This is a genomic window from Planobispora rosea, assembly GCF_014648175.1.
GTDB lineage: Bacteria > Actinomycetota > Actinomycetes > Streptosporangiales > Streptosporangiaceae > Planobispora > Planobispora rosea.
Window position 1 is genome coordinate 1 of the sequence record NZ_BMQP01000030.1, and the last position, 95,783, is coordinate 95,783.

Here is a 95,783-nt window from a genome sequence, read left to right on the forward strand (position 1 = left end):
AGCTCGACGCTCCCACTACCGAAGACGCGGCCACGCCATCACATAAGTGCCGTTGCAGTACTAGGGCCTACCGGGTCTCCATAGAGAGTGCTCTGCAGGTGCCGGAAGATCTGCTCATCGTGGTGTGTACCGGCGAATCAGCCAGGATCGGCGGGCGGTTGCGCAGCTGGGCGCGCTTCTACGAAGAGAACGATGGGCTCCACCGTCCACGCCATGGGTCAGCGGATCGAGCTCTGAGGTGAGCGCGCCCCGCCGTACAGACGTGAACCCCGACGCAGGTACGGTCCGCGTCCGGGCGGTCTGCATCGAACGCTCGACCGGCGGCCGGGTCCTCGGCCCGCCCGAGTCCACAGGCCGAGCGGCGGGTGGTCGGCATCCCGAAGGGCATCGTCTCGACCTTGTACGGAAACTCCTTGGTCAGAGTGGTGAGCCCGCCTGATGGCACGAGAAGATCGAAGAGTTCTGGAGACGATCAGGATCCAGGCCGGGATATCTCCCTGACCTGGGAATCATGTCAGTCGAGTGACCGGTGAGGCCGTGACTGCCCGCTGATCGCTGTGCGAACGGGCACGGGAGGGTATGGCTTTCCGGTTCCCACGGCGTGCTTGTGTTCGTTCGGTCGGGCCGAGGGAGAAGGGTCCTCACCTACAGCGCGAACGTAGTCACACTGTGTGCTTCCTCGCAGCGCGGCTCATAGCTTGTAGAGCTTGTTGAATGGTGTGGTGATTCGCTCCTGCCGCGATCCGAAGTCGACGAACACGGCGACCTCGTCCTCTACACTCATGACGACGCCAAGGCCGTATCGATCATGGGTCACCTGGTCGTTCACGCTGAACCGCTCGGCAGGTGGAGTGGGAGGCGGCGATTTGAAGGGACTTGTGGGCAGGTGGCGACGGGGTGCGCCGCTGGCTGGCTTCATCCCCTCAAGTATGTGCTGCCCGAGGGAATGCCCGCTACAGGGGATCGACTGATTCGCCAAAACGATCGAGGATTTGACCCCTGATCCGGGCCTCGGTGTGTAGAGCGGGTGACGGGAATCGAACCCGCGCTGTCAGCTTGAGAATCGGCTGCTGATCGTGCTGCTCTGAGCTGGGAAGGCGGGGCGCAGGTCAGAGCTGGCCGTTTCACCGTGAGTCCCCGTGAGTGACCGCGGTTCCCCCGCCTGTTCTAGCACGTGTCTGGCACGCGGTCAGAATCGTGCGGGGTTCGAGCACCCGCAAAGAACTGTCCCGAGGCTGATCACTGAGGATGTGCCGAACGCGAGGAGGCGTGGGTCAGGATCAAGGCCATTCGATGCGGATGACGTACACCTCACGTTGCTCGTCGAGCACGATGTATGTGGCGAGGCCGCGCTCACCGAAGGTATGAGTGAGCATATTCGCCTTTGGATTGGCCGGGTTGTACGGTTGCCCGCTCCACGGCGCGACCTCCAGCAGAGCGAACAACGCCGCGAGCGGATGTAGGGCCCCGTCGGGAAGCGCGGCGATCTGTTCCTCGGCGATCGGGTCGAGCAGGACGTGGTGCACCTACAGCTCGACCCCGCGCTCCACCAGGACTTCACGCCATGGCTTCCCTCGAAGGGCCTGCTTACCTGCGGTGATCTGCTCGGCCTCGGCGTGCATCTGGCGGCGTCCTTCGGGATCTTTCGCCGAGTCGCACGCGGAGATCCACCAGCGGTGGACGAAGGCGTTCAGCACGCTGAGATCCAGACTGACCCGGACCTCGTCGAGCACGGCTTTGAGGCCGGAGTCGAAGGCTTCACGGTCTTGCGGTGTGACCAACGCGGCGCGGATTGCGCGCAGGTTCTTCTCCGGAGTGGATGGGATGGCGGGGAAGTCCTGTGGCTGCGCGGTCATACGGGCGGCTCCTCTCGCTGTCTATGAGCTTACAGAGGAACGGTGGAGGGGCTCCCGACTTCAGCGTACCGACGGCGGGCCTTGGGAAGGTGGTCGACAACTCCCCAAACGAACAAGGCCCGGGTGGGGGATGTCTCCCTGACTCGGGCCTCGTGTGTGGAGCGGGTGACGGGAATCGAACCCGCGCTGTCAGCTTGGGAAGTGCATCGATCATGCCTCGTAGGACGCCTGAGCTGGGTGTTCGGCCGGTTGTGAGTGACCGTGATTGCCCCTTCGTCACCCTGGCTAATGGCACGCTAATGGCACGACGGTCACGGCTGTGGGCTCTGCTGCTCGATGGACTCGGCGATCAGGCGGAGTCTCCGGATCTCGCTGAAGATCTCCTGGTCGGAGAGAACCGAGATGATCGTTATTCCTTGTGGGCCCGGTTCGCTGTGGTACTTGCCCAAGGTGTGGCAGAGAGCTGAGCGTAGGTCGTTCAGTTCTTGCTGGATGGCGTCGCGTTGAACCTTGCGCGTCATGAGCTGGACGCCGGTGGGGGTGCGATCCTCGGCTGCGTCCTCGTCCGTGGTGATGATGTCTTCGGCGCGCACGTACTCGTCTCCTGGGCGGACATCGATCACTACGGGGGTGTCGTCAGGTAGGCCTTCGAGGTAGTCGAGGAGCTGCCGCACAGTGAGCATGACCGCAGGATTTCCGGACCGGGCGCACCTGCGCAAGCCTTCACCCGCCTGCTCATCCCGTCCGCCGTCGACCCGCCCGCAGGGGAAGCGGGGCAGGGCCAGGGGGTCAAGGTGGAGCGCCCTGCTGGACGAACGACCTTGACCGCCTGGCCCTGGTCCGCTCGGCTTGTCCCGGGTCGAGGGCGGACGGGATGAGCAGGCCCCTACCTCAGCCACTGGTAGGCCGGCGGTGATGAGCACGCCCTGAGCGATCATCCCGGAGCCGGAGTGCCCCCGCCGGAGGCATGGTTTTCGGGGTGGTTACGCTGGCTGGTTGTGGCTGTCTTCGATCGTGATGCGCCTCTCGCTCATCAGGTGGACTACCGCCTGATGGCGAACACGTTCGTGACACTCTTCTGGCGTCGGGGGATCCTCGAAGAGACGATCGACTGGCTGCTTGCCCATGGTTATGAGGTAGTCCGCTGGGACGCCTCCGGATGGATGACGGAGGACGATCTTCATCGGGACTTCGCGCAGGCCTTGGACTTCCCGGCCTACTACGGGCGCAACCTGGATGCGCTCAATGACTGCCTGGACGATGTCGCGTCCGGTGACTATGGGGTGTCGTCCGAAGCAACCGGGCTGGTTTTGGTGCTCATCGGCTATGACAGATTCGCGGCACGCTGCCCGGAGGTTGCTCAGAGGGTTCTCGACATCATCGCCAGGAACGCGCGATCGGCGATTTTGGTGGGCCATCGCATGTTCTGCCTGGTGCAGTCCGATGATCCGGGCATCGTGTTCCAGTCGGTGGGGGCGACTGCCGTTGCATGGAACGACGCGGAGTGGCTCGACGCGAACCGCCGCGTGAGGTAGGCCGACTGCATTCTCCTCCATGAGATAGACGGTGGTTTGGCGGCGGGCCGGTGGCCGGCGGGTGCGTTGGGTGCAGCGGGGCCGACGTGCGGCGGGCGGCCCGAGTGCGGTCCCGGCCGTGACCGGCCCCCAGGCCGCATGCGCGGCCGGGGGCCGCGACGCTGGGCCGGGATGCGGCGGCGCGGTGCGCCGCCGCCTTGATCCATATAAGAACAACTCGGCAATGTTCTAGCTGTCGAGTAGTTGCCCATCGGATTCTGCCGATTCAGAGAACTCTGCGGGCAGCAGGTTCTCTTTTCTCTCTACATTTCTCCAATTACTGAGCAGCTCCCCAAAGGGCACATCCTGCCACGGACGTTTCCACTCTTGCAGATACGGGATGTCAGTGGATGAGGGTGTTGGGTAAGCTTCTCGAATTTGTACACGTGATGGCATTACAACTGAATCGCCTATCAGGAGTGCTTCTCCTGCTGAGAGCATGGGTAGGGCATCAGTTAGGGGACCAAGCGAGTCCGGCAGGAGACGACGAACATAATTTTGGTCTTCTGGGTTCGTAAGCCTCATGGCTACAAAGTTGCTGCACTGTGAAAATATGGTTTCAGCAACTTCGGCCGGCCGCTGGCTTACGATCGCAAGGGTGATCCCGTACTTGCGTCCTTCCTTCGCGATCCGTTCAATTGATTTTGTCGATGGATTGTATTTTGAGAGAGAGCTTCGAGGAGCATACTTATGAGCTTCCTCGTAAACCACTATAAGTGGTGTTTCATTCTTGGAGTAGGGATGATACTTCTTGATGAAGTATGCAAAGTCGAACAGTAATCTAGATATGAGCGACACTGTTATGCTAAGGACCTCGAACGGAACTCCACTAACGTCGATAAGCGTAACGTTTGCAGGCCGCCCTCTATCTGAATATCCTACGAACTGCCTCAGTACATCTTCGGCGGAAATCTGCTTAGTTTCGCTTCCGAGTAGAAAGCTGAGGCGGGGATCGGATCGCTTGTTATCTAGTCGTGTGAGGAAGTTTTCTAGCTTGCCGTACAGCGGACCTTGTTTGCTTGTGAGCTTTCCACCGGTCCCTTCTGTCTCTACTCTTCGAGTGTTCTCTTCTCGGATGCCCTCTATGACTTCGTCAATGTCAAAGAAGACGGGCGAGTCGTAATGAACGTGATCACGCAGTTCCTCGGGGCCATCGAAGTGCCGCCGCTTGCTTGCGGTAATCTCTCTTTTGAATATTGCGACCTGGTTATGTGATTGTTCCTCGTTGCTCTCAATGAAGATTCCTTGGAGCTCTTCGGAGTTCATCAACCAGTAGGGGAGACATAAATTAGATACATTAAGCGTCTGAGCGCTAGGAAAGGAAGAGTTATATTCGGAGTGTAGGTCGAATATGACTATGTGCGAATTATTTGTGTACTCTTCTTCGGGTGCATCTCGGCTTGACACCGCGCTTTGGACGATTCGTGCCAGGGCGTGGGACTTCCCTGCTCCTGTAGAACCGACAATAGCTATGTGCTTGTTAAAGAACTTATCGCCATCTACGGGAACTTCAACTTTCAGATCCTGAGAGAGGCTAGAGAAGCAAAACCTCTTCTTGGAAGGAAGGCCGTCATAAATATGCTGGATGTCTTTATGGCCAGCAACGGCAACCCTTTTAGGGGGAATTGCTATCTTCCCCCCGCCTCGCTCAAATATGTTATCGGCTGCTATGAAGCCTAGCGGAACAGCTTCGATTATATAGACTCGCGATATCTGGGCTCCTGGATCGTCTACAGTCCTCTGTAGATCGATCGAGAAGTTTTCTATTATAGCTATGATTGAGCATTGATTGGTATCGTATATTCTTATATAAGATCCGACTTCTAGAGGGTCCTCGCCGTCTGTGAATTCCTGAATGTCATAAACGGCTATCCGGACATGGTTGGGGTGTACTGCTATTACCTCTGCGACTAGATGGTTATCGCCCGCATAGGTGTCGCTCAAGTCAGTATCCGTCCGATATCTGAAGTAGCCTGAACGTGCATCTCATAGCTGATCTTTACTTGCAGAGTGTGGCTTGCTGGGGACGATCTGAAGAAATCGAAAAAGTGATGAACCCGCGTGTTAGGCGCAAGCAGAGATAGCTGCTCTCCTTCAATGATCCTTATCTCTGTTCCGATCGGCTCACTGTTGATGAAATCGTATGGCCGGAAGACATCGTCTCTGAAGCGTGAGCCATCGAAAAATCGCACCCCGGAATCCCATAGATCTCGCTTAAATCCGGAAATGTCCTCTATCCCTCTGATCGCTACCATGGGAGAGAAGTGTCCTTTGGCATAGAACTTGCTTTTAATAATGTTGATCACGTCAATTAGATGTGCATTGTCGTTGTCGTTGAGAGCCTCTAGGCAGAAAAACCTTAACCGGTTGCCAATGTTAACCGTTCTAAGGGAACCGCGAATGTTTTCCCGAAGCAGCTTGATATAGCTTTCGTTCCCAAAATGATGAGAGTATCCTTCAGCAAAACAAGCGCTTCGAGCCTCAATGGCTACTCCATCAAGTTCGGATGCTGTTACGATACGATCGCTGGATTTTTTCGTTATGACTAGTTCTCTAAGGTGCGCGACATACATGGCATGCCGAACGCGGGCTTGGAGGACAGAGATGCCGGGGTAACGCTCAATTATTAGCTTTAGGAGTTCGTCGAACTGCTCCTCGTAGTTAAGGGAAAACTCGATGTGGAATCTATCTAGGAAAATTCCTTTCTCGCTTTCCGTGTACTCTCCCGACTTGTCTCCCAGGATGCTGTCTAGCTCATCTATCGTAAGCTTTCGGACCGTTCCACTTTCTTGATCATTAAAATGACAGTAGAGGCGAAATCGGAATTCCGGATTGCGCTTGTGTTGTTTGATAAGCTTAACTACTGATTCTTTTACTGCTGAGGGAGTAAATTTGCCGCTTCTGTTTTTAACTTGGGTGTAGTAATTCTCAATGCCAAAGTCCTGGGTGCCTTCAATCTCAACCTCGCGCCCAGGGTTGCGGAAGATCTCAAGGAGAGATGTATCGAACTGGAAAGCGAATCCCTTGATGGCATGGTATCCACCGTCTTCGATCACTGATCTGCTCCCTGGGCTGCTCTAGCTTCAAGAATCCCTTGTACCACACTCGCCCCATCGTCATGACTGCTTTCCACGTATATAGCGTGACGGGAGAGGTGAAGTGTGGAGCGGAAGCTTCTGGTGATCGAGAGGAAGTCCTTCACTAGCGAGGTGCGAGTGTCCTCTGTCTAGCAAAAGATGGCACCGTGCATCACAGCGGAATATGGTGGTACTTATGGATTGCCGAAAATCATATTTCGGTCGACCCAATACGCAAGAAGTTGAGTTAGTCTAGGAGGTCAGGTCTTCGAGCAGCGAGGGCTCGACGTGCCGTGAGGTTTCGTTCATGAAACTCTTTGGCGAGATTCTCGCGGCGGTAGTACTGGCGTAGAACACGGTCAAGATCTCCGGCACGGTTAACGAGGTCGGTGAGTGACCTGCGTTCGATGTCGAAGGCGGCCATACCTTCCTCCACGGCGGCATCCAGGTCGCCGCGTCGGGCGTGCACGATACCCAGGTCGATGTGAGCGTCGGCGACGCGCATGGGGGCGTTGGAGGTGCCGTCCGGGCGGGTGTGCATTTGGATGGTCTCCCGCGCGTGTTCCTCTGCCCGGTCGTTGTCCTCCAGCCAGGTGTAGGCGGTGGCGGCGTAGAAGACCCACTTGGCGTGGTCGAACACGAAGTGATGGTCGGGGTTGTCCGGGAGTGGGAGCTTGGCGAGGATGTCGGCTCCTCGGGAAAGGGCCTTGTCGGCTTCTCGGCGGTCGCCGATGCGGGCCAGTCCGCGGGCTTCTTGCAGGGTGAGTTGGACCATGGCGCTGGATTGGCCGGCGGCGGCCTGGCCCATGCGGGCGGAGGTGACCACGTCCTCGTAGCGGCCTTCGACCAGAGCGAACCACGCCGACATCTCGTAGGCCCAGCCCATGAGTTCGCCGTGCCCGACCTGGCGACCCATCTCATAGGCGGCTCGGCGGGCGGTCTCGGCCTCCTCCCGCTCACCCAGGTCGTAATGGACGCACCCGAGTAGCGCGGTCAGCCATCCGGTTATGACCAGGAGTTCGCGGTGCTGGTCGAGAGTGATCCGGCCAGACAACAGGCGGGTGATCTGGGCGAGACGCTTCTGTGTCCGGTCGCGCAACGTAGCGGCGGGAACGACCGGGTAGGCCCGACACAGCAGGTCGACGGCTTCGGAGAGTGCTTCGAGCGTGCCGTTGCCGACGTCGGAGGCTTGGAGCTGCTGGGCGAGCTCCATTGTGCCGTACAGGTCAGCCTCGGCTCGGAGCGCGTCCGCAGGAGGCATCACGGTGGCCTCGATCAGGCGGCTCTGACCGCGCCGATTCTGGCGGAATCCCAGGGCTTCGGGCTGCAAGCCGGTCAACTGGGTGAGGGCGACCCGGTAGGACGTGTGCGGCCAGGAGACTTCACCCGCCTCCCAGCGCCTGATTCGCTCCTCATCACAGTTCAGGTGTTCTTTTATACCGGCTGGAGTGGCGTTAATTCGGTCGGCCATATCGGCGCGAGTGAGCTGGTGCTCGTTGCGCCACGCTCGGAGTTGGACGTTCGGGATGTTGTCGGGCATCTCGGGTCTTCCTCGCGGCTGGGGGCTCAAGAGGGGGGAAGAAGGGGGGTCTTTCGGGGGTCCTGCCATTTCTTGATTGCCGGTGGACTTGCCATCAAGCAACCACGGTACGTCAAGCGGCTTCCCACCACAGGGAACGCCGGATGAACGAGGAGATGGCGACGGTGACCCGGCCAGACGAGAACAGCGAGACACGCCCTTGCCCCGCGTGCCGGGGCCGTGGAACCAAGCTGCGCCGCTCGCGCCGTGGCCTTCTCTTCGGCGAAGGCGGCACTGATCACGAGACGTACGGAGAGCAGGAATGTCTCGACTGCCTCGCAAGCGGCCGGGTCGAAGGGAACGGCAAATGAACTCACTGATGGAAGCGGCGGTGGCCTTGCAACGCCACCAACGCGAACAGCGCGACATCCTCGCGCTGACCCGGCTGCACGCGGCCCTACTGGCGCGAGGGCTGCGCGCGGAGTGGCGCGACAACAACAGCGCCCTGCTGGTCCGGGGGCCGAATCCGGGCCTGCCGGTACTGGTGACGATCAGCTACGGCGGTAGCCACTACTGCTGGCACGACGATGACCACCGTCATCCGACCGGCGACCCAGAAGGGGCCGTGCGGGCACTGGCCGACTTCCTCGGCCGCTGACAAGACGGGCACGGCGGGGCAGTGAGTCCATCGGCGCGGAGGGTGTCCGATGAGCGTCACCCCTGCCCCGTCGCGCCTCAGGTTCCCCGGCAGGTGAGAGAGACCGGTCGCGCAGCCCCCGCTGCGCGTGCGTCCCCGGCGCTCTCACCTACCGGGGTACTGCGTGCCTGCCCCATCGCGGGTGGTTGCTCGTCCGACCCCGGTGACAAGTCGGGGCCGTTAGGGATACGCTCAAACTTGGTAAAACAACCTGTCGGGTGCAGGACGGTCATGATGTCACTTGAGTCCGTGCCGCCGAAGTATGCGCAACTTGTGCAGACCCTTCAACGGCGTATTGAAGCCGGGACCTATCCCCCTGGTTCGCTGCTGCCCAGTGAGAACCAGCTCATCCAGGAGTTCGGGGTCTCCCGGCCTACCGTGGTCGCCGCCCTGCGTATGCTGCGCGAACAGGGCTGGATCGAATCCCAGCAGGGCAAGGGGCGCTTCGTACGTGGCCGTCCCGCGCTCACCTCGGCCGAACAGCCCCGGCCTGGACAGGCGTACCTGACCGCTCCGGAGAGCGCATCACCGGGGGAGGTGATCGAGGCCGCGGCGCTTACCGCCCCCAACCGCATCGCATCCCTGCTCGGCCTGGCCCCGAAGGGCAAGGCGTTCCTGCGCCGGCGACTGGTCAGCCGGGACGGAGAGCCGACCGAACTGGTCTCGCTGTGGGTGCCGGCGGAGCTGTCCGAAGGCACCGATCTGACCAGCGCCGAACCGCTCCCGCAGGGCCTGCGAGATCACCTACAGGCACGCAAGGGTGTGCGCTTCGATCACGTGGTGGAGCAGATCACCGCGCGCATGCCCACGGCCGAGGAGAGCAGGCAGCTCGGCATGCCGAAGAACACGCCGCTGCTGGCTGTCTACGGTGTCGTCCGGGATGCTTCGGGTACGGCTCTGGCCGTGGTGGAGGTTCTTCTCCCGGCTGACCGGCATGAGTTAGAGGACGCCTATCCGATCGGCTGAGTCCGCACTTGAGCAGCTGAGGAAATCGCTCAAGCGATGATGCCGATGATCGCGCGGTCTTCGGCGGCGGCGGTCGTATAGAAGGCGCTGATCGCCTGAGCGATGGTGGTCACCTCATCGCCCGGACGCCACCAACCCTCGCCGGTGAGTCCTGCTGCTACCTGTCGAACATCCTGTGGCGGGGCCATGAACGCGGGACCGTATCCGAAGTCGACGTCAAGCTCTTCGCCGGTTCCGTGCAGTGCCTTCCGCATCCACGGGTAACGGTCCGGGCCCTCGGCTACCACCTGAGCGATATCCAGGTAGTCCTCGAAGAGCTTGTGGGCTTCATCGAGGGCTGCGACCTCACTGTCAACCACGTCCTCCTCACCCCAGATCTGGGTGAGGAGATCGGGCTCAACCTCCACACGCGCGGCGAGTGCCGTCGGCAGTTTCACCAGGAAGAGGCTCATACTCATGATCGCGGAGTGTAGCCAATCGGGCTGGACGGTAGAAGCCGGAGGTTGAGACCGCGGTTCCTCTGGGCGGCGGATCCGGTGGCGATCTGCGGCCGACTCCCTCCGGCAGAGCCGCACAAGATAATCACGCCTAGGCACTTGACCTATCAAGTTGAGTCGTCGTACTCTCAAGTCAGTTGATAGGTTAAGTGACTATCAAACGACAAGAGGAGTGTCATCATGGCTCTGCAAGGTCCCATCCCAGTCAGCTTCAACCAGGTCTTCCCGCACGGCTGCTACGTCGTCGGGGAGGTCGAGGCGGTCAAGGACTTCGATGCCTCGACCAACGGCCGCTTCGTCCAGGCCCGCGACAAGTCCACCGGAGAGCTGGTGTGGCAGGTCGCCGTTATGGACGCCGACCCGGCCGTCAAGCCCGGACAGAAGACCGTCGCCGTCAAGATCCTCGCCCCGGTCCAGCCGGTGCCCCCGGCCCCCATGCCGGGCCTGCCGTTCACCCCGGTTGAGTTCGACCACGTCACCGTCACGCCCTACGTCAACGGCACCGGACGCCTCGCCTACTCGATCAAGGTTCGTGAGATGCGCGCTCCCCGTACCGGCACCGCTTCCGCCAAGCCCACCACCGCAAAGGATGCCGCCTGATGACCCGTCGCCGAAGCCACCGCGTCAGCATCATCAACCTCAACACCGGCCGGGGCGCTCGCGCCACCAGCCACCCCTACCCGGCCCGCACGCCGGTTTTGGCCCTGGACTTCGGGGCCGTCTCGGTCCTGGTCACCACCACCGCCAGCGACCAGGTCAGTGCCGCAGACGTCGAGTTCGCCCGCCAGCTCGCCCGCGAGGCCCAGACGTTCGCCCGCGCGGTCGAACGCTCCTTCCACGGGATGCCGAACGGCAAGGGCGTCGCGGCCTGACAAGGAAGCGGGGCCGCTGGAACTGGTCCTTCCGGCGGCCCCTCGTCTCCCCAGATGCGAATCACAGAGAGAGCTGAAGTCTAATGTTCAAGAAACTGCCCGGGGACGAGGCCCGCAGTCTCGTCTCCACCACCCCCGACACGGCTGTCGTCTTCCGCCCGGCCGTCGTCCAGACCCCGGCAATCATCACGATCCTGATCTTCCTCGGACGTCTGATCGTCGGGCTCGTCCGCACCACCTGGCGGCACCCCGTCGCCGTTGGCGTGCTCGCCGTACCCGCTGCACTGTGCTGGCTGTACGGCTGGCGCGTCGCCCTGGTTACGGCCACGATCCCCCTCTCCGTTCTCATCCCCTGGGCGCTGTTCGACCGGTCGACCTTCAACGCCTGGATCGGCTGGCGGCTGCTCGCCTGGTGGCGGCTGATCTGGGTCTACCGGCGGCACTGGCAGCCCGTGATGATGATCTCCGGGCTCGGCCGTCATCTCCGGGGCCGTGATTGCCTGCCTCGCCTGCTCAAGGTCACCTGCACCTCGTGGGCCGACGTGGTCACGGTGAAGATGCTCACCGGGCAGGCCGTCAAGGACTGGGCCGACCGGATTGAGCACCTCGCGCACGGCTTCGGCGCCGTCTCGTGCCGGGTCACCGTGACCCGCGCTGGCCGGTTGCTGCTCACCTTTCCCCGATGCGATCCGCTGGTCGTACCGCTCCCGGCCGTCTCTGTTCCCGATACGCCGACGGTCGGCCCGGTGGAGGTCGGAAAGCAGGAGGACGGGCAACCGTGGCGGCTCAAGGTCCACGGGACTCATGTCCTGGTCGCCGGGGCGACCGGAGCAGGCAAGGGCTCGGTCATCTGGTCGGCGATCCGCGGGCTCCTGCCCGCTGTCCGGGCCGGGCTGGTGGAGCTGTGGGCACTGGATCCCAAACTCATGGAACTGTCGTTCGGCCGGGCCATCTTCGGCCACCGGTACGCGGCCGATCCCGAGGAGTGCGCCGATCTGCTCGATGAGGCCGTCTCGGTCATGCAGAAGCGAGCGGCCCGCTTCGCCGGAGTCCAGCGCAACCACATCCCGACCGTGGAAGACCCGTTCATCCTCGTGATCGTCGACGAGGTCGCGTTCCTGACCGCCTACCAGCCCGACAGAGCTCTACGGCAACGCATCACCGCTGCCCTGGCCACCTTGACGACCCAGGGCCGGGCAGTCGGTGTCGGCGTCCTGGCGGCGCTCCAGGACCCGCGCAAGGAGGTCATGAACATCCGCAACCTGTTCCCCGACAAGATCGCACTCCGGCTCGACGAGTCCGAACAGGTGGACATGGTCCTCGGCGACGGTGCACGCGACCGGGGCGCGCTGGCCGATCACATCTCCCCGATCCCGGAGCAGGGAGCGGGTATCGGGTTCGTCCGGCTCGAAACCAGCCCCGATCCGATCCGGGTCCGCGCGGCCTACGTCTCCGACGCCGACATCCGCGACATGGCCCGCGACCTCGTCAGGGGTGAGGCGGCATGACCCTGGCCCACTTCCTCGACAACCTGCGTTGCGCGCTCTGCGGCACCCTCAACGCGCTCTGGCTCGACCCCGTGTGGGGTGTGGTCGAGTGCCAGGGGTGCGGACAGCGAGCGCTCGCCTTCCCGGAGATCGGAGAGGGCGAATGACCGAACCTCAGACCACATCCCCGGCCCGGCTGGTGAAGACCGTCCTGCCCTCCGCCTTGGAGGTCCTGGAGGCGGTGGCCGTACAGAACGGCGTCTGCATCCGGCCGGTGCCGCTCAAGCGGATCGACCTGGCGAGCGGCAAAGCCGAGATCGTTGACGTGCCGTGCGGCACGACCCTGGAGAGCAAGTGCCCGGCCTGCGCCAAGCGGAACCGGCAACTCCGCATGGCCCAGTGCCGGGAAGGCTGGCACCTCGACCACGAACCGGTCGTCGTCACGAGCGATCCCGACGAGGAACAGCGGCGGCTGGTTGAGCAGCGGGCGGATGTGCAGACGGCGCGGGACCGGGTGGAGAAGGCCGGCGACTCCACCGCCGAGCTTGATGCGGTCATCGCCGACCTGGACGCCCAGATCAGAGCGGCCGGAATCCGGGGTGAGATCCTGCCCGACGACAAGACGAAGCGCACCCGTTCGACCCGGCGGCGGCAGGACGCTCCCGACCTGCCCAAGCGGACCCGCGAGGCCCGGACCGTGGGGCAGACCTACACGGCCCCGGACGGCACGACCTACCGGCCGTCGCTGTTCGTCACGCTCACGCTGCCCAGCTACGGCCGGGTCCGGCAGGACGGCACTCCCGTCGACCCGGACACCTACGACTACGTGCGAGCGGCCCGCGACGCGCTGCACTTCTCCAAGCTCGTCGACCGGTTCGTGCAGAACCTCCGGCGCGTGGCGGGCTATGACGTGCAGTACTTCTCATCGGTCGAACCACAGCGGCGGCTCGCCCCGCACCTGCACATGGCGATCCGGGGCACCCTGCCGCGCAGAGAGGTCAAGGCCATCGCCGCCGCGACCTACCACCAGGTGTGGTGGCCCTCGGTCGAGACGGTCGTCTTCGAGGGCGACCACCTGCCCGTCTGGGCGGACCGGCCCGAGCACGCGGAGCCGTACCCGGACCGGCAGGACGGCGACTACCTCGACCCGGCGACGGGGGAGATGCTGCCCACCTGGGAACAGGCCCTCGACGAACTCGACGCCGACGAGGACGCCGAGCCGTTCCACGTGCTGCGCTTCGGCGTCCAGGTGGACGTTCAGGGCGTGCTCGCCGGGACCCCGGACGCCGACCAGTGCATCCGCTACCTCGGCAAGTACCTGACCAAGTCGGTCGGGGAGTGCCACACTCCGGAGACCCATGCCCAGCGGCGTCACGTGCACCGCCTGGCCGACGTGCTGCGTTACGAGCCATGCGCGCCGACCTGCCCGAACTGGCTGCGGTACGGCGTGCAGCCCAAGAACGCCAAGCCGGGCATGCGGCCCGGGGCCTGCCGGTCCAAGGCCCACAAGCCCGAACACCTCGGCTACGCGGGCCGTCGCGTTCTGGTCTCGCGCAAGTGGTCCGGCAAGTCCCTGCGCGAGCACAAGGCCGACCGGCGGGCCTGGGTGATGGAAGCGCTCGGTCTCACCGACGATCAGCCCGTCGATCGGTACGCCTGGCGGCCGGTGCCGGCCGGTGATCCCGACCTGTTGCCCCGTGCCCGTCGCCTGCTCCGGCAGATCGCCGAACGTCAACGGTGGCGTATGGCCATGCAACAGGCGGAGGCCAGAGCGACGGGACAGCAAGATCCTTCGGCAACTCCGCTGGCCGCGTGAGGGGAGGGTCCATGGACGAACTTCTCAAAGCTCATGAGGCTGCCGCACTGCTCCACACTTCCGAGCGCTTCGTCCGCCGACTGATCGCAGAGCGCCGGATCGAGTTCGTGAAGATCGGCCGACACGTCCGCATCAGGGAGTCGGCCCTGCTCGCCTTCATCGCCGCCGGGACGGTCGAACCCCTGGCGGCCTCCGACGTCACCGGGAGGGCAGCCTGATGGCCAACAAGGAAGGCCACCGGCGTTTCGGCAACATCCGCAAGCTCCCGTCCGGACGCTTCCAGATCCGCTATCCCGGCCCGGACGGACGCATGCGGACAGGTCCCGACACCTACGAGCGCAAAGGCGACGCCGAACGGGCGCTCTCCCTCGTCGAGGCACAGATCATCAAGGGAGAGTGGACAGACCCCGATCGTGGGAAGATCAAGCTCAAGGACTACGCCGAGACGTGGATCTCCCAGCGGCCGGGCTTGCGGCCCCGCACCGTGGACCTCTACCGCTGGCTTCTGAAGAAGCACGTCACCCCGTATCTCGGCAACACGGCCGTCGGCAAGCTCTCCACCGCGATGATTCGGCAGTGGCGGGCCGACCTGCTCGGCAACGGGGTCTCGGTCTCCGTGGCGGCCAAGGCATACCGCCTACTGAGGGCCGTACTGATGACGGCGACCGAAGAAGATCACATCATCGCGCGCAACCCGTGCCGGATTCGTGGGGCCGGCGACGAGCACGCCCAGGAACGGCCGGTGCTGACCGTAGCCCAGGTCTTCGAGCTGGCCGATCTTGTGGGCCGTCGACCGATCGGCAACGTCCGCAAGCTCAAGGACAACACCTACCGGCTGCGGTTCCAGCGGCACGGCGAGATGCGCACCCATCCGGAGGTCTTCGGCAACCGCGCCGACGCCGAACGGGCGCTGTGGAAGATGGGCATGGACGGCCGGGCCGACTGCACCCATGATCGGCGATTCCGCGCTCTAGTGCTGCTGGCCACCTTCGCGAGTCTGCGATGGGGTGAGGTGAGCGCGCTCCGCCGTACAGACGTTGACCTCGACGCGGGGACGGTACGCGTCCGGGCGGCCTACGTCGAACGCTCCACGGGGGAACTGGTCCTCGGTCCGCCCAAGTCCAAGGCCGGTCGGCGCGTCGTCGGCATCCCGCAGGGGATCGTTCCGGCGCTCCGCGAACACCTGGACACCTACGTCCAGGCCGATCCCGGCGCGCTCGTCTTCCCCGGTGCCAAGGGCGGCCCGCTCCGCCGTAGCGGCTTCAACACCCGCACGCGCTGGGTGGACGTGGTCAAGGAACTGGGGCTGCCCGGTCTGCACTTCCATGATCTGCGTCACACGGGCAACATGCTGGCCGCCGAGTCGGGCGCGGGACTCAAGGATCTGATGGCCCGGATGGGGCACGACAACGTGCGGGCCGCGATGATCTATCAGCACGCCGTACGGGGTGCCGACAAGGCGATCACGGATGCGATCGACCGGCAGATCGTCGGACAGGATGACGACGAGGACGGTCCGGCCGGGGTCCTGGTGCCGGTGGGTTGATCAGGACCTAATGGCACGCTAATGGCACGAGAAGATCAAAGAGCTCTAGAAACGATCAAGGCCCGGGTGGGGGATGTCTCCCTGACCTGGGCCTTAGCGATGGAGCGGGTGACGGGAATCGAACCCGCGCTGTCAGCTTGGGAAGCTGATGTTCTGCCATTGAACTACACCCGCAGCGGTGAACCGCGTCCCCCACTGTAGCGGAAAATCACACGACTCTGGACCCCATGGGTCGCCGAGTTTGCCGGGGCTCCCTGTCGTGGTGTGCGTTGGTAGGTTGCCTCACGTGCTGCTTTCCGATCGTGACATTCGAGCCGAGATCGAGTCCGAGCGGGTCAAGATCGACCCGTTTGACCCGGAAATGATCCAACCGTCTAGTGTCGATGTGCGTCTCGACCGTTACTTCAGGGTCTTCGAGAACCACCGTTACCCGCACATCGACCCGGCGATCGAGCAGCCGGATCTCACGCGGCTGGTCGAGCCTGACGGTGACGAGCCGTTCATCCTGCATCCCGGTGAGTTCGTCCTCGCCAGCACCTACGAGATCATCAGTCTGCCCCGCGACATCGCATCGCGGCTTGAGGGCAAGAGCTCCCTCGGCAGGCTCGGCCTGCTCACGCACTCCACGGCCGGCTTCATCGATCCGGGGTTCAGCGGGCATGTGACGCTGGAGCTCTCCAATGTCGCGACGCTGCCGATCAAGCTCTGGCCCGGGATGAAGATCGGCCAGCTGTGTCTGTTCCGGCTCAGTTCGCCGGCCGAACATCCTTACGGGGCGGAGAGGTACGGCTCGCGCTACCAGGGACAGCGGGGGCCGACGCCGAGCCGGTCGTACCTGAATTTCCATCGCACCCCGATCTGAAGGGGCGGCCCCATCACGGGGCCTCCGGCGTGAAGGGGGTGAACGTCCCCGGTGCGAACGTCCCCGTGCGAACGTCCTCGTGCGAACGTCTCCGTCGCGGAGGATGTCGGCGTGACGAAGGTCATAGACACCATTGCGCCGGGTAGAGGTGGGCTGGTAGGGGCGATCGGAGCGGGAGGGGCGGGTGTGCACGCCCGTCTTCTGGACCCTCCCCTGTGATCGTCTACGTGTATAAAGTGGGCGAAAGCCGAAAAAACGGTCACTGGAAAGATGTTGCCAAGCCCTTCCGCCCCGGGTGTCACCGGGCATACGGAGGGTAGCCAGAAGGCGAAGAGCAGGCGTCTACCGGGTGAAGTTCGCATTTCTCCTGGTAACCCTTACTCTTCTCTGCGGACCATCCCCGCACATCTGGAGAACGACGTGCGCCTGCGTCTCACACCAAGTGAGGACAGCTACTACGACTTGTTCGCCGACTCGGCGAACAACCTCGTCACAGCGTCCCGTCTGCTGGTCGAGATCATTAGTGAAGGTTCGGACAGGGAAGCCCTGGCCGAGAAGATGCGAGCGTGTGAGCACGCGGGTGACGAGCGCACCCACGCGATCATGAACCGCCTCAACGAGAGCTTCATCACGCCCTTCGACCGCGAGGACATCTACCGCCTCGCGGCCAACCTCGATGACGTGATGGACTGCATGGAGGCCGCCGCCGACCTCATCGTCCTCTACCAGATCGAGCACCTCCCCAAGGAGGTCGTCCGGCAGGTCGAGGTCCTGGAACGCGCCGCCGAGCTGACCGCCGAGGCCATGCCGCGGCTGCGTTCCATGAAGAACCTCAACGAGTACTGGATCGAGGTCAACCGCCTGGAGAACCAGGCCGACCAGGTCTACCGGCGGTTGCTGGCCCGGCTCTTCGGCGGTGAGTACGACGCGCTCACCGTGCTGAAGATGAAGGAGGTCATCGACCAGCTGGAGGAGGCCGCGGACGCGTTCGAGCACGTGGCCAACACGATCGAGTCGATCGCGGTCAAGGAAAGCTAAGTGGATCTCTCGCTCGCCCTCGTCATCGGTGTGGTGGTCGTGGCGTTGGTGTTCGACTACACCAACGGCTTCCACGACGCCGCGAACGCGATCGCGACCTCGGTCTCGACCCGCGCGCTGACCCCGAGGGCCGCCCTGTTCATGGCCGCGGCGATGAACTTCCTGGGCGCCCATCTGGGCACCCAGGTGGCCCAGACCGTCGGCAAGGGCATCATCGACGCTCCCCAGGGATCCCACGGGCTCGTGATCGTGTGTTCCGGTCTGATCGGCGCGATCACCTGGAACCTCATCACCTGGTACTTCGGGCTTCCCTCCTCCAGCAGCCACGCCCTCATCGGCGGACTGATCGGGGCCGCGCTCGCCTCGGCCAGCGTCATCCACTGGGACGGCGTGCTGGAGAAGGTCGTCATCCCGATGATCCTCTCCCCGTTGGTCGGTTTCACGCTGGCCGGATCCGTCATGATTGCCATCTTGTGGATCTTCCGCCGGTCCAACCCGGGCAGGGCCAACCGCGGCTTCCGCCTGGCCCAGACGATCTCGGCGGCGGCCATGGCCCTCGGCCACGGCCTGCAGGACGCGCAGAAGACCATGGGCGTCATCTTCCTGGCGCTCGTGGTCGGCGGCCACGTCCAGGAGAAGGACCCCATTCCCCAGTGGGTCATCCTGGCCGCCGCGGCGGCGATCTCCCTGGGCACCTACGCGGGTGGCTGGCGTATCATGCGGACGCTCGGCCGCCGCATCATCGCCTTGAACCCGCCGCAGGGCTTCGCCGCGGAGACCGCGGCCTCGACCGTCCTGTACGGCGCGGCCATCGGTTTCGGAGCCCCCATCTCCACCACCCACACCATCACCAGCGCGATCATGGGCGTGGGCGCCACCAAGCGCCTGTCGGCCGTGCGCTGGGGCGTCGCGGGCAACATCGTGACCGCCTGGATCCTCACGATCCCGGCCGCCGCGCTCGTCGCCGCGCTGTCCTACTACGCGCTGCACTGGATGGTCGAGTAGCCGCCACGCGGAAGGCCCCGGCCGGGCCGGCGGTTCCCGGGATCCCGTGACCCGGAGAGCCTGTCCGCCCGGCCGGGGCCTTCGCCGTATACGGCGCGACGTTCGCAGGGGCCGGCGTTCGCGGGGTCCGGCGTTCACTGGGTCCGACGTTCGCGGGGTCCGATGTGCGTCCGGTTCGGTGTTCACTCAGCTCGGTGTTCGCTCAGCTCGGTGTTCGCTCAGCTCGGTGTTCGCTCAGCTCGGTGTTCGCTCAGCTCGGCGTTCACCCGGTCCGGGCCGGGCCGGTACGCCGAGGGCGAGCAGGGCGGTGTCGTCGGTCAGGCCGTCGCCGAAGTCGCCGAGCAGGCCGCGCAGTGCGGGCACCACCTGATCGGGCGCGAGGCCCCCGACGAACGCGCGCAGGGCGTCCTCGCCGAAAAGGGACGCGCCGGGGCCCGTGTGGGCCTCGGTGAGGCCGTCGGTGTAGAGCAGGAGGGTGTCGCCCGGCCGCAGGGTGGTGCGGGCGGTGACGAAGGACGCCTGGGCCAGGACCCCGACGAGGAGCCCGCCCGGGGTGGGCAGGTAATCGGCGCCGCCCCCGGCGCGCACGACGAGCGCCGGAGGATGGCCGCCGGAGCCCAGATGGACGGAGAACCCGCCGCTGTCGTCATCGGGCTCCAGGACGCCGAAGACGACGGTGCAGTAGCGCGGGTCGCCGGCGCTGTACCGCTCGTGCAGCACGGTGTTGAGGGTGGTGAGGACGGCGACCGGGTCGGGGTCGTGCATGGCCGCGCCGCGCAGCGTGTAGCGCGTCAGCGATGTCATCGCGGCGGCCTCGGGGCCCTTGCCGCACACGTCGCCCAGGAAGAACGCCCAGCGTCTGTCGTCCAGCGCGAACAGGTCGTAGAAGTCTCCGCCGAGCTGGTCCGGCGAGGCGGTGTGGTAGTGCGAGTCCGTCAGCAGGCCGGGGACCCTGGGCAGGGCGGCCGGCAGCAGGCTCTGCTGGAGTACGGCGAGGGCCTCCTGCAGGCGGACCCGGTCCTTCTCCGACTCGCGGGCCGCCTGCTCCGCCGCCTTGCGGGCGCGGAGCAGCTCCTCCTCGTAGGCGCGGCGCTCACGGGCGTCGAAGACGGTGGTGCGGATCAGCATCGGCTCGCCCCGGCGGCTGTACTTGATGGCGGAGGTGACCAGGACCGGCAGCCGTTCGCCGGTGACGCACCTGAGCTCCAGGGCGATTCCGCTGATCTGACCCTGCATCCGCAGCAACGGGGCGAAGTGCGTCTCGTGGTAGAGCTTGCCGCCGACGGTCAGCAGGTCGGCGAAGCGCATCCGGCCCACCACCCGGTCGCGGGTCAGACCGAGCCATTCCAGCAGGGTAGCGTTGATCTTGGCGATGGTGCCGTCCATGAGTGTGGACAGGTAGCCGCAGGGAGCGTTCTCGTACAGTTCCTCGGCGCTGTCCTCCAGCAGCGCCGTGAAGGCGGCGTTGGTGGACATGCCGTCGTCCCCGTCGCCGGGGGGTGCGGGATCCCGCCCGACGCAGCCCATCAACGGAGTGACGCGAGAAACGCGACGATCGCCTGGCCGGTGGCCTCGGGCGCGCTCAGCTGGGGGCAGTGGCCGGTGGCGTCGAGCGTCACCAGGCGGCTGCCGGGGATCGCCGCGTGCACGTAGGCGCCGACCTCGCGTGGAGCGATCACGTCCTCGGTGCACTCCAGCACCAGCGTGGGAACGGTCACCGTCTTGAGGTCGTCACGGGAGTCGGTCAGGAACGTGGTGCGGGCGAAGACACGGGCCATGTCGGGGTCGGTGGCGCAGAAGCTGTTGGTCAGTTCCCGGCCCAGCTCGGGCCGGTCCGGGTTACCCATGATCACTGGGGCCATCGCCGAGGACCAGCCCAGGTAGTTCGACTCCAGGGAGGCGAGCAGCTCGTCGATGTCCTCGGCGCTGAAGCCTCCCCGGTAACCGTCGTCGTCGATGTAGCAGGGGGAGGGGGTGACCATCACCAGCGAGCCGATGTGCTCGGGCGCCAGGGCCGCGGCCAGCACGCCGACCATGGCGCTCACCGAGTGACCCACGAACGCCGCCTCGCGCAGGTCCAGCTCCCGGCAGATCTCCACCACGTCCTGGGCGTAGCCGTCGAGGCGGGCGTAGCGCTCCTCGCTCCACGCCGACAGGTCCGAGCCGCCCGAGCCGACGTAGTCGAACAGCACCACCCGGTAGTCGGCCGCCAGCGCGGGCACCACCATGCGCCACATGTTCTGGTCGCAGCCGAACCCGTGTGCCAGGATCACCGCCGGCCCGTCGGGGCGACCGGTCGTCACGACGTTGTTCCTGCGGCGGACGTCCATGGGGGTTATCCTCCCGTTTGTTCCATTCTGCCGCGTGTTTTCCCTGGCAGATGGAAATAATTCCGCTTGGTCGTTTGGCCGTACCTTGCCGGTTGATACCTCGAACGGCATCAAAGGGTGAAAGTAGAACGGTACCCCAGGCGCCGCGGGCAGCAGGACGGCGACGGCAGGACGGCGACCGGCCGTCGCTAGGACTTCTGGAACATCACGTCGGTGTTCCACCGGGTGAACCCCAGCCTCTCGTAGAGGCGGACCGCCGCGGCGTTGCTCTCGTCCACGTACAGCATCACCTGCGGCAGGCCGCGCGAGCGCAGATAGGCCAGGCCCGCCAGGGTGAGCGACCGGCCCAGCCCACCGCCCTGCTCGGCGGGGTCCACGCCGACCACGTAGACCTCGCCGATCGGCCCGTGGGCGTGGTCGCCCTCCCCGTGCACCTTGGTCCAGTGGAAGCCGACCGGCCGGTCCCCGCGCACGGCCAGGAAGAAGCCGTCCGGATCGAACCACGACTCCTGCTCGCGCCGCTTCAGGTCCTCCAGCGTCCAGGCCCCCTGCTCCGGATGGGTCATGAAGGCGCGGGCGTTCAGCGCCACCCATGCCTCCCTGTCGGTCTCGGGGTCGAAGGTGCGCAGCCGTACTCCCTCGGGAAGCTCGTACTCGCCGATCGGCGCGTCCAGCGGGCGGCGCATCTGCCACAGTGAGCGCACCTTCACCAGCCCCGCGGCCGTCGCGAGCGCCTCGGCGCCGGGATGCCCTCCGTGGGCCCAGAGCCGCAGCCTGCCCCCGGTCCGCTCCAGTACGGCCTCCAGCAGGCGGCGCCCGTACCCCCGCCGCCGGTGGCCGGGGTGGACCACCAGCTCCCCGCTGGGCCCCTCGACCGGGTCCGTGGGATCCACGTGCGCGTACCCGGCGAGCTCGTCGCCGGCGTAGAGGAGTACGGCGCCCGCGCGCTCGTCACCTCCGTACCGCAGGTGCAGCATCACATGTTCGTTGAGAGGCCGGACCCCGTCGGTCTCCGTGGCGGCCCTGACCACGTCGAGGACGGCGGCGACCTCTGCCTGGTCGAGATGTCCCCGGTGTTCCACGCGCACGTTCATGCTCTGGACTCTAAGGGGAGGATGATCCACGGAAACCACCGGGCTGCCGGAGCCGTCGCCGATCGCCGGGGGCGCCGTCGGGCAGAGGGAGTGCGTCCTGAACGGCCCGAGCGTCCGGCCGTTGGCAAGAAACGCCATCTCAGAGCAGGGTGAATCGTTACCTTGCGGACATTCGTTGCATAGATAACGGCTCTAATGTCGTGTTTCATGATGTCCCGTTCCTTCCAGCGGTTGGCCCTGGCCGGCGTCCTCGCCTCGGCCGGGCTCGTGATCGCGACAGGACCGGCCGAGGCGGGCAACAAGCCCGCCAAGACGGTCCCGGTCCGCCTGCTCTCCCTCAACGACTTCCACGGCCACCTGGAGCCCCCGACCGGTTCCTCGGGCCGCATGGTCGACGAGCACGGCGCCACGGTCGAGGCCGGCGGTGCGGCCTACGTCGCCACCCACCTCAAGCAACTGTCCGACAAGAACACGCTGAAGGTCGCCCAGGGCGACCTGATCGGCGGCACCCCGCTGGTCTCGGCGGCCTTCCACGACGAGCCGTCGGTCGAGTTCCTCGGCAAGGTCGGCGTCACCACCTCCGCCGTGGGCAACCACGAGTTCGACGAGGGCTACGACGAGCTCAAGCGCATCATGTACGGCGGCTGCCACCCGGTTGACGGCTGCTCGCCCGCAGGTGAGTGGAAGGGCGCCAAGTACGACTACATCGGCGCCAACGTCCTCCTCAAGCGGAAGAGCACCACCGCGGAGAAGGAGGTTCTTAAGGCCCTCGGAGGCAAGGCGAACCCGAACTCGCTGCGCGCGCTGCTGAAGGACTACGGGATCCCGGCGCTGCCCCCGGTCTCCGTGCGCTGGATGAACGGCGTGCCGGTCGGCTTCATCGGCCTGGTCACCCAGACCACCCCGAACATCGTCACCGCCGCGGGCATCAAGGACCTGGAGTTCATCGACGAGGTCAAGGCCGCCAACGTCGCCTCCCGGCTGCTCAAGCTGGTCGGTGTCAAGGCCCAGGTCGTGCTGGTGCACGAGGGCGACCAGGTCACCCCGAACCAGTCGCCCGACACCTGCAGCGCCGTGCCCGGCGCGGGCAACCGCATCGCCACCCAGGTGGACGCCGAGATCGACATGATCCTCAGCGGTCACTCGCACCAGGCCTACCTGTGCACGGTGACCGACCCCAAGGGCAACCAGCGCCTCTACAGCCAGGGCGGCTCGTTCGGGCGGGTGATCACCCAGGTCGACTTCCGGGTGGACACGCGGACCCGCGACGTCGTGCGGTCCTCGGTGGTCGCCGACAACCACGTCGTGACCCGGACCGTCGCCCCGGACCCGGAGATCTCCGCGTTCGTCCAGACCTGGAAGGACCGCGTCTCCACGGTCGCCAACAAGCCGATCGGGAAGATCACGGCCGACATCGTCAACACGGCCGTCGCCTCCGGTGAGTCCCCGCTCGGCAACCTCATCGCCGACGGCCAGCTCGCCGCGACCAGGACCGGCGGCAACGCCCAGATCGCCCTGATGAACCCGGGCGGCGTGCGGGCCAGCCTCACCTACGCCAGCTCGCCCGCGGGCGAGGGCGACGGCGTGGTGACGTACGGCGAGGCCTTCACGGTCCAGCCGTTCAACAACCTCGTGCAGGTGGTCACCCTGACCGGCGCCCAGCTCAAGACCGTCCTGGAGGAGCAGTTCACCGGCGGGCCCAACAAGCAGGCCTTCACCAAGATCCTGCAGCCGTCGTCGAACTTCACCTACGCCTACAGCGCCAGTGCGCCGTGGGGCTCGAAGATCTCCGACATGAAGATCGACGGTGTGCCCGTGACGGACACCCAGACCATCCGGGTCGCCGCCAACAACTTCCTCGTCGGCGGCGGTGACGCCTTCGACACCTTCGAACTGGGCACCGACGTGTGGAGCGGCCCGCTCGACATCGACGCCTTCGCCGCCTACTTCGCGGCCAACCCGGTGCTCTCGCCGCCGGTCCCCGACCACATCACGGTCAAGCCGTAGCGGTGGCGGTAGCCGTACAGGCCCGGCCCGTGCGGATGTGACAGCGACAGGAGAAGGGCCCGCCGGATCGTCCGGCGGGCCCTTCCCGTGTTCAGCGGCGGGCGGGTTCGCGGTCGTCGGAGGGCTCGCTCCCGCGCTCGGGAACGAAGCGGTAGCCGACGTTGCGGACCGTTCCGATCAGCGACTCGTACTCGGCGCCGAGTTTGGCGCGGAGCCGCCGGACGTGGACGTCCACGGTCCGGGTGCCGCCGAAGTAGTCGTAGCCCCAGACCTCCTGGAGCAGCTGGGCCCGGGTGAACACCCGCCCCGGGTGCTGCGCCAGGTACTTCAGGAGCTCGAACTCCTTGAAGGTCAGGTCCAGCGCGCGGCCGCGGAGCCGGGCGGTGTAGGTGGCCTCGTCGATGGACAGGTCGCCGTTGCGGATCTCGTCGGGGGTCTCGTCGGCGGCCGTCAGGTTCAGCCGGCCCACGGCCATCCGGAGCCTGGCCTCGACCTCGGCAGGGCCGGCGCTGTCGAGGACGACGTCGTCCGCGCCCCACTCGGCGGTCATCGCGGCCAGGCCGCCCTCGGTGACGATCACCAGGAGGGGGCAGTCGAGGCCGGTGGTCCGCAGCAGCCGGCACAGGCTCTTGGCCTGGACGAGTTCGCGGCGCGCGTCGACGAGGATCGCGTCGGCGGGTGGGGCGTCGATCAGCGCCGACGCCTCGGCCGGCGCGACGCGGACCGAGTGCAGCAGCAGTCCCAGGGCCGGGAGCACCTCGGCGGAGGGTTCCAGGGCATTGGTGAGAAGCAGGAGGTTGCTCACGGGCACTCCTTCGCCGGGCCGTCCCCCAGACCGTCGCGTGCGGCGGCCCGCTTCTCCCGGTGGGTCACGATGCCTCCTTTGCGCGTCATGCCGGCGGTAGCCGTACAAAAAACACGTAAGGACCCGGGGGCTACGTCGCCCAGGTCCTGTAGGCGAGGATATCCGACGAAGAAGGGGCGTCCACTGATCGTCCACGTGGTGAACAGTTGATATGCGGTTAATTCCACGTAACCGTAACCTCACAATGGAAGTCTTCGAGGAGTTGGATGCCACATGGCGACGGGAACGATCCGCTACTGGGCGGCGGCCAAGGATGCGGCGGGGACCGCGGAGGAACCGTTCGAGGCCGTGACCCTGGCGGAATTGGTGACGAACATCACCGCGGGTCGCGATGAGCTGAAGCGGGTGACCGCCCGCTCGTCCTTCCTGGTGGACGGGGACCCGGTGGGCCTGAGGGCGCATGACGCGGTCGTGCTCCCGGAGGGCGCGACGGTGGAGGTCCTCCCGCCTTTCGCGGGAGGATGACGTCTCGCGGGAGGCCGACGTCTGCGTTGACGTCTGCGCCGACGTCCGCGTTTCGGATGAGATTGCCGGGGGACGTGCTCCGTGGCACCCTGTCCTGAACCCCGGGATCACCGTCCCCGCCCGGGTGGGAGCAGGGCCGGGAACGAACGACGAGGAGTCGGATGCGCAAGCTGCTCGCCTTTCTGATCCTGCTGTTCGTCCTCGTCGCGATCCTGGACCGGGTCGCGGTCGCCGGGGTGGAGAAGGAGATCGCCACCCAGGCCACCGCCCGCTACGACCTGGCGGCCCCGCCCCAGGTGACCATCGAGGGGATCCCGTTCCTGACCCAGGCGGTCGCCGGGCGCTATGACGAGGTCAAGGTCGACATGGGCGCGATGACCCTCGCGGGCATCCGCATGTCCGACGTGGACGCCACGCTGTACGGGGTGACCGCCCCCCTGTCGGATCTGGTGCTCCGCGCCGACCAGGTGGACATCCGGGCCGAGCGGGTGGTGGGTTCGGTGGTGCTTCCCGAGGAGGTGCTGAACCAGAGGGCGCCCCAGGGAATCAAGATCCAGGTCAGTGACGCGGGCCTCGACGTCGACGGGGAGATCACCTTCCTGGGCCAGAAGGTGCCGGTGAAGGCCAGGATGAAGATCGACCTGGCCGAGGGCGGCATCCGCTTCACCCCCGAGAAGGTCACGCTCGGCGGCGGCATCACGGTGCCGGACCCCGAGCGGTTCATCACCTACCGCATCCCGCTCGGGAAGCTGCCGTTCAACCTCAAGGTGACCGGGGTGGAGCCCACCGCCGAAGGGCTCCGGATCACGGCCGAGGCGGCGGACGTCCCGCTGCGGGGGTAAAGGAGCGGGCCGCGTGCCCGAAGTCGATCCGGCCATGCCTGAACCGAACCGCCCCGCCGTACGTCGTGGGGGTGTGAGTCACGCCGGAACCGCCGACGAGCAGCTCGTCAGAGCGCTCTTCGACGAGCACGGCGGGCCACTGTACGGCTACGCCCTGAGGCTGACGGGCGATTCGGGGAGAGCGGAGGACGTCGTGCAGGAGACGCTGCTGCGGGCCTGGCGGCATCCTGACGCGCTCAGCGGCGGTTCGATCCGCGCTTGGCTGTTCACGGTGGCCCGCAACCTCGTCTTCGACCAGCACCGGGCACGCAGGTCGCGTCCCCAGGAGACGGGGGACGAGGCGCTCGCCGTCGTGCCCGCCGACGACGAGCTGGAACGGGCCGTGGAGTCGTGGGCGGTCGCCGAGGCGATCGCCGCGCTCCGGCCGGAGCACCGCGAGGTGCTCACCGAGGTCTACTACCAGGGGAAGTCGGTGAAGGAGGCGGCGGAGACGCTCGGCATTCCTCCGGGAACGGTGAAATCACGTACGTACTACGCACTCCGGGCGCTGAAGCTGGCGCTGGAGGAGCGGGGGCTGGCGCCATGAGCATGACCTGTGACGAAGCCCGGATCTCCCTCGGGGTGTACGTCCTCGGGGCGCTGGATCCGGAGGAGCGGGCGCTGGTGGACGCGCACCTCGAAGGGTGCGCGGACTGCCGCGCGGAGCTGGCGGAGCTGAACGGGGTCGCCGGTTTCCTGGGCCGGGCGTCGGAGGACGACGTCGCCCAGGTGGCCAGCCCTCCGCGAGCGGTGCTCGACCGCCTGCTCAGCGCCCGGGTACGGCGGCGCAGGCTGGCTCGGACGGTGCTCTCGCTGGCGGCGTCGGCCGTGGTGATCGGGCTCGGCGGGGCCTACTGGGCGACGACCGCCGGGATCGGGGTCGAGCCGGCGACGACGGCGCAGTCCGCGCCGGAGGCCGCGTCGGACAGCGCCGCCGGCGCGTCCCTGTACGCCGAGGACGCTCCCGGCGCGGACGCGAAGGCGGCCCCCAGCAGGGCGCCCGAGAGCCCGGCGTCCGAGAGCCCGGCGTCCGAGAGCCCGGCGTCCGAGAGCCCGGCGCCCGAGAGCCCGGCGCCCGAGGACATCGCCTCACGTAAGGCCTCTCCGGTTCCCGACGTCGCGATGGGTGACCCGGGCGACCCGGGTGAGCTGGTGGCGGAAGGCGAGGACGGGACCGTCCGCGCCACGGTGACCGCGCGGCCGGACGGGAAGGGGACCGCGGTCGAGGTCATGATCTCCGGGGTCGCCCGGGGCACCCGCTTCCGGCTGGACGTGGTCGCCTCCGACGGGAGCCGCCAGACGGCCGGGAACTGGATCGTCAACGAGTCGGCCTACAACGAGGCGGGCGGTTTCCCCGGCTCGGTCACGATCCCGCCGGGCGGCATCGAGAGGTTCGAGTTCGTCACCTCCGGCGGGCGGGTGCTGCTCAAGGTCCCCGCCGGCAAGGGCTGACCGGATCGGGCCGGAGCCGTCGCGCGCCGGCTTCCGGCCGCTCCGACCGCTCCGGCCGCTTCCGCGGCTTCCGACCGGACTGGCCGGAGCGGCGGGAATGGGCCGGTGCCGCCGGGTGTTGTCGTGCTCGATGGCTGGAGTGACCGGGCTGGCCGTGGTGGCCGCGACACTCGCCGTGGCCACGCTCGTGGGCGTGGTCGTACGGCGGCGCGACGGCGTGCCGCGAGACGTTGAGGACGGCGGCGTGGAACGGCTGACGACGGACGACCTGGGCGCGGAGCTGGGCGAGCGGGCCACACTGGTGCAGTTCTCCAGCGCGTTCTGCCAGCCCTGCCGGGCGACCCGACGGATCCTCACCGAGGTGGCGGAGATGGTGCCCGGCGTCGCGCACGTGGAGATCGACGCGGAGTCCCGGCTGGAGCTGGTCCGCTCCCTGAACATCCTGCGCACCCCGACCGTGTTCGTCCTCGACCCCTCCGGCCGCGTCGTGAAGCGCGCCTCGGGCCAGCCGCGCAAGGCCGACGTCATCGCGGCCCTGGGACAGGCCGTCGAGGGCTGAGCAGCGGATCCTCCGGTGCCGGGCGGGCACCTTACCGCCTTTCGGGCATCGTTGTCTCACGAACTGGACAAGGATGTGACAGATACCGGAACGCCGGGGTAATGTCGTCCGCATGCACCCCACGACAGAGCTGCTCACCAAGCGGCGCGCGGTTGACTTCTGCCGCGTCGCCACCGCGCTCTGTCGCGACTCCTAAGGGCGATCTCAAGCGGCTCCGAGCCGCACCGATCTGCACAACCCCTGTAGGAGCATCGAGCGATGCAAGCCGATCCCCGCGCTCTCCGCTTCGCCGCGGCCGTCACCACCGTGGTCCTCTCGCTCGTCCTCATCCTGGACAGCGCGTGGCTGCTGGCGGCCCAGGCCGTGGTGTTCGCACTGGGAGCGTTCGGCGCCTCGCCGTACGGGATGGTCTTCAAAGGGATAGTGAAAAGCCCTCCCCGGGAGTTGGAGGACGCCCGGCCACCGCGGTTCGCGCAGCTGGTCGGACTCATCTTCGCCCTGGTGGGTATGGTCGGATACACAACCCAGATCACGCCACTGGCCCTTGGCGCCACTGCCGCGGCCCTGTTCGCCGCCTTCCTCAACGCCGCGTTCGGCTTCTGCCTCGGCTGCGAGATGTACCTGATCATTCGCCGGATACTGCCCGCCGCAAGATAACCCCGGAGGAATCCCATGAGCCGCTCCGCCGCCCTGGTGGACGCTGACTGGGTCGAGGCCAACCTCGACACCCCTGGTGTCGTTCTCGTCGAGGTCGACGAGGACACCAGCGCCTACGACAAGGGCCACATCCGTGGCGCCGTGAAGATCGACTGGAGGCAGGACCTCCAGGACCCGGTCCGCCGCGACTTCGTGGACCGCGAGGGCTTCTCCGCCCTGCTGTCGGCCCGGGGCATCGCCAACGACGACACCGTGGTGCTCTACGGCGGCAACAACAACTGGTTCGCCGCCTACGCCTACTGGTACTTCAAGCTCTACGGCCACGAGAACGTCAAGCTCCTCGACGGCGGCCGCAAGAAGTGGGAGCTCGACTCCCGCGAGCTGGTCACCGAGGTCGTCGAGCGCCCGGCCACCACCTACACGGCCAAGGACCAGGACCTGTCCATCCGCGCCTTCCGCGACGACGTCGTGGCCGCGATCGGCAAGCTCAACCTGGTCGACGTGCGCTCGCCCGACGAGTTCACCGGCAAGCTGCTCGCCCCGGCCCACCTCCCGCAGGAGCAGGCCCAGCGCGGCGGCCACGTGCCCACCGCCCGCAACATCCCGTGGTCCAAGGCTGCCAACGACGACGGCACCTTCAAGTCCAACGAGGAGCTGCAGTCGCTCTACGCCGGCGAGGGCGTCGACTTCGGCAAGGACACCATCGCCTACTGCCGCATCGGCGAGCGCTCGGCGCACAGCTGGTTCGTGCTGCACGAGCTGCTCGAGCAGCCCAACGTCAAGAACTACGACGGTTCGTGGACCGAGTACGGCTCGCTCGTGGGCGTGCCGATCGAGCTGGGAGAGGCCCGCTGATGACTGTTGCCCAGGGGTGCGCCGCACCTGAGCAGACCGTTGCCCTTCCCGCCGGGATCGACCTGTCGACCCAGGCCGTCATCCAGGGCGTCGTGTCCGGCGCCGGCCGGGCCTACGCCCGCCTGCTGGACCACTCCGGTGAGTTCACCGGCGAGGTCGTGGTCTCCGACGAGGGCGTCTTCCGTTTCTTCGCCGCTCCCGGTGACTGGACCGTCCGCATCATCGCGGGCGGCGGCGTCACCAAGGACATCCCCGCCCAGGCCCGCCTGGGCGAGGTCACCCAGCTGTCCGTGACCCTCTGACCGGGGTCCCGCCGACGTAGGAACCGGCATCTCTCCCACCGCGGAGGGGTGCCGGTTTTTCGTGTACGGCCACCGTCCTGATCGCTACGATTCGTCGGGTGTCCGGAACGTCTGTTCTGCCCCCATCAGCGCCCCCTTCCGAGCCTCCGCCCCCGGCTCCCGCCGCCCGCTCCCTCTCGGCGCGGTCGCTGCCCGGGCACACGTTCAGGATCCTCGGCTCCTGCGCGCTCTCGCTGGTGCTCTGGTTCTCGGCCGGGCAGGCGGTCCGCGCGGCGCTGATGTGGACGGCCACGGAGGTCGCCCACGGGGACCACCGGCAGGTGCGGCTCGTCGCCGTGGTGCTCGTCTTCACCCTGATCGTGCTGAACGAGCTTGTGATCATCGTCGGCATGCTGCACTCGGTGCGCGGCGCGCTCCGGGAGATCCGGGCCCGCCGGGCGGGGGGCGAGGCCGACGAGAGCCTGTTCGGCGCGCTCAACCGGGCCACCCTGGTCTTCGCCACGATCTACCTCGCCTGGAGGTTCCACGTGGAGGACGCCCGGGAACTGGTCGCACTCGACACCATGAAGCGGATCGACGAGTCCTTCGCCGGGGCTTTCACCGGGGCCGAGTGGGAGGCCGGGACCCTGCTCACCGGCATGGAGGTGTGGATCTCGGCGGCGATCGCCGTGGTGGCCTACCTGCTCAAGCTGTTGTTCGCGTGGTGGCACACCAACGGGAGGGGTAAGGCGAGCGGCATGCTCACCGCCTTCTTCGAGCTGGGCTTCGCCTTCTACGGCCTCAACGCGATATTCACCCTCACCCAGGCATGGTCGCAGTGGCTGGACGAGCGGGTCGTGACGGCCACGGTCGAGGACTGGCTGGAGCAGGCCGACAGGACGATTCCGGGCTGGAAGGAGTTCTGGGAGGGCGTCGCGGACGTGTGGCCGCTCATCGTGGACGCGCTGATCACACCGCTGACCTGGCTGACGATCGCCGCGCTCGTCTACGGCGCGTTCGCCCAGGACACGCGCGCCGTCGTGCGGGGAACCCGGCTGGACACCGTGGCCGACCGGATGGACCGCACGCACGCCCTCACCCGGACGACCGTGACCACCTCGGCGAGCGGGTTCCAGGAGCGCTGGGTCCCGCCCGCCAACGCCTTCCGTCTCGTCACGCGGGGCGGCGCGGCGCTGTTCGGCACGTTCTGCCTGTGCTATGTGGCGATCCACGTCGGGGCCGAGTACGCCGAACGGGGGGTCCGGACGTTGATCGGCAGCGACTTCCCCCACTTCTGGCTGCTGTTCGGCGCTCCCATGAACTTCGCGTGGGACCTGGCGGTGACGGTGCCGACGGTCTGCCTGCTGGCGGCGACCTTCGACATCGCGGCCACCCGGATGCGGGAGGCGGGCCAGGCGCTCACCGCCTGAACAGCAGCACCTGGTCCGGAGGCGCGGGCTTCTCCGCGGCGGGGTCCTTCTGGAACAGCTCCTCAACGCTCTGCTTCTCCAGCGACAGCCGGGCCGGGTTGGGGATGACGTGGACCTGGACCTGGCCGGCGACTTCCTCGGGCACCACACCGATCACGTCGTAGCGGTAGGGGGTGCCGACCTGGTGCTCCTTGATCTCCAGGGGAAGGTCCTTGCCGACGGTCTCCGTCTGCCAGGTGCGGCCGTCGGGGTGTTTGACCTTGATCTCGGGGTCGGCGCTGCGGACCACGCCCTCCATGTCCAGCGAGGTCCTGGTCACCGTGATCTTCAGCCACTGCCGGCCGGGCTTGGCGGGTCCGAGACCCGGCAGGCTGTCGGCCTGCTCGACCTTGACCTGCCAGGCCACCTGCATGAGCGTGCCGGTGCCGCCCGGCTCGACGGTGTGGACCGTGTGGACGGGATTCCCGCTCCGGTAGAAGACGTGGGCGTCCCACGAGGGGATCCCGATGGCCAGGGCCGCGGCCACGACCACCCCGGCGAGCCGCAGCGCGGTACGGCGACGCGGCGGGGAAGGGCTCGCGGGTCCGGACGCCTGCTCCTGTTCCGGTACGGCGGCGGGACCTCCCACCCGTTCCCGGGGCGGGGCGGTGAAGCCGTGACGGGGAAGCGGCGCCGCCGGGATGGCGGGGAAGGGCTGGGTGGAGGCTTCCCGGGACTCGTCGGGGGGAGCGGGGCGAGGCGGCCAGACCTGCTGGTCGGAGAAGACCCGCCGGGAACGGGGCGGCCACGAGCCCAGCGGTTGGGCCGCGGGGACGGCGGGGGCTGCGGGGACGGCGGGGACGGCGGGCTGCCGCCGGGGGAGGGCCGGGGAGGCGGCGGCATGCCGGGACGGAAGGGGCGGGGGGCCGTCCTGTGCAGCGGGAGGAGTGTTCCGGCGGGGGGCGAACCAGTCGCGGGGAGTCTCGTCCTCCGGGCGCGGGGTGCCTGTCACTTCTTCCCTCCCATCGGGTAGACGTCCTCGGCTCCGGCGATCAGGCGCTGCGTGGCCGCGTCGTCCAGGCCGAGGTCGATCTCGACCTCCGGAAGGTTGGCCTCCTTGATGAAGAACCCGTTCGTCAGCGGCAGTACGATCCGGGCGCCGGTCAGGGCCGCGACCGGGACCTCGAAGACCGCCACGCCCTCGGTCCACCAGCCCGGCTGGATGTAGGGGTGGGTGATGGTCAGCGAGGGCTTCACCTTGTCGGTGGCCGCATAGCGCTTGCCGTCCTCGGCCAGGAGCACCGGGGGCCCGAACTTCTGCGGCTCCCGGTGGGCGGTCGCCCCCACCTCGACGATCACGAAGAGTCCCGAAGTGGTCGCCTTCTCCACCTTGTCCGTGACGTCCGTGATCTGGATGCTCTTGGCGCCGTGCACCCCGGTGACCCGCGCGCTGAACCGGGAGGCGACGACCTCGTCTCCGATCCGCCCGGTCCAGGTCAGGTTGCCGAGGCGATCCTCGTGCTCCAGTGCGACGGCCTGGACGGCCACCGCGGCGGCGGCCAGGGCGATTCCGGCGATCACCGCGCCCGCCCGGCGCAGCCGGCTCGGGGGCCGGGAGGCGGGACGAGGGGTGGTGGTCGTCCCGGGGCGGCTGGGGGTCACGGTGCTCATCGGCGGCCTCCCCCGTGCGGGAGGAGGGACATGGAGGCCGTCGCAAGGGGCACGGGGCGCATCAGCCGGTCCCGCCTCGCCGGACGGGGAGGGTGACCCGCGCCTCGACCTCGGGCGGCGCCCCCTCCACGTCGCTCTCGGGCTCCAGGGTCAGGTCGGGATCCGCGCTGAATCCGGGGGGCTCCGGGTCGAAGACCCCGACGTCGAACGTGACCTGCTCCGGCGCCCGCTGTCCCCGCTCCAGCTCGTACCGGAGCACGACGGTGGCGGTCATCCCCGGATGGAGCTGCCGGCTCGGGACCCCCTCGTCCGTGATCGCGGAGATCGGGCCGAACTCGTTCTTGATCTCCGGGGTCATCTTGAGCAGGGACTGGGCATAGAGCAGGCCCTTCTTGCCCGCGTGCCCCGGAGAACCCACCAATTGGGTCCGGTCGCTCTTGTTGGTGACCTCAAGCTCGATTTCCAGGAACCGTTTGCCCTCACCGCCGTACACGTCGGGCTGGAACGCCGTCCGCGACGCCACGAACTTCGTCAGGAACAGTTTCTGGTCGACGGTTGCACCGGGGCCGAGCTGTTCGGGAGGCGCCTCGGGCGCCTTTGCGAATCCGCCGAGGGCGGCGGTGATTCCCAGGCCGGTGGCGACCGCCAGAATGGCGAGGGGTACCGCGACCGGGCGTCGCCGTCGGGTACCGCCACCGGGGGGAGACGTCATGACAAAGGATGGTAGTAGCTGATCTCATCCACGCTAGACCCATTGATCCCATAAGTCAGGGTAAACGCGGGGAAAATAGAGTGGATTGCCATGAAGGCCGCCCCAAGCGGAGACAGAGCTTTTACGCTGTCACGGAGGCGGACGAGAGCCCGACGGCGGAGGTTCCGTGACGGACGTGCATCCCGAGCATGCGCAGCTCCAGGCGGACCGGATCTACCTGGGCTGGCAGTATGCCCTGCTCTATCCCGAACCGGGGCCGGCCCCCCGGCGCCCGTCCCCCGCGGAGAACCCCGTCCCCGAGGTCGACCCCGAGTGGGTGCGCCGTGAGCGGCTCAACGAGGACCTGCTGAACCGCCCGGTGAAGGTGGTGCGGGGATTCATGGTCGGGCTGGGCCTGATCATGCTGGGACTGGCCGTCGTCGGACCGCTGGACTGGTCGTTCGCCCTCGCCGGAGTGATCGTCGCGTTCGGCATCGCCGGGTTCTGCAGCTACGCGGTCTACCAGGGGGACCGGGCGGTCCGCCACCGGATCCAGGAGCGCCAGGAGGCCGGGGAACGGCTGCGCAGGGAACGCGACCGGGAGCTCCACCGCGCCCAGGAGGAGCACGCCGCCCGCTACCGGGAGTGGACGGAGCGCAAGGAGCGCTACGACCGGCAGATCACCTGGTACGCCGTGGCCGTACCCGACGAGATCGACCGCATCGACGTGGCCGGCGGCACGCTGCCCGGCTGGTCGGCGCTGATCACCCTGCTCGGCGCGACCCGGCTCTACAGCGGCGGCCACCTGACCGTGCTCGACCTGTCCGAGGGCGCCGTCGCCAAGGACCTGATCGAGCTGGCCCGCCGGGGCGGCGACGAGCCGCTGGTCTGGGTGCTCCCGGTGGACCTGCCCCGGCTCGACCTGGGCGCGACCCTGGCGCCGGAGGCCTTCGCCGACGTGCTCGCCCACGTGGTCAGCGTCAGCGAGGAGCACCGCACCACCAGGGACCTGTCGTTCGACAACGCGATCCTGGAGCGGGTCCTGGAGGTCCTCGGTGAGAACGCCACGATCAACCAGGTGACCGCCGCGCTGCGGGCGCTGGCCCAGGTCGGCGACCCCCGGGACGACCTGCGCTACGGCCTGATCACCGCGACCCAGCTGGAGCGGATCGGCACGCTGTTCGGCCGGGGGGTCAGCGACCGGGTGGTGATCGAGCGGGCGTGGGCGCTGGAGTCGCAGCTGCGCAAGCTGGAGACCCTCGGTTCGGAGGCCGTACGGCTCCCGCCCGCGCGCCTGCGGGTGGTCTCCATGGACCGCCAGGCCGGCGTGTTCGGCAACCGGGTCCTCGGCACCTACGTGGCCACCGCGCTGACCCACATCCTGCGCCAGTCGCCGGCCTCGGAGCGGCCGTGGTACCACACGATCATCGTCGCCGGGGCGGACAAGCTCCGCGGCGACGTGCTCGACCGGCTGATGGACGCCTGCGAGACCTCCCGCACCGGGCTGGTGCTGACCTACCGCTCGCTCACCCCGACCGTGCGCGAGCGGCTGGGGCGGGGACACGCGGCGGTGGCGTTCATGCGGCTGGGCAACGCCGAGGACGCCCGGGTGGCCAGCGAGCACGTGGGCACCGAGCACCGGCTGGAGCTCGCCCAGCTCACCGAGACGATCAGTGCCGCCGGTTCGGGTCTCGACGGGGGCTACGTCTCCACGGTCGGCCGGGCGGGAGACGGCGAGGACGACCGCGACGTGGGCCGCGCGGACCTGCGGGAGGACATCACCGAGTCCACCGAGTGGGGGCGCAGGGCGAGCAAGGTGCTGGGGGAGACCGAGCGGGTCCTGCACCGTTCCAGGGAGTTCCTGGTCGAGCCGCACCAGCTCCAGCAGCTCCCCACCACCTCGGTGATCGTCACCGACGCGACCGCGAACGGCCGCCGGGTGCGGCTCGCCGACGCCAACCCCGCGATCCTCACCTTCCCCCGCACGACGCTGGGGGAGTTCGACGAGATCCGGGCCGCGACCACGGAGAGCACCGCCGACCGGGGGGAGGAGGCGCCGAGCGAGCCGACCTCCTTCGAGACCGCCCCGCCGAACCTCGGCCCGCCGCCGCCCCGGCTCGACTGGCGCAGACGTTGACGGGCGACGGACGCCGGCCCCATGAGCGGTGACTGCCTGGGCGGTGCCCGTATGGACGGTGTTTTCAGGGGCGGAGATCAGGGACGGAGATTCGGGGGACGGTGACTCTATGGACAGCGTGGGAGCGGGGTAATGACTCGGTCAATGCGCAGACGCGTCCGGGAGGGAGGCTCCAGCGTGGTCGAGGACGTCGCGTGACCACGAGGCCTCGCCCGGCGCGGTGGAGTGATCGGTGAAGCAGCAACCCTCCGGCCTGGAGCCGGGTCCCCTCGGTGGAGACCAAATGCAGCAGAGCGTGTCCCGTCTTCCGCACAGCCTGACCGGCCCCTGGTATCGGATTCAGTCGATCACAGCGCCCTCGCGCAGTTCGTCGGCTGAGTGGGACTTCGTCACTGTTCTGCCCGCCGTCCTCTCCGCGGCCCAGCGGGGCAGGCCCTTCGTGATCGGCTGGCTCTCCCGGGGCTCCGGCGCCCCGCTGGAGCTGATCACCAACGCCGGGCCGCTCACCCCGCCCCGCCCGCCCCGCCGGGCCGCGGCCGCCGAGAGCGAACCGGTCCCGGCCGGCCCCGAGCCGCTGCTGTTCCCCGGCGGCGCCCGGGGGACGCGGATCGGCGACGAGTGGCTCAGCGACCTGTCCGACCTGGCCTGGACCACCTGTCCGGGGCGGCAGGCGCCGCCGCTGAGCGGCCGTCGCGAGCCGGACCCCGACGAGGTGCGGCGGCCCACCCTGTTCGAGTCCACGCTGGTCACGCTCATGTCCCGGCCGTTCGCGTGGCTGGTGGTGGCCGAGCCGACCGACCTGCTGGACGCCGAGATCGCGCACCTGCGGACCCAGCTCAACGTGCTGCGGCAGTACGGCGACGCCTCCGAGCGCTCCCGCTACGACGCCGAGCGGGCCGAGCGGCGCATGCAGGAGCTCGACGCCTTCCGCGAGGCCGGGCTCTGGAACGTGCGGGTGCTGGCCGGGGCCGCCGGGCCGGAGGAGCTGCGGCAGATCGCCCCGGTGCTGGTCGGCTCCGTCGAGATGAGCCATCACCCCTACCGCCTGCGCAGCGGGCTCTGCGCCCCGGCGCTCACCTTCGAGGAGGTGCTCGCCACCGCCCTGCAGGACCCGGCCGACGGCGCCGCCACCCCCTTCGCCGCCACCGCGGGGGCGCTGGCCGCGCTGGCCGGGCTGCCCCGCCGCGAGGTGCCCGGCGTCCGGGTGCTCGACGCGGGCTTCTTCGACGTGACCAGCGAGGCCGACGCGCCCCCCGGTGAGCCGGTGCTGAACCTCGGCGCGATCGTGGACGGTCAGGACCGCGCGGTCGGGTCGTTCACGGTCCCGCTGGCGACCCTGAACCGGCACGCGTTCGTCACCGGGGCCACCGGCTCCGGCAAGTCGCAGACCGTGCGCCACCTGCTGGAGCAGCTCACCGGGGCGGGCATCCCGTGGCTGGCCATCGAGCCGGCCAAGTCCGAGTACGCCGCGATGGGCGGCCGGATCCAGCACCTCGCCCCGGTGACCGTGATCAACCCCTCCGCCCCCGACAACGTGCCGTTCAGCGTCAACCCGCTCGCCCCCGAGCCCGGTTACCCGGTCCAGGCGCACATCGACATGGTCCGGGCGCTGTTCATGGCGGCCTTCGACGCCGAGGAGCCGTTCCCGCAGATCATGTCACTCGCGCTCCAGCGGGTGTACGAGACCAACGGCTGGGACGTGGTCACCGGCGGGGCGGCTCCGGGGGCGGCGGTGCGGCCGGCCGTACCGACCCTGGAGCAGCTCCAGCACCACGCGATGGACGTGATCAAGGAGATCGGCTACGGCCGGGAGGTCCAGGCCGACGTCGAGGGCTTCATCTCGCTGCGGCTGCGTTCGCTCCGGGTCGGCTCGGCCGGGCGGTTCTTCGAGGGCGGCCACCCCGCCGACATCGGCGACCTGCTCCAGCGCAACGTGGTCCTGGCCATCGAGGACGTCGCCAACGACGAGGACAAGGCGTTCCTGATGGGCACGCTGATCATCCGGATCGTGGAGCACCTGCGGATGCGGGCCAGGTCCGCCAAGACGTCCGGGCTCCGGCACGTGATCGTGATCGAGGAGGCGCACCGGCTCCTGCGCGACCGGGGCGCCGGTCGGGCCAGCACGCACGCCGTCGAGTTGCTGGCCGGGATGCTCGCCGAGATCCGCGCGTACGGCGAGGGCATCGTGGTGGCCGAGCAGATCCCCACCAAGCTGGTCTCCGACGTGGTGAAGAACACCGCGCTGAAGGTCGTGCACCGGCTCCCGGCCGAGGACGACCGCCAGCTGGTCGGCGCCGCGATGAACCTGAGCGAGGAGCAGTCCCGGCAGGTCGTCTCCCTCCAGCCCGGCACGGCGGCCGTCTTCGCCGACGGCATGGACCGTCCGCTCCGCATCCAGGTGCCGCTGGGCGAGGGCCGTGAGCACACGGTCCCCGGGCAGACCCCGCCGATCTGCGGGCGCCGCTCGGCGGCGTGCGGCCAGGAGTGCCGGACCGGGCGGGCGTGCACGCTGATCGAGCTGCGTGAGGCCGACCTGCTCGCCGAGTCCCCCGAGTGGGCCTGGCTGCGCATCTGGACCGACACGCTGGTGCTGGCGTTCTGCGTCGACCGCCCGCTGCCGGGCGCGCCCCGGGCGCTGGCGGACATGTGGGCGGAACTGCCCGCGCGGCGGCGCGAGTGCCTGCTGGCCACCGCCGTGGAGCGCGCCGTCGCCCGCCGGGCCTGGGCGCTGCGGACCGTCGCCGATCCGGCCGGGCTCACCGAGCAGGCCGCCCTGGCCGCCACCCGGATCCTGGGACCCGACCGCAGGCCCGGCGAGCGGCCCGGGCCCGCGTGGGTGATCCCGCAGGTCCGGTGGTTGCACGAGGTGGACCGGCTGTTCCCGTACGGGCACCCCGCCCCGGACCCGCACGCCCCGGCGGCGGCCATGGACTATCCGCTGTTCGACCGCCCGGCCGACGGCACCGAGCTGCTCGGCCACCGGGCCAGGGCGCTGCGCCACCACCCGCTCTCCATGGAGGTGGACCGGAACCGGGCCCTGGCCTGGCGGGTTCTGCTGGGTGACGACGAGCACGCAGGCGTGGAGCGGGACGTCATGACGGTCACGGTCGGGATCGACCCGGCCGAGCGGCTGCGGCACGTCGCCCAGACGATGGGAGCGGGATGGCTGGAGGGCGTGCTGTCGTGGCCGCACCGGTTCGTCCTGCCGTTCGACGCCGAGTCGCCGGAGACCGTGGAGCTGACGTTCGCCGACTGATCCGGGGGCCGTACCGGGGGTCGTAAGGGGAGCCGTACCGGGGCACGGCGGAAAAGGTGCGCGAGTCAGTAGTATCGGCGCATGAGTCAGCTACCGTTGCGGGCGCAGCTCGCCAGTGCGCTGGGCCGGACGGCCGCGACGCTGTCCCGGGCGACCGGACGCGGCGACGGATCGGTGATCGGCGGCCGGGTCGGCCTGGCCCTGGAGCCCGACCTGCTCCGCCAGCTCGCACAGAACCGCAGGCTCGCGCTCGTGAGCGCGACCAACGGCAAGACCACCACCACCCGGCTGATCACATCCGCGCTCCAGGAGCTCGGTGACGTCGCCACCAACGCCTTCGGCGCCAACATGCCCGCCGGGCACGTGTCCGCGCTCTCCTCGTCCAAGGACGCCCCGTACGGCGTGCTGGAGGTCGACGAGAAGTACCTCCCCGAGGTGATCGACACCACCGGCGCGGCCGTGGTGGTCCTGATGAACCTCAGCCGCGACCAGATGGACCGGGCGGCCGAGATCTGGCTGCTGGCCCAGAAGTGGCGCCGCGCCCTGGCGGGCCGGAACACCCACGTGATCGCCAACGCGGACGACCCGCTGGTGACCTGGGGCGCGTCCACGGCCGCCTCGGTGACCTGGGTCTCCGCCGGGCAGCCCTGGAAGGAGGACTCCTGGTGCTGTCCCGAGTGCGGCGGCCCGCTGGACCGCAAGGGGCTGGAGTACGTCCCGCCGGGCGGTCACGTCTCCGGAGTCGTCGGCCAGGCCTCCCCGGACGAGAACGACTGGGCCTGCCGCGAGTGCTCCTTCCGGCGGCCCCAGCCGTCCTGGATCCTCGACGGCGAGGCGGTGGTCGACCCGCGCGGGCGGCGCTGGCCGCTGGACATCCAGCTGCCCGGCCGGGCCAACCGGGCCAACGCGGTGATCGCGCTGGCCACCGCGGAGGCGTTCGGCCTGCCGGTCGAGCGGGCGCTGCCCCGGCTGCGCGAGGTCAGGTCGGTCGCCGGCCGCTACACCACGGTGGAGCGTGAGGGCCGCAACGCCCGCCTGCTGCTGGCCAAGAACCCGGCGGGCTGGCTTGAGGCGTTCGACGTGCTCGATCCCGCGCTGCCGGTGATCCTCTCGGTGAACGCGCAGGGGCCCGACGGGCGCGACACCTCCTGGTTGTGGGACGTCGACTACCGGGTGCTGCGCGGTCGGCCGGTCTACGTGACCGGGGAGCGCAAGCTGGACCTGGCGCTCCGGCTGGAGGTGGCGGACGTGCCGTTCCAGCTGACGGACTCGTTCGTGCAGGCGCTGGCGGCCCAGCCGCCGGGCAAGGTCGACGTGATCGCCAACTACACCGCCTTCCAGCAGATTCGAACGGAGTTCGGTCGTGCCGTCTGACAGCGTCCTGCGCCTCGTCTGGATCTATCCGGACCTGCTGAGCACCTACGGGGACCAGGGCAACGTCCTGGTCCTGGAGCAGCGTGCCCGGCGCCGGGGCATCCCGGTCGAGACCCTGCACGTGCGCTCGGCCGACCCGGTGCCCGAGAGCGGTGACATCTACCTGATCGGCGGCGGTGAGGACCGGCCGCAGATCCTCGCCGCCCAGCGGCTGCGCCGCGACGGCGGGCTGCACCGGGCCATCGGCCGGGGCGCGGCGATGCTGGCCGTCTGCGCGGGCTACCAGATCATGGGCAGCGTCTTCGGCGGCGAGGAGGGGCAGCCGGTGGAGGGCATCGGGCTGCTCGACATCGCCAGCGGGCGCGGCACCGGCCGCGCCGTCGGCGAACTGGTCGCCGAGACCGACCCGGCGCTCGGCGTGCCGACCCTGACCGGCTTCGAGAACCACATGGGCGTCACCCGGCTCGGCCCCGGCGTGCGCCCGCTGTCCCGGACGGTCGTCGGCACCGGGAACGGCGACGGCACCGAGGGCTGCTACGCCGGGAAGGTCATCGGCACCTACCTGCACGGCCCGGCCCTGGCCCGCACCCCCGGACTGGCCGACCTGCTGCTGACGTGGGCGACGGGCACCCAGCTGGGACCGATCGACGACGTCTGGTTCGAACGGCTCCGCCAGGAGCGCCTCGCCGCGACCCTGCCCCGTACCTGACGGGGTGACCCTGCTCCGTACCTGACGGGGTCAGTAGACGAGCGCCTGGGCCCCCTCGGCGAGGGACTCCTCGACGAACGTGGGGGCCCCGGCGATGCGGACGCCGTCGATCACGTCGTCCACCGTTATCTCCCGCCGGGCCGCGCACTGCGTGCACACCGTGACCCGGCCGGCCGCCAGGACCGCGTCGAGCAGGTCCTCCAGCGGGGCCGCGTGCGGCAGGGCGAACTCCTTGGCCCGGCCGGGCAGGGCGAACCAGGAGGCCTCGCCGGTCAGCCAGAGGGAGACGGGGACCCCGCTCGCCAGCGCGGCGGCGGCCACTGTGAACGCCTGGTTGCAACGCTCCGGAGCGTCCGAGCCGGCGGTCACCTTGATCACTAATGATCGTGCCATGTCTGAAGACTATTCGGGCCCGGGGCACCGGCGCGAGCCGGGCCGGGACGGCGGCTTTCCCCCGCGTCCCCTTGGATACCCTGTGGTCCCATGGACGTTCCTGAGCTGCATCCCGACCTTGCGCCGATCTCCTTCCTCGTGGGCCGGTGGGAGGGGGCCGGGGTGGGCGGATACCCGACGATCGAGAGCTTCAACTTCGGTCAGGAGATCGTCTTCGGGCACAACGGCAAGCCGTTCCTGACCTACACCAGCCGCACCTGGCTGCTGGACGGGGCGGGCAACCGGGTCCGCCCGCTGGGCACCGAGACCGGGTTCTGGCGGCAGTTGCCCGAGCGCCAGCTGGAGGTGTGCCTGTCGCACCCCACGGGAATCGTGGAGATCTACGTCGGCGAGGTGGTCTTCCACAAGATCGAGCTTCATACGGACGTGGTGGCGCGCACCGCCACCGCCAAGGAGTACGCCGCGGGCCACCGCCTCTACGGCCTGGTCAACGGCAACCTGATGTGGGCCTACGACATGGCGGCGATGGGGCAGCCGCTCCAGTCGCACATCTCGGCCGAGCTCAAGCGGGTGGGCGACTTCGTCCCCGAGATCTGACGCCGTACGGCGGGAGCCCCGCCGGGCGCACGCGACTACGATGCCGGGCATGAGCACCCCTTTCACTCCCGACGTGGTCGAGGCGATCAAGCGGCACATGAACGACGATCACGCCGACGACGCGCTGCTGATCGTCAGAGGTCTCGGCGGGCGGCCCGAGGCGACCGCCGCGAGGACGTCGGGGGTGGACGCCGAGGCGATCGAGTTCGTCGCGGTGGTCGGCGGGGAGGACGTCACGGTCCGCGTCCCGTGGAGCACGACCCTGACCGAGCGCGCCCAGGTCCGCTGGGAGGTCGTCCGCCTCTACCGGGAGGCCTGCGCGGCGCTCGGGGTGCCCGCCCGCGGGGAGCACTGATAGCGCGGCACCGGGAAAAGCAACGGCCGCTGCGAAGGCAGCGGCCGCCGAAGAATGAAGAACCCCGGACCGTTTCCTCCCGCGCGGAGCGGAAGGGCCGGATGGACCAGAGGCGGGAGGTTCCCGCCCTCCGGCAGCCCGGGGTTCCGGTGATTGCCGTGGATTCGCCGAACGCCACGTGACGTCCAGACCGAGTCCGGAGTCGGGGCGTCCTAGCGGACAGCCACCTCGCTAGTCCGATAATGATCAACCATTGTCTGGACCACCTCCTTTCTGCGTGATCCGTACGTTATGCGACGGTGCCCGGTCGGGCAAGTAAATATTCGACAAGTGGGTCCGCGCAGGTCAGAAGAGGTTTAGCGGCTCAGGGGCGAGTCGGGGTGTGCGGCGCGGGCGAGAGTGTGCGGCGCAGGCGATGGCGGGTGATCAGTGCCCGCGAGCCGCGTCCGGCCGCCGAGCGGGCCGCCGGTCGAGCGCGGACCTGTCGGTGATCTCTTCGCGGGGCAGCCGGTGGAGCGTCTGCAGGGCGTTCAGGAAGCCGCGGCGGTCGGCCTCGGGCAGGCGCGCGAGCAGGCGCTCCTCGTTGGCCTGGATCTCGGCCCGCACGGACCTGCGCACCTCGCGGCCCTCGTCGGTGATCGCGAGGATCCTGGCGCGGCGGTCACGGGGATCCGGTTCGCGAATGATCAGCCCGGCTGTCTGCAGTCTGTCCAGGGTGCTGATGATGCGGGTCTTGTCGGCACCGATCACCTCGGCGAGAGCGGCCTGAGTGCGCACCGAACCCTCGTCCAGGGCGCCGAGCACGGTGTAGCCCCACATGGAGATCCCGTACTCCGCCAGCACCGGGAGCTCCGCCGCGATGAGCGCCTGCAGCAGGGGGTGCAGCATCTCGGCGAGGTCGCGGCGGCCTGTCACGGGACCACGATACCCAGTTGACACGATAATAAGCAGACGTAGATCATATGCACATGCGTACTATTGATTCGCTCGCAGAAGCCGATCTCGTCGCACTCGACGGGCAGGCCGTCCGCGCCAGCGTCGAGCTGGCGGCCCGGGTGCGGCCCGCGGACCTGTCCCGCCCCACGCCCTGCCTCGGATGGACCGTGTACGGCCTGCTCGCGCACATGACGACACAGCACTACGGCTTCGCCGCGGCGTCCAGGGGGGAGGACGATCTCGCGCTGTGGAGGCTGCGTCCGCTCGGAGACGACCCCGTCGGGAGTTACCGGACCTCGGCCGGACACGTCATGGAAGCCTTCGCCGTCGGCGGCGTGCTGGAGCGCGTGTTCCCGCTGCCCGAGTTCGGAAGCGGGGTCGCCTTCCCCGGAAGGCAGGCGATCAGCTTCCACTTCATCGACTACGTGGTGCACTCCTGGGATCTCGCCAAGGCGCTGGGTGCCGAGGTGACGTTCCCGCCGGACCTGCTGGACGCGGCCCTCGCCGTGGCGAGGGCCGTACCCGACGGCAGGGCGCGCCGAGAGCCCGGGGCGGCCTTCGCACCGGCGCTCGCGTGGTCGGGCGGGTCCCGCATGGATGAGATCGTCGCGGCCCTGGGTCGTTCACCGGGCTGGCCCGAACCCGCCGGAGCCGTCGCCGTGCTCGGAACGGCCTCCACCCCGTCCTCGTCCGCGTAGGTCCACCGGATCTCCACGGCGTCGCCGCCGATCGCCGATCACGCCCCCGTCAGCGCTTAGACTCTGCACCATGACCGAGACGTCGTGGCATGAGGAGCTGCGGGCGCGCGGCTATCGGGTCACTCCGCAGCGGCAGCTGGTGCTCGAGGCGGTCAAGGCGCTGGAGCACGCCACCCCCGAGGAGATCTGCAACCGGGTCAGGGAGACCGCCCGCGGGGTGAACATCTCGACCGTCTACCGGACCCTCGAACTGCTCGAGGAGCTCGGGATGGTCGCCCACAACCACCTCGGGCACGGCGCCCCCACCTACCACCTGGCGGCCGACGCCGACCACGTCCACCTGGTCTGCCGGGGGTGCGGCGAGATCAGCGAGGTCCGGCCGGAGCTGGTGCAGACCCTGGTGGACGGGCTCGACCGGGAGCTGGGGTTCGCCACCGACGTGCACCACCTGACGGTCTTCGGCCGCTGCCGCAAGTGCCGCTGAGGGGCGTCACCGGGATCACGCGCGCGGGAGGCGTGAGAGCCGGCGCGGGCGAGGGCCGAGGAGATCGACGCGGGCGAGGGGCGGAGCCGGGCACCGCATAGGCTGGGGGTCATGCGAAGCCCTCTGCTGGACATCCCCGGCGCGGTCGCCGCCGACGCCCCCGACGCCGACGTCGCCGGCCACTACGGCGACCCGTTCGCCGAGCAGCGCGCGCTGCTCGCCGGTGAGGCGATGGTCGACCGGAGCAACCGCGAGGTCGTGAAGATCTCCGGGCCCGACCGGCTGAGCTGGCTCAACAGCCTGACCTCGCAGAAGCTCGACGCCCTGAAGCCCGGCGAGGCCACCCAGACCCTGCTGCTGGACGCCCAGGGCAGGGTGGAGCACCACCTGACGCTCGTCGACGACGGCGGGGCCGTCTGGGCGCACGTGGAGCCGGGCACCTCGGCCGAGCTGGTCGCCTTCCTGGACAAGATGCGCTTCATGCTCCGGGTCGAGGTCGCCGACGTGACGGACTCCTACGCGGTGGTCACCGTGATCGACGGCACGCGGATCACCCCGCCGGCCGGGGCGATCCTCGTCGGCGACGACGTGCTCCTCCCGCGTGAGCTGCTCGCCGGGCACCTGGGCATGCGGCCGGCCGGGCTGTGGGCCCACGAGGCGCTGCGGATCGAGCGCCACACCCCCCGGCTGGGCCTGGAGACCGACCACAAGACGATCCCGCACGAGGTGGGCTGGATCGGTACGGCCGTCCACCTGGGCAAGGGCTGCTACAAGGGTCAGGAGACGGTGGCCCGGGTGCACAACCTCGGCCACCCGCCGCGCCGCCTGGTCTTCCTGCACCTGGACGGCAGCGCCGACCGGCTGCCCGGACGCGGGACCCCGGTGACCGACGGCGAGAGCGAGGTCGGCTTCGTCGGCAGTGCCGCCCGCCACCACGAGCTCGGCCCGATCGCGCTGGCCGTGGTCAAGCGGACCGTGCCGGTGGACGCGCCGCTGCAGGCCGACGGGGTGGCGGCGGCCCAGGAGGTCATCGTCCCGCCGGACGCCGGGCGCAACGTCCAGATCGACCCCGCCCTGCGCCGCCGCATCCGCTGAGGGGCCACACTTCCCGGGCAAAGGCGGCGGAGCCGCCGGCGGCCGGGACGGGTGTCGGGTCTCCGGGGTCGACGGGTGGTCAGATCTCCAGGATCAGGGTGATCGGGCCGTCGTTGGTCAGGGCGACCTTCATGTCCGCGCCGAAGACGCCCGTCTCCACGTGCGCGCCGAGCGCGCGCAGCTCTGCGCAGACCGCCTCGACCAGCGGTTCGGCGACCGGTCCCGGGGCCGCCGCCTGCCAGGTGGGGCGCCGACCCTTACGGGCGTCGCCGTACAGGGTGAACTGGCTGACCACCAGGAGCGGGGCGCCGACGTCGGAGCACGACTTCTCGCCGTGCAGGATCCGCAGGCCCCAGAGCTTCGCGGCCAGCTTCGCCGCCTCCGCGGGCGTGTCGGTGTGGGTCACCCCGACGAGCACGAGCAGCCCCGGCTCGTCGATCGCCCCGACCGCCGCACCGTCCACCACCACCGACGCGGAACTCACCCGCTGAACGACCGCACGCATGCCCCCATCATCCCGTGTCCCGAGGTCTCCATAGACTCGGGGCGAAAGGAGACAAAGGTGTCTACTGGGTCGTTGGTTGTCGAAGTCGTACGGTCGGGGTTCGTGGAGTCCACCCACCGGGCGCGGATGCTGGCCGTGAAGGCGGACGGTTCCCCGGCGCGGGTGCACGGCGCGGTGGACGCGCTCGTCTCGCCCCGCTCGTCGATGAAGCCGCTGCAGGCGCTCGCCATGGTGCGCAACGGGCTCGCGCTGGAGGGAGAGCTGCTCGCGCTGGCGTGCGCGAGCCACGCGGGGGAGACGTTCCACGTGGACGGCGCCCGCAAGATCCTCGCCGGGGCCGGACTGGACGAGAGCGTCCTGCGCTGCCCGGAGGACCTGCCCGAGCACGCCGCCGCACGTGACGAGGTGCTGCGCTCGGGTGGCGAGAAGGCCCGGATCTACATGAACTGCTCGGGCAAGCACGCGGCGATGCTCGCCACCTGCGCGGCCAACGACTGGCCGCTGGAGACCTACCTCGACCCGGCGCACCCGCTGCAGCGGGCGATCCGCGCCACGGTCGAGGAACTGACCGGCGAGCGGGTCGCCGCCACCGGCGTCGACGGCTGCGGCGCCCCGCTGTTCTTCGTCTCCATGCTGGGCGTGACCCGGGCGTTCCGCGCCCTCGTCCTGGCCGAGCCCGGCACCCCCGAGCGCCGTGTCGCCGACGCCTTCCGCGCCCACCCCGAGTGGACCTCCGGCACCGTCCGCCCCGAGGCCCAGCTGATGCGGGCGATCCCCGGCCTGCTGGTCAAGGCGGGGGCCGAGGCGTTCGACGCCTTCGTCTTCGAGGACGGCCGCGCGGGCACGGTCAAGATCGAGGACGGTGGCCAGCGCGCCCGCGTCCCCGTCACCGTCGCGGCCCTGCGCGCCCTGGACCTCGACGCCCCCGGGCTTGAGGCCCTCGCCACCGGCACCCTGTACGGCGGCGGCCACCCCGTCGGGGAGGTCCGCCTGCGTCAGGAGCCGTCCGGCCCGGCCCCGGAGACCCTCCCGGGGACGACCGCCTGAGAGCCCTGACGGGCATGGACGGAACCGGCCGGACGCCGTCCGAGGCGACCGGCCGGTTCCGCGGGCACGCGTGCCGGGTCAGCTCGCCCGGGCGGTGAGCTCCGGACGGCCGCGGTTATCCACTTGGATGATCAGGAGGTTCTCGACGTCCTGCGGCGGCAGCGGCCGGGCGAAGTGGAAGCCCTGGGCCAGCGGATATCCGAGCTGGTGCAGCCGCTCGGCCTGTGCCTCGGTCTCCACACCCTCGGCCACGACGTTCAGCCGCATCACCTGGGCGATCTGCGCCATGGCGGTGGCGATCGCCGACTGCTCGGCCGTGCCGGTCACCCCGTCGATGAAGGACTTGTCCACCTTGAGCACGTCGACCGGGCAGGTGCGCAGCAGGCTGAGCGAGGAGTGGCCGGTGCCGAAGTCGTCCAGGGCGATGCTGACGCCCAGGGCGTGGATGGCGCGGACCGTCTCCAGCGCGGCACCGCCGTCGAACACCGCCGTCTCGGTGATCTCCAGCAGCAGGTCGGCCGGGTCCAGGCCGGTCTCGCGGAGCACGTCGGCGACGGTCGTGACGAAGGCGGACTCGTGCAGCTGCCGGGCCGAGACGTTCACGCTCATCTTGCCGGGTGCGGTCGGACCGTACTCGCGCTGCCAGGCGACCATCTGGGAGCAGGCCTCGCGCAGCGCCCAGGCGCCGATCTCGGTGATCATTCCGTTGCGCTCGGAGATCGGGATGAACTCCGCCGGGGAGACCAGCCCGCGCTCGGGGTGACGCCAGCGGATGAGGGCCTCCACCCCGGAGACGCCGCCGCCGGGCAGGGCGACCACCGGCTGGTAGAGCAGGAAGAACTGGTTCTCCTTGAGCGCCTGGCGCAGCTCGCTGCCCAGGCGGGCGTGCTCGTTGGCGCGCACGTCCATGTCGTCGGCGTAGCGCGCCCAGCGGTTCTTGCCCTGCTCCTTGGCGGCGTACATCGCCACGTCGGCGCGGCGCAGCAGCTCGCTGGTGCTCATGGCGCCGTCGCCGCCGGCCAGGCCGATGCTGGCCTGCACGATCAGCTCATGACCCCCGACCCGCACCGGTGTCTTCAGCGCCGAGATGATCCGTTCGGCGAGATTGCCGGTGTGCTCGGCCGCCAGGTCCGGCAGCAGGACGGCGAACTCGTCACCGCCCAGGCGGGCGACGGTGTCGCCGGGCCGTACGCACGCGCGCAGCCGGTCGGCCACGGCCACCAGGAGGGCGTCGCCCACCGCGTGGCCGAGCCGGTCGTTGACCGCCTTGAAGTCGTCCAGGTCGATCAGCGCCATCGCCACGTTCCCCTGGCCGGTCGTGGCGCCTGCCAGGGTCTGTGCGGTCCGGTCCATGGCGAAGGCCCGGTTGGCCAGCCCGGTCAGGCTGTCGGTGGTGGCCAGCGTGTGGTTGTCGTGCTGGGCCAGCAACTGGCGGGCCAGGACCAGGACGACCAGGACGCTCGCGCCTACCGCTACGCCGCCCCACGAGTACAGGGAGCCCTCGTTCACCGCGACGGTCAGAAGCATGCCGAAGCCGAGCACCACGGCCAGGTACGGCAGCCGGCTGACCTTCCGCAGCGCCTGGGACGGGCGGACCCGGGCGGGGCCGTGGATGCGGCGGCACTGCTCCGTCGCCGAGAGGGCCAGCAGGAAGTGGGCGGTGAGCCAGAACGGGAACTGCCAGCTGAACCAGGACTGGTCCGCGGAGTGGCTGTTGAGATATCCGAGGTAGGTGTCGCCGATGGTGCTGTGCACGATCGCGGCGGCCGCCAGCCACATCGGGCGCCGTACCCGGGGATCCACCCCGCGCAGCAGCGCGACCACGACGGCGAAGAGGGCGAGCAGGTCGAAGATCGGATAGGCCGCGGCGGCGGCCACCCGCCGGGGGTCGACGACCTCGGCCGCCAGGGTGGGGCCGAGCTGGAAGTACCACAGCGGGATGGCGGCGGCGACGACGACCACGGCCGCGTCCAGGGCGAAGGTCCAGCGCCGGGAGCGGCTCTCTCCGCTGCGCGGCAGGAGGAGGATGCCGACCACCAGCAGCGGCACGGACGCAAGGCGGAGCGCGTCCGGCACGCTGGGGAACGATGACACCGGGATCACGACGGACGACGGGATCATCAGGGCGAGCAGCACGTTCGCGGCCGCCATCCACCGCCAGGCGTGACGGGTGCGCCTGCCCAGCTGGGAATGGAGCGAGGCCCGGATGGCGGCGATCGCACCGACCAGCGTGAACAGCGCCAGACCCGGCACGAAGACGTTGATGACCTGCCGGAGCGACCCTCCGTTCACCGTCAGGGGCAGCAGCACTCCCATGAACAGGAGATAGATGCCGCCCAAAGCGACGGCCGCCCACTGCCAGCCCTTACTGATCAGCGGTTGCGACTTCTGCTGCGTCACGAAGACCCTCCTCCGGAGCACTCACCGCTCCGGCCCTCCTATCGGCCGCTCCGGCGGAGACCTGAGCAGACCGGGGTTTCGGCAGGCCGTTGCAAGACGCTGCCAGGGCGCGGGTGAACCAGTCCTGGACGACCACGTCGCGGTGGAGGGTGCCGCGGACCTGGTCCGGCTTGCCGGCGAAGGAGCCGCGGAGCGGCGGGCCGGGTTACTGCGGCACCCGGAGCACGCCCGCCTCGCACGTCAGCTGACCGGTGCCGCTCCGGAGGCACTCGGTGACGGCGCCACGGGTCTCGCGGAGCTCGCGGACCTCGGCGCCGCCGGTCCGATCCCGGAGGTCCGCGTCGGTGAGGGCGGTGAAGAGCGCAGCCGAGGCCCAGAGCACCAGGGCGCCCACCGTCAGCTCCAGCAGGAGACCCGGCCAGCCGGCCCTCCTGCGCGGCGCTCCGGCGCCGTGGTCTCCGTTCGGACTCTCCCCGTTCGGACTCTCCCCGGCCTGGTGCGCCCCGTTCCGGCGCGTCTCGGTCCGGTGCGCCCTGCCGAGGGCGGCGAAGCCGAGGGCCACGGAGGCGAGCGTGAGAGTGACGGAGGCCCAGGAGGTCAGGGGGAGGAATCCGGCGAGGACGGCGGCCCCGGCCGTGGCGAGCGATCCCAGGCCGAGCGCGTTCCCCGGCCTGGAATGGCGGGCCGCGTAGCCGTGGCGGGCCGGGTAGGGGCGGGAGTCTGACGGCAGGCCGTACGCGAAAGTCATGCGCCTCTTCTCCTGTCCGGGGGTGGAGTACCAGACTATTGACGACTTGATACCCGGCCAGGTTGTCCTTCTCTAGCGAATGAATTGACGTTTGATGGGCCTGGACTGAGGTTTTGGTTCCATATAAGGGGATATACCCGGACGGTCGCTGGACAAGTTTTTCCATCTCGTGATTTTCTGTGGCCGCTTGCCCGTGCCCGCATAGAATTACCACTGCTCACGACGGTCTCTCCGGGTGGCGGCAGGGGGGTGGCCATCCGGGTCGGGCGGGCGGCGGAAGCGCCGGACACGTCCCGGGGGACCGTCGTTCATGTCGGCGGTCGATAATGCTCCGAGGTGGCATGCGTGTGCCTGTTGGAAAAAAGCGTCCCTTTTCCCCTTCTGTCGCTCTCCTGCTGATTTCGTGGCTTATCTCGGGATGCGGGGGAATGGGCGGAACCGTACCGGTGAGCGAGGCCGCGGTACGGTCGGCCACGTCGGCCACGTCGGCGACGGCCCCCTCGACCGGGGCGCCGAAGGCGGCGGCGGCGCCCGTAGCCCCGGTGGTAATGATCATCGGGGACAGTTTCACGGTCGGGTCGGGTCCGGTCGCGCGCTGGCAGAGCTACGCCGCGCAGGCCGCCCGCGAGCTGGACTGGCAGCTGATCACCGCGGGGGCGGGCGGGACCGGCTTCGTCAACCCGGGCCGGGTGGGCCGGACCTTCGAGGACTCCTTCGTCGATGAGCTCGCCTGGCGCCCGGCGCCCGACCTGCTGATCGTCTCCGGTGGTCACAACGATCGCGACACCCCGGCCGCCGAGGTCTACGGAGCCGCCGCGCGACTGCTGGATACCGCCCGGCAGCACTGGCCGGCCACCAGGATCCTGGTGATCGGGCCCCTGTGGATGGGGGCCGCTCCCCCGTGGGTCCGCGACGTGAGAGACGCCGTCGCGTACGCCGCGGGGGAGAGCGGCGCGGTCTTCCTCGATCCGCTCGGTCAGGACTGGGGGCCGGGCGCGACCCTCCCCGACGGCGTCCACCCCACCCTCGAAGGGCACGGCCGCATCGGGCGCTGGCTGGTCACCGCCCTGCGGGAGAACGGCGTGCGCACAGCACCCTGAACGCCGCCTTCTCCGCGCAGCCGGCCGCCGGCGCCGTCACCGGTGCCGTCCGGATCCGCCGCCCGGATCCGCCGCCCGGATCCGCTGCCCCGGCCGATGGCCGGGGCACGCGTCCCGGCGGTCTAGGAGATGACGGGTGCGGGCGGGGCGCCCGTGCCGGTCCAGGAGGCGATGAAGCCGAAGGTGGTCGAGCCGCCGGCCGGGACGGAGCCGTTCCAGGCGGCGTTGGTGAAGGTGTGGGCGGTGCCGGAGCTGTTCCGGGTCGAGCTCCAGTTCTGGGTGATCCGCACGCTCTCCGGGTAGGTCAGCGTGACCCGCCACGAGGTGACGGGGTCGGAACAGGTGATCTTGACCTCGCCCTGGAAGCCGCCCGGCCAGGAGTTGACCACCCGGTAGGCGGGCGTGCAGCCGCTGCCGGAGCCCGCGGTGGTGGTGAAGGTGGTGGTCTCGGAGGCGTCGGAGACGTTCCCGGCGGCGTCGCGGGCGACGACGTGGACGGTGTAGGCCGTTTCCGGGGTCAGGCCGGTCAGGGCGAGGGAGTTCGTGGCCGAGGAGCCGAGCTTGGTGGTGCCCCGGTAGACGTCGTAGCCGGTGACGGCGCGGTTGTCGGTGGAGGCGGTCCAGGTCAGGGTGGCCCCGGTCGAGGTGACGGCGGAGGCGGCGGGCCTGCCCGGCGTGGACGGCGGCGTGGTGTCGTCCGGCGGAGTCCCGCCCGCCAGGGCGTCGTGGACGGCCGTGTAGGCGGGCTTCTTGCCGTAGTTCTCGTCGTAGATCAGGGCCGCGCCCTGGCCGGAGAAGGTGTCGGGGACCCAGGAGTACTTGTCGGTGAAGCCCCAGATCGTGATGCCGGTGCACCGGGCCACCGCCAGGCAGGCCTTGACCATGTTCGTGTAGTAGGTGGCCTGGGTGGCGTCCTTGGCGGCGTCCCTGGGCATCTGCATCCGGATGTCGATCTCGGTGATCCGGACGTTCACCCCGAGGTCGGCGAAGCGCTGGATGTTCTCCTGGACCTGGCCGGGGAAGCCGTACTGGATGGCCAGGTGGCTCTGCAGGCCCACGCAGTCGATCGGCACGCCCTGCGACTTCAACGTCCTGACCAGGTTGTACATCGCGGTGCTCTTGGCGTTGACGCCCTCGACGTTGTAGTCGTTGATGCAGAGCTCGGCGTCGGGGTCGGCCGCGCGGGCGTACCGGAAGGCGTCGGCGATGTAGCTGTCGCCCAGCTTCTGGTACCAGAACGAGTTCCGCATGCTGCCGTTTTCCTCGAAGACCTCGTTCACCACGTCCCAGGACTTCACGACGGGGTTGCTCGCGTAGCGCCCGGCGACCCTGGCGATGTGATTCTGCATGGCCGAGCGCAGGTCGGCGGCGGAGAGGTTCTGCACCCAGTTCGGCGTCTGGCTGTGCCAGACCAGCGTGTGCCCGTGCACCTGCTGGTCGTTCGCCTCGGCGAAGGCGACGATCTGGTCCGCCGCGGTGAAGGTGAACTGGTTCTGGCTGGGCTCGGTGGCGTCCCACTTCATCGCGTTCTCGGCGGTGATCTGGTTGAACTCCGAGGCGGCGATGGTGCGGTAGGCGCTCTCGTTGGCCAGCGGGGAGGTGGCCAGCGCGGTGCCGATGAACTTGCCGCGCGCCTCGGCGTGCGCGCGCAGCGTGTCCGAGGCGTGGGCCGGTACGGCGGGCAGCAAGACCGCCGCGGCCGGGAGGACGGCGAGCGCTCCGGTCAGGAGCGCTCTGCGGAGTCTGGACATGGGGATCCTTTCTGGTATGAAAACTTCCGGGTATGGCCCGAAACTTTCGGAGACGGGCCGACGGGAGGGGGCACGGCGCGGGCCGTACCCCCTCGGGGCTAGGAGATGACGGGTGCGGGCGGGGCGCCCGTGCCGGTCCAGGAGGCGATGAAGCCGAAGGTGGTCGAGCCGCCGGCCGGGACGGAGCCGTTCCAGGCGGCGTTGGAGAAGGTGAAGGCGGTCCCGGAGGCCGACAGGGTCGAGCTCCAGTTCTGGGTGACCTTCACTCCGGCCGGGTAGGTCAGCGTGGTCTTCCACGAGTTCACGGCGGCGGCGCACTTGACCGTGACCTCGCCCTGGAAGCCGCCCGGCCAGGAGTTGACCAGCTTGTAGGTGGCCGCGCAGTCGCTCGGCGGGGTCGAGGTGGTCGTGAACGACGTGGTCTCGGAGGCGTCGGAGACGTTCCCGGCGGCGTCGCGGGCGACGACGTGGACGGTGTAGGCCGTCTCCGGGGTCAGGCCGGTCAGGGCGAGGGAGTTCGTGGCCGAGGAGCCGAGCTTGGTGGTGCCCCGGTAGACGTCGTAGCCGGTGACGGCGCGGTTGTCGGTGGAGGCGGTCCAGGTCAGGGTGGCCCCGGTCGAGGTGACGGCGGAGGCGGCGGGCTTGCCGGGCCGGGTGGGCGCCTCGGTGTCGGGACCACCGCCCCCGCCGTAGATCTTCGCCTCGACGGCGGTCTGGGCGATGCCGTTGGGGCCGTTGAACAGGCGCTGGCCCCAGGGGGTCAGCGCGTTCACGTTGAAGTTGGTGACCTGGTCGAGATACTCGACGCCGCCGCCGTTGCCGCTCCAGGACCAGCCGAAGTAGCCCACGCCCCGCGCCTGCGCCTGGGACATGATCGTGTCCTCGTCGGGGTCGCCGTCGGAGTGGTTGAACCCGAACTCGCCGATGACCAGGGGCAGCCCGGCGGTCTGGAACGCCTGGAGGTAGTCGGTGACCTCGGCCGCGGTGTCGAACACGCCGTACATGTGGATCGAGAAGATCGTGTTGCGGTCCGGGTCGGCGGCGAAGACGGTCTTGGCGTTGTCCCGCATGGCGAAGCGCCAGTCCTGGCCCCAGTTGGGGGCGTCGACCATGAGCGCGTGGTCGAACCCGGCCTCGCGCATGCGCTTGATCGCGCCTGCGGTGGCCGTGGTCCAGTCCGGGGTGACGGCGTTGTTGCCGATCGGCTCGTTGCCGATGTTGACGATGACGTAGTCCTCCTGGCCCTCCAGCGCGCTCTTCACGCTGATCCAGTAGTTCACGGCCTGGTCGAGGGTGTAGGCGCCGGCCTGCTCGCCGTACCCGGTGGTGTCGTGGTTCTCCAGTACGCAGATGAGCTTGTTCTGCTTGCACAGGGAGACGACGTTCGCCACGTCGGCGGCGCTGTTGGCGCTCCACCGGCCGCCGCTGAGCACAACGCGCACGGCGTTGGCGCCCAGGGACTTGATCCCGGCGAAGGAACTCGTCTGGGTGGGATACCAGGTGTGCGCGTGGGAGGTGCCGCGCATGATGAGCGGCGTGCCGTCGGCCTCTACGATCTCCGTGCCGCTCACGTGGATGCCGGTGTCGGCGTGGGCGGGGGGTGCCGCGACGAAGACCGAGGCGACGGTCGCGGCGAGCGCCGCGATGGTGAGTCGTGCTCTCATGACCTACCTCAGGTGGGAGCCTTCAGGGAGGGGCCGGCCGGGCGGAGGGGTCCGCTACGCCCGGCCGGGGCTTGTGGGGTTTCTCGGGGGAGGGGTTTCCCTGAGTTCTCAGGGGAGGTGTTTCCCGGGGGACGGACGTGTTCTCCGGGGAACGGGCGTCAGTTCGCCGTGCAGGTCACCGCCGGGACGCCGTTGGTGCCGCTCTGGCTCGCGGTGAAGCCGAACGACGCCGACGCGTTCGGGGCCAGCGCGCCGTTCCAGGCGACGTTCCTGACGGAGACGTCGGCGCCGGTCTGGGTGTGCGTGCCGTTCCAGAGCTGGCTGATCACCTGGCCGTTCGCGAACTTCCAGGTGACGGTCCAGCCCCTGATGGCTGAACTGCCCTGGTTGGTGACGGTGACGTCGGCCTGGAAGGCGCCCTGCCAGGAGTTGCTCACCTTGTAGACGGCCGAGCAGCCTCCGGCCGGGGTGTCGGTCGTGGTGAACGACGTGCGCTCCGACGCCTCGGAGGAGTTGCCCGCGGCGTCCCGGGCCACCACGTGCACGCTGTACTCCGTGGCGGGGGACAGCCCGGTCAGGTCGAAGGAGGTCCCCGAGGCGGTCCCCACCTTCGCGGTGCCGCGGTAGACGTCGTAGCCGGTGACGCCGACGTTGTCGGTGGAGGCCGCCCAGGTCAGCCGGGCGGTGCTCCCGGTGATCGCGGAGACGGCGGGCTTGCCGGGCTTCGAGGGCGCGATCTCGTCGTCCTCGGGCGGCGGCTCGTCACCGGGCGGGTTGCCCCAGATCTTGGTGCTCCCGGAGTAGAGCGTGATGTTGTCCACCCGCACCGGGGTCGAGCCCGGCGTGGTGGACACGCCCCTGTACGACCAGTCGTTGGACGGGTCCCAGGTCCCGGCGCTGGCGATGCGGAACTGGACCTCGCGCCGGTGCTGCGACTGCCCGGCGGGGGAGATCGAGGTGCCGGAGCAGTTGACCGTGATGTAGTAGGTCTTGCCGGACAGCAGGGTCGGGCCGGTCGGGGGCGAGCACTGGTTGTAGGCCGACGAGACCGTGATCTGGTTCGCGGTGGTGTCGCCGTCGAGGGTGAAGTAGTAGCGGAAGGAGCCGTCGGTCAGGTTCCGGGCGGGCCAGGCGGACTGGTTGCGGACGATCGCCTTGATCTCGGTGAAGGTGCTCCCGGTGGCGTTCACCCCGGCCTCGACGAAGATCTCGGGGCCGTCGGGGGTCTCCTTGGGCGGGAAGTCCGCCGCCGGGGTTCCGCCGTACTCGCCGTACAGGCGGGCCAGCGCGCTGGTGAAGCCGGCGTTGTAGTCGGTGGCGACCTCGTTCATCACGAAGTCGTCGCGCTTGTCGGTGTAGGCGTCGTCGGGCGAGGGCGGGCCGCCGACGAGCGCGCCGTACAGGGTGTGCCGGGTCTCGACCGGGTTGGTGATCTGGTCGGTCCAGGAGCCGTGCGCGGTGCGGTGGTGCGGGTTCTTCGGCGGGTTGGCGCCGAAACCGATCACGTAGGAGGACCTGCGGGGGTTGTCGCCGAGTGCGTAGTCGATCTGCCGCTTCGCGAAGTCGTGATATCTCGCCTTACGGGTGCTGTCGGTGATCGAGTCGGCGTGCACGAGCGCCGCGAACGAGGTGTTGGCCGCGTAGCGCAGCGACCCCCACCGGTCCAGTACGGCCTGGCCGCCGGGCGAGTAGTTCACCCGCTGCCCGTTGACCCCGACCGTCCAGTAGTCCAACCACCGGTTGGCGTCGTCGAGGTAGCGCTGCTTGCCGGTGAGCTTGTTCAGCAGCACGTAGGCGCCGTAGGACTTGTCGTCCCAGGCGATCGTCCACCGGTAGGACCTGGTGGTGGACTGCGGCTCGGTGCCGAGGTTGTCGTAGTACGACTCGGCCTTGGCGAGATAGGACGCCTCGCCGGTGGCCCGGTGCAGCCAGATCGCGCCCCAGACCAGCTCGTCGTTGTAACCGCTCCAGGAGTTGTAGTAACCCTGGGCGTCGGTGATGCACTCGCTGTACTTCTTGCGCACGGTGTCGGCGAAGGTGTAGAGCTCCCGCGCGTGCTTCACCAGCGTGTCAGCATAAGTCGGGTTTGTCGGGCGGAAGACGATCGACGAGGCCGCCATCGCCGCCGCCGTCTCGCCGGCCAGGTCCGACCCGCCGCAGGAGGCGTCGATCTTGAACGCGGGCCGGTCCATCGGCATCGCCTCGGCCGGGCCCCACCAGGCGTGGTCCCGGCCGCCGTGGCCGACCTGTCCGTAGAGGACGTTCGGCGAGGGGTGCGCCTTGATGAAGTAGTCGTTGACGAACTTCAGGTTGTTCAGCAGGTGGGTGAGCTGCCCGGAGTCGGCGTAGGCGTCGCGGTACTCCACCGCGCCCCAGGCCAGCATGGTCGTGGTGAAGGCCATCGGCAGGCCGAACTTCACGTGGTCGCCCGCGTCGTACCAGCCGCCGGTCAGATCGAGCCCGGCGTCCTTGCCGTCGTCGAGCGCCGAGTCACCGCGCCAGGAGACGCGGTTCCAGCTCGGCAGCTTCCCGGACTGCTGCGCCTCGTAGAACCAGATGGACTTCTGCAGCGCCTCGGCGTAGTTGAACTCCGCCGCGGCGGAGGCCGAGGAGCCGGAGGAACCGGAAGCGGCGGAGGCGGCGGAGACGGCGGGCGCCGGGACGGCCGTCAGGGCCGCCAGGGCGAGCACCGCCAGGGGTTTCTTCATGGGGGGTGCCTCTCGGGGAGTAGGGGGTGCCTCTCATGGAGAAGGGTGGAGTCCAGGGCGCGGCGGTAGGTCAGGGTTACCGCCGCGCCCCGGGGTCATGCGGGCCGGTCAGGTCAGGGGAAGAGCCTGCCGTACTCGGCCAGGGCCACGGCCACGTCGACCTGGGCCCAGAACCGGTGGTAGTTGAAGGTCGGCGCGGGGCCGGTGCCCTTCAGGTAGGCGTCCACCTTCGGCCAGTCCGGGTCGTTCTTGTAGAAGGACCGGATGGACAGGAAGGTGGAGTTGCTGTCGATCACGTCGCCGTTGGGCATCTTGCCGGTCCAGCCGGCCGGGACGTAGACCGGGTCGTCGAGGCGGTTGTAGTCGGCCTTCGTCTCGGTGGTCGAGACGCCCTTGGGGTCCTGGTTGTTCTTCCACATGCCGTCGAGCAGACCCTTGGCGACGTCACGCGCCTTGGTGTCGCCGGACTTGGCCGCGTAGTACATCAGGACCTTGGCGTAGGAACCGGCCACGCCCACGTCGGTGGTGTAGTCGCGGATGCTGACGTGCAGGCCGGCGTTGGAGCCGGGGTTGGCCGGGTTCCAGGTGTCGGGCTGGCCGGTCCACACCAGCGTCGAGGGGATCTGGTAGGTCCCGTCGGCGTTGATCGTGGTGTTGTCGGTGGCCCACTTGACCCACTTGTCCAGCACGACCTTGGCGTCGGCGTTGCCGGTGGCGTAGTACAGCTCCGCCACGCGCTCCATCGACCAGGCCTGGAAGCCGAACCACTGGTTCGACGGCGGGTCGTGGTAGACGGGCTGCCAGTCGTAGGCCATGCCGTAGAAGGTCGGCAGGTTCGACGGCGGGGTGGCGTAGTGGCCCTGCCAGCTGTTGGTCGCGCCGCCCGCGATCGCGCCCTCGGACGACTGCAGCCAGCGGTAGAACTCCAGCTGCCGCTTCAGGCTGGTGCTCCAGTCCTGTACGGCGGTCGCCCCCTTGGGCTTGAGCGCGTCCACGCTGGACAGCACCCAGGCGGCCATCGGGTTCTGGTAGCCGGAGTGGTTGTGGCTGGAGCCGATCCGCCAGGCCCAGCCCGCGGAGGTGTCGATCGCGCCGCCCCAGGCGTAGTACCAGCTCAGCAGGTAGGCGGAGCTGTCCTTGCCGGTGCCGGCCGGGCAGGAGGTGCTGGTGCAGCCCTGCTTCTTGAAGTACTTGTCGTACATCGCGTAGCGCAGGTAGTCGCCCATCTTCGCGGCCTTGGCGACCGTCGAGGAGATCTGCGACTCCTTGCCCTGCTCCTTGGCCCAGACGTGCGCCCAGTAGGCCACCTGGACGGCGCGGGCGTCGGCGTCGGGGGCGTTGGTGTACTTCCACTGCTTGGCGTAGGAGGAGTCACCGGTGAACAGGTCCAGGAACCCGTTCTTGCCGCCGTGCTTGAAGGTGTCGCAGGACGGCTGCGGGATGGTCTCGAAGACCGACTCCTCGGGACCGCGCTGGTAGGTGTTGATGTAGGCGGGCCTGGTCGTGCCGTCGCCGCAGCGGCCGAAGCCGTAGGTGTTGTCGACGTCGAGCAGCCAGTGCATGCCGTACACGTCGCTGGTGCCATAGGCGGTCTTCAGCTCGCCTGCGATCGGGTCCACGCCGACGCTGACGCCGCCGTCCAGCTTGGACGGGTACTGCTTGATGTCGTCCCACTCACCGGCGTAGGTCGCGGGCTTGGACGGGTTGTAGAACGAGTTCGTCGGCTGGTCGGCCGTGGCCGGGATGATGTACTTCTCCATCGACGCCCAGGCCTCGTTGAACTTGCTCCAGTCGCCGGTCACCTTGCCGTAGGCCGCCTCCAGCCACAGGTAGTAGCTGTAGGCCTCGGAGGTGGTCTCGTGCCCGTGGTCCGGGGCCTCGACCAGGAACGTCTCGACCGAGTGGTACGGCACGCCCTCGGGGGAGAAGTAGCCGTTGGCCGGGTCCTTGATCTTGTTGTACATCGTGGTGAAGCGCTTGATGTACTCGTTGTCGCCGCCGGGGGTGTCGTTGTCCACCTCGGTGGCGGTGGACTTCGCGGCGGTGTGCCCGGTGGCGGTGGCGGTGAACTCGGCGCTGCCGGAGGTCGTGTCGGCGTCCTCGGCGGCCTTGATCTTCACCGTCTGGGCGGTGTTCCAGTTGCTCGGGGTGAAGGTCAGCGAGGCGCCGGTGTCCACCGTGAGGTCGGCGTCGCCGCTGCTCCGCGCGGTCGTCACGGTGACGTTCGCCGCCGGGGCCTTGGAGAGCTTGACCGACAGGTTCGCGTCGCCGCCCTCGGGCACGGCGAGCGTGGCGGGGGTGACGACCACGGCGGGCGCGGTGTCGGTCTTCACGCTGATCCCGACCGGCTCGGAGGTCTTCGTCAGGCCCTTGTCGTCGGTGGCCCTGGCGGTGATCGAGTAGTCGCCGGCCGCCACGCCGGTCCAGTTGTAGGAGTACGGCGCGCTGGTGTCGGTGCCCAGCGGCGTGCTGCCGTTGAAGAACTCGACCTTGGCCACCGTGCCGTCGGCGTCGGCCGCGTCGGCGGTGATCTCCACCGTGGCGGGCGCGGTGAAGGACGCCCCCGCGACCGGCTTGGTGATCTTGACGCTGGGGGCCTGGTTGCCCGGATCGCCGCCGCAGGTGGTGCCGTTGACCGTGAAGGCGGCCGGCTTGGGGTTGCTCCCGGACCAGCTGCCGTTGAAGCCGATGTTCACCGAGCCGCCGGTGGGGACCCTGCGGTTCCAGTCGAGGTTCTTGGCGGTGACGGAGGTTCCGTTCTGCGCCCAGGTCGCGCTCCAGCCCTGGACCATCTTCTGGGTGGTGGTCGGGAAGTCGAAGCCGAGGGTCCAGCCGTCCAGCGGGTCGCCCAGGTTCTTGATGGTCACGCTGGCGGTGAACCCGCCCTGCCAGTCGTTCGTCGAGTAGGCGACGTCACAGGAGACGGCCGCATGGGCAGGGGAGGCGGCGAGGGCGGTGAGCGTCCCGGCCGTTAGACTGAGCAGGGCCAGTGTGGCGACGCGCCTTCGCCGTCTCGCCTGTGGGAGCGCTCCCGCTCTCGGGGGGTAAGGATGCATGGGAAAAGATCCTCCAGGGGTGACCCTCTGCGATTCCGCTGGTAGAGGCATCGCTTTAGATCAAGCAAGGATGAAAGGCGGTGGGAGCGCTCCCAAAAGAGGATTCTGGAGAGTGCCCGGCGGATGTCAATGGCATGAGCCGCCGGTTACCGGGGGGTTTCCTTCCGATGCCGGTCAGGCGGTTGCGATCGACACGGCGGGTTTCCGGAATCTGAAACTTTCAGACTCCGCACGGCCCGGCCGGATTCCACGGGGCTCCGCCGGGTTCCGTACGGCTCCGCCGGCTCCGGAGCGGTTCCCGGTCCCGCAACCGCTCCGCCGCCCCTTCCGGCCGCCGGTTCGGGGCCCCGGGAGCCGGAAGGCTCCTCTCCCGGCCGGGGCGCCGTCCCGGCTCCGGGACGACTCAGCGCAGCGGCGGGTCGGCGCGCTCGACGCGGCCCAGGGCGGGCTCCGCCCACCATTCCCCGCCGCGCGGGGGCTCCATGCCGTAGACCGGATCCTCGCTCCATGCCGGAGACCGGATCCTCAGGGCCGTCGGTGCCGCGCGTGCACTGCCCGTTCGAGTGGCCGGACATGGAGATCCACAGGTAGGCGGGGTCCCCGCCCCGCAGAGCCTCCATGTTCCCCCGTCGGAACCCGACAAGGATCATACGGGAAGGGTCATGAGTGCCGTTGAAGGGTTTTCCACCCCATCGGGCGTCCACTATCCATAACGGTCACGGGATGTTCATCTCACGCGAATCTCGCCGGTGACCAGGAAAAACCCCGGCCGCGAGCGGCGGGACCTGGCGAGGACGGAGGGCTCCCGAGGGAATGCGGACAGACGCACGCGGCAGGTATTCTCGTATTGTCGGGAGTCCGGGGCTGTGCCCCCTTGATCGTCCCTGTACGTTGGCCTTAACCGGCCATCGCGCCTGTCGAACCACAACACCGTTCCCACGGCCAGGCTCCTAGGGCAGGCGAACCATGACGAAGCTGTCTATCCAGGTCACCCACTATCGCACCTGCGTGGTCGTCTCGGTGGCCGGAGACCTGGACAAGATCTCGACCCCCCAATTGGACCAGGCGTTCACGGACCTGCTGGCGGACGGGCACGTTCATCTCATCGCCGACGTGTCGGAGCTCGAGTTCTGCGACTCCACCGGGGTGTGGCTGCTTCTGTCGGGACTGCGCCGGACCTACGAGGCGGGTGGCTGGTTACGCCTGGCCGGGGTCCGGGGCTTCCTGCAGCGGCTTCTGGAGCTCACCCGGCTCAGCGACGCCTTCCCCACCGACGCGACCGTCGACGACTCCCTGCGCCACGCGCCCGTCCGGCGCTCCGGCCCCACTCCGCCGCCGACGGTCGCCTGACCCGCCCCGGTCACCGTCCCAGCCGGTCCCGGACCATCGTCCCGGAGCGCTCCGAGGTCACCGTCCGAGCCGGTCCGGGGTCATCGTCCCGAGGTGCTGCGAGGTCATCGTCCCGGGGTGCTCCGAGGCGCCGCCCCGGAGCATCCCCGGATCACCGTCCCATGGCGCGCTCCACCTCCATGAGCTGGCGCTCCAGATCCCTCCGGAGCCGGTCGCTGAGGGCTCTCTCGCCGTGCCGGATGGCGATCTTCTGCTGGACCCGTACGAGATCGTCGGTGCAGCAGACGCTGTCGGCCAGCACCTGCCGCAGGTCGAGGGCCACATCCGAGCGGATCTCGCCCGCTCTCTGGCCGCTGGTCAGCAGGGCGTTGAAGCGCCGGACGCTCTCTTCGAGCGTGGGCGCGGACGCCCCCGCGGTCTCCGTCCAGGGCTCCGGCGCCGACTTCGGCTTCGGCTTCGGTGTCTTCTCCGGCCGCGTGGCGGGGCGGTCCGTCGGTTCGGCGGACCGTTCCCGGGCCGGTTTCCCGGTGGGCGACGGGCTCCCGGTCCCGGGCTGGGACGAGGGGGAGTCGGGAGCGGGAGAGCCCGAGGCCGCGGTGGTCCGCGGGTGCGAGGTCGAGCCGGAGGCGACGGCGGAGGGCGGCCATCCGCCGGGGAGACCGCCGGCCGGCAGCCAGAAGATGACCCCCGCGACGAGGGCCGCCACCGCCACCGATCCCGCCAGCGCCACCCAGGCGTGGGAGCCGGCCTGCTCCCTGGCCCGGTTCTCGGACAGGGCCTTCTCCAGGACGGCCGCCGCCTCCTGCGCCCGTGGCCGGGACCGCGGGCCGTGCGCCAGACAGCGCTGGCACAGCGCCGAGACCTCCCTCGGCAGCCCCGGGACGTGGACGGCGGGCGGAGGTCCTTCGCGCTGGGCCTGCTCGATCTCCTCCCACGTCCGCTCGGGGTACGGCGTGCGGCCGGTGAGCATCTCGAACAGCAGCACGCCGAGCGAGTAGACGTCGTTGGCGGGATGGGCGCCCGCGCGGGTCAGGCGTTCGGGCGCCACGTAGGGCGGCGTGCCGGCCTCGCTGGCCGGGTCGTCGTCCTCCTCCCCGGCGAGGGCGGCGATGCCGAAGTCGAGCAGCTTGGCCCCGTCCGCGGTGAGCAGCACGTTCTCGGCGGTGACGTCCCGGTGGACGATGCCCCGCTCGTGGGCGGCGGCCAGGACGGTGGCCACCCTGCGGGCCACTTCCACCGCCTCGGGCCAGGGCAGCGGTCCCTCGGCGATCCGCTCGGCCAGCGGGCGTCCCTCCAGCAGCCGCATCACCACGTAGGCCGCCAGGCGGCCCTGGGCGGTGACCGTCTCCCCGTAGTCGTACACCTCGATCGCGTCGGGGTGGATGAGCCGGGCGGTGGCCCGCGCCTCGCGGCGGATCGGCTCCCGATCCGCCCCGAGGTCGGCGTCCAGTACCTTGATCGCGACCGTCCGCTGCAGGGACTGGTCGAAGGCGCGCCAGACGACGCTCATCCCGCCCCTGCCGATCGGCTCCATCAGCCGGTATCTGCGGGTGAGCACGTCGCCCGCGCGCAACCCGCGGCGCTCAGGCCGACTCACGTACGACCAGCTCCGTCGGTAACGTGGGGTTGCCCCCGGCATGCTTGGCGGCGCCCGGCTCGGCGCCCATCGAGCCCAGCAGGAGCCGGGCGGCGAGCGCGGCGAGTTCCTCCACGGGCTGGCGCACCGTGGTCAGCGTGGGAGAGGTGCGGCGGGCGACCGGGGCGTCGTCGAAGCCGACCACGGCCACGTCGTCGGGTACCCGCCGTCCGGCGCGGCGCAGGGTCTGCACCGCCGCCGCGGCCATCACGTCGGAGGCCGCGAAGATCGCGTCCAGGTGCGGCATCCTGCGCAGCAGCCACTGCGCGGCGTGCACGCCGGAGGAGTGGGTGAAGTCGCCGTACGCCACCGGGACGCCCGCCATCCCGGCCTGGGTGAGCGTTCCGATGAAGCCCTCCAGGCGGTCCCGGGACGCCGGCAGCCCGGGGGGCCCGGCGATGGCGGCGATGGCCCGGCGTCCGCCGAGGAGCAGGTGTTCGGCGGCCTGCTTGCCCCCGTCGTAGTTGTCCATGTCCACGTAGGGCAGCTCGACGCCGTCCGGCGGCCTGCCCACGCTGCGCACCGGGATGCCGGAGGCGGCCAGCGTGACCACGAGCGGGTGCCGGTCCCGCGCGCCGACCAGCAGGACGCCGTCGACGGCCCCGGAGACGAGTTGCGGTGTGGTGACGGTGGAGGCGGTGGAGGCCGCGGTCATCACGGTGAGCGGGATGCCGTGGGCGGCCAGCACCTCCTCCGTCGTGGTGATCACTCGGGCGTAGAAGGGTTCGGTGAACAGCCGCTGGGCGGGTTCGCAGACGACTACGGCCACGGTCAGGTCGGAGCGGCGTCCTGAGCCGCCCCGGGGAGCGCGGTGCCGTACGTAGCCGAGACGGGAGATCGCGTCATGCACCTGACGGCGCGTCGAGGTGGTTACTCTGACAGAGCCGGTAAGAACCCGGGACGCCGTGGCCGGGGATACACCTGCTGCAGCGGCGACCTGGGCAAGAGTGGGCAGCTCGGGCATAGTTCCTCCACACCTAAAAGTCGTGCAGGTGGGAGCGCTCCCAGAGAACGTAGCATTGTTTCGGGAGCGTCAAAAGATGTTTCCAGAAAATCACTCGGTGTCTGTCAGATTACTCTGACTCTCCAGTCAGGGGCGAGGACCGACATGATGATCGCATCGTGCCACTCGCCGTCCCAGCGCAACGCGTCCCGGCGCACACCCTCCTGCGTGAATCCGACCTTTCGATAGACGTGTGCTGCCCTCTCGTTGAAGGAGTAGACCTCCAGCTCGATCCGGTGCAGGGCGGTGGTGCCGAAGGCGTGGTCGAGCACGAGCCGGATCGCCTCGGTGCCGTATCCCCTGCCGAAGACCCGGGGGCCGACCAGCGCGACGCGAAGGTTGCAGGAGAGGTTCGCGGCGTCCAGCTCGTTGAGCACGATCTCGCCGACGTAGGAGTCGTCCTCCGCGGTGCAGATCGCCAGGTCCAGCCGGTCGTCGTGCTCGTGGCGGGAGCCGTACCAGATCTTGGCGGCCTCGTAGCCGATCGAGCCGCGCGACCCGGTGAGCCGGGTGGTCTCCGGGTCGTTGACGAGCTCCCAGAGGCCGTCGACGTGCTCGGGGCCGACGGGCCGGAGTGTCACGCGCTCCCCGGGGAGCGTGGGTTTGCTGGCGAACATCCCTGGTGTTCTACCGTTCCCGGCGAATCGGGGCAAATCGATTACCGGATGCCGGTGTGACGGTCAGGCGCGGGAAGCGCCGTGACGGCCGCGGGCGGGAGACGCCGCCTCACCAGGGGCCGTAGGGGCCCGAGTTGCCGCCCTTGCCGATCTCTCGCACCGCGGGCCGCACGTCCGCCAGGTAGATGCCCGAGGCGATCACGGAAGCGATCGTGAAGATGCTCAGCGTGGACAGGTAACCCACCGCCGCGGCGAAGGCGAACAGCGTCGCGACGCCCAGAATGATCGTCCACAGCTTCTTGGTCTGCTTGCCCGTGACGGCGAACGACCGTGCCGGGGTGCGCAGCGCGTGGACGAGCGCCCAGGCCGACATAATGAACGCGCCGATGGCGAGGACCCAGAAGATCAAGTCCAGCACGCCGTGGATCCCGCCGAACATCGTCACTCCAACATGCTCGCCTCAGTGGTACTCATCAGACTAGGTGATGTCCCGCACTCACCGGTAAGTTCTCGTCCCCCAATCGGCGGGGGAGCGCTCCGCGCGGCCGGGCGGCGAATCGCGGCGGGCCCGCCCCGGCGGTGCCGGGACGGGTCCGCGGACCGGCTCAGGCCTTCGCGGCGGCCTTGGGGGTGGTCTTGGCGCGGGCGTTGCGCCGGGGAGTGGCGGCGATCGCCGGCTCCGCGGTGTGGGAGACGTCCTCCAGCTCCTTGGCGGTGTCCTCCAGCTCCTTGGCGGCCTCGCCGCTCACCTTGGAGACGACCTTGCGGCCGCGCGTGGCGAACTCCTCGTAGAGCTCGTTCGCCCTGGTGGTCAGCTGGTCGGCGTAGCCGCGGGCCTTCTCGGGGAACTCCCGGGCGTACTCCTCGGCCCGGCCGCCGACCTGCTTGGCGTAGTCCTCGGCCTGGTCGGCGAACTTGCGGGCCCGCTCGGGCAGGTCCTTGGCGGCCTCGCGGAGCTCGCCGCGGCGGCCCTGCAGCCTCTGGAGCTGCTCGGGCAGCTCGCGGATCTTCTCCACGGCGAAGTCGCCGGCGCCGGCGACGGCGTAGAACGGCTTGGACTCGGTCAGCTTCTTGACCTCGGTGGCCAGAGTCATGGGTTAACCTTCCCTCGTTTCCGGTGTGACGTGGCCGTTGACCGAGGACGCCGGGTCGGGAGTGAACACGGCGAGCACCTCCTCGGGCGACGGCGTCTCGTCGTCAGGCGAGGAGCCGGCGTCACGCTCACGGGGCTCCGGTGCGGAATGCGCGTTCTTGGCGGTCTGCGCGTTCTCGTCCGGGGCCCCGGCCCGGTTCTCCTTGCGGAACGACTCGTAGATGTCGATCAGCACCTGGCGTTGCCGCTCGGTGATGAACTCGTCGGCCTTGACGGCGGCCAGCACGTCGCTGTCCGGTTCCCGGTCCTCGATGAGACCCGCCTGAACGTAGAGCGCCTGGGCGGAGATGCGCAGGCCCTTGGCGATCTGGTTCAGGATCTCCGCGCTGGGCTTGCGCAGCCCGCGCTCGATCTGGCTGAGGTAGGGATTGGAGACGCCGGCGGCCGCGGCCAGCTGACGCAGGGAGATCTTCGCCTGCGTGCGCTGCTCGCGGATGTACTCGCCGATCGAGCCGACCTTGGGTAGTGCCATACCGGCATTCTGCCCCACGGTGCTTGCAGTTGCAAACGCACTGGTTAACAGCTGCAAGCAGTCGGAGTGGGGCGGGCCTCAGCGGGGCGCCGGCAGGGCCGTCAGTGGGGCATCAGCCACAGCAGCGGGGCGGAGGCGGTCAGGGCGACGGAGAAGGCCACGATGGAGTAGCGGACCCGGCGGGGCAGCCGGGGGCGGGGGGTGACCAGCCGCTCGACCCTGGCCATCACGGCGGAGGCGGGGCTGAGGGCGCCCAGGGCCCCGTGCGGGGTCGGGACGGCCCCGGCGGTGCCGAAGCGCAGCAGCGCGGTGGCCAGGCGGCGCGGTGAGCAGTAGCGCCGGGCGACGTCGTCGGCGGCCATCTCCACCAGGAGGCCGACCTCCCGCTGGGCGTCCTGAACCGTACGGGACCAGGGCAGCGCCCTGCGCAGCGCCGCGAACGGGAGCAGGACCAGGTCGTGCCGCTCGCGCACGTGGGCGGTCTCGTGGGCCAGCACCGCGGTCAGCTCCGCCGCCGAGAGCAGCTGCAGGGTCCCCTTGCTGACCACCACCTGGGAGCGGAGGCCGGGCACGCAGTAGGCCGCCGCGCCCGGATGGTCGACCACCCGCACGCCCGGCACCTCGGGGTCCTCGCGGGCGATGAGGGCCAGCAGGGTGCGGTGCCTGCGCCGGGCGCGGAAGGTCTGCACGCCCGCGGCGAGGAGGACCACGATCAGCACGGTGAGTGCGGTCAGCCCGGCGATGAGAGCGAGGATCCGCGGCAGGTCGTACGGCTCCGGCTGGTCGTACCCGCCCTCGACCGCCGAGGCGGCGAAGGCGTGCAGGCCGCGGAGCACGCCCAGGTTGTAGGGCTCCAGGGCGTAGGCGAGCAGGGCGCCGGTCCCGGCCAGCCCCCACGTCACCCCCAGTGCCTGCCACAGGACGATGGCGACGTGCGGAGCGCGATACGTCCACCGCGCCCGGACCAGCCGCCAGGCTCCCACCGCGCAGACCAGGGCGAGGAACGCCAGGGCCGCCGCGGTGATCACTCTTCCTCCAGCTCCATCAAGGCTCTCCGCAGGATCTCGGCCTCCGGGCCGGAGACGGCCTGGGCGAAGCGAGTCAGCGCGGCCGACCGGTCGCCGGTCAGGTCGAGCGCCTCAAGCATAAGCTCGGCGACATAGCTGTCGCGGCTCTCCTTGGGGGCGTAGCGCCAGGCGCGCCCGTCGCGGGTGCGCTCCAGGAACCCCTTGCGGGTCAGCCGGTCCAGCACGGTCATCACGGTCGTGGGAGCCAGGTCCCGGTCCGCGATGAGGCGCCCCACCTCGCGGGCCGTCACGGCCGAGGGCTGCGCCCAGATGACATCCATGATGCTGCGTTCAAGCTCGCCGAGACCCTTCACGCCTACCAGCCTAACTTGCTACCACGACGGGTAGTACTACGGGCTGTCGAGTTCACGGGGCGGTCTCGATGCGGCGCATCATGTAGACCTCGTCGCGGTCGTCGCCGGGGGCGACGCGGATCGCCCCGGGGACGCGGCCGACCTCGACGTATCCGTGGCGGGCGTAGAACCCGTCGACGCCGGTGCCGCCGCGCAGGGTCAGCTGCAGGGACTCCAGGCCGAGATCGCGGGCGACGGACTCGGCCGCGCGCATGAGCTGATCCCCGTACCCCCGTCCCTGGTGCTTGGGGTGGACCATCACCCGCAGGATCCAGCGCCAGTGGGAGCGGAGCGCGGAACCGGTGTCGGAGAGGATCAGCGAGCAGACGACCCGGTCGTCGGCGTCGAACCCGACGAGAAGGTGGTCGGGCCCGCCGCAGCGGGCGAAGGCCGCCTCGGCGGTCGGGCGGACGTCGGCGGTGGTCACCGGGGGCACGAACCCGACGGCGCCGCCCGCGTTGCTCACATCGGTCCATACCTCGATGAGCTCGTCGACGAGCTCGGGGGTCAGCTCGGGGTCCGTCACGAAGCGCAGCTGGGACATGATCTGAAACCTTAGCGGGAGGCGGTGGCACAGGCGTGGGCGGTACGGCCGCCGGACGGCCGCTCCGGTAGGGAGAACGCGCGCCGGGACGGCTGTCATCCCGCGGGGCCGGTGACGCCCCTGCTCCGGGGCGCGGTCACCTCGCCCCGGTCGGGGCGACCGCGTCCCAGGACACGGTCACCTCGCCCAGCCGCCAACGGGACGGGCCGCCCAGCCGGGGGCGGCGGGGGACCGGCCAGGTCGCGGCGAGCGCCTCCACCGCGGTGATCCAGCGCTGCCGCGCGCCGTAGGAGGCCATCGGGGCGCTGACGGCCCAGGCGTGGTCGAAGTCGCGGAGGAAGGCGTGGATCGGCTCACCCGGCACGTTGCGGTGGATGAGCGTCTTGGGCAGGCGGTCGGCCAGGTCGGAGGGGCGCTCGAAGGCGTCGAAACGGGCCGACAGGGTCAGGGTGCGCGGTCCGGAGGCGTCCAGTCCGGCCCAGACGGCACGGTGGCCGACCTCCGAGCAGGTCCCCTCCACGATCACTCCGCCCGGCGCGAGCCGGGACCTGAGCAGGTCCCAGTAGTGCCAGGCCTCGGTCTCGCCGTACTGCCGCAGCACGTTGAACGCCCGTACCAGCAGCGGCGGCCGGTCCACCGGCAGTTCGAAGCCGCCCAGCCGGAACGAGAGGCCCTCGGTCTCGTACGGCCTGGCGGCGGCCACCCGGGCCGGGTCGATCTCGATCCCGACGACCTCGGCGTACGGGGACACGCGGCGGAGCCGGTGGAACAGCTCCAGCGTCGTGATGTGCGAGGCCCCGTAGCCGAGGTCCACGATCAGCGGGCGGTCGGCGGAGCGCAGCAGCGGGCCGTGCACGGCGGTGATCCAGCGGTCGGACCGGCGCAGCCGGTTGTGGCCGGTCGTCCCCCTGGTGATCTCACCGACCGGTCTCCTGGAGCGCATCCCCCATTGTCGGCCGGTCACGGGACTCCTGGGACCGGCCGGCGCCCGCGGGGGGCCGTACGGCCCGGCGGGGTCAGGAGGTGACGCGGTGGATCTTGTGCTGGGCGGCCTGGGCCCGGGGGCGGATGACGAGGCGGTCGATGTTCACGTGGGCGGGACGGGTGACGCACCAGGCGATGGCGTCGGCCACGTCGTCGGCGGAGAGCGGGCCGGGGACGCCCTCGTAGATCTTCGAGGCCCGGTCCGCGTCACCGCGGAAGCGGTTCAGCGAGAACTCCTCGGTGTGCACCATGCCGGGGGCGACCTCGACGACGCGGACCGGCTGGCCGCACAGCTCCAGCCGGAGCACCTCGGTCATCGAGGTCTGCGCGTGCTTGGCGGCGTTGTAGCCGCCCCCGCCCTCGTAGGAGACCAGCCCGGCCACCGAGGTGAGCATCACCAGCACCCCGTCGCCGGAGGCGATCAACCCGGGCAGCAGCGCCTGGGTGACCCGGAGCGAGCCGAGCACGTTGGTGTCGTACATGCGCTGCCAGTCGGCGGGGTCGCCGGTGGCCACCGGTTCCAGGCCGATCGCGCCGCCGGCGTTGTTGACGAGCACGTCGCAGCGGTCGAGGGAGGCGGCCAGCTCCTCCACCGACTCCTGGGAGGTCACGTCCAGGGTCATCGGCCGGACTCCCGGCACCTCGGCGGCCAGCCTGTCCAGGCGTTCCCGGCGGCGCGCGGCCGCGACCACGTCGAAGCCCTCGGCGGCCAGGCGGCGCGCGGTCGCCTCGCCGATGCCGCTGCTGGCACCCGTCACCACAGCTGTCTTCTTCATGCCTCGCCATCCTGCCAGGACCGGAGGCCGCCGGACTCGCCCGCCCATATGCCGGGAATGTCGCGAAGGCGTGGGTGGTTGTCCCGTCTCGGAGGTGGTGTCGGTGAAGCGGCGACGGGTCGGCCGGGTCGCGACGATCAGCATGCACACGTCCCCCCTGGACCAGCCGGGGACCGGGGACGCGGGCGGGATGAACGTCTACATCGTGGAGTCGGCCAAACGGCTGGCCCAGCTCGGGATCGAGGTCGAGATCTTCACCCGGCAGACGGCGCGGGACCTGCCTCCGGTGGCGGAGATCGCCCCGGGCGTCTCGGTCCGGCACGTCACCGCCGGGCCGTACGAGGAGCTGGACAAGGGCGACCTGCCCGGACAGCTGTGCGCCTTCCTGTCCGGCGTGCTGCGCGCCGAGGCGATGTACGACCCGGGACGCTACGACGTCATCCACTCCCACTACTGGCTCTCCGGCCAGGTGGGCTGGCTGGCCAAGGAGCGCTGGGGCGTGCCGCTGGTGCACACCATGCACACCATGGCGAAGGTGAAGAACCTCCTGCTCGCCGAGGACGACAGGCCCGAGCCCGCCGCCCGCGTGTTCGGCGAGGAACAGGTCGTCGAGATCGCCGACCGGCTGGTGGCCAACACGCCGACCGAGGCGCGGGAACTCGCCGAGCTGTACGGCGCCGACCCCGATCGGATCGAGGTCGTCAACCCCGGGGTGAACCTCACCGTCTTCCGCCCCGCCTCCGGGCAGGAGGCGCGGCGCCGGCTGGGACTGCCGCGCGACGCCCACGTGCTGCTGTTCGTGGGCCGGGTGCAGCCGCTCAAGGCCCCGGACGTGCTGCTGCGCGCCGCCGCCCGGATGCTCGTCGACGACCCCGGGCTCCGCTCGAAACTGGTCGTCGCCTGTGTGGGCGGGCCCAGCGGCAACGGCTTGGCCCGCCCCTCGTTCCTGACCGACCTCGCCGTGGAGCTGGGGATCTCCGACATCGTCAGGATCGTCCCTCCGGCCCCCCAGCACGAGCTGGCCGACTGGTACCGCGCGGCCGACGTGACCGTCGTCCCGTCGTACAACGAGTCGTTCGGCCTGGTCGCCCTGGAGTCCCAGGCCTGCGGCACCCCGGTCGTCGCCGCCTCCGTGGGCGGTCTGCGCACCGCCGTACACGACGGGGTGTCGGGAGTGCTCGTCGAGGGGCACGACCCGCACGACTGGGCGCAGGTGCTCGGCCGGTTCGTCCGGGAGCCCGCCTGGCGTGAGGCGCTGGCGGCCGGGGCCGTGTCCCGGGCCGCGGGCTTCGGCTGGTCGGTCACCGCGGCCCGGCTCGCGGACGTCTACGCCGAGGCCATGGCGCACCTGTACCGGACCCCGATCGCGGTGAGTTCCTGAGCCGGGCGGAGCGGAGGCCCCGCGGGGCTCGTAGGGTGAGCCCATGCGCGAAGTGATCGAGGCGGCGCTCAAGGGCGCGGAGATCTCCTACGAGGAGCCCCGGCCGGGGGCCTTCCTGGCCAAGCTCCCCGGCCAGCACAAACTCGCCACCATGACCTGGCTGATCATCGGCGACCAGGCCCTGCACGTGGAGGCGTTCTTCTGCCGCCAGCCCGACGAGAACCACGAGGCCTTCTACCGCTGGCTGCTCACCAAGAACGGGTCGATGTACGGCGTGCACTTCGCCCTGGACCCCGTCGGTGACGTCTACCTGGTGGGCCGTGTCCCGCTGCAGGCGGTGTCGGAGGAGGAGGTCGACCGGCTGCTCGGCTGCGTGCTCACCTACTCCGACGAGGGTTTCGACCGGGCCCTGGAACTGGGGTTCGCCTCCTCCATCCGCAAGGAGTGGGAGTGGCGGGCCAAGCGCGGCGAGTCCCTCGCCAACCTCCAGGCGTTCGCCCGCTTCGCCAATCCCGACGCGGAGCGTGGCTGAAGCGCGGCGCTCGCTAGTCTTGGTCGCATGGCGACTTTGGTGCTGCTGCGGCACGGTGAGAGCGAGTGGAACGCCAAGGGTCTGTTCACCGGATGGGTGGACGCGGGGCTCTCGGCCAAGGGCGAGGAGGAGGCGCGGCGCGGCGGGAAGCTGCTGCTGGAGGCCGGGATACGACCGGACGTCGTGCACACCTCGCTGCTGACCCGCGCGATCCAGACGGCGAACCTCGCGCTGGGCGCGGCCGACATGCTCTGGCTGCCGGTGACCCGGTCCTGGAGGCTCAACGAGCGCCACTACGGCGCGCTGCAGGGCAAGAACAAGGCGCAGACCCGCGAGCAGTTCGGCGAGGAGCAGTTCATGCTCTGGCGCCGCTCCTACGACGTCCCGCCGCCGCCGATCGATGACGACGACGAGTACTCCCAGGCGGGTGACGCGCGCTACGCGCTGCTGCCCAAGGAGGTCATGCCGCGGACGGAGTGCCTGAAGGACGTCGTCGAGCGCATGCTGCCGTACTGGTACGACAACATCGTCCCCGACCTGTCGATGGGTCGGACCGTCCTGGTCGCCGCGCACGGCAACTCGCTGCGCGCCCTGGTCAAGCACCTGGACGGGATCGGCGACGACGAGATCGCCGGGCTCAACATCCCCACCGGCATCCCGCTCCTGTACGAGCTGGACGCCGACTTCCGCCCGGTTGCCAAGGGCGGCCTCTACCTCGACCCCGAGGCGGCCGAGGCGGCCATCGCGGCCGTGGCCAACCAGGGCAGGTGACCCCGCACCGCCGTACGGACAGAAGAAAGTAGGGTGCCCTTCCCGCGAAGGGCACCCTTTACTGGCTCCCGTACTGGCTCCCGGGCAGCGACGCGTTGGCGTCGCCATGGGCCGCGAGGGGGCGCCGGTTACTGGCTCCCGAGCAGCGACGCGTTGGCGTCGCCATGGGGACGAGAGCCGGTCACCAGGTAGACCACGTCGCGGGCGACGCGGACCGCGTGGTCGGCGTAGCGCTCGTAGTAGCGGCCGATCAGCGTCACGTCGATGGCCGGTTCGACACCGTGCCTCCAGTCGGGCGCCATCAGGACCCGGAACAGCCTGCGGTGCAGCTTGTCCATGGCGTCGTCGTCGTGCTCCAGCTCCAGCGCGGTCTCCACGTCGCGCGAGGCGATGCAGCTGCCGGCCTTGGTGACCAGGCGCTCGGCGATCTGGCCCATCTCCAGGATGGTCACGCGGAGCTCCGGCGGGATCGCCGAGTCGGGGTGGCGCAGCCGGGCGATCTTGGCCACGTGCTGGGCCAGGTCGCCCATCCGCTCCAGGTCGGTGCCCATCCGCAGAGCCGTGATGATCATCCTGAGGTCCACGGCCACCGGCTGCTGCCGGGCCATCAGATCGAAGATCGACGCCTCGACCTCCGCGAAGAGCCGGTCGACCTCCGCGTCGCGGGAGATGACGCCCTCGGCCAGTTCGAGATCGGCGTCCAGCAGGGCGGTGGTGGCCCTGGAGATCGCCGAGCGCACGAGCCGGGTCATCTCGACCAGCTTGACCGTGAGGGCGTCGAGTTCTTCGTGGTAGGCGTCACGCATGGCTCTCACCGTACGCGCGCGTCAGTGAACGAACCCCGACCACAAAGTGAACTTTGCGGGAAAGCCGTGGTCATGCCCCTCCTGACGGTCATGAATGGGACAAGTCTTGCCTACCATCGAGGTCGTGAACCTGACGGGAGGACCACGTGGATGAGCTGACGGCGAGCCTGGCCGTGCTGGCCGGTTTCGTCCTGGCCGGCTTCGCGGTGGGGGTGCTGACCATGCTGGTCGTCCGCCAGAACGCGGCGCGGCCGCGGATGCTGACCCCGGTCGACGACATCGAGCCCGGGGCGATGCCCGCGGGCGTGGCCTCCGTGCTGGCGGTCCTTCCCTCCTCGGCGGTCGTGCTGGACAGGGAGGACCGGGTGCTGCGGGCCAGTTCGGCCGCGCGTGCCTTCGGCCTGGTCAAGGGTGACCGGCTGGTGGCGCCCGAACTGCTGGCGCTGGCCAGGAAGGTGCGCAGGGACGGCGAGATCCGCGAGAGCGAGATCGAGGTCCCGGGGCACAAGTTCGGCCAGGACGCGACCAACTTCGCGGTCCGGGTCGCCCCGCTGGGGTCCTACGGCCAGGTGCTCGTGCTGGCCGAGGACCAGACCGAGTACCACCGCGTCGAGGCGGTCCGCCGCGACTTCGTGGCCAACGTGAGCCACGAGCTCAAGACGCCCGTCGGCGCGCTGAGCCTGCTGGCCGAGACCATCCAGGACGCCGCGGACGACCCCGAGGCGGTCACCCGCTTCGCCGGGCGCATGCAGCACGAGGCCGCCCGCCTGACCTACCTCGTCCAGGACCTCATCACCCTCTCCCGGATCCAGGGCGCCGAGCCCATCCCCACACCCGGCCCCGTCCCGGTGGACGAGGCCGTGCACGACGCCATCGACCGCTGCAACACCACGGCGGTCTCCAAGGACATCGCGCTGGTCGCGGGCGGCACCGAGGGCCTGCAGGTCTGGGGTGACGAGGAGCTCCTGGTCACCGCGTTGCGCAACCTCATCGACAACGCGGTCGCCTACAGCCCCGAGCACACCCGGGTCGTGATCAGCGCCCGGCCGGCGGGTGACTCGGTCGAGATCAGCGTGAGCGACCAGGGGATCGGCATCCCGGAGAGCGCCCAGGAGCGGATCTTCGAGCGGTTCTTCCGCGTCGACGCCGCCCGCTCGCGCGCCACCGGCGGGACCGGTCTCGGACTCGCCATCGTCAAGCACGTCGCCGCCGCTCACAACGGGGCGGTCACGGTGTGGAGCAAGGAGGGCTCCGGCTCCACGTTCACCCTCCGCCTGCCCGCCTTCGGCGGCCTGGCGGTTTCCGTATCACCCAGCAGTACCGCAACCCCCATGGAGGCCGCGCAGTGACCCGCGTTCTTGTCGTCGAGGACGAGGAGTCGTTCTCCGACGCCCTGTCCTACATGCTGCGCAAGGAGGGGTTCGAGGTCGCGGTGGCGGCCACGGGGCCCGAGGCGCTCGACACGTTCGACCGCAGCGGCGCCGACCTGGTGCTGCTCGACCTGATGCTGCCCGGACTGCCTGGCACCGAGGTCTGCCGCTCGCTCCGGCAGCGTTCGAACGTTCCCGTCATCATGCTGACCGCCAAGGACAGCGAGATCGACAAGGTCGTCGGGCTGGAGCTCGGCGCGGACGACTACGTGACCAAGCCGTTCTCCTCGCGCGAGCTGGTGGCCCGCATCCGTGCGGTGCTGCGCCGCCAGGGCGATGTGGAGGAGCTGGAGTCGGCGGTGCTGACCGCGGGACCGGTCCGGATGGACGTGGACCGGCACATCGTCGCCGTCCGCGGCGAGGCGGTGCAGCTGCCGCTGAAGGAGTTCGAGCTGCTGGAGGTGCTGCTGCGCAACGCCGGCCGGGTGCTCACCCGCGGGCAGCTCATCGACCGGGTCTGGGGCGCCGACTACGTGGGCGACACCAAGACCCTGGACGTCCACGTCAAGCGGCTGCGCGCCAAGGTCGAGGCCGACCCCTCCAACCCGCGCTGCATCCTCACGGTCCGCGGCCTGGGCTACAAGTTCGACCCCGTGGAGGACTGACCCCGTGGAGGACTGACCCTCCCGGACGCGAGAAGGGGGTGTGCGGCTCGTGCGAGCCGCACACCCCCTCGGCGTTCTGCCGTGAGTGCCGCCCTCAGCGGCCGTCCTCAGTGATCGGCCTCAGTGGCCGTCCTCAGTGGCCGCCCTCACCCTCCACGTCCACCGTGGGGGTGGGAGTCGGCGTGGGGGCGGCGGAGGCGCCCGGGACGGCCGGCAGCTGCGTGAACTCACGGCTGCGGGTGATGACCGGGACGTTCAGCGAGACGATGCCGGCCTTCTCGAACTGCAGCTGCACCTTGATCGTCTCCCCGCCCTTGAGCGGCTTCTTCAGCTGCTCAACCATGATCGAGGGCGTGGGCCGGCCGACGACGGCGGCCTGCTTTCCGAAGGCCGGGAGCGTGACGGGCGCGGGGACCTTGGCGGTGCCCAGAGCCGGGTCCACGCCGAGACCGACGAGCCGGTCATCCTGCGGACCGGTGTTGACCATGTAGAGGTAGAGCGGGGTGCTCCCGCCCGCGGGCAGGGACCCGCCGGAGTCCGGACCCAGGAAGTACGCCTGGGAGATCTTGAGGTCCTTGTCCTCGACCTTGACGCTCAGGGCCTCGTTGGGCATGTACGGCTGGGCGGTGATCGCGTCGAAGCCGGTGCCGCAGCCCGCCAGAGCCGGGGCGGCTGCGAGAAACGCGGCGGCGGCGACCGCCCAGTGACGGTTGGTGCGGGTCACGGTGCGAGTTCTCCTTGTCACACAAGAGATAGGACAGGGCAACCCTATCCGTGGAGTTTCCCGGGTTTTCCGGCGACCCGCCTGATCGCGAACGAAGGCGCATCCCAGGTCATCGCTGTTTTTTACCTCTCGATTCACACAGTTGGGCACTTGTCAAGGCTTAAAACGCGGCTTTGACCTGCAGTTATGGTGATTTCACTGTTCCGGGAGCCTGTGGATACGTGGTACTCTGGAGTACAGCGGAAGGGGTACTTGTCACATGACTTTCCAGGTCGGCGACACTGTCGTCTACCCCCACCACGGGGCTGCTCGGATCGAGGCGATCACGACCCGAACCATCAAGGGTGAGGAAAGGACCTACCTGGTTCTCAAGGTCGACAAGGGCGACCTTACCGTCCAGGTGCCTGCCGACAACGCAGAACTCGTAGGAGTTCGCGACGTTGTCGGGCAGGAGGGTCTCGAGCGCGTCTTCGACGTGCTCCGCATGCCTCACACCGAAGAGCCCACGAACTGGTCCCGCCGCTACAAGGCCAACCTTGAGAAGCTGGCGTCCGGCGACGTCAACAAGGTGGCCGAGGTCGTTCGCGACCTGTGGCGACGAGACAAGGAGCGCGGGCTCTCCGCAGGAGAGAAGCGGATGCTCGCCAAGGCGAGGCAGATCCTGGTCAGCGAGCTCGCGCTCGCGGAGAAGACCAACGAGGACAAGGCAGAGGCACTTCTCGACGAGGTGCTGAACTCGTAAGAGTTCGGTGAGACGCCGAGCTCCGGGAGTCCGGTGAGGTTCCGGACTGCTGGGAGTTCCAGAGAGGTACTCGACTCCTGAACACGACACTTCCACGGGTGGGCGTCGGAACCGACGTCCACCCTTTCGCATCCGGACGGCAGCTGCACCTGGCGGGCCTGCACTGGCCGGGCGAGACGGGGCTGGCCGGCCACTCCGACGGTGACGCCGCCGCCCACGCCATGTGCGACGCCCTGCTGTCCGCCGCCGGTCTCGGTGACCTCGGCGGGCTGTTCGGCACCTCCGACCCGCGCTGGGCCGGTGCGTCGGGTGTGTCCCTGCTGGAGGAGACCGCCAGGAAGGTCCGCGCGGCCGGTTTCGAGATCGGCAACGTGGCCGTCCAGGTGATCGGCAACCGTCCCAAGCTGGCGCCCCGCCGTACGGAGGCCGAGAAGGTCCTCGGCGAGGCCGTGGGCGCGCCCGTGAGCGTCAGTGCCACCACGACCGACGGTCTGGGCCTCACCGGGCGCGGCGAGGGCGTCGCGGCCATCGCCACGGCGATCCTGGTCAACCTGAATCAGGATCCGGGCGTCTCCTAAGGGGTGCGAGAGCACCCTGGCGGGCGGCGCGGAAAGCCCGTCGCAGCACCCGAGGAGGCGACCCGTTCTCCTGGCGCGGTACGGGTCGCCCCTTTTGGGGCGGATACTTTGCGAATGTCCGGGTAGCTCCCTAACGACATGTCCTCGTCATTGGGGGGAGCTGGACATGATTGGATCGATCGTCTCCGCAATCGTCATCGGAGCCATCGTCGGAGCACTGGCGCGTCTCGTCATTCCGGGAAGGCAGAGCATCAGCATCGCTCTGACGCTCATCGTCGGCATCGCCGCGGCGCTCATCGGCACCCTCATCGCGGGGGCGCTGGGCATCGCGAACACGAGAGGCATCGACTGGTGGGAGCACATCCTCCAGCTCGCCCTCGCGGTGGCGGGGGTCCTGCTCGTCACCCAGATGCGTCCCGGGCGGACCGGGCGGGCCGATAGAAATCTCGGGTGACCTGGAAATTTGCCGTTTCCAGGAATATCCGTGGTGCAGGGGGTAGCCGACTCCCCGTGAGAGTGAAGGTCTCACCCTCACGGGGAGGTTGATATGACCATCGCATCCATTCTCGGCGCAATCGTCATCGGCGCGATCATCGGGGCCGTCGGCCGTCTCCTGCTGCCCGGCAGGCAGCCGATCGGCTGGGTCCTGACCATCGTCGTCGGGATCGTGGCGGCGCTCATCGGCACCGCCATCGCCCAGGTGCTCAATGTCTCCACCACGGACGGCATCGACTGGATCGAACTCGTGATGCAGGTCGTCCTGGCCGTCGTCGGTGTCGGCCTGGTCGCCGGACTGCGCCGTTCCAGGGTGTGACCGGTGACGGGGTTCCAGAGACGAGCCCTGAGGTGAGCAGAACGCCGGCCCGCAGCGGGGCGCCGTTCACCAGGTGTGAGCGAGAGCTGCGGGCCGGCCCATAAACCACACGGATGACCACACCCGAGAACCGGGTCAGCTCCTCCGAGGCCCCGGAGCTGACCCCCGGGTGTGCGACCGGAGCGCCGTCCCCGGCGCCCCGGTCACGGCCGATCGGCCATCCGGCTGCGACCACAGATGAGTGCGTATCCACAGACGAACACGGATCTGGAGGGGCAGGCGGCCATCCGTCCGGTCAACGGCGACCGGTCGCGGATACCGCGGATGTGCGGTCCCCGTACCCCGGGCGACTCCGAGCGTGCCCCCTCCGGAACGGGCTGACGCCCCGCAGGCCGACCAGGCCGGCGGGGCTTTCAGTCTTCCGGCGGGAGGGGAGTGCTGCGCATGCGGCCCGAGGGCGGGGCCGCGATGTCGTCATCGGTGTACGGCGTGCGCCGGTCGGAGTGCTCCTCCTGCGGGTCCCATGCCTCCTGCGGGTCCCGGGCTCCCTGGGGATCCCAGGCCTCCTGCGGGCCCTGGGCCTCCTCCTCCGGGTCCGCGGCCTCGGAGCCGTGCGCCGGATCGGGGGACTCGCCGGTCATCACCCGCATCGGCTGCGTGGCCGAGCCGTATCCGGTGACACTCGTCTCCTCCCCGCCTGGAACGTCGGCGGGAGGCGTGACGGGTCCCGCCGCGGCGCCCCAGGTCTCCACCCGTTCACTGACCCGGCTCTCCCGCGCCTGACGGCCCTCCTGTCCCAGGCCCGGCTCCCAGCTGTCCCGCTCCGGATCCGGTACGGCGGGGCGGAGCGGGTGGACGAGCAGGTCACCCCGGACGGGACGGGTCAGATCACCCCAGCGCACCGGCGTGTCCGGCTGCTCCACCGGGGCGCTTGCGGGAACGGCGGCCTCGGCGGTCTCGGCGGTCTCGGCGGCCTGGGCGGGCACCGAGGGCTCCGGGGACTCCAGCGACAGCGGGGACTGCGGGGACGCTGAGGGCCTCACCGGCTCCGGAGACCCGACGGGTTCGGCGGGCTCCGGCCGTACGGTCTCGGGGGCCGCAGCGGTCACGGCGGATCCGGCGGGCTCGGCCGGCCGTGAAGCCTGGGCGGGACCGCGGGCCCCGGCGGGTTCGGGCAGGTCGTCGACCTCGGGCGTCTCCGGCGCCGGTGTGGGGCCGACCACCGGGACCGCCGGGAGGTCGTGGTGCGGGACCGTCTCCATCGGCGGGGCGGCCTGCGGGTCGAGCACGGGTTGCGCCGGGAGGCGGGGGCCGGGGGCGCCGGACCCGGGCGGTCCGGGGGCGAGCGTCTCCGGGCGCGGGTATTCCGCGGTCGGCATGGCGGCGTCGGGGAACGGGACGATGTCGTGCCCGTGGCCCTCACCGGCCAGGCGGGCGTCCAGGTCGGTCCGCCGGGCCTGGGCATGCTTGATCATCAGGAGCCAGAGCCACAGCGCCACCGCCAGCATCACCCACGGGGCGACGGCGACCACGATGGCGGCCGACCGTACCTCCACCATGACCCGCATGGCCGTGGCCACCTCGGCGGCGACCGCCAGGGCGAGCAGCAGGACCAGGACGAGACCCGCCTGCAGGCGGACCGGCCAGCGCCCGCCGCGCAGCAGGAGCACGCTGATCATCGCGACGGCGAGCAACGCGTCGAAGCCCGCGGGATACAGGTAGGCCAGGTCGGGCCGGGCCTCACCGATGACGGCGAGACCACGCAGATCCTCGAAGGACAACACGCACGCCGCTCCGGTGAGGGCGGCCACGCCGACCCCGGCGAGGGCGATGCCCGCGTGCCGCAGGGCGACGGCGGCCCGGCCCGGCTCGGCGGAGGCGGGCGGGGCTGTGATCGGGCGGGGGAGCGAGCCTGCCGCCGCAGGTGATTTCACGTCCATGGCCCTTCGAGCGTACAGAATCGTCCCCCGTCATGATCGGTGCTCCGAATCCCGATCAGGAAGATGTCACCAGGCGCTAGCCTTACTTTTGTGAGTCTGCGCCTTTACGACACCAGCACGCGTACGGTCCGCGAGTTCGTTCCGGTGGAGCCCGGCCGGGCGTCGATCTACCTGTGTGGTGCCACCGTGCAGGCCCCGCCGCACATCGGGCACATCCGTTCCGGTGTCAACTTCGACGTGCTGCGCCGCTGGATGACGCGCTCCGGCTACGACGTCACCTTCTGCCGGAACGTCACGGACATCGACGACAAGATCATCAGGGTCTCCGCCGAGGAGGGCGTGCCCTGGTTCGTGGTCGCCGAGCGTAACCAGCGCGCCTTCACCTGGGCCTACGACGTGCTCGGCTGCCTGCCGCCGACCGTCGAGCCGCGGGCCACCGGCCACGTCCCCGAGATGATCGAGCTGATGGAGCGGCTGATCGCGGCGGGCCACGCCTACGCCGCCGACGGTGACGTCTACTTCGACGTCGTCTCCTACGCCGACCGGTACGGCTCGCTGTCCAACCAGAAACTGGAGAACATGCGGGCGGCAGGTGACACCGACACCGACTCGGCCAAGCGCGACCCGCGCGACTTCGCGCTCTGGAAGGGCGAGAAGCCCGGTGAGCCGACCTGGCCGACCCCCTGGGGCAGGGGCCGTCCCGGCTGGCACCTGGAGTGCTCGGCCATGGCGACCAAGTACCTCGGGCCGACCTTCGACATCCACGGCGGCGGCGTCGACCTGATCTTCCCGCACCACGAGAACGAGCTGACCCAGTCGCAGGCGGCCGGTGACGGCTTCGCGCGCTACTGGATGCACAACGGCATGCTCAAGATCGGTGCGGAGAAGATGAGCAAGTCGCTCGGGAACTCCCTGCTGATCCCCGAAGTGACCAAGAAGGTCCGCCCGGTCGAGCTCCGCTACTACCTGGCCGCCCCGCACTACCGCTCCTCCATCGACTACTCCGAGGAGGCGCTGTTCGAGGCCGCCGCCGCCTACCAGCGCATCGAGGGCTTCGTCACGCGCGCCGCGGAGATGATCCACGACGTGGACGCCGACGCCCCGCTGCCGCAGGCGTTCACCGACGCGCTCGACGACGACCTGGGCACCCCCCAGGCGCTCGCCGTCGTGCACGAGGTGGTCCGCGAGGGCAACGTGGCACTCGCCCGGAGCGACAAGGAGCAGGTGGCGCGGCTGCTGGCCGAGACGCAGAACATGCTCGACGTGCTGGGCCTGGACCCGCGTTCGGAGCAGTGGCGCTCCTCGGGCGGTGACGGCGCCGGTCTGCGCGCGACCGTGGACGCCCTGGTCGCCGTGGCCCTGGAGCAGCGCCAGGCGGCCCGTGCCCGCAAGGACTTCGCCGCCGCCGACGCCATCCGCGACCAGCTCGCCCAGGCCGGGATCGCCGTGGAGGACACCCCCCAGGGTCCCCGCTGGGAGCTGTCGAAGTAAGGACCGCCGGACCGGGTGGCGGGAAGGCGCGCCGTCGTGCGCGTTCCCGCCGCCCGGCGCCGCCGGGAACCGTCCGGTGCTGCGGCGGGCAGGCCGTACCCTAGTGACCATGGCTGGTGGGGGTAGAGGGGCCGGACGGCCCGCGAAGAAGAAGAGTCCGAGCAAGGGCACGGGCGGCAACGTCCGCCGTGGCCTGGAGGGCAAGGGGGCGACCCCGCCGGCGCACATGCGGCACTGGTACAAGGACAAGGCCCGCACCGAGCGGATCGAGCGCGAGGAGCGGACCGGCCGGTCCTCCTCCCCGCGCACCCCGGTCCGGACCCGGCGCAGCGAGGACGCCCCGGAGTACATCGGCGGGCGCAACCCGGTCGTCGAGGCGCTCCGCGCGGGCGTGCCGGCCAACGCGCTCTACGTCGCGCAGCGCATCGACAGCGACGACCGCGTCAAGGAGTCCGTGCGCATCGCCGCCGACCGGGGCATCGCGATGCTGGAGGTCACCCGGGAGAAGCTCGACCGGCTGACCGAGGGCGGCGTGCACCAGGGCGTGGCCCTGCAGATCCCCGCCTACGACTACGCCCACCCCGACGACCTGGTCCAGCAGGCCCGGAACGCCGCCGAGGTGCCGCTGATCGTCGCCCTCGACGGTGTCACCGACCCGCGCAACCTCGGCGCCATCGCCCGCTCCGCCACCGCCTTCGGCGCCCACGGCCTGGTCGTCCCGGCCCGCCGCTCGGCGGGGGTGACCGCCGGAGCCTGGAAGACCTCGGCGGGCACGCTGGCGACCCTGCCCGTCGCCCGGGCGAGCAACCTCACCGCCACCCTGCGCGAGTACCGCGAGGCGGGCCTGTTCGTGATCGGCCTGGACGGCGAGGGCCGGGTCGACATCGGCGACGCCAACCTCCTGGAGGACCCCCTGGTCGTGGTCGTCGGCTCGGAGGGCAAGGGCCTGTCCCGTCTCGTCCGCGAAGCCTGCGACCTGGTGGTCCGCATTCCCATGCACGCCGCGGCCGAGTCCCTCAACGCGGGCGTCGCCGCCGGCATCGCCCTGTACGAGGTGGCCCGCCACCGCAAGCGCTGACTTCCCCGCTGTAAGCCCTTCCTGACATTTCCGTACGGCACGCCGGCTTTACGCGGTGACGTCGGGGGTGTAAGCCGACTACACTCGTCAGGCGGCCACGCCGACGTAGCTCAATCGGCAGAGCAACGGTCTTGTAAACCGTAGGTCAGGGGTTCGATTCCCCTCGTCGGCTCGCAGAGAGAAAGGCCCCTGATCAGGCGCGACGCCCTCAGGGGCCTTTCTCGTGCCGGGGTGATGCCGCGATCTTGCTAACACCTTTGCTAACAGGAGAAGATCGCCGGGATGCCGACCGCCCTGACCGGAGGAAATCCGTTGGCCCTTGAGGAACATCCCGGCACGTGGACCTACGATCCCGAAGCCGAGGCCGCCTACGTTTACCTGCATGGTCCGATCCCGCCGGGTGGTGTGGCGGAGACGGTCACCGTGGATGCGATGGTGAACCTGGATCGAGATGAGAACGGCAGAGTGATCGGTATTGAGATCCTCGCCGCATGGCCCGCAGAACCCTGCGGATCAAGCGGTCAGGTGTCGTATGAGCCGTCCCAGGGTTCGTAGAAACCGAGTCCTGCGGGGTGGAGTTCGGCGTGTTCGTCGTCTTCGAAGGTCTCGATGACGAGGCCGAACAGAACTCCGTCGAACTCGCGCCGGAAGGGCCGGATGGCGATGTCGCCGAAGCGGTGGCCGGGGAGCGCGTCGAGCCACTGTTTCAACAAGCCCTGCGCGGCGTCGACGGATGCCCGGTGGTCGGCTTCGGTTCCGGTGCGCTCGATGCGGGAGTCGAGGTGGTGGCCGGCGGCGTCGAAGGTGTGCAGGACGGCGTACCAGCGCTTGTGTGCGAGCCAATCGTCGGTGTGGGTGTAGCCCTGTCGGAAAGCCGCTACGACGGAGCCGAGGAACTGGCCGCCTTCCCAGTGGCCGATGGTGTCGGTGTGATAGTCGGGTTCGTACGCGATGGGAACCACTTCAGGGACTGCCATGTGCGGAGGAATACCCACCGGGTACGACAGTGCCTCGATCTGCGCGAGGTGTCTGCCGCCCGTACCTTCTCGTTGATGTCTTCCGAGCCTCGGCCGGGACGACTACGACGCAGACGAGGCCTGCGGCGGTGCCGTCGGAGGGGATGGGTGTGCCGTGGAAGAGGGCGTCCGAGGGGGCGGGTCAGCCGTGTTCGGCGTGCCGGCCGTGGTCGGTGACCTGGGCGTCGAACCATGAGTGCAGTGCCTCCACCAGCGACGCGTCCGTGGTGGAGTAGGTGACCTGGGCGCCCGCGGGCAGCTCGGTGTAGCGGATGTCGATGCGGTCGTGCCCTTGTCCGAGCTCGCGCAGGCCCGGCATCTCGCCGCCGTGGATGGAGGCGGGGTCACCGTAGTCGCCGCTGCGGAACCTCGCGGTCTCGGCGGTCAGGTGCCCGCGGATCAGCGTGACCTGCTCGGTGTCGGCCGGGTCGTCGGAGGTGACCGTCTGCACGCCGCCGGTCGCGGACTTGGCGAAGCGGTGCGTGGTGCGTTCCAGGTCGAACGGCATCACCTGCCGGCTCCTGGCCGCGACCTCGGCCTGCCGGGCGGCCGGGTCCCGCTGGTCGTTCCGGTCGATGAGCGCGTACGCCGTCACAGCGACGGCGATGAGCGCGAGCGCCGCGATGAGCGCCTGCGTCCGTCGATCTCTACGTTGCATCTATGGCCTCCGTGAGGGTGGTCAGGGCGCGTAGCACGTCGTCGCGTTCGCCCTCGGGGACGCGGTCCAGAACGGCGGAGAACCGCGCGGCCCTGGCCTCGGCCAGCCGGGCCGCGGCCGTCACGCCCGGGGGGGTGAGCTGGACCAGTACGCCACGCCCGTCGTCGGGCGCCGGGGTGCGTTCGGCCCAGCCGCGCTTGATGAGCTGCGTGACCAGCCGGCTGGTGGTGCTCTTCTCCAGGCGGAGCCGGCGCGCCAGATCGCTCTGCCGCAACGCGCCGTCCCTGGCCAGCTCGCCCAGCGCGTGGGCCTCCGACACCGGAATGGGCTGCCCGCAGGGCGTCTGGTCCGGCTGGTGGAGGTCGAAGGCCCGGACGAAGCGGGCCACGGCTTCCTGGAGTTCGTGCTCGTCCGCCATGGTTCGACCGTACAACTAGATGGTTGTACCTTGCAACAAAGTTGCCCGTCACGAGGACTCGACGGCGTACGTCCCGCACACGACCACGATCTTTCGCTGGGAGAGGACGTGGAAGACCGTCCACCGCCACGGTGACTACCATCGGGAGGACCAGATGATCTCCGTACGCCGGATCGCCGCCGATGCCCCCCGCGCCCGTGGGGCCGCGGTCGGCGTGACGCCGTCCCCCGGCAGGCCACAGCGAGAGAAGGGACATCATGACTGATCGCACCCTGACGGACGAGCTGTACGAGGCCGAGAGGCGTCTGCAGGCGGCACAGCTCGCCGGAGACGTCGAGGAGCTGGACCGGCTGCTCCACGAGGACCTCGTCTTCACGGGGCCGCCGGACGGCCGGTGCCATCCGGGGGCCAAGCGACTCGATCTGGAGAACCATCGCTCGCGCACGCAGGTCATGACGGAGGTCGCCGAGGAAGACCTCACCGTCCTGGTCGCGGGGACCACCGGTGTCACCTGCTTCCTCGGCACGCTTGAAGGCACGTTCGCGGGCGAGCCGTTCGCCGGCCGGCTGCGCTACACCCGCACCTGGGTCCACACCGAGGAGCACGGCTGGCGCATCCTGGCCGCCCACGCCGGCCCGGCGTGAGCCGCCCGGACGCCGGAGCTCCTCACCGGCGAACGGCCTGGATGCGTGCGGTCGCGGTCGCCACGGCCACCGGCCGGCCCTCGAATCAGCTGTCAAGGGGTGCCGCGGTGCCCTCACCGGGCTCCTGCCGGCCGGTGGCGCGGTCCGTGGCGGTCCCGGTCAGCCGGGCGGCACGGGCCTCCAGGTAGCGCTGCTCGGGCAGGCTGGTGGTACGGCGCGCCGCCGAGCGGTACGCCGCGCGGGCGGCCTCGGGGTCGCCGGCCATCTCCAGCAGGTGCGCGCGGACCGCGTCGAGGCGGTGGTGACCGGCCATCCGATCGTCGGCCGCCAGAGGCTCCAGCAGGTCGAGCCCGGCCCGCGGCCCGTGCACCATCCCCACCGCGACGGCCTGGTTCAGCGTGGTCACGGGGTTGGGCGCGATGCGGCCCAGCAGCCGGTAGAGCGCGAGGATCTGCGGCCAGTCGGTGTCCCCGGCGCGCGGGGCCTCGGCGTGGACCGCGGCGATGGCGGCCTGGAGCTGGTACGGCCCCAGCGGCGCCCGCGCCAGAGTCTCGGTGATCAGCGCGGTCCCCTCGGCGATCGCCGCCCGGTCCCACAGGGCGCGATCCTGCTCGGCGAGCGGGACCAGCGTCCCGTCGGGCCGGGTGCGGGCCGGGCGCCGGGCGTCGGTGAGCAGCATGAGCGCCAGCAGCCCGGCGACCTCGCCGTCGTCCGGCAGCAGCCGGCGGAGCCCTCGGGCGAGCCGGATCGCCTCGCCGGTGAGGTCGGCGCGCTGCAGGTCGGGGCCGGAGGTGGCGGTGTAGCCCTCGTTGAAGACGAGATAGAGCACATGCAGCACCGCCCGGAGCCGGTCCTCCCGTTCAGCCTCGGGAGGCATGACGAAGCGGGCGCCGGCGGCCTTGACGCGCTGCTTGGCCCGGCTGATGCGCTGGGCCATGGTCGCCTCGGGGACCAGGAACGCCCGGGCGATCTCCGCGGTGCTCAGGCCGCCGACGGCACGCAGGGTGAGCGCCACCTGGGAGGGCGCCGACAGCGCGGGATGGCAGCACAGGAACAGCAGGGTCAGCGTGTCGTCCCGGCCGGGGGACCGTTCCTCGCCCGGCGCGGGCACGACCGACAGGTCGGCCGGCTCCCGCGTCGCGACGGCGATCTCGCGCTCCCGGCGCGCGTGCTCGCCGCGCCACTGGTCGATCAGCCGCCGGGAGGCGACGGTGGCCAGCCAGCTCCGCGGGTTGTCCGGCACGCCCTCCGCGGGCCACTGCACGGCGGCGGCCAGCAGCGCCTCCTGCACCGCGTCCTCGCACGCGTCGAACTGCCCGTGGCGGCGGACGAGCGCGCCGAGGACCTGCGGCGCCAGCTCGCGCAGCAGGTCCTCGACGCGGTCGTCCGCCCTCACATCTCCGTCCCGGACTGCTGCATGAGGGGCCGGACCTCCATGGCCCAGCGCTTGGCGTCCGGCCAGCGGGCGGCGATTTCCACCGCGCGCTCAGGGGTCTCGCAGTCGACCATGATGTAACCGGCGAACTGCTCCTTGGCCTCGACGTACGGCCCGTCCGTGACCGCCGGGACGCCGTCGCGCACCCGGACGGTCTTCGTCTGCGAGGGGTCGGCCAGGGCCTCGCCGCCGACCAGCTCCCCGGACTCGGTGAGCTCCTTCATGAGCGCGTCCACCCCGCCGAACAGCTCGTCGCGCTCGGCCTCCGACAGCTCCTCCACGAAACCGGGGCGGTTGTAGATCAGCAGCATGTACTTCACGGTGTTCCTCCTCGCGATGCCGGCCCGGGGCGGGCGGCTCTCACCGGTGGGTCGGAACCGGTGACGTGTTCTCGACGTCCGCCTCGGAAGAATTTAGAAGATCTCCGATCCGCGGACGGCGGCCGGTCCGGCGGGGAGTGGCCGGTCCGGCGGGGGAACGGCGGGTCCGGCGGACGGTTCCAAGGGAGGACTCCGGCGAACCGGTTGTTTTTCACCAAGTGCGGCGACCTCAGGTTGAACGGAGGAGAACCAACAAGCCGGATCGGCCACGCCGGGACGGCCCTTCGTCACATACTGATGCTCAGCGGAAGCGGAAAGTAGTCGGCGGAGGGTGTGGCGATGGCGCGGACGATCCTCCAGCGAGCCGGTGCGAGGTCCGGCGGCGCGAACCCTGTCGAGGGCCCGGTGATCGAGGTCGACGCCCGGGCCGGCGTCGACGTCAGCGTGATCGTCCCCGTGCACAACTGCCGTCCCTACCTGGACCGGTGCCTGACCTCCCTGCTGATCCAGCGGGTCGCCAAGGAGATCGTGGTCGTCGACGACGGCTCCGTCGACGGCAGCGCGGAGCTGGCCGACCTGTACGCCTCCTGTCATCCCCGGGTCGTCCGCGTCGTGCACCGGCAGGCCTCCGGCGGGGCGGGCGCCCCCCGCAACACCGGGCTCTCCATGGCCCGGGGCCGATACGTGTTCTTCTGTGACGCCGACGACTATCTCGGCCCCGAGGCGCTGGAGCGCATGCTCGCGATGGCCGACCGCAACGGCTCCGACATCGTCCTGGGGAAGATCGTCGGGCACGGCCGCAAGGCCCCGGTCTCCATGTTCCGCCAGAGCGCCGACCGGGCGCCGCTGGAGGACAGCGCGGTCTACAACAGCCTGAGCTGCTTCAAACTGTTCCGCCGGGAGATGCTGGAGCGGCACTCGATCCGCTTCGACGAGAAACTCCTGGTCGGTGAGGACATCGTCTTCACGACCCACGCCTACTGTCACGCCGGCGTGATCTCGGTGGTCGCCGACTACGACTGCTACCACCTGGTGGACAGGCCCGACGGGAGCAGCATCATGCAGCGCCCGGAGAGCCGTGACCCCCTCGCCTGGCTACGGATGATCAAGAAGCCGATCGAGCTGATGGTCAACCACGTACGGCCCGGCCCGCTCCGCGACCACCTGCTCCGGCGCCACTTCCGGATGGACGCCTTCGCCCGCCTCGGCAGGCCCTTCCTGGAGGCCTGCGAGGTCGAGCGGAAGGAGATCGCGGCCGAGGTGGCCGACATGTGCGACCGCTGGATGACCGAAGGGGTGCGAGACCGGCTCGGCGCCGTGGACCGGAGCCGGATCGCCGCCCTGGAGGACATCGACCGCCTGGTGCGGCTGGCGCACATCGAACTGGCCGTGGTGCGCCGCGGACTCACGGGCCTGCGCTGGGACGAGGGCGACACCGGGCTGGCGGTCACCGGCCGGGTGGCGCTGGACGCCCTGGAGCCGGACCGCCATCCCGAGATCGTCACCGGGGGCGTCACGCTGCTCCTGCGCCCCCGGCAGCCGTCCGCGGGACAGCAGGAGGTCACCCTCCCCGTGATCCGGCAGGGGGAGGAGTTCGCCGGGGTGATCGACGTGGGCGCGCTCTCCTCCGGAGTCTGGGACGTCCACGTGGCCGTCGAGTGCGAGGGGGTCATCCGGACGGCGCGGCTCGGCGCCGACCGGGACGGGCAGATCGCCCGCCCGGCGCCCCGGATGATCGGCGGGACGATCGCACTGCCGTACTTCACCCGGCCCTACGGCAACCTCAGCATCGACGTCGGCGGGCACGTGGTGACCCCGTCCGGTGTCGTACGGCTGGTCCGCTCCCGCTGGGCGGCCGGGCATCGGCTGGTCCTCGACGGTGAGATCACGATGGGGGCGATCACTCCCGACGTGCGGGCCATGCGGCGCCTGGTGTGGCGGGAGCGGAGCTCCGGGGACGAGCGGCGGGCGCCGGTCACGGCCCGCGCGAGCGGTGCGTTCACGGCGCGGCAGGCGTTCGGGCGGCTGGGAGCCGGCACCTGGGACGCCTACCTGGAGCTGGACCTGGGCGGGCCGCCGGTCCGGCTCCGGATCGAGGCGGAGGCGGAGCTGGTCGCGCCGCCGAGCACGTGGTGGCGGGGCGCGGCCCTGCGCACCGTCAAGCCGTACGCCACGGCGGGCAAGGGACGGCTCAGCGCCATGGTGCGGACCTCGGGCCCGAAGGCGTTCCTCCGGCGCCTCCTCCGCTGACGCCTGTCCCACCGGCGGTTTCTCTTTTTCGGCAATCCACTCGCTAATGCCCATCGATTGCAATAACAAGCCCATGGCTTAAAGTGGGGCACACCAGCACAACCGGAGGATTGCCGTGCACGTTCCCGATGGTTTCTTCACCGCGGCCGTCTCGATCTCGGCGGGGGCCGTCGCCGCCGCGGGGACCGCCGTCTGCCTGCGCGGCGCCCGCCGTGAGCTCGACGACCGGACCGCCCCGATGGCCGGCCTGGTCGCCGCCTTCGTCTTCGCCGTGCAGATGCTCAACTTCCCGGTGGCCGCGGGGACGAGCGGCCACCTGCTGGGCGGAGCGCTCGCGGCGATCCTCGTCGGGCCGTACACGGCGGTGCTGTGCATGGCCGTGGTCCTCCTGGTGCAGGGCTTCTTCTTCGCCGACGGCGGCCTGACCGCGCTGGGCGTCAACATCACGCTCATGGGCCTGGTCACCGTCCTGGTCGGCTGGGGCGTCTTCCGCCTGATCACCCGGGGCCTGAACGGCCGCGCCGCGATCACCGCGGCGTCGTTCGTCGCGGCGCTGGTCTCGGTGCCCGCCTCGGCGCTGGCGTTCACCCTGCTGTTCTGGGTCGGCGGGACGGCGCCCATCGAGATCGGCACGGTCGCCGCCGCGATGGGCGGCGTGCACGCGCTCATCGGCATCGGCGAGGGGCTGATCACCGCGGTCACCGTCGCCACCGTGCTCGCGGCCCGGCCCGACCTGGTGTACGGCGCGCGCGGGCTGGCCGCCCCGCTGGTGCTGCGCGGCGCCGACGGCGACGTCGCCGTGGTTCCGGAGCGCGCCGAGGCCCCGGCCGCCCGGGGAGTCCGGGGAGTCCGGCCGTTCCTGCTGGCGGGCGTGGGCGTCACGCTCGTGCTGGCGGGCGTGGTCTCCTTCTTCGCCTCCGGCGACCCGGACGGGCTGGAGAAGGTGGGCGAGGACCAGGGCTTCCTCGCCCAGGCCACCGACCACGCGTTCGGTGAGTGGGCGCTGGCCGACTACGGTGACGTGGGCGGGATCCCGGTCGGCGTCACCGGGGTGGTCGGCGTGGGGATCACGCTGATCGTCGCGGGAGCCGTCGGCCGTGCCGCCCGCCGCCGTGACCGGGAGGCCGTCCAGGAGTCCGGCCAGAAGTCCGGCCGGGAAGACGCGACGGTCTGACGGCGATGAACGGGAACGGGACGGTTCCCGGGGCGAGAGTCATCCGGACGGGTCTCGGAGCCGAAGCACCTGCCGGAGAGGATTCCCCGTGAGCGCGGGCCACCACCACCAGCTCTACCGGCCGGGCGACACGCCCGTCCACCGGCTCCCGCCGCAGTGCAAGCTCGCGGCGGTCGCCGTGTTCGCCCTGACCGTGGTGGCCACGCCCCGCGAGTGGTTCGCGGCCTTCGCGGCGTACGCGCTGCTGCTGGCGGGTGTGATCCTGCTCGCGAAGGTCCCGCCCGGCTTCGTGCTGCGGCGGATGGCGATCGAGATCCCGTTCGTGCTGTTCGCGCTGGCGATCCCGTTCGTCGGGACGGGGGAGCGGATCTCCCTGGCGGGGCTCCCGCTCAGCCTGCCCGGGTTGTGGGCCGCCTGGAACATCCTGGCCAAGGCCACTCTGGGGGTGGTGGCGAGCATCCTGCTGGCGGCCACCACCGAGCCCCGGATGGTGCTGCTGGGCGCCCAGCGGCTGAGGCTGCCGCCGCTGATGGTGCAGATCGCCATGTTCATGCTCCGCTACATGGACGTGATCCTGGACGAGATGCGCCGGATGAGAGTGGCCAGGGAGTCGCGGGGGTTCGCCGCCCGGGACGTACGGCACATCCCGGTGGTCGCGCGGTCGGCCGGGGCGCTGTTCATCCGCTCCTACGAGCGGGGCGAGCGGGTCCACCTGGCGATGCTGAGCCGCGGCTACACCGGCTCGATGCCGGTGATCCACGACGTGACCGCCTCGGCGCGGCAGTGGCTGGTGGCCGGTACGCTTCCGGGCGCGGCGCTCGCCGTACTGCTCGGGACCGTGCTGCTCGGAACGGGGGGATGGTGACGTGACGGCGTCACTGGAGGTGGACCGGCTGGCGTACGCCTACCCGGACGGCACGCAGGCGCTGTTCGGCGTGGACCTGCGCATCGAGCGGGGCGAGCGGGTCGCGCTGCTCGGGCCGAACGGCGCCGGCAAGACCACCCTGGTCATGCACCTCAACGGCATCCTGACCGCCGGGCACGGCACCGTGACCGTGGCCGGCCTCCCGGTCACCAAGGGCTCGCTCAAGGAGATCCGGCGCAGGGTCGGCCTCGTCTTCCAGGACCCGGACGACCAGCTGTTCATGCCGACCGTCCGGGAGGACGTCGCCTTCGGCCCGGCCAACATGGGGATCCGGGGCGAGGAGCTCGACCAGCGGGTCAAGCTGGCCCTGGAGCGGGTGGGCATGCTGGAGGCGATCGACCGGCCCCCGCACCACCTGTCGTTCGGGCAGCGCCGCCGGGTCGCGGTGGCGACCGTGCTGGCCATGGAGCCGGAGATCCTCGTCCTGGACGAACCCTCGTCCAACCTGGACCCGGCCTCGCGGCGCGAGCTGGCCGAGATCCTGCGGAGCCTCGACGTGACCGTGCTGATGGTCACCCACGACCTGCCCTACGCCCTGGAACTGTGCGAACGCTCGCTCATCCTGTCCGGCGGGGTGATCGCGGCCGACGGGCCGACCCGGGAGATCCTCGCCGACGCCGAACTGCTCGCCGCGCACCGGCTGGAGCTGCCGTACGGCTTCCGCGCCACCTGAGACCGGAAGGCGGGATCACCGGCATGACGTCTCCCCTATGATCCGCCTGATCGGTCGCGGAGCCGTATCACCGCGCATATGGTGACTCCGCAGTAAAGTTAGGCCCGCCTCTCTTACGGCCACGAGGAGGACTGATGAAGCTACGGCTGGCTCGCCGGGCCGTCGGCGACGCCGTGGTGGTGGCCGTCGAGGGCGAGCTCGACCTGTTCACCGCGCCGTTCCTCCGTGACGAGGTGCGCGACGCCATCAAGCTCGACGGCTCCCGGCTGGTCCTCGACCTGACCTCCCTGTCGTTCATGGACTCCAGCGGACTGTCCGTGCTGATCGAGGCCTGGCGGCTGGCGACCGGCCAAGGCGGCGGCGTGTCCCTGGCCGCGCCCCAGGCGCCGGTGGCGCGCATCCTGCGCACGACCGGCCTCGACCGCCGAATCAAGGTCTACCCCGACGTCGGCGCCGCCGTCGAGGCGCTCTGAGCCGGTCCGGACGGACCCGGGGCGCCGGGCCGGGCTGTGCCGCTGTGCCGCCCCGACCGGGGGCCGCGTGACCGGGACGGGGGAGTCGTACGGCCGGGACGGGGAATCACGGGATAGAGAGCCAGGTCACGCCGAGTGGCGGAGATTTGGCCCACCCCGAGTAGAACTTCATTCGGTATCCGCGTTAAAGTCCGCTCATGGACCTGAACGGAGCAGCAGCAATCATCTCGGGCGGTGCCAGCGGCCTCGGTGAGGCCACGGCCCGCGATCTCGCCGCGCACGGCGCGACCGTGGTCATCGCCGACCTGAACGAGGAGCGTGGCAAGGCGCTCGCCGACGAGCTCGGCGGGGTCTTCATCAAGACCGACGTGTCCGACGAGGAGCAGGTGCAGGCGGCCGTGGACGCCGCGGTGGCCACCGGCAAGCCGCTGCGCGTCGTGGTGAACAGCGCGGGCATCGGCTGGGCCACCCGGACCGTGAACCGTGACGGCTCGCCGCACGACCTGGCCTCCTACCGCAAGGTCATCGACGTCAACCTGATCGGCACCTTCAACCTGATGCGCATCGGCGCCGCCGCCATCGCCAAGACCGAGCCGGTCGACGAGGACGGCCAGCGCGGAGTGGTCATCAACACCGCCTCCGTGGCGGCGCTGGAGGGCCAGACCGGTCAGGTGGCGTACTCGGCCTCCAAGGGCGGCATCGTCGGCATGACCGTCCCGGCCGCCCGTGACCTGGCCGCCGTCGGCGTCCGCGTCAACACGATCTGCCCCGGCATCATCGACACCCCGATCTACGGCTTCTCGCCGAACTCCGACGAGTTCAAGGCCAAGCTCGTCGCGCCGGTGGTCTTCCCCAAGCGCATGGGGCGGGCCTCGGAGTTCGCCCACCTGGTCCGGGCGCTGATCGAGAACGACTACATGAACGCCGAGACCATCCGCTTCGACGGCGGCATCCGCTTCCAGCCCAAGTAGGAGTCACCATTGTCTGAGCCGACTTCCGGGATCGGGGACGAGGTCCTGGTCCAGGTCGAGGACGGCGTGGCCGTCATCACGATCAACCGTCCCAGGGCCAAGAACGCCGTCAACGGCGTCGTGGCGCGGGCCATCGCGGCGGCGCTGGACGAGCTGGAGGAGCGCAAGGACGTCTCCTCCTACGTCCTGACCGGCGCGGGCGGCACGTTCTGCGCGGGCATGGACCTCAAGGGCTTCCTGAGCGGCGACTTCCCCGTCGTCGAGGGCCGGGGCTTCGGCGGCATCGTCGAGGCGCCGCCGAAGAAGCCCATCGTCGCGGCGATCGAGGGCTACGCCCTGGCCGGCGGCTTCGAGCTGGCCCTGTCCTGCGACATCATCGTCGCCTCCGAGGAGGCCAAGTTCGGGCTGCCCGAGCCCAAGCGCGGCCTGGTCGCCGGGGCGGGCGGGGTGATGCGGCTGCCGCAGCGGATTCCGTACCACATCGCCATGGAGATCGCTCTGACCGGCGATCACTTCCCGGCCTCCCGGCTCTACGAGGTCGGGCTGGTCAACCACGTCACGCCCGCGGGTGAGGCGCTGGCCACGGCCGTCGAGCTCGCCAAGAGGATCGCCGCGAACGCCCCCCTGGCGCTGGCGGCGACCAAGCGCGTGATCGTGGAGTCCGCCGACTGGAGCATCGACGAGATGTTCAAGAAGCAGGGTGAGATCATCAACCCGGTGTTCGGCTCCAAGGACGCGATGGAGGGCGCGGCGGCCTTCGCCGAGAAGCGCGCCCCGCAGTGGAAGGGCGAGTAGCGGTCCTTTCCGGGGTTCCCGGGAACCCCGGGGTTCCCGGAGGCCCCGGGGTCTCCGGAGTTTTCCGGAGGTCCCCAGGCTTCCCGGCGCGTTTTCCGGCCGGTGTACGTACGGTGAAGGTGTGGGCACGTGCGACAGGGGC

At 69.7% G+C, this 95,783-nt stretch carries 99 protein-coding genes and 2 tRNA genes; 57 read left to right on the forward strand and 44 right to left on the reverse strand.

What is annotated here, in order from left to right:
• Nucleotides 1–691: 691 nt before the first annotated feature.
• The 4 genes from IEZ08_RS26160 to IEZ08_RS26175 all read right to left on the reverse strand — a co-directional run bounded on the left by IEZ08_RS26160 (nt 692) and on the right by IEZ08_RS26175 (nt 2,539).
• Complete coding sequence (locus IEZ08_RS26160; protein ID WP_189243195.1) at nt 692–919, reverse strand: hypothetical protein; 228 nt, start codon at nt 917–919, stop codon at nt 692–694.
• Between the two features lie 361 nt (nt 920–1,280).
• On the reverse strand, nt 1,281–1,526 hold the full coding sequence (locus IEZ08_RS26165; RefSeq protein ID WP_068920965.1) for a hypothetical protein: 246 nt from the start codon (nt 1,524–1,526) through the stop codon (nt 1,281–1,283).
• Entirely contained in the window at nt 1,527–1,856 is a 330-nt protein-coding gene (locus IEZ08_RS26170; protein WP_068920967.1) for a DUF6247 family protein, read from the reverse strand.
• Between the two features lie 311 nt (nt 1,857–2,167).
• Entirely contained in the window at nt 2,168–2,539 is a 372-nt protein-coding gene (locus IEZ08_RS26175; RefSeq protein WP_189243196.1) for a hypothetical protein, read from the reverse strand.
• Between the two features lie 315 nt (nt 2,540–2,854).
• Here IEZ08_RS26175 and IEZ08_RS26180 point away from each other — a divergent pair, with 315 nt between their 5' ends.
• Nucleotides 2,855–3,391: a barstar family protein gene (locus tag IEZ08_RS26180; RefSeq protein ID WP_203863650.1), complete on the forward strand. Its 537-nt coding sequence runs from the start codon at nt 2,855–2,857 to the stop codon at nt 3,389–3,391.
• Nucleotides 3,392–3,619: 228 nt separating this feature from the next.
• Here IEZ08_RS26180 and IEZ08_RS26185 read toward each other — a convergent pair whose 3' ends face one another.
• The 3 genes from IEZ08_RS26185 to IEZ08_RS26195 all read right to left on the reverse strand — a co-directional run bounded on the left by IEZ08_RS26185 (nt 3,620) and on the right by IEZ08_RS26195 (nt 8,047).
• Nucleotides 3,620–5,374: an ATP-binding protein gene (locus tag IEZ08_RS26185; RefSeq protein ID WP_189243197.1), complete on the reverse strand. Its 1,755-nt coding sequence runs from the start codon at nt 5,372–5,374 to the stop codon at nt 3,620–3,622.
• Nucleotides 5,371–6,486: a hypothetical protein gene (locus tag IEZ08_RS26190; protein WP_189243198.1), complete on the reverse strand. Its 1,116-nt coding sequence runs from the start codon at nt 6,484–6,486 to the stop codon at nt 5,371–5,373. The genes IEZ08_RS26185 and IEZ08_RS26190 overlap by 4 nt, the downstream gene beginning before the upstream one ends.
• Before the next feature lie 268 nt (nt 6,487–6,754).
• Entirely contained in the window at nt 6,755–8,047 is a 1,293-nt protein-coding gene (locus tag IEZ08_RS26195) for an NsdA family TPR-like regulatory protein (protein ID WP_189243199.1), read from the reverse strand.
• Nucleotides 8,048–8,393: 346 nt separating this feature from the next.
• Between IEZ08_RS26195 and IEZ08_RS26200 the strand changes: the two genes are divergently transcribed.
• Together IEZ08_RS26200 and IEZ08_RS26205 are read left to right on the forward strand one after the other, a co-directional pair.
• Nucleotides 8,394–8,684, forward strand: a complete 291-nt coding sequence (locus IEZ08_RS26200; RefSeq protein ID WP_189243200.1) for a hypothetical protein — start codon at nt 8,394–8,396, stop codon at nt 8,682–8,684.
• A 312-nt stretch (nt 8,685–8,996) separates the two neighbouring features.
• On the forward strand, nt 8,997–9,689 hold the full coding sequence (locus IEZ08_RS26205; RefSeq protein ID WP_203863651.1) for a GntR family transcriptional regulator: 693 nt from the start codon (nt 8,997–8,999) through the stop codon (nt 9,687–9,689).
• A 29-nt stretch (nt 9,690–9,718) separates the two neighbouring features.
• Here IEZ08_RS26205 and IEZ08_RS26210 read toward each other — a convergent pair whose 3' ends face one another.
• Nucleotides 9,719–10,147: a hypothetical protein gene (locus IEZ08_RS26210; protein WP_189243202.1), complete on the reverse strand. Its 429-nt coding sequence runs from the start codon at nt 10,145–10,147 to the stop codon at nt 9,719–9,721.
• Nucleotides 10,148–10,366: 219 nt separating this feature from the next.
• Between IEZ08_RS26210 and IEZ08_RS26215 the strand changes: the two genes are divergently transcribed.
• From IEZ08_RS26215 to IEZ08_RS26245, 7 genes are all read left to right on the forward strand, one after another.
• A complete protein-coding gene (locus IEZ08_RS26215) occupies nt 10,367–10,786 on the forward strand; it encodes a plasmid replication, integration and excision activator (RefSeq protein ID WP_189243203.1) in 420 nt (139 codons plus the stop codon).
• On the forward strand, nt 10,786–11,058 hold the full coding sequence (locus tag IEZ08_RS26220) for a hypothetical protein (protein WP_189243204.1): 273 nt from the start codon (nt 10,786–10,788) through the stop codon (nt 11,056–11,058). Before IEZ08_RS26215 ends, IEZ08_RS26220 begins: the two co-directional genes overlap by 1 nt.
• A gap of 83 nt (nt 11,059–11,141) precedes the next feature.
• Nucleotides 11,142–12,566, forward strand: a complete 1,425-nt coding sequence (locus tag IEZ08_RS26225) for an FtsK/SpoIIIE domain-containing protein (RefSeq protein WP_189243205.1) — start codon at nt 11,142–11,144, stop codon at nt 12,564–12,566.
• Entirely contained in the window at nt 12,563–12,712 is a 150-nt protein-coding gene (locus IEZ08_RS26230) for a hypothetical protein (protein ID WP_189243206.1), read from the forward strand. Before IEZ08_RS26225 ends, IEZ08_RS26230 begins: the two co-directional genes overlap by 4 nt.
• Nucleotides 12,709–14,361: a replication initiator gene (locus IEZ08_RS26235; RefSeq protein WP_189243207.1), complete on the forward strand. Its 1,653-nt coding sequence runs from the start codon at nt 12,709–12,711 to the stop codon at nt 14,359–14,361. The genes IEZ08_RS26230 and IEZ08_RS26235 overlap by 4 nt, the downstream gene beginning before the upstream one ends.
• A gap of 11 nt (nt 14,362–14,372) precedes the next feature.
• A complete protein-coding gene (locus IEZ08_RS26240) occupies nt 14,373–14,579 on the forward strand; it encodes a helix-turn-helix domain-containing protein (RefSeq protein ID WP_189236974.1) in 207 nt (68 codons plus the stop codon).
• Complete coding sequence (locus IEZ08_RS26245) at nt 14,579–15,907, forward strand: tyrosine-type recombinase/integrase (protein ID WP_189243208.1); 1,329 nt, start codon at nt 14,579–14,581, stop codon at nt 15,905–15,907. Before IEZ08_RS26240 ends, IEZ08_RS26245 begins: the two co-directional genes overlap by 1 nt.
• A 100-nt stretch (nt 15,908–16,007) precedes the next feature.
• On the opposite strand, the gene IEZ08_RS26250 is transcribed toward IEZ08_RS26245, so the two are convergent.
• Nucleotides 16,008–16,081 (reverse strand) — tRNA-Gly (locus IEZ08_RS26250).
• Between the two features lie 112 nt (nt 16,082–16,193).
• Between IEZ08_RS26250 and dcd the strand changes: the two genes are divergently transcribed.
• The 3 genes from dcd (at nt 16,194) to IEZ08_RS26265 (ending at nt 18,812) form a co-directional block, all read left to right on the forward strand.
• Nucleotides 16,194–16,769 (forward strand): dCTP deaminase, encoded by a 576-nt coding sequence (dcd, locus tag IEZ08_RS26255; protein ID WP_068920978.1) that lies wholly within the window; start codon nt 16,194–16,196, stop codon nt 16,767–16,769.
• A gap of 420 nt (nt 16,770–17,189) precedes the next feature.
• A complete protein-coding gene (locus tag IEZ08_RS26260) occupies nt 17,190–17,807 on the forward strand; it encodes a DUF47 domain-containing protein (protein ID WP_068920980.1) in 618 nt (205 codons plus the stop codon).
• Nucleotides 17,808–18,812: an inorganic phosphate transporter gene (locus IEZ08_RS26265; protein WP_068920982.1), complete on the forward strand. Its 1,005-nt coding sequence runs from the start codon at nt 17,808–17,810 to the stop codon at nt 18,810–18,812.
• 234 nt (nt 18,813–19,046) lie between these two features.
• On the opposite strand, the gene IEZ08_RS26270 is transcribed toward IEZ08_RS26265, so the two are convergent.
• The 3 genes from IEZ08_RS26270 to mshD all read right to left on the reverse strand — a co-directional run bounded on the left by IEZ08_RS26270 (nt 19,047) and on the right by mshD (nt 22,236).
• Entirely contained in the window at nt 19,047–20,288 is a 1,242-nt protein-coding gene (locus tag IEZ08_RS26270) for a PP2C family protein-serine/threonine phosphatase (protein ID WP_229803501.1), read from the reverse strand.
• A gap of 50 nt (nt 20,289–20,338) precedes the next feature.
• The gene (locus IEZ08_RS26275) at nt 20,339–21,142 is read right to left on the reverse strand and encodes an alpha/beta fold hydrolase (RefSeq protein ID WP_068920986.1); all 804 of its coding nucleotides are present in this window, start codon (nt 21,140–21,142) and stop codon (nt 20,339–20,341) included.
• A 188-nt stretch (nt 21,143–21,330) separates the two neighbouring features.
• Nucleotides 21,331–22,236: a mycothiol synthase gene (mshD, locus tag IEZ08_RS26280; RefSeq protein ID WP_068920988.1), complete on the reverse strand. Its 906-nt coding sequence runs from the start codon at nt 22,234–22,236 to the stop codon at nt 21,331–21,333.
• Between the two features lie 207 nt (nt 22,237–22,443).
• Between mshD and IEZ08_RS26285 the strand changes: the two genes are divergently transcribed.
• Nucleotides 22,444–24,243: a bifunctional metallophosphatase/5'-nucleotidase gene (locus tag IEZ08_RS26285; RefSeq protein WP_229803503.1), complete on the forward strand. Its 1,800-nt coding sequence runs from the start codon at nt 22,444–22,446 to the stop codon at nt 24,241–24,243.
• Nucleotides 24,244–24,334: 91 nt separating this feature from the next.
• Here the strand turns inward: IEZ08_RS26285 and IEZ08_RS26290 are convergent, their stop codons facing one another.
• Entirely contained in the window at nt 24,335–25,048 is a 714-nt protein-coding gene (locus tag IEZ08_RS26290; protein WP_068920989.1) for a response regulator transcription factor, read from the reverse strand.
• Nucleotides 25,049–25,321: 273 nt separating this feature from the next.
• Between IEZ08_RS26290 and IEZ08_RS26295 the strand changes: the two genes are divergently transcribed.
• The 10 genes from IEZ08_RS26295 (at nt 25,322) to IEZ08_RS26335 (ending at nt 31,688) form a co-directional block, all read left to right on the forward strand.
• Entirely contained in the window at nt 25,322–25,573 is a 252-nt protein-coding gene (locus IEZ08_RS26295) for a MoaD/ThiS family protein (RefSeq protein ID WP_068920991.1), read from the forward strand.
• A gap of 161 nt (nt 25,574–25,734) precedes the next feature.
• Complete coding sequence (locus tag IEZ08_RS26300; RefSeq protein WP_068920992.1) at nt 25,735–26,415, forward strand: LmeA family phospholipid-binding protein; 681 nt, start codon at nt 25,735–25,737, stop codon at nt 26,413–26,415.
• Nucleotides 26,416–26,449: 34 nt separating this feature from the next.
• Entirely contained in the window at nt 26,450–27,001 is a 552-nt protein-coding gene (locus IEZ08_RS26305; protein ID WP_068928337.1) for a sigma-70 family RNA polymerase sigma factor, read from the forward strand.
• A complete protein-coding gene (locus tag IEZ08_RS26310) occupies nt 26,998–27,906 on the forward strand; it encodes a zf-HC2 domain-containing protein (RefSeq protein WP_141703544.1) in 909 nt (302 codons plus the stop codon). Before IEZ08_RS26305 ends, IEZ08_RS26310 begins: the two co-directional genes overlap by 4 nt.
• Before the next feature lie 130 nt (nt 27,907–28,036).
• Nucleotides 28,037–28,465 carry a TlpA family protein disulfide reductase gene (locus IEZ08_RS26315; RefSeq protein WP_203863652.1) on the forward strand — a complete coding sequence of 143 codons (429 nt, stop codon included), beginning with the start codon at nt 28,037–28,039 and terminating at the stop codon, nt 28,463–28,465.
• A 112-nt stretch (nt 28,466–28,577) separates the two neighbouring features.
• Nucleotides 28,578–28,661, forward strand: a complete 84-nt coding sequence (locus IEZ08_RS40675; protein ID WP_373294383.1) for a putative leader peptide — start codon at nt 28,578–28,580, stop codon at nt 28,659–28,661.
• A gap of 62 nt (nt 28,662–28,723) precedes the next feature.
• Nucleotides 28,724–29,122, forward strand: coding sequence for a DUF4395 domain-containing protein (locus IEZ08_RS26320; protein ID WP_068920997.1), 399 nt, complete (start codon nt 28,724–28,726; stop codon nt 29,120–29,122).
• 15 nt (nt 29,123–29,137) lie between these two features.
• Nucleotides 29,138–29,977 carry a sulfurtransferase gene (locus IEZ08_RS26325; RefSeq protein WP_068920999.1) on the forward strand — a complete coding sequence of 280 codons (840 nt, stop codon included), beginning with the start codon at nt 29,138–29,140 and terminating at the stop codon, nt 29,975–29,977.
• Complete coding sequence (locus IEZ08_RS26330; protein ID WP_189243211.1) at nt 29,977–30,279, forward strand: DUF1416 domain-containing protein; 303 nt, start codon at nt 29,977–29,979, stop codon at nt 30,277–30,279. Before IEZ08_RS26325 ends, IEZ08_RS26330 begins: the two co-directional genes overlap by 1 nt.
• A 98-nt stretch (nt 30,280–30,377) precedes the next feature.
• Nucleotides 30,378–31,688 carry a hypothetical protein gene (locus tag IEZ08_RS26335; RefSeq protein ID WP_141703545.1) on the forward strand — a complete coding sequence of 437 codons (1,311 nt, stop codon included), beginning with the start codon at nt 30,378–30,380 and terminating at the stop codon, nt 31,686–31,688.
• On the opposite strand, the gene IEZ08_RS26340 is transcribed toward IEZ08_RS26335, so the two are convergent.
• The 3 genes from IEZ08_RS26340 to IEZ08_RS26350 all read right to left on the reverse strand — a co-directional run bounded on the left by IEZ08_RS26340 (nt 31,678) and on the right by IEZ08_RS26350 (nt 34,050).
• Nucleotides 31,678–32,679, reverse strand: a complete 1,002-nt coding sequence (locus IEZ08_RS26340; RefSeq protein WP_141703546.1) for a hypothetical protein — start codon at nt 32,677–32,679, stop codon at nt 31,678–31,680. The genes IEZ08_RS26335 and IEZ08_RS26340 overlap by 11 nt on opposite strands.
• Nucleotides 32,676–33,338 (reverse strand): hypothetical protein, encoded by a 663-nt coding sequence (locus tag IEZ08_RS26345; protein WP_068921006.1) that lies wholly within the window; start codon nt 33,336–33,338, stop codon nt 32,676–32,678. The genes IEZ08_RS26340 and IEZ08_RS26345 overlap by 4 nt, the downstream gene beginning before the upstream one ends.
• A gap of 61 nt (nt 33,339–33,399) precedes the next feature.
• Complete coding sequence (locus tag IEZ08_RS26350; protein WP_189243212.1) at nt 33,400–34,050, reverse strand: hypothetical protein; 651 nt, start codon at nt 34,048–34,050, stop codon at nt 33,400–33,402.
• 166 nt (nt 34,051–34,216) lie between these two features.
• Between IEZ08_RS26350 and IEZ08_RS26355 the strand changes: the two genes are divergently transcribed.
• The 4 genes from IEZ08_RS26355 to IEZ08_RS26370 all read left to right on the forward strand — a co-directional run bounded on the left by IEZ08_RS26355 (nt 34,217) and on the right by IEZ08_RS26370 (nt 41,505).
• Entirely contained in the window at nt 34,217–36,166 is a 1,950-nt protein-coding gene (locus IEZ08_RS26355) for a hypothetical protein (protein WP_189243213.1), read from the forward strand.
• A gap of 283 nt (nt 36,167–36,449) precedes the next feature.
• Nucleotides 36,450–39,422, forward strand: a complete 2,973-nt coding sequence (locus tag IEZ08_RS26360) for an ATP-binding protein (protein WP_068921011.1) — start codon at nt 36,450–36,452, stop codon at nt 39,420–39,422.
• 81 nt (nt 39,423–39,503) lie between these two features.
• On the forward strand, nt 39,504–40,796 hold the full coding sequence (locus tag IEZ08_RS26365; RefSeq protein WP_068921013.1) for a MurT ligase domain-containing protein: 1,293 nt from the start codon (nt 39,504–39,506) through the stop codon (nt 40,794–40,796).
• Nucleotides 40,786–41,505, forward strand: coding sequence for a type 1 glutamine amidotransferase (locus IEZ08_RS26370; protein WP_189243214.1), 720 nt, complete (start codon nt 40,786–40,788; stop codon nt 41,503–41,505). Before IEZ08_RS26365 ends, IEZ08_RS26370 begins: the two co-directional genes overlap by 11 nt.
• Nucleotides 41,506–41,535: 30 nt before the next feature.
• On the opposite strand, the gene IEZ08_RS26375 is transcribed toward IEZ08_RS26370, so the two are convergent.
• On the reverse strand, nt 41,536–41,898 hold the full coding sequence (locus tag IEZ08_RS26375) for a DsrE family protein (RefSeq protein WP_068921017.1): 363 nt from the start codon (nt 41,896–41,898) through the stop codon (nt 41,536–41,538).
• Nucleotides 41,899–41,988: 90 nt separating this feature from the next.
• Here IEZ08_RS26375 and IEZ08_RS26380 point away from each other — a divergent pair, with 90 nt between their 5' ends.
• Together IEZ08_RS26380 and IEZ08_RS26385 are read left to right on the forward strand one after the other, a co-directional pair.
• Nucleotides 41,989–42,495, forward strand: coding sequence for a heme-binding beta-barrel domain-containing protein (locus IEZ08_RS26380; protein ID WP_068921018.1), 507 nt, complete (start codon nt 41,989–41,991; stop codon nt 42,493–42,495).
• Between the two features lie 49 nt (nt 42,496–42,544).
• Nucleotides 42,545–42,850, forward strand: coding sequence for a DUF2470 domain-containing protein (locus IEZ08_RS26385; RefSeq protein WP_068921022.1), 306 nt, complete (start codon nt 42,545–42,547; stop codon nt 42,848–42,850).
• 426 nt (nt 42,851–43,276) lie between these two features.
• On the opposite strand, the gene IEZ08_RS26390 is transcribed toward IEZ08_RS26385, so the two are convergent.
• A complete protein-coding gene (locus IEZ08_RS26390) occupies nt 43,277–43,765 on the reverse strand; it encodes a MarR family winged helix-turn-helix transcriptional regulator (RefSeq protein ID WP_203863653.1) in 489 nt (162 codons plus the stop codon).
• Between the two features lie 53 nt (nt 43,766–43,818).
• On the opposite strand from IEZ08_RS26390, the gene IEZ08_RS26395 reads away from it, so the two are divergent.
• The 3 genes from IEZ08_RS26395 to ygfZ all read left to right on the forward strand — a co-directional run bounded on the left by IEZ08_RS26395 (nt 43,819) and on the right by ygfZ (nt 46,063).
• A complete protein-coding gene (locus IEZ08_RS26395; RefSeq protein ID WP_203863654.1) occupies nt 43,819–44,484 on the forward strand; it encodes a TIGR03086 family metal-binding protein in 666 nt (221 codons plus the stop codon).
• 70 nt (nt 44,485–44,554) lie between these two features.
• Complete coding sequence (locus IEZ08_RS26400) at nt 44,555–44,968, forward strand: Fur family transcriptional regulator (protein ID WP_068921030.1); 414 nt, start codon at nt 44,555–44,557, stop codon at nt 44,966–44,968.
• A gap of 111 nt (nt 44,969–45,079) precedes the next feature.
• Nucleotides 45,080–46,063, forward strand: coding sequence for a CAF17-like 4Fe-4S cluster assembly/insertion protein YgfZ (gene ygfZ, locus IEZ08_RS26405; protein WP_068921032.1), 984 nt, complete (start codon nt 45,080–45,082; stop codon nt 46,061–46,063).
• A 79-nt stretch (nt 46,064–46,142) separates the two neighbouring features.
• Here ygfZ and dtd read toward each other — a convergent pair whose 3' ends face one another.
• Nucleotides 46,143–46,568 carry a D-aminoacyl-tRNA deacylase gene (gene dtd / locus IEZ08_RS26410; protein WP_068921033.1) on the reverse strand — a complete coding sequence of 142 codons (426 nt, stop codon included), beginning with the start codon at nt 46,566–46,568 and terminating at the stop codon, nt 46,143–46,145.
• Between the two features lie 72 nt (nt 46,569–46,640).
• On the opposite strand from dtd, the gene IEZ08_RS26415 reads away from it, so the two are divergent.
• Nucleotides 46,641–47,615: an asparaginase gene (locus IEZ08_RS26415; protein WP_268249364.1), complete on the forward strand. Its 975-nt coding sequence runs from the start codon at nt 46,641–46,643 to the stop codon at nt 47,613–47,615.
• Between the two features lie 78 nt (nt 47,616–47,693).
• On the opposite strand, the gene IEZ08_RS26420 is transcribed toward IEZ08_RS26415, so the two are convergent.
• Nucleotides 47,694–50,015 (reverse strand): putative bifunctional diguanylate cyclase/phosphodiesterase, encoded by a 2,322-nt coding sequence (locus tag IEZ08_RS26420; protein ID WP_068921037.1) that lies wholly within the window; start codon nt 50,013–50,015, stop codon nt 47,694–47,696.
• A 205-nt stretch (nt 50,016–50,220) separates the two neighbouring features.
• Nucleotides 50,221–50,763, reverse strand: a complete 543-nt coding sequence (locus tag IEZ08_RS26425) for a hypothetical protein (RefSeq protein WP_068921039.1) — start codon at nt 50,761–50,763, stop codon at nt 50,221–50,223.
• Nucleotides 50,764–51,191: 428 nt separating this feature from the next.
• On the opposite strand from IEZ08_RS26425, the gene IEZ08_RS26430 reads away from it, so the two are divergent.
• Entirely contained in the window at nt 51,192–51,863 is a 672-nt protein-coding gene (locus IEZ08_RS26430) for an SGNH/GDSL hydrolase family protein (RefSeq protein WP_068921040.1), read from the forward strand.
• Nucleotides 51,864–51,985: 122 nt separating this feature from the next.
• Here IEZ08_RS26430 and IEZ08_RS26435 read toward each other — a convergent pair whose 3' ends face one another.
• The 4 genes from IEZ08_RS26435 to IEZ08_RS26450 form a co-directional block, all read right to left on the reverse strand.
• A complete protein-coding gene (locus IEZ08_RS26435; protein WP_068921042.1) occupies nt 51,986–53,614 on the reverse strand; it encodes an endo-1,4-beta-xylanase in 1,629 nt (542 codons plus the stop codon).
• A gap of 98 nt (nt 53,615–53,712) precedes the next feature.
• Entirely contained in the window at nt 53,713–55,278 is a 1,566-nt protein-coding gene (locus IEZ08_RS26440; protein WP_189243215.1) for a cellulase family glycosylhydrolase, read from the reverse strand.
• Nucleotides 55,279–55,436: 158 nt separating this feature from the next.
• Entirely contained in the window at nt 55,437–57,986 is a 2,550-nt protein-coding gene (locus tag IEZ08_RS26445) for a glycoside hydrolase family 9 protein (protein ID WP_189243216.1), read from the reverse strand.
• Between the two features lie 113 nt (nt 57,987–58,099).
• Nucleotides 58,100–61,042, reverse strand: a complete 2,943-nt coding sequence (locus IEZ08_RS26450) for a glycoside hydrolase family 48 protein (RefSeq protein WP_068921046.1) — start codon at nt 61,040–61,042, stop codon at nt 58,100–58,102.
• Nucleotides 61,043–62,008: 966 nt separating this feature from the next.
• Here IEZ08_RS26450 and IEZ08_RS26455 point away from each other — a divergent pair.
• Nucleotides 62,009–62,392 (forward strand): STAS domain-containing protein, encoded by a 384-nt coding sequence (locus tag IEZ08_RS26455; protein WP_068921048.1) that lies wholly within the window; start codon nt 62,009–62,011, stop codon nt 62,390–62,392.
• A 151-nt stretch (nt 62,393–62,543) separates the two neighbouring features.
• Here IEZ08_RS26455 and IEZ08_RS26460 read toward each other — a convergent pair whose 3' ends face one another.
• From IEZ08_RS26460 to IEZ08_RS26510, 11 genes are all read right to left on the reverse strand, one after another.
• On the reverse strand, nt 62,544–63,989 hold the full coding sequence (locus IEZ08_RS26460; RefSeq protein WP_189243217.1) for a serine/threonine-protein kinase: 1,446 nt from the start codon (nt 63,987–63,989) through the stop codon (nt 62,544–62,546).
• Nucleotides 63,976–64,992, reverse strand: a complete 1,017-nt coding sequence (locus IEZ08_RS26465; protein ID WP_068921050.1) for a LacI family DNA-binding transcriptional regulator — start codon at nt 64,990–64,992, stop codon at nt 63,976–63,978. The genes IEZ08_RS26460 and IEZ08_RS26465 overlap by 14 nt, the downstream gene beginning before the upstream one ends.
• A gap of 104 nt (nt 64,993–65,096) precedes the next feature.
• Entirely contained in the window at nt 65,097–65,648 is a 552-nt protein-coding gene (locus IEZ08_RS26470) for a GNAT family N-acetyltransferase (RefSeq protein WP_068921051.1), read from the reverse strand.
• A gap of 109 nt (nt 65,649–65,757) precedes the next feature.
• Nucleotides 65,758–66,087 carry a DUF2516 family protein gene (locus tag IEZ08_RS26475; protein WP_068921053.1) on the reverse strand — a complete coding sequence of 110 codons (330 nt, stop codon included), beginning with the start codon at nt 66,085–66,087 and terminating at the stop codon, nt 65,758–65,760.
• Between the two features lie 166 nt (nt 66,088–66,253).
• The gene (locus IEZ08_RS26480) at nt 66,254–66,742 is read right to left on the reverse strand and encodes a hypothetical protein (RefSeq protein WP_068921055.1); all 489 of its coding nucleotides are present in this window, start codon (nt 66,740–66,742) and stop codon (nt 66,254–66,256) included.
• A gap of 3 nt (nt 66,743–66,745) precedes the next feature.
• Nucleotides 66,746–67,273, reverse strand: a complete 528-nt coding sequence (locus tag IEZ08_RS40535) for a helix-turn-helix domain-containing protein (RefSeq protein WP_068921057.1) — start codon at nt 67,271–67,273, stop codon at nt 66,746–66,748.
• Nucleotides 67,274–67,374: 101 nt separating this feature from the next.
• A complete protein-coding gene (locus IEZ08_RS26490) occupies nt 67,375–68,301 on the reverse strand; it encodes a M56 family metallopeptidase (RefSeq protein ID WP_189243218.1) in 927 nt (308 codons plus the stop codon).
• Nucleotides 68,298–68,654 (reverse strand): BlaI/MecI/CopY family transcriptional regulator, encoded by a 357-nt coding sequence (locus tag IEZ08_RS26495; protein WP_084779533.1) that lies wholly within the window; start codon nt 68,652–68,654, stop codon nt 68,298–68,300. Before IEZ08_RS26495 ends, IEZ08_RS26490 begins: the two co-directional genes overlap by 4 nt.
• Before the next feature lie 52 nt (nt 68,655–68,706).
• Nucleotides 68,707–69,237, reverse strand: a complete 531-nt coding sequence (locus tag IEZ08_RS26500) for a GNAT family N-acetyltransferase (protein ID WP_068921062.1) — start codon at nt 69,235–69,237, stop codon at nt 68,707–68,709.
• Between the two features lie 136 nt (nt 69,238–69,373).
• Nucleotides 69,374–70,201: a class I SAM-dependent methyltransferase gene (locus tag IEZ08_RS26505; RefSeq protein ID WP_229803506.1), complete on the reverse strand. Its 828-nt coding sequence runs from the start codon at nt 70,199–70,201 to the stop codon at nt 69,374–69,376.
• Between the two features lie 52 nt (nt 70,202–70,253).
• On the reverse strand, nt 70,254–70,997 hold the full coding sequence (locus tag IEZ08_RS26510; RefSeq protein ID WP_068921066.1) for an SDR family oxidoreductase: 744 nt from the start codon (nt 70,995–70,997) through the stop codon (nt 70,254–70,256).
• Nucleotides 70,998–71,094: 97 nt separating this feature from the next.
• Here IEZ08_RS26510 and mshA point away from each other — a divergent pair, with 97 nt between their 5' ends.
• The 3 genes from mshA to IEZ08_RS26525 are packed head-to-tail and all read left to right on the forward strand — an operon-like array spanning nt 71,095 to nt 73,681.
• A complete protein-coding gene (gene mshA / locus IEZ08_RS26515) occupies nt 71,095–72,378 on the forward strand; it encodes a D-inositol-3-phosphate glycosyltransferase (protein ID WP_268249365.1) in 1,284 nt (427 codons plus the stop codon).
• Between the two features lie 43 nt (nt 72,379–72,421).
• On the forward strand, nt 72,422–72,910 hold the full coding sequence (locus tag IEZ08_RS26520) for a type III secretion system chaperone family protein (protein WP_068921068.1): 489 nt from the start codon (nt 72,422–72,424) through the stop codon (nt 72,908–72,910).
• 27 nt (nt 72,911–72,937) lie between these two features.
• The gene (locus IEZ08_RS26525; RefSeq protein WP_068921069.1) at nt 72,938–73,681 is read left to right on the forward strand and encodes a phosphoglyceromutase; all 744 of its coding nucleotides are present in this window, start codon (nt 72,938–72,940) and stop codon (nt 73,679–73,681) included.
• 128 nt (nt 73,682–73,809) lie between these two features.
• Here the strand turns inward: IEZ08_RS26525 and phoU are convergent, their stop codons facing one another.
• Entirely contained in the window at nt 73,810–74,487 is a 678-nt protein-coding gene (gene phoU, locus IEZ08_RS26530) for a phosphate signaling complex protein PhoU (protein ID WP_068921072.1), read from the reverse strand.
• A 173-nt stretch (nt 74,488–74,660) separates the two neighbouring features.
• Between phoU and IEZ08_RS26535 the strand changes: the two genes are divergently transcribed.
• Complete coding sequence (locus IEZ08_RS26535; RefSeq protein WP_373294384.1) at nt 74,661–75,836, forward strand: sensor histidine kinase; 1,176 nt, start codon at nt 74,661–74,663, stop codon at nt 75,834–75,836.
• Nucleotides 75,833–76,522 carry a response regulator gene (locus IEZ08_RS26540; RefSeq protein WP_068921073.1) on the forward strand — a complete coding sequence of 230 codons (690 nt, stop codon included), beginning with the start codon at nt 75,833–75,835 and terminating at the stop codon, nt 76,520–76,522. Before IEZ08_RS26535 ends, IEZ08_RS26540 begins: the two co-directional genes overlap by 4 nt.
• Nucleotides 76,523–76,655: 133 nt before the next feature.
• Here the strand turns inward: IEZ08_RS26540 and IEZ08_RS26545 are convergent, their stop codons facing one another.
• Nucleotides 76,656–77,246, reverse strand: a complete 591-nt coding sequence (locus IEZ08_RS26545) for a copper chaperone PCu(A)C domain-containing protein (RefSeq protein WP_068921074.1) — start codon at nt 77,244–77,246, stop codon at nt 76,656–76,658.
• Between the two features lie 259 nt (nt 77,247–77,505).
• Between IEZ08_RS26545 and IEZ08_RS26550 the strand changes: the two genes are divergently transcribed.
• The 4 genes from IEZ08_RS26550 to IEZ08_RS26565 all read left to right on the forward strand — a co-directional run bounded on the left by IEZ08_RS26550 (nt 77,506) and on the right by IEZ08_RS26565 (nt 79,380).
• Complete coding sequence (locus tag IEZ08_RS26550) at nt 77,506–77,988, forward strand: CarD family transcriptional regulator (protein WP_012887713.1); 483 nt, start codon at nt 77,506–77,508, stop codon at nt 77,986–77,988.
• 98 nt (nt 77,989–78,086) lie between these two features.
• Nucleotides 78,087–78,566 (forward strand): 2-C-methyl-D-erythritol 2,4-cyclodiphosphate synthase, encoded by a 480-nt coding sequence (gene ispF, locus IEZ08_RS26555; protein ID WP_068921075.1) that lies wholly within the window; start codon nt 78,087–78,089, stop codon nt 78,564–78,566.
• A gap of 166 nt (nt 78,567–78,732) precedes the next feature.
• Entirely contained in the window at nt 78,733–79,020 is a 288-nt protein-coding gene (locus IEZ08_RS26560) for a GlsB/YeaQ/YmgE family stress response membrane protein (RefSeq protein WP_068921076.1), read from the forward strand.
• Nucleotides 79,021–79,113: 93 nt separating this feature from the next.
• Nucleotides 79,114–79,380 carry a GlsB/YeaQ/YmgE family stress response membrane protein gene (locus IEZ08_RS26565; RefSeq protein ID WP_068921077.1) on the forward strand — a complete coding sequence of 89 codons (267 nt, stop codon included), beginning with the start codon at nt 79,114–79,116 and terminating at the stop codon, nt 79,378–79,380.
• A 413-nt stretch (nt 79,381–79,793) separates the two neighbouring features.
• Here the strand turns inward: IEZ08_RS26565 and IEZ08_RS26570 are convergent, their stop codons facing one another.
• The gene (locus IEZ08_RS26570; protein WP_189243219.1) at nt 79,794–81,320 is read right to left on the reverse strand and encodes a DUF2637 domain-containing protein; all 1,527 of its coding nucleotides are present in this window, start codon (nt 81,318–81,320) and stop codon (nt 79,794–79,796) included.
• A 90-nt stretch (nt 81,321–81,410) separates the two neighbouring features.
• Here IEZ08_RS26570 and cysS point away from each other — a divergent pair, with 90 nt between their 5' ends.
• The 4 genes from cysS (at nt 81,411) to IEZ08_RS26590 (ending at nt 84,444) form a co-directional block, all read left to right on the forward strand.
• The gene (cysS, locus tag IEZ08_RS26575) at nt 81,411–82,811 is read left to right on the forward strand and encodes a cysteine--tRNA ligase (protein WP_189243220.1); all 1,401 of its coding nucleotides are present in this window, start codon (nt 81,411–81,413) and stop codon (nt 82,809–82,811) included.
• Nucleotides 82,812–82,920: 109 nt separating this feature from the next.
• Nucleotides 82,921–83,889 (forward strand): 23S rRNA (guanosine(2251)-2'-O)-methyltransferase RlmB, encoded by a 969-nt coding sequence (gene rlmB / locus IEZ08_RS26580; RefSeq protein ID WP_189243221.1) that lies wholly within the window; start codon nt 82,921–82,923, stop codon nt 83,887–83,889.
• Nucleotides 83,890–83,988: 99 nt separating this feature from the next.
• A tRNA-Thr gene (locus IEZ08_RS26585) sits at nt 83,989–84,061 on the forward strand.
• 110 nt (nt 84,062–84,171) lie between these two features.
• On the forward strand, nt 84,172–84,444 hold the full coding sequence (locus IEZ08_RS26590) for a DUF2283 domain-containing protein (protein ID WP_084779535.1): 273 nt from the start codon (nt 84,172–84,174) through the stop codon (nt 84,442–84,444).
• Here the strand turns inward: IEZ08_RS26590 and IEZ08_RS26595 are convergent.
• The 3 genes from IEZ08_RS26595 to IEZ08_RS26605 all read right to left on the reverse strand — a co-directional run bounded on the left by IEZ08_RS26595 (nt 84,411) and on the right by IEZ08_RS26605 (nt 85,981).
• The gene (locus IEZ08_RS26595; RefSeq protein WP_068921082.1) at nt 84,411–84,866 is read right to left on the reverse strand and encodes a hypothetical protein; all 456 of its coding nucleotides are present in this window, start codon (nt 84,864–84,866) and stop codon (nt 84,411–84,413) included. The genes IEZ08_RS26590 and IEZ08_RS26595 overlap by 34 nt on opposite strands.
• Nucleotides 84,867–85,047: 181 nt before the next feature.
• Nucleotides 85,048–85,563 carry an aspartate carbamoyltransferase gene (locus tag IEZ08_RS26600; protein WP_068921083.1) on the reverse strand — a complete coding sequence of 172 codons (516 nt, stop codon included), beginning with the start codon at nt 85,561–85,563 and terminating at the stop codon, nt 85,048–85,050.
• Nucleotides 85,553–85,981: a MarR family winged helix-turn-helix transcriptional regulator gene (locus tag IEZ08_RS26605; protein ID WP_189243222.1), complete on the reverse strand. Its 429-nt coding sequence runs from the start codon at nt 85,979–85,981 to the stop codon at nt 85,553–85,555. Before IEZ08_RS26605 ends, IEZ08_RS26600 begins: the two co-directional genes overlap by 11 nt.
• Nucleotides 85,982–86,238: 257 nt before the next feature.
• On the opposite strand from IEZ08_RS26605, the gene IEZ08_RS26610 reads away from it, so the two are divergent.
• Nucleotides 86,239–86,625, forward strand: coding sequence for a nuclear transport factor 2 family protein (locus IEZ08_RS26610; RefSeq protein ID WP_068921086.1), 387 nt, complete (start codon nt 86,239–86,241; stop codon nt 86,623–86,625).
• Nucleotides 86,626–86,710: 85 nt separating this feature from the next.
• Here the strand turns inward: IEZ08_RS26610 and IEZ08_RS26615 are convergent, their stop codons facing one another.
• Together IEZ08_RS26615 and IEZ08_RS26620 are read right to left on the reverse strand one after the other, a co-directional pair.
• On the reverse strand, nt 86,711–88,021 hold the full coding sequence (locus IEZ08_RS26615; protein WP_068921087.1) for an RNA polymerase sigma factor: 1,311 nt from the start codon (nt 88,019–88,021) through the stop codon (nt 86,711–86,713).
• Nucleotides 88,018–88,371 carry a YciI family protein gene (locus tag IEZ08_RS26620; RefSeq protein WP_229803510.1) on the reverse strand — a complete coding sequence of 118 codons (354 nt, stop codon included), beginning with the start codon at nt 88,369–88,371 and terminating at the stop codon, nt 88,018–88,020. The genes IEZ08_RS26615 and IEZ08_RS26620 overlap by 4 nt, the downstream gene beginning before the upstream one ends.
• Before the next feature lie 348 nt (nt 88,372–88,719).
• On the opposite strand from IEZ08_RS26620, the gene IEZ08_RS26625 reads away from it, so the two are divergent.
• From IEZ08_RS26625 to IEZ08_RS26655, 7 genes are all read left to right on the forward strand, one after another.
• Nucleotides 88,720–90,630: a glycosyltransferase family 2 protein gene (locus tag IEZ08_RS26625; protein ID WP_068921091.1), complete on the forward strand. Its 1,911-nt coding sequence runs from the start codon at nt 88,720–88,722 to the stop codon at nt 90,628–90,630.
• Nucleotides 90,631–90,745: 115 nt separating this feature from the next.
• Nucleotides 90,746–91,804 carry an energy-coupling factor ABC transporter permease gene (locus tag IEZ08_RS26630; protein ID WP_068921092.1) on the forward strand — a complete coding sequence of 353 codons (1,059 nt, stop codon included), beginning with the start codon at nt 90,746–90,748 and terminating at the stop codon, nt 91,802–91,804.
• A gap of 88 nt (nt 91,805–91,892) precedes the next feature.
• Entirely contained in the window at nt 91,893–92,669 is a 777-nt protein-coding gene (gene cbiQ, locus IEZ08_RS26635) for a cobalt ECF transporter T component CbiQ (RefSeq protein WP_068921094.1), read from the forward strand.
• A gap of 1 nt (nt 92,670) precedes the next feature.
• Nucleotides 92,671–93,402, forward strand: coding sequence for an energy-coupling factor ABC transporter ATP-binding protein (locus IEZ08_RS26640; RefSeq protein WP_068921095.1), 732 nt, complete (start codon nt 92,671–92,673; stop codon nt 93,400–93,402).
• A 134-nt stretch (nt 93,403–93,536) separates the two neighbouring features.
• Nucleotides 93,537–93,875 (forward strand): STAS domain-containing protein, encoded by a 339-nt coding sequence (locus IEZ08_RS26645; protein WP_068921097.1) that lies wholly within the window; start codon nt 93,537–93,539, stop codon nt 93,873–93,875.
• 197 nt (nt 93,876–94,072) lie between these two features.
• A complete protein-coding gene (locus IEZ08_RS26650; RefSeq protein WP_068921099.1) occupies nt 94,073–94,846 on the forward strand; it encodes an SDR family NAD(P)-dependent oxidoreductase in 774 nt (257 codons plus the stop codon).
• A 30-nt stretch (nt 94,847–94,876) separates the two neighbouring features.
• A complete protein-coding gene (locus IEZ08_RS26655) occupies nt 94,877–95,641 on the forward strand; it encodes a crotonase/enoyl-CoA hydratase family protein (RefSeq protein WP_068928343.1) in 765 nt (254 codons plus the stop codon).
• The last annotated feature ends 142 nt before the right edge of the window (nt 95,642–95,783 follow it).

Coding starts and splice junctions, on each gene's coding strand:
- IEZ08_RS26275 (WP_068920986.1), bottom strand. CDS start 21,142: ATGGACGTCCGCCGCAGGAACAACGTCGTGACGACCGGTCGCCCCGAC.
- dtd (WP_068921033.1), bottom strand. CDS start 46,568: ATGCGTGCGGTCGTTCAGCGGGTGAGTTCCGCGTCGGTGGTGGTGGAC.
- IEZ08_RS26380 (WP_068921018.1), top strand. CDS start 41,989: ATGGACGTTCCTGAGCTGCATCCCGACCTTGCGCCGATCTCCTTCCTC.
- IEZ08_RS26235 (WP_189243207.1), top strand. CDS start 12,709: ATGACCGAACCTCAGACCACATCCCCGGCCCGGCTGGTGAAGACCGTC.
- IEZ08_RS26560 (WP_068921076.1), top strand. CDS start 78,733: ATGATTGGATCGATCGTCTCCGCAATCGTCATCGGAGCCATCGTCGGA.
- IEZ08_RS26305 (WP_068928337.1), top strand. CDS start 26,450: ATGCCTGAACCGAACCGCCCCGCCGTACGTCGTGGGGGTGTGAGTCAC.
- IEZ08_RS26345 (WP_068921006.1), bottom strand. CDS start 33,338: ATGAGCACCGTGACCCCCAGCCGCCCCGGGACGACCACCACCCCTCGT.
- IEZ08_RS26610 (WP_068921086.1), top strand. CDS start 86,239: ATGACTGATCGCACCCTGACGGACGAGCTGTACGAGGCCGAGAGGCGT.
- ygfZ (WP_068921032.1), top strand. CDS start 45,080: ATGCGAAGCCCTCTGCTGGACATCCCCGGCGCGGTCGCCGCCGACGCC.
- IEZ08_RS26600 (WP_068921083.1), bottom strand. CDS start 85,563: ATGCAACGTAGAGATCGACGGACGCAGGCGCTCATCGCGGCGCTCGCG.
- IEZ08_RS26550 (WP_012887713.1), top strand. CDS start 77,506: ATGACTTTCCAGGTCGGCGACACTGTCGTCTACCCCCACCACGGGGCT.
- IEZ08_RS26385 (WP_068921022.1), top strand. CDS start 42,545: ATGAGCACCCCTTTCACTCCCGACGTGGTCGAGGCGATCAAGCGGCAC.
- IEZ08_RS26445 (WP_189243216.1), bottom strand. CDS start 57,986: ATGAAGAAACCCCTGGCGGTGCTCGCCCTGGCGGCCCTGACGGCCGTC.
- IEZ08_RS26200 (WP_189243200.1), top strand. CDS start 8,394: ATGAACTCACTGATGGAAGCGGCGGTGGCCTTGCAACGCCACCAACGC.
- IEZ08_RS26320 (WP_068920997.1), top strand. CDS start 28,724: ATGCAAGCCGATCCCCGCGCTCTCCGCTTCGCCGCGGCCGTCACCACC.
- IEZ08_RS26475 (WP_068921053.1), bottom strand. CDS start 66,087: ATGTTCGGCGGGATCCACGGCGTGCTGGACTTGATCTTCTGGGTCCTC.
- IEZ08_RS26400 (WP_068921030.1), top strand. CDS start 44,555: ATGACCGAGACGTCGTGGCATGAGGAGCTGCGGGCGCGCGGCTATCGG.
- IEZ08_RS26245 (WP_189243208.1), top strand. CDS start 14,579: ATGGCCAACAAGGAAGGCCACCGGCGTTTCGGCAACATCCGCAAGCTC.
- phoU (WP_068921072.1), bottom strand. CDS start 74,487: ATGCGTGACGCCTACCACGAAGAACTCGACGCCCTCACGGTCAAGCTG.
- IEZ08_RS26525 (WP_068921069.1), top strand. CDS start 72,938: ATGGCGACTTTGGTGCTGCTGCGGCACGGTGAGAGCGAGTGGAACGCC.
- IEZ08_RS26645 (WP_068921097.1), top strand. CDS start 93,537: ATGAAGCTACGGCTGGCTCGCCGGGCCGTCGGCGACGCCGTGGTGGTG.
- IEZ08_RS26225 (WP_189243205.1), top strand. CDS start 11,142: ATGTTCAAGAAACTGCCCGGGGACGAGGCCCGCAGTCTCGTCTCCACC.
- IEZ08_RS26465 (WP_068921050.1), bottom strand. CDS start 64,992: ATGCCCGAGCTGCCCACTCTTGCCCAGGTCGCCGCTGCAGCAGGTGTA.
- IEZ08_RS26395 (WP_203863654.1), top strand. CDS start 43,819: ATGCGTACTATTGATTCGCTCGCAGAAGCCGATCTCGTCGCACTCGAC.
- IEZ08_RS26175 (WP_189243196.1), bottom strand. CDS start 2,539: ATGCTCACTGTGCGGCAGCTCCTCGACTACCTCGAAGGCCTACCTGAC.
- IEZ08_RS26160 (WP_189243195.1), bottom strand. CDS start 919: ATGAAGCCAGCCAGCGGCGCACCCCGTCGCCACCTGCCCACAAGTCCC.
- IEZ08_RS26565 (WP_068921077.1), top strand. CDS start 79,114: ATGACCATCGCATCCATTCTCGGCGCAATCGTCATCGGCGCGATCATC.
- IEZ08_RS26450 (WP_068921046.1), bottom strand. CDS start 61,042: ATGCATCCTTACCCCCCGAGAGCGGGAGCGCTCCCACAGGCGAGACGG.
- IEZ08_RS26480 (WP_068921055.1), bottom strand. CDS start 66,742: ATGACTCTGGCCACCGAGGTCAAGAAGCTGACCGAGTCCAAGCCGTTC.
- IEZ08_RS26440 (WP_189243215.1), bottom strand. CDS start 55,278: ATGAGAGCACGACTCACCATCGCGGCGCTCGCCGCGACCGTCGCCTCG.
- IEZ08_RS26650 (WP_068921099.1), top strand. CDS start 94,073: ATGGACCTGAACGGAGCAGCAGCAATCATCTCGGGCGGTGCCAGCGGC.
- IEZ08_RS26620 (WP_229803510.1), bottom strand. CDS start 88,371: ATGCTGCTGATCTACAACCGCCCCGGTTTCGTGGAGGAGCTGTCGGAG.
- IEZ08_RS26375 (WP_068921017.1), bottom strand. CDS start 41,898: ATGGCACGATCATTAGTGATCAAGGTGACCGCCGGCTCGGACGCTCCG.
- IEZ08_RS26230 (WP_189243206.1), top strand. CDS start 12,563: ATGACCCTGGCCCACTTCCTCGACAACCTGCGTTGCGCGCTCTGCGGC.
- IEZ08_RS26590 (WP_084779535.1), top strand. CDS start 84,172: ATGCCGACCGCCCTGACCGGAGGAAATCCGTTGGCCCTTGAGGAACAT.
- IEZ08_RS26365 (WP_068921013.1), top strand. CDS start 39,504: ATGAGTCAGCTACCGTTGCGGGCGCAGCTCGCCAGTGCGCTGGGCCGG.
- IEZ08_RS26435 (WP_068921042.1), bottom strand. CDS start 53,614: ATGTCCAGACTCCGCAGAGCGCTCCTGACCGGAGCGCTCGCCGTCCTC.
- IEZ08_RS40675 (WP_373294383.1), top strand. CDS start 28,578: ATGCACCCCACGACAGAGCTGCTCACCAAGCGGCGCGCGGTTGACTTC.
- IEZ08_RS26430 (WP_068921040.1), top strand. CDS start 51,192: ATGGGCGGAACCGTACCGGTGAGCGAGGCCGCGGTACGGTCGGCCACG.
- IEZ08_RS26520 (WP_068921068.1), top strand. CDS start 72,422: ATGCGCGAAGTGATCGAGGCGGCGCTCAAGGGCGCGGAGATCTCCTAC.
- IEZ08_RS26330 (WP_189243211.1), top strand. CDS start 29,977: ATGACTGTTGCCCAGGGGTGCGCCGCACCTGAGCAGACCGTTGCCCTT.
- IEZ08_RS26270 (WP_229803501.1), bottom strand. CDS start 20,288: ATGTCCACCAACGCCGCCTTCACGGCGCTGCTGGAGGACAGCGCCGAG.
- IEZ08_RS26220 (WP_189243204.1), top strand. CDS start 10,786: ATGACCCGTCGCCGAAGCCACCGCGTCAGCATCATCAACCTCAACACC.
- IEZ08_RS26310 (WP_141703544.1), top strand. CDS start 26,998: ATGAGCATGACCTGTGACGAAGCCCGGATCTCCCTCGGGGTGTACGTC.
- IEZ08_RS26210 (WP_189243202.1), bottom strand. CDS start 10,147: ATGAGTATGAGCCTCTTCCTGGTGAAACTGCCGACGGCACTCGCCGCG.
- IEZ08_RS26240 (WP_189236974.1), top strand. CDS start 14,373: ATGGACGAACTTCTCAAAGCTCATGAGGCTGCCGCACTGCTCCACACT.
- mshD (WP_068920988.1), bottom strand. CDS start 22,236: ATGAACGTGCGCGTGGAACACCGGGGACATCTCGACCAGGCAGAGGTC.
- IEZ08_RS26285 (WP_229803503.1), top strand. CDS start 22,444: ATGATGTCCCGTTCCTTCCAGCGGTTGGCCCTGGCCGGCGTCCTCGCC.
- IEZ08_RS40535 (WP_068921057.1), bottom strand. CDS start 67,273: ATGGCACTACCCAAGGTCGGCTCGATCGGCGAGTACATCCGCGAGCAG.
- IEZ08_RS26625 (WP_068921091.1), top strand. CDS start 88,720: ATGGCGCGGACGATCCTCCAGCGAGCCGGTGCGAGGTCCGGCGGCGCG.
- rlmB (WP_189243221.1), top strand. CDS start 82,921: ATGGCTGGTGGGGGTAGAGGGGCCGGACGGCCCGCGAAGAAGAAGAGT.
- IEZ08_RS26215 (WP_189243203.1), top strand. CDS start 10,367: ATGGCTCTGCAAGGTCCCATCCCAGTCAGCTTCAACCAGGTCTTCCCG.
- IEZ08_RS26325 (WP_068920999.1), top strand. CDS start 29,138: ATGAGCCGCTCCGCCGCCCTGGTGGACGCTGACTGGGTCGAGGCCAAC.
- IEZ08_RS26595 (WP_068921082.1), bottom strand. CDS start 84,866: ATGGCAGTCCCTGAAGTGGTTCCCATCGCGTACGAACCCGACTATCAC.
- IEZ08_RS26170 (WP_068920967.1), bottom strand. CDS start 1,856: ATGACCGCGCAGCCACAGGACTTCCCCGCCATCCCATCCACTCCGGAG.
- IEZ08_RS26510 (WP_068921066.1), bottom strand. CDS start 70,997: ATGAAGAAGACAGCTGTGGTGACGGGTGCCAGCAGCGGCATCGGCGAG.
- IEZ08_RS26570 (WP_189243219.1), bottom strand. CDS start 81,320: ATGGACGTGAAATCACCTGCGGCGGCAGGCTCGCTCCCCCGCCCGATC.
- IEZ08_RS26350 (WP_189243212.1), bottom strand. CDS start 34,050: ATGACGTCTCCCCCCGGTGGCGGTACCCGACGGCGACGCCCGGTCGCG.
- IEZ08_RS26605 (WP_189243222.1), bottom strand. CDS start 85,981: ATGGCGGACGAGCACGAACTCCAGGAAGCCGTGGCCCGCTTCGTCCGG.
- IEZ08_RS26300 (WP_068920992.1), top strand. CDS start 25,735: ATGCGCAAGCTGCTCGCCTTTCTGATCCTGCTGTTCGTCCTCGTCGCG.
- IEZ08_RS26500 (WP_068921062.1), bottom strand. CDS start 69,237: ATGTCCCAGCTGCGCTTCGTGACGGACCCCGAGCTGACCCCCGAGCTC.
- IEZ08_RS26425 (WP_068921039.1), bottom strand. CDS start 50,763: ATGACTTTCGCGTACGGCCTGCCGTCAGACTCCCGCCCCTACCCGGCC.
- IEZ08_RS26470 (WP_068921051.1), bottom strand. CDS start 65,648: ATGTTCGCCAGCAAACCCACGCTCCCCGGGGAGCGCGTGACACTCCGG.
- IEZ08_RS26195 (WP_189243199.1), bottom strand. CDS start 8,047: ATGCCCGACAACATCCCGAACGTCCAACTCCGAGCGTGGCGCAACGAG.
- IEZ08_RS26295 (WP_068920991.1), top strand. CDS start 25,322: ATGGCGACGGGAACGATCCGCTACTGGGCGGCGGCCAAGGATGCGGCG.
- IEZ08_RS26455 (WP_068921048.1), top strand. CDS start 62,009: ATGACGAAGCTGTCTATCCAGGTCACCCACTATCGCACCTGCGTGGTC.
- IEZ08_RS26360 (WP_068921011.1), top strand. CDS start 36,450: ATGCAGCAGAGCGTGTCCCGTCTTCCGCACAGCCTGACCGGCCCCTGG.
- IEZ08_RS26315 (WP_203863652.1), top strand. CDS start 28,037: ATGGCTGGAGTGACCGGGCTGGCCGTGGTGGCCGCGACACTCGCCGTG.